At 44.3% G+C, this 113,089-nt stretch carries 124 protein-coding genes, 3 tRNA genes, 5 pseudogenes and 1 other annotated feature (1 of these 133 running past the window's edge); of the genes and pseudogenes, 16 read left to right on the top strand and 116 right to left on the bottom strand.

All coding sequences use genetic code 11. The annotated features are described in order from the left end of the window. From G5A70_RS04320 to G5A70_RS04225, 21 genes and pseudogenes are all read right to left on the bottom strand, one after another. Positions 1–300, bottom strand: partial view of a response regulator transcription factor gene (locus tag G5A70_RS04320; protein ID WP_173748372.1) — the 5' portion only. It extends 387 nt beyond the left edge of the window; only the first 300 of its 687 coding nucleotides appear in the window; its start codon is at positions 298–300; the stop codon falls past the left edge of the window. Beyond that, positions 293–481, bottom strand: coding sequence for a helix-turn-helix domain-containing protein (locus G5A70_RS04315; protein WP_173748370.1), 189 nt, complete (start codon positions 479–481; stop codon positions 293–295). Before G5A70_RS04315 ends, G5A70_RS04320 begins: the two co-directional genes overlap by 8 nt. A 285-nt stretch (positions 482–766) precedes the next feature. Continuing rightward, a pseudogene (locus tag G5A70_RS04310) lies at positions 767–1,616 on the bottom strand (hypothetical protein); the annotation flags it as partial. A 57-nt stretch (positions 1,617–1,673) separates the two neighbouring features. Then, positions 1,674–2,102: a hypothetical protein gene (locus tag G5A70_RS04305; protein WP_173748368.1), complete on the bottom strand. Its 429-nt coding sequence runs from the start codon at positions 2,100–2,102 to the stop codon at positions 1,674–1,676. After that, positions 2,095–3,135, bottom strand: a pseudogene (locus tag G5A70_RS16095) (PDDEXK nuclease domain-containing protein). Before G5A70_RS16095 ends, G5A70_RS04305 begins: the two are co-directional and overlap by 8 nt. Positions 3,136–3,246: 111 nt before the next feature. Continuing rightward, positions 3,247–3,636, bottom strand: a pseudogene (locus tag G5A70_RS04295) (ParA family protein); the annotation flags it as partial. A 666-nt stretch (positions 3,637–4,302) separates the two neighbouring features. Continuing rightward, a complete protein-coding gene (locus G5A70_RS04290; RefSeq protein WP_226853492.1) occupies positions 4,303–4,509 on the bottom strand; it encodes a DUF7675 family protein in 207 nt (68 codons plus the stop codon). 23 nt (positions 4,510–4,532) lie between these two features. Further along, on the bottom strand, positions 4,533–4,706 hold the full coding sequence (locus tag G5A70_RS04285; protein ID WP_173748363.1) for a hypothetical protein: 174 nt from the start codon (positions 4,704–4,706) through the stop codon (positions 4,533–4,535). An 87-nt stretch (positions 4,707–4,793) separates the two neighbouring features. Continuing rightward, a complete protein-coding gene (locus G5A70_RS04280) occupies positions 4,794–5,879 on the bottom strand; it encodes a phage tail tape measure protein (RefSeq protein ID WP_173748361.1) in 1,086 nt (361 codons plus the stop codon). A 40-nt stretch (positions 5,880–5,919) separates the two neighbouring features. Continuing rightward, on the bottom strand, positions 5,920–6,264 hold the full coding sequence (locus tag G5A70_RS04275; RefSeq protein ID WP_173748359.1) for a hypothetical protein: 345 nt from the start codon (positions 6,262–6,264) through the stop codon (positions 5,920–5,922). A 17-nt stretch (positions 6,265–6,281) separates the two neighbouring features. Then, the gene (locus tag G5A70_RS04270) at positions 6,282–6,866 is read right to left on the bottom strand and encodes a hypothetical protein (protein WP_173748357.1); all 585 of its coding nucleotides are present in this window, start codon (positions 6,864–6,866) and stop codon (positions 6,282–6,284) included. A 15-nt stretch (positions 6,867–6,881) separates the two neighbouring features. Further along, a complete protein-coding gene (locus G5A70_RS15865) occupies positions 6,882–7,007 on the bottom strand; it encodes a hypothetical protein (protein WP_279606837.1) in 126 nt (41 codons plus the stop codon). Between the two features lie 25 nt (positions 7,008–7,032). After that, positions 7,033–7,974, bottom strand: a complete 942-nt coding sequence (locus tag G5A70_RS04265) for a sigma-70 family RNA polymerase sigma factor (protein ID WP_173748355.1) — start codon at positions 7,972–7,974, stop codon at positions 7,033–7,035. Between the two features lie 172 nt (positions 7,975–8,146). Then, entirely contained in the window at positions 8,147–8,788 is a 642-nt protein-coding gene (locus tag G5A70_RS04260) for a hypothetical protein (protein WP_173748353.1), read from the bottom strand. Positions 8,789–8,842: 54 nt separating this feature from the next. After that, positions 8,843–9,085, bottom strand: a pseudogene (locus G5A70_RS16205) (ORF6N domain-containing protein); the annotation flags it as partial. A gap of 87 nt (positions 9,086–9,172) precedes the next feature. Next, positions 9,173–9,421 carry a Mor transcription activator family protein gene (locus tag G5A70_RS04250; RefSeq protein WP_173748351.1) on the bottom strand — a complete coding sequence of 83 codons (249 nt, stop codon included), beginning with the start codon at positions 9,419–9,421 and terminating at the stop codon, positions 9,173–9,175. Between the two features lie 20 nt (positions 9,422–9,441). Further along, positions 9,442–9,660, bottom strand: coding sequence for a YdbC family protein (locus G5A70_RS04245; protein ID WP_173748349.1), 219 nt, complete (start codon positions 9,658–9,660; stop codon positions 9,442–9,444). Between the two features lie 38 nt (positions 9,661–9,698). Further along, a complete protein-coding gene (locus G5A70_RS04240) occupies positions 9,699–10,334 on the bottom strand; it encodes a hypothetical protein (RefSeq protein ID WP_173748347.1) in 636 nt (211 codons plus the stop codon). 57 nt (positions 10,335–10,391) lie between these two features. Continuing rightward, positions 10,392–10,799 carry a hypothetical protein gene (locus G5A70_RS04235; RefSeq protein WP_173748345.1) on the bottom strand — a complete coding sequence of 136 codons (408 nt, stop codon included), beginning with the start codon at positions 10,797–10,799 and terminating at the stop codon, positions 10,392–10,394. A 229-nt stretch (positions 10,800–11,028) separates the two neighbouring features. Continuing rightward, complete coding sequence (locus tag G5A70_RS04230; protein ID WP_173748343.1) at positions 11,029–12,966, bottom strand: phage/plasmid primase, P4 family; 1,938 nt, start codon at positions 12,964–12,966, stop codon at positions 11,029–11,031. Then, entirely contained in the window at positions 12,966–13,175 is a 210-nt protein-coding gene (locus G5A70_RS04225; protein ID WP_173748341.1) for a helix-turn-helix domain-containing protein, read from the bottom strand. Before G5A70_RS04225 ends, G5A70_RS04230 begins: the two co-directional genes overlap by 1 nt. A 277-nt stretch (positions 13,176–13,452) precedes the next feature. On the opposite strand from G5A70_RS04225, the gene G5A70_RS04220 reads away from it, so the two are divergent. The 4 genes from G5A70_RS04220 (at position 13,453) to G5A70_RS04205 (ending at position 16,248) form a co-directional block, all read left to right on the top strand. Continuing rightward, positions 13,453–13,830 (top strand): helix-turn-helix domain-containing protein, encoded by a 378-nt coding sequence (locus tag G5A70_RS04220; protein WP_173748339.1) that lies wholly within the window; start codon positions 13,453–13,455, stop codon positions 13,828–13,830. Between the two features lie 87 nt (positions 13,831–13,917). Further along, the gene (locus G5A70_RS04215; RefSeq protein WP_173748337.1) at positions 13,918–14,484 is read left to right on the top strand and encodes a hypothetical protein; all 567 of its coding nucleotides are present in this window, start codon (positions 13,918–13,920) and stop codon (positions 14,482–14,484) included. Positions 14,485–14,612: 128 nt separating this feature from the next. Further along, entirely contained in the window at positions 14,613–15,668 is a 1,056-nt protein-coding gene (locus G5A70_RS04210) for a tyrosine-type recombinase/integrase (protein ID WP_173748335.1), read from the top strand. 13 nt (positions 15,669–15,681) lie between these two features. Next, positions 15,682–16,248 (top strand): hypothetical protein, encoded by a 567-nt coding sequence (locus G5A70_RS04205; protein ID WP_173748333.1) that lies wholly within the window; start codon positions 15,682–15,684, stop codon positions 16,246–16,248. A 218-nt stretch (positions 16,249–16,466) separates the two neighbouring features. Here the strand turns inward: G5A70_RS04205 and rpsI are convergent, their stop codons facing one another. From rpsI to G5A70_RS04190, 3 genes are all read right to left on the bottom strand, one after another. After that, positions 16,467–16,859 (bottom strand): 30S ribosomal protein S9, encoded by a 393-nt coding sequence (rpsI, locus tag G5A70_RS04200; protein WP_173748331.1) that lies wholly within the window; start codon positions 16,857–16,859, stop codon positions 16,467–16,469. Positions 16,860–16,875: 16 nt separating this feature from the next. Next, on the bottom strand, positions 16,876–17,304 hold the full coding sequence (gene rplM, locus G5A70_RS04195; protein WP_173748329.1) for a 50S ribosomal protein L13: 429 nt from the start codon (positions 17,302–17,304) through the stop codon (positions 16,876–16,878). A 133-nt stretch (positions 17,305–17,437) separates the two neighbouring features. Then, the gene (locus tag G5A70_RS04190; RefSeq protein ID WP_173748327.1) at positions 17,438–18,412 is read right to left on the bottom strand and encodes a GTP pyrophosphokinase; all 975 of its coding nucleotides are present in this window, start codon (positions 18,410–18,412) and stop codon (positions 17,438–17,440) included. Positions 18,413–18,652: 240 nt separating this feature from the next. Between G5A70_RS04190 and trxA the strand changes: the two genes are divergently transcribed. Together trxA and trxB are read left to right on the top strand one after the other, a co-directional pair. After that, positions 18,653–18,967 (top strand): thioredoxin, encoded by a 315-nt coding sequence (trxA, locus tag G5A70_RS04185; protein ID WP_173748325.1) that lies wholly within the window; start codon positions 18,653–18,655, stop codon positions 18,965–18,967. 15 nt (positions 18,968–18,982) lie between these two features. Then, positions 18,983–19,915 (top strand): thioredoxin-disulfide reductase, encoded by a 933-nt coding sequence (gene trxB, locus G5A70_RS04180; protein ID WP_226853496.1) that lies wholly within the window; start codon positions 18,983–18,985, stop codon positions 19,913–19,915. A 46-nt stretch (positions 19,916–19,961) separates the two neighbouring features. Here the strand turns inward: trxB and glyA are convergent, their stop codons facing one another. Together glyA and G5A70_RS04170 are read right to left on the bottom strand one after the other, a co-directional pair. Continuing rightward, entirely contained in the window at positions 19,962–21,200 is a 1,239-nt protein-coding gene (gene glyA / locus G5A70_RS04175) for a serine hydroxymethyltransferase (RefSeq protein WP_173748323.1), read from the bottom strand. Positions 21,201–21,285: 85 nt separating this feature from the next. Continuing rightward, positions 21,286–21,358 (bottom strand) — tRNA-Phe (locus G5A70_RS04170). 245 nt (positions 21,359–21,603) lie between these two features. Here G5A70_RS04170 and G5A70_RS04165 point away from each other — a divergent pair. The 4 genes from G5A70_RS04165 to G5A70_RS04150 all read left to right on the top strand — a co-directional run bounded on the left by G5A70_RS04165 (position 21,604) and on the right by G5A70_RS04150 (position 24,017). Beyond that, positions 21,604–22,944, top strand: a complete 1,341-nt coding sequence (locus G5A70_RS04165; RefSeq protein WP_173748321.1) for a MurT ligase domain-containing protein — start codon at positions 21,604–21,606, stop codon at positions 22,942–22,944. After that, positions 22,941–23,663: a type 1 glutamine amidotransferase gene (locus tag G5A70_RS04160; protein ID WP_173748319.1), complete on the top strand. Its 723-nt coding sequence runs from the start codon at positions 22,941–22,943 to the stop codon at positions 23,661–23,663. The genes G5A70_RS04165 and G5A70_RS04160 overlap by 4 nt, the downstream gene beginning before the upstream one ends. Positions 23,664–23,870: 207 nt before the next feature. Next, positions 23,871–23,941 (top strand) — tRNA-Gly (locus G5A70_RS04155). A 3-nt stretch (positions 23,942–23,944) separates the two neighbouring features. Next, positions 23,945–24,017, top strand: a tRNA-Gly gene (locus tag G5A70_RS04150). Between the two features lie 72 nt (positions 24,018–24,089). On the opposite strand, the gene G5A70_RS04145 is transcribed toward G5A70_RS04150, so the two are convergent. The 7 genes from G5A70_RS04145 to G5A70_RS04115 all read right to left on the bottom strand — a co-directional run bounded on the left by G5A70_RS04145 (position 24,090) and on the right by G5A70_RS04115 (position 31,270). After that, positions 24,090–25,523: a HAMP domain-containing sensor histidine kinase gene (locus G5A70_RS04145; protein ID WP_173748317.1), complete on the bottom strand. Its 1,434-nt coding sequence runs from the start codon at positions 25,521–25,523 to the stop codon at positions 24,090–24,092. Continuing rightward, positions 25,514–26,200 carry a response regulator transcription factor gene (locus G5A70_RS04140; protein WP_173748315.1) on the bottom strand — a complete coding sequence of 229 codons (687 nt, stop codon included), beginning with the start codon at positions 26,198–26,200 and terminating at the stop codon, positions 25,514–25,516. The genes G5A70_RS04145 and G5A70_RS04140 overlap by 10 nt, the downstream gene beginning before the upstream one ends. Further along, positions 26,197–26,958 carry a lantibiotic immunity ABC transporter MutG family permease subunit gene (locus G5A70_RS04135; protein ID WP_173748313.1) on the bottom strand — a complete coding sequence of 254 codons (762 nt, stop codon included), beginning with the start codon at positions 26,956–26,958 and terminating at the stop codon, positions 26,197–26,199. The genes G5A70_RS04140 and G5A70_RS04135 overlap by 4 nt, the downstream gene beginning before the upstream one ends. After that, positions 26,955–27,734 carry a lantibiotic immunity ABC transporter MutE/EpiE family permease subunit gene (locus tag G5A70_RS04130; protein WP_173748311.1) on the bottom strand — a complete coding sequence of 260 codons (780 nt, stop codon included), beginning with the start codon at positions 27,732–27,734 and terminating at the stop codon, positions 26,955–26,957. The genes G5A70_RS04135 and G5A70_RS04130 overlap by 4 nt, the downstream gene beginning before the upstream one ends. Beyond that, positions 27,721–28,434 carry a lantibiotic protection ABC transporter ATP-binding protein gene (locus G5A70_RS04125; protein ID WP_173748309.1) on the bottom strand — a complete coding sequence of 238 codons (714 nt, stop codon included), beginning with the start codon at positions 28,432–28,434 and terminating at the stop codon, positions 27,721–27,723. Before G5A70_RS04125 ends, G5A70_RS04130 begins: the two co-directional genes overlap by 14 nt. 107 nt (positions 28,435–28,541) lie before the next feature. Beyond that, complete coding sequence (locus tag G5A70_RS04120; RefSeq protein ID WP_173748307.1) at positions 28,542–29,792, bottom strand: cytochrome c biogenesis protein CcdA; 1,251 nt, start codon at positions 29,790–29,792, stop codon at positions 28,542–28,544. A gap of 98 nt (positions 29,793–29,890) precedes the next feature. After that, positions 29,891–31,270, bottom strand: coding sequence for a C40 family peptidase (locus G5A70_RS04115; protein ID WP_173748305.1), 1,380 nt, complete (start codon positions 31,268–31,270; stop codon positions 29,891–29,893). 380 nt (positions 31,271–31,650) lie between these two features. Between G5A70_RS04115 and G5A70_RS04110 the strand changes: the two genes are divergently transcribed. Then, positions 31,651–32,055, top strand: coding sequence for a phosphate-starvation-inducible PsiE family protein (locus tag G5A70_RS04110; RefSeq protein WP_173748303.1), 405 nt, complete (start codon positions 31,651–31,653; stop codon positions 32,053–32,055). An 88-nt stretch (positions 32,056–32,143) separates the two neighbouring features. Here G5A70_RS04110 and infA read toward each other — a convergent pair whose 3' ends face one another. The 28 genes from infA to G5A70_RS03970 all read right to left on the bottom strand — a co-directional run bounded on the left by infA (position 32,144) and on the right by G5A70_RS03970 (position 48,362). Continuing rightward, positions 32,144–32,362: a translation initiation factor IF-1 gene (gene infA / locus G5A70_RS04105; RefSeq protein ID WP_003022750.1), complete on the bottom strand. Its 219-nt coding sequence runs from the start codon at positions 32,360–32,362 to the stop codon at positions 32,144–32,146. A gap of 3 nt (positions 32,363–32,365) precedes the next feature. Beyond that, a complete protein-coding gene (locus G5A70_RS04100) occupies positions 32,366–32,644 on the bottom strand; it encodes a KOW domain-containing RNA-binding protein (protein WP_173748301.1) in 279 nt (92 codons plus the stop codon). A 10-nt stretch (positions 32,645–32,654) separates the two neighbouring features. Continuing rightward, positions 32,655–33,410 (bottom strand): type I methionyl aminopeptidase, encoded by a 756-nt coding sequence (map, locus tag G5A70_RS04095; protein WP_173748299.1) that lies wholly within the window; start codon positions 33,408–33,410, stop codon positions 32,655–32,657. Between the two features lie 3 nt (positions 33,411–33,413). Beyond that, positions 33,414–34,058 (bottom strand): adenylate kinase, encoded by a 645-nt coding sequence (locus tag G5A70_RS04090; RefSeq protein ID WP_173748297.1) that lies wholly within the window; start codon positions 34,056–34,058, stop codon positions 33,414–33,416. A gap of 148 nt (positions 34,059–34,206) precedes the next feature. Further along, a complete protein-coding gene (secY, locus tag G5A70_RS04085) occupies positions 34,207–35,523 on the bottom strand; it encodes a preprotein translocase subunit SecY (protein WP_173748295.1) in 1,317 nt (438 codons plus the stop codon). Beyond that, entirely contained in the window at positions 35,523–35,963 is a 441-nt protein-coding gene (gene rplO / locus G5A70_RS04080; protein ID WP_173748293.1) for a 50S ribosomal protein L15, read from the bottom strand. The genes secY and rplO overlap by 1 nt, the downstream gene beginning before the upstream one ends. A gap of 25 nt (positions 35,964–35,988) precedes the next feature. Further along, positions 35,989–36,171 carry a 50S ribosomal protein L30 gene (rpmD, locus tag G5A70_RS04075; protein ID WP_087271709.1) on the bottom strand — a complete coding sequence of 61 codons (183 nt, stop codon included), beginning with the start codon at positions 36,169–36,171 and terminating at the stop codon, positions 35,989–35,991. 13 nt (positions 36,172–36,184) lie between these two features. Next, the gene (gene rpsE, locus G5A70_RS04070; RefSeq protein ID WP_173748291.1) at positions 36,185–36,694 is read right to left on the bottom strand and encodes a 30S ribosomal protein S5; all 510 of its coding nucleotides are present in this window, start codon (positions 36,692–36,694) and stop codon (positions 36,185–36,187) included. A 19-nt stretch (positions 36,695–36,713) separates the two neighbouring features. Further along, complete coding sequence (gene rplR / locus G5A70_RS04065) at positions 36,714–37,082, bottom strand: 50S ribosomal protein L18 (protein WP_173748289.1); 369 nt, start codon at positions 37,080–37,082, stop codon at positions 36,714–36,716. 17 nt (positions 37,083–37,099) lie between these two features. Continuing rightward, positions 37,100–37,639, bottom strand: coding sequence for a 50S ribosomal protein L6 (gene rplF, locus G5A70_RS04060; RefSeq protein WP_173748287.1), 540 nt, complete (start codon positions 37,637–37,639; stop codon positions 37,100–37,102). A 252-nt stretch (positions 37,640–37,891) separates the two neighbouring features. After that, the gene (rpsH, locus tag G5A70_RS04055) at positions 37,892–38,293 is read right to left on the bottom strand and encodes a 30S ribosomal protein S8 (protein WP_111918177.1); all 402 of its coding nucleotides are present in this window, start codon (positions 38,291–38,293) and stop codon (positions 37,892–37,894) included. A 294-nt stretch (positions 38,294–38,587) separates the two neighbouring features. After that, positions 38,588–38,773, bottom strand: coding sequence for a type Z 30S ribosomal protein S14 (locus G5A70_RS04050; protein ID WP_003022786.1), 186 nt, complete (start codon positions 38,771–38,773; stop codon positions 38,588–38,590). A 22-nt stretch (positions 38,774–38,795) separates the two neighbouring features. Beyond that, a complete protein-coding gene (gene rplE / locus G5A70_RS04045; RefSeq protein WP_111918175.1) occupies positions 38,796–39,335 on the bottom strand; it encodes a 50S ribosomal protein L5 in 540 nt (179 codons plus the stop codon). Between the two features lie 20 nt (positions 39,336–39,355). Beyond that, positions 39,356–39,661: a 50S ribosomal protein L24 gene (gene rplX, locus G5A70_RS04040; RefSeq protein ID WP_111918173.1), complete on the bottom strand. Its 306-nt coding sequence runs from the start codon at positions 39,659–39,661 to the stop codon at positions 39,356–39,358. A gap of 12 nt (positions 39,662–39,673) precedes the next feature. Continuing rightward, positions 39,674–40,042, bottom strand: coding sequence for a 50S ribosomal protein L14 (gene rplN / locus G5A70_RS04035; RefSeq protein ID WP_022303899.1), 369 nt, complete (start codon positions 40,040–40,042; stop codon positions 39,674–39,676). A 21-nt stretch (positions 40,043–40,063) separates the two neighbouring features. Then, a complete protein-coding gene (gene rpsQ, locus G5A70_RS04030; protein WP_291683089.1) occupies positions 40,064–40,318 on the bottom strand; it encodes a 30S ribosomal protein S17 in 255 nt (84 codons plus the stop codon). A gap of 38 nt (positions 40,319–40,356) precedes the next feature. Beyond that, positions 40,357–40,560 (bottom strand): 50S ribosomal protein L29, encoded by a 204-nt coding sequence (rpmC, locus tag G5A70_RS04025; RefSeq protein ID WP_003022797.1) that lies wholly within the window; start codon positions 40,558–40,560, stop codon positions 40,357–40,359. After that, complete coding sequence (gene rplP / locus G5A70_RS04020) at positions 40,550–40,987, bottom strand: 50S ribosomal protein L16 (protein ID WP_003022799.1); 438 nt, start codon at positions 40,985–40,987, stop codon at positions 40,550–40,552. Before rplP ends, rpmC begins: the two co-directional genes overlap by 11 nt. 2 nt (positions 40,988–40,989) lie before the next feature. After that, positions 40,990–41,646, bottom strand: coding sequence for a 30S ribosomal protein S3 (gene rpsC / locus G5A70_RS04015; protein WP_173748285.1), 657 nt, complete (start codon positions 41,644–41,646; stop codon positions 40,990–40,992). A gap of 11 nt (positions 41,647–41,657) precedes the next feature. Next, on the bottom strand, positions 41,658–42,044 hold the full coding sequence (gene rplV, locus G5A70_RS04010; protein ID WP_003022804.1) for a 50S ribosomal protein L22: 387 nt from the start codon (positions 42,042–42,044) through the stop codon (positions 41,658–41,660). Positions 42,045–42,066: 22 nt separating this feature from the next. Beyond that, positions 42,067–42,348, bottom strand: coding sequence for a 30S ribosomal protein S19 (gene rpsS / locus G5A70_RS04005; protein WP_003022807.1), 282 nt, complete (start codon positions 42,346–42,348; stop codon positions 42,067–42,069). A gap of 14 nt (positions 42,349–42,362) precedes the next feature. Then, positions 42,363–43,208, bottom strand: a complete 846-nt coding sequence (gene rplB / locus G5A70_RS04000) for a 50S ribosomal protein L2 (RefSeq protein WP_173748283.1) — start codon at positions 43,206–43,208, stop codon at positions 42,363–42,365. 128 nt (positions 43,209–43,336) lie between these two features. Then, positions 43,337–43,636 (bottom strand): 50S ribosomal protein L23, encoded by a 300-nt coding sequence (gene rplW / locus G5A70_RS03995; protein ID WP_111918166.1) that lies wholly within the window; start codon positions 43,634–43,636, stop codon positions 43,337–43,339. Continuing rightward, a complete protein-coding gene (rplD, locus tag G5A70_RS03990) occupies positions 43,636–44,256 on the bottom strand; it encodes a 50S ribosomal protein L4 (RefSeq protein ID WP_173748281.1) in 621 nt (206 codons plus the stop codon). The genes rplW and rplD overlap by 1 nt, the downstream gene beginning before the upstream one ends. Before the next feature lie 29 nt (positions 44,257–44,285). Continuing rightward, a complete protein-coding gene (rplC, locus tag G5A70_RS03985) occupies positions 44,286–44,915 on the bottom strand; it encodes a 50S ribosomal protein L3 (RefSeq protein ID WP_173748279.1) in 630 nt (209 codons plus the stop codon). Between the two features lie 141 nt (positions 44,916–45,056). After that, the gene (gene rpsJ / locus G5A70_RS03980) at positions 45,057–45,374 is read right to left on the bottom strand and encodes a 30S ribosomal protein S10 (protein WP_003022820.1); all 318 of its coding nucleotides are present in this window, start codon (positions 45,372–45,374) and stop codon (positions 45,057–45,059) included. A 403-nt stretch (positions 45,375–45,777) separates the two neighbouring features. Next, positions 45,778–46,890 carry a hypothetical protein gene (locus G5A70_RS03975; RefSeq protein WP_173748277.1) on the bottom strand — a complete coding sequence of 371 codons (1,113 nt, stop codon included), beginning with the start codon at positions 46,888–46,890 and terminating at the stop codon, positions 45,778–45,780. Positions 46,891–46,982: 92 nt separating this feature from the next. Beyond that, on the bottom strand, positions 46,983–48,362 hold the full coding sequence (locus tag G5A70_RS03970; protein ID WP_173748275.1) for an aminopeptidase: 1,380 nt from the start codon (positions 48,360–48,362) through the stop codon (positions 46,983–46,985). Between the two features lie 155 nt (positions 48,363–48,517). Here G5A70_RS03970 and G5A70_RS03965 point away from each other — a divergent pair, with 155 nt between their 5' ends. After that, the gene (locus G5A70_RS03965) at positions 48,518–49,315 is read left to right on the top strand and encodes a GNAT family N-acetyltransferase (RefSeq protein WP_173748273.1); all 798 of its coding nucleotides are present in this window, start codon (positions 48,518–48,520) and stop codon (positions 49,313–49,315) included. An 87-nt stretch (positions 49,316–49,402) separates the two neighbouring features. Here G5A70_RS03965 and G5A70_RS03960 read toward each other — a convergent pair whose 3' ends face one another. The 41 genes and pseudogenes from G5A70_RS03960 to G5A70_RS03760 all read right to left on the bottom strand — a co-directional run bounded on the left by G5A70_RS03960 (position 49,403) and on the right by G5A70_RS03760 (position 85,792). Beyond that, positions 49,403–49,663 (bottom strand): HPr family phosphocarrier protein, encoded by a 261-nt coding sequence (locus G5A70_RS03960; protein WP_173748271.1) that lies wholly within the window; start codon positions 49,661–49,663, stop codon positions 49,403–49,405. Continuing rightward, positions 49,660–50,619, bottom strand: a complete 960-nt coding sequence (whiA, locus tag G5A70_RS03955; protein WP_173748268.1) for a DNA-binding protein WhiA — start codon at positions 50,617–50,619, stop codon at positions 49,660–49,662. Before whiA ends, G5A70_RS03960 begins: the two co-directional genes overlap by 4 nt. Continuing rightward, positions 50,598–51,488 carry an RNase adapter RapZ gene (rapZ, locus tag G5A70_RS03950; protein ID WP_173748266.1) on the bottom strand — a complete coding sequence of 297 codons (891 nt, stop codon included), beginning with the start codon at positions 51,486–51,488 and terminating at the stop codon, positions 50,598–50,600. Before rapZ ends, whiA begins: the two co-directional genes overlap by 22 nt. Positions 51,489–51,496: 8 nt before the next feature. Beyond that, positions 51,497–52,408, bottom strand: coding sequence for a UDP-N-acetylmuramate dehydrogenase (gene murB / locus G5A70_RS03945; RefSeq protein WP_173748264.1), 912 nt, complete (start codon positions 52,406–52,408; stop codon positions 51,497–51,499). 17 nt (positions 52,409–52,425) lie between these two features. Continuing rightward, entirely contained in the window at positions 52,426–53,151 is a 726-nt protein-coding gene (locus G5A70_RS03940) for a tRNA threonylcarbamoyladenosine dehydratase (protein ID WP_173748262.1), read from the bottom strand. 236 nt (positions 53,152–53,387) lie between these two features. After that, on the bottom strand, positions 53,388–54,620 hold the full coding sequence (locus tag G5A70_RS03935) for a GNAT family N-acetyltransferase (RefSeq protein ID WP_173748260.1): 1,233 nt from the start codon (positions 54,618–54,620) through the stop codon (positions 53,388–53,390). A gap of 15 nt (positions 54,621–54,635) precedes the next feature. Then, on the bottom strand, positions 54,636–55,070 hold the full coding sequence (locus G5A70_RS03930; protein ID WP_173748259.1) for a cupin domain-containing protein: 435 nt from the start codon (positions 55,068–55,070) through the stop codon (positions 54,636–54,638). Positions 55,071–55,114: 44 nt separating this feature from the next. Then, positions 55,115–56,341, bottom strand: a complete 1,227-nt coding sequence (locus G5A70_RS03925) for an ethanolamine utilization protein EutH (RefSeq protein WP_173748257.1) — start codon at positions 56,339–56,341, stop codon at positions 55,115–55,117. Between the two features lie 57 nt (positions 56,342–56,398). Beyond that, positions 56,399–56,938 carry a BMC domain-containing protein gene (locus G5A70_RS03920; protein ID WP_173748255.1) on the bottom strand — a complete coding sequence of 180 codons (540 nt, stop codon included), beginning with the start codon at positions 56,936–56,938 and terminating at the stop codon, positions 56,399–56,401. Positions 56,939–56,941: 3 nt separating this feature from the next. Next, the gene (locus G5A70_RS03915) at positions 56,942–58,291 is read right to left on the bottom strand and encodes a 4Fe-4S dicluster domain-containing protein (RefSeq protein ID WP_173748253.1); all 1,350 of its coding nucleotides are present in this window, start codon (positions 58,289–58,291) and stop codon (positions 56,942–56,944) included. Between the two features lie 18 nt (positions 58,292–58,309). Continuing rightward, positions 58,310–58,591, bottom strand: a complete 282-nt coding sequence (locus G5A70_RS03910) for a EutN/CcmL family microcompartment protein (RefSeq protein ID WP_173748251.1) — start codon at positions 58,589–58,591, stop codon at positions 58,310–58,312. Beyond that, positions 58,588–59,343, bottom strand: a complete 756-nt coding sequence (locus tag G5A70_RS03905) for a hypothetical protein (RefSeq protein WP_173748249.1) — start codon at positions 59,341–59,343, stop codon at positions 58,588–58,590. Before G5A70_RS03905 ends, G5A70_RS03910 begins: the two co-directional genes overlap by 4 nt. A gap of 35 nt (positions 59,344–59,378) precedes the next feature. Further along, positions 59,379–60,194: an ethanolamine utilization protein EutJ gene (gene eutJ, locus G5A70_RS03900; protein ID WP_173748247.1), complete on the bottom strand. Its 816-nt coding sequence runs from the start codon at positions 60,192–60,194 to the stop codon at positions 59,379–59,381. A gap of 15 nt (positions 60,195–60,209) precedes the next feature. After that, a complete protein-coding gene (gene pduL / locus G5A70_RS03895; protein ID WP_173748245.1) occupies positions 60,210–60,827 on the bottom strand; it encodes a phosphate propanoyltransferase in 618 nt (205 codons plus the stop codon). Positions 60,828–60,829: 2 nt separating this feature from the next. Beyond that, entirely contained in the window at positions 60,830–61,645 is an 816-nt protein-coding gene (locus G5A70_RS03890) for an ATP-binding protein (protein WP_173748243.1), read from the bottom strand. A 61-nt stretch (positions 61,646–61,706) separates the two neighbouring features. Next, on the bottom strand, positions 61,707–61,991 hold the full coding sequence (eutM, locus tag G5A70_RS03885; RefSeq protein WP_173748241.1) for an ethanolamine utilization microcompartment protein EutM: 285 nt from the start codon (positions 61,989–61,991) through the stop codon (positions 61,707–61,709). 30 nt (positions 61,992–62,021) lie between these two features. Beyond that, positions 62,022–62,306 carry an ethanolamine utilization microcompartment protein EutM gene (gene eutM / locus G5A70_RS03880; RefSeq protein ID WP_173748239.1) on the bottom strand — a complete coding sequence of 95 codons (285 nt, stop codon included), beginning with the start codon at positions 62,304–62,306 and terminating at the stop codon, positions 62,022–62,024. 30 nt (positions 62,307–62,336) lie between these two features. Continuing rightward, entirely contained in the window at positions 62,337–63,812 is a 1,476-nt protein-coding gene (locus tag G5A70_RS03875) for an acetaldehyde dehydrogenase (acetylating) (RefSeq protein ID WP_173748237.1), read from the bottom strand. 327 nt (positions 63,813–64,139) lie between these two features. Beyond that, a pseudogene (locus G5A70_RS16090) lies at positions 64,140–64,397 on the bottom strand (BMC domain-containing protein); the annotation flags it as partial. A 53-nt stretch (positions 64,398–64,450) separates the two neighbouring features. Continuing rightward, complete coding sequence (gene eutL / locus G5A70_RS03865) at positions 64,451–65,101, bottom strand: ethanolamine utilization microcompartment protein EutL (protein ID WP_173748233.1); 651 nt, start codon at positions 65,099–65,101, stop codon at positions 64,451–64,453. 50 nt (positions 65,102–65,151) lie between these two features. Continuing rightward, a complete protein-coding gene (gene eutC / locus G5A70_RS03860) occupies positions 65,152–66,048 on the bottom strand; it encodes an ethanolamine ammonia-lyase subunit EutC (RefSeq protein WP_330489604.1) in 897 nt (298 codons plus the stop codon). 13 nt (positions 66,049–66,061) lie between these two features. After that, positions 66,062–67,429: an ethanolamine ammonia-lyase subunit EutB gene (locus G5A70_RS03855; RefSeq protein ID WP_173748230.1), complete on the bottom strand. Its 1,368-nt coding sequence runs from the start codon at positions 67,427–67,429 to the stop codon at positions 66,062–66,064. Between the two features lie 60 nt (positions 67,430–67,489). Next, entirely contained in the window at positions 67,490–68,917 is a 1,428-nt protein-coding gene (eutA, locus tag G5A70_RS03850) for an ethanolamine ammonia-lyase reactivating factor EutA (protein WP_173748228.1), read from the bottom strand. A 22-nt stretch (positions 68,918–68,939) separates the two neighbouring features. After that, positions 68,940–70,352 (bottom strand): sensor histidine kinase, encoded by a 1,413-nt coding sequence (locus G5A70_RS03845; protein WP_173748226.1) that lies wholly within the window; start codon positions 70,350–70,352, stop codon positions 68,940–68,942. Position 70,353: 1 nt separating this feature from the next. Then, positions 70,354–70,923, bottom strand: a complete 570-nt coding sequence (locus G5A70_RS03840; RefSeq protein ID WP_173748224.1) for an ANTAR domain-containing response regulator — start codon at positions 70,921–70,923, stop codon at positions 70,354–70,356. Positions 70,924–70,947: 24 nt separating this feature from the next. Further along, on the bottom strand, positions 70,948–71,403 hold the full coding sequence (locus G5A70_RS03835; protein WP_173748222.1) for a EutP/PduV family microcompartment system protein: 456 nt from the start codon (positions 71,401–71,403) through the stop codon (positions 70,948–70,950). 25 nt (positions 71,404–71,428) lie between these two features. Further along, the gene (gene eutS / locus G5A70_RS03830) at positions 71,429–71,776 is read right to left on the bottom strand and encodes an ethanolamine utilization microcompartment protein EutS (protein WP_173748220.1); all 348 of its coding nucleotides are present in this window, start codon (positions 71,774–71,776) and stop codon (positions 71,429–71,431) included. 16 nt (positions 71,777–71,792) lie between these two features. Further along, positions 71,793–72,929 carry a 1-propanol dehydrogenase PduQ gene (locus G5A70_RS03825; RefSeq protein ID WP_226853499.1) on the bottom strand — a complete coding sequence of 379 codons (1,137 nt, stop codon included), beginning with the start codon at positions 72,927–72,929 and terminating at the stop codon, positions 71,793–71,795. Positions 72,930–73,252: 323 nt separating this feature from the next. Beyond that, a complete protein-coding gene (locus tag G5A70_RS03820) occupies positions 73,253–73,609 on the bottom strand; it encodes a SpoVA/SpoVAEb family sporulation membrane protein (RefSeq protein WP_173748218.1) in 357 nt (118 codons plus the stop codon). A 12-nt stretch (positions 73,610–73,621) separates the two neighbouring features. Then, positions 73,622–74,635, bottom strand: a complete 1,014-nt coding sequence (locus G5A70_RS03815; protein ID WP_173748216.1) for a stage V sporulation protein AD — start codon at positions 74,633–74,635, stop codon at positions 73,622–73,624. Then, positions 74,635–75,111: a SpoVA/SpoVAEb family sporulation membrane protein gene (locus G5A70_RS03810; RefSeq protein ID WP_173748214.1), complete on the bottom strand. Its 477-nt coding sequence runs from the start codon at positions 75,109–75,111 to the stop codon at positions 74,635–74,637. Before G5A70_RS03810 ends, G5A70_RS03815 begins: the two co-directional genes overlap by 1 nt. A 120-nt stretch (positions 75,112–75,231) precedes the next feature. Then, complete coding sequence (locus G5A70_RS03805) at positions 75,232–75,648, bottom strand: stage V sporulation protein AB (protein WP_173748212.1); 417 nt, start codon at positions 75,646–75,648, stop codon at positions 75,232–75,234. Then, entirely contained in the window at positions 75,648–76,262 is a 615-nt protein-coding gene (locus G5A70_RS03800) for a stage V sporulation protein AA (protein ID WP_173748210.1), read from the bottom strand. The genes G5A70_RS03805 and G5A70_RS03800 overlap by 1 nt, the downstream gene beginning before the upstream one ends. A 70-nt stretch (positions 76,263–76,332) precedes the next feature. After that, positions 76,333–77,046, bottom strand: a complete 714-nt coding sequence (locus G5A70_RS03795; protein WP_173748208.1) for a SigF/SigG family RNA polymerase sporulation sigma factor — start codon at positions 77,044–77,046, stop codon at positions 76,333–76,335. 8 nt (positions 77,047–77,054) lie between these two features. Further along, positions 77,055–77,498: an anti-sigma F factor gene (spoIIAB, locus tag G5A70_RS03790; protein WP_173748206.1), complete on the bottom strand. Its 444-nt coding sequence runs from the start codon at positions 77,496–77,498 to the stop codon at positions 77,055–77,057. Positions 77,499–77,510: 12 nt separating this feature from the next. Beyond that, entirely contained in the window at positions 77,511–77,846 is a 336-nt protein-coding gene (locus G5A70_RS03785; protein ID WP_173748204.1) for an STAS domain-containing protein, read from the bottom strand. A gap of 124 nt (positions 77,847–77,970) precedes the next feature. Then, entirely contained in the window at positions 77,971–79,443 is a 1,473-nt protein-coding gene (locus G5A70_RS03780; protein WP_173748197.1) for a tetratricopeptide repeat protein, read from the bottom strand. Positions 79,444–79,452: 9 nt separating this feature from the next. Then, complete coding sequence (locus G5A70_RS03775; protein ID WP_173748188.1) at positions 79,453–79,602, bottom strand: hypothetical protein; 150 nt, start codon at positions 79,600–79,602, stop codon at positions 79,453–79,455. Further along, positions 79,589–80,896 carry a bifunctional folylpolyglutamate synthase/dihydrofolate synthase gene (locus tag G5A70_RS03770; protein WP_173748186.1) on the bottom strand — a complete coding sequence of 436 codons (1,308 nt, stop codon included), beginning with the start codon at positions 80,894–80,896 and terminating at the stop codon, positions 79,589–79,591. The genes G5A70_RS03775 and G5A70_RS03770 overlap by 14 nt, the downstream gene beginning before the upstream one ends. Before the next feature lie 148 nt (positions 80,897–81,044). Next, a complete protein-coding gene (locus G5A70_RS03765) occupies positions 81,045–83,126 on the bottom strand; it encodes an LTA synthase family protein (RefSeq protein WP_173748184.1) in 2,082 nt (693 codons plus the stop codon). 17 nt (positions 83,127–83,143) lie between these two features. Next, positions 83,144–85,792 (bottom strand): valine--tRNA ligase, encoded by a 2,649-nt coding sequence (locus tag G5A70_RS03760; protein ID WP_173748182.1) that lies wholly within the window; start codon positions 85,790–85,792, stop codon positions 83,144–83,146. A gap of 88 nt (positions 85,793–85,880) precedes the next feature. Continuing rightward, positions 85,881–86,119, bottom strand: a binding site (T-box leader). Between the two features lie 179 nt (positions 86,120–86,298). Between G5A70_RS03760 and G5A70_RS03755 the strand changes: the two genes are divergently transcribed. After that, positions 86,299–87,357 (top strand): endonuclease/exonuclease/phosphatase family protein, encoded by a 1,059-nt coding sequence (locus G5A70_RS03755; protein ID WP_173748174.1) that lies wholly within the window; start codon positions 86,299–86,301, stop codon positions 87,355–87,357. A gap of 33 nt (positions 87,358–87,390) precedes the next feature. On the opposite strand, the gene G5A70_RS03750 is transcribed toward G5A70_RS03755, so the two are convergent. From G5A70_RS03750 to G5A70_RS03730, 5 genes are all read right to left on the bottom strand, one after another. Next, positions 87,391–88,659 (bottom strand): M18 family aminopeptidase, encoded by a 1,269-nt coding sequence (locus G5A70_RS03750; protein WP_173748172.1) that lies wholly within the window; start codon positions 88,657–88,659, stop codon positions 87,391–87,393. 55 nt (positions 88,660–88,714) lie between these two features. Then, entirely contained in the window at positions 88,715–90,121 is a 1,407-nt protein-coding gene (locus G5A70_RS03745; protein WP_173748170.1) for an APC family permease, read from the bottom strand. 145 nt (positions 90,122–90,266) lie between these two features. Continuing rightward, positions 90,267–92,555 (bottom strand): xanthine dehydrogenase family protein molybdopterin-binding subunit, encoded by a 2,289-nt coding sequence (locus G5A70_RS03740; RefSeq protein WP_173748168.1) that lies wholly within the window; start codon positions 92,553–92,555, stop codon positions 90,267–90,269. Then, the gene (locus G5A70_RS03735; protein ID WP_173748166.1) at positions 92,552–93,022 is read right to left on the bottom strand and encodes a (2Fe-2S)-binding protein; all 471 of its coding nucleotides are present in this window, start codon (positions 93,020–93,022) and stop codon (positions 92,552–92,554) included. Before G5A70_RS03735 ends, G5A70_RS03740 begins: the two co-directional genes overlap by 4 nt. Next, positions 93,012–93,833, bottom strand: coding sequence for an FAD binding domain-containing protein (locus tag G5A70_RS03730; RefSeq protein WP_173748165.1), 822 nt, complete (start codon positions 93,831–93,833; stop codon positions 93,012–93,014). Before G5A70_RS03730 ends, G5A70_RS03735 begins: the two co-directional genes overlap by 11 nt. A gap of 158 nt (positions 93,834–93,991) precedes the next feature. Between G5A70_RS03730 and G5A70_RS03725 the strand changes: the two genes are divergently transcribed. Together G5A70_RS03725 and G5A70_RS03720 are read left to right on the top strand one after the other, a co-directional pair. Beyond that, complete coding sequence (locus tag G5A70_RS03725) at positions 93,992–95,362, top strand: MATE family efflux transporter (protein WP_173748163.1); 1,371 nt, start codon at positions 93,992–93,994, stop codon at positions 95,360–95,362. Between the two features lie 98 nt (positions 95,363–95,460). Then, positions 95,461–96,111, top strand: coding sequence for an SH3 domain-containing protein (locus tag G5A70_RS03720; RefSeq protein ID WP_173748161.1), 651 nt, complete (start codon positions 95,461–95,463; stop codon positions 96,109–96,111). A gap of 117 nt (positions 96,112–96,228) precedes the next feature. On the opposite strand, the gene asnA is transcribed toward G5A70_RS03720, so the two are convergent. The 8 genes from asnA to G5A70_RS03680 form a co-directional block, all read right to left on the bottom strand. After that, positions 96,229–97,236: an aspartate--ammonia ligase gene (asnA, locus tag G5A70_RS03715; protein ID WP_173748159.1), complete on the bottom strand. Its 1,008-nt coding sequence runs from the start codon at positions 97,234–97,236 to the stop codon at positions 96,229–96,231. A 100-nt stretch (positions 97,237–97,336) separates the two neighbouring features. After that, positions 97,337–100,231 (bottom strand): glycosyl hydrolase 115 family protein, encoded by a 2,895-nt coding sequence (locus tag G5A70_RS03710; RefSeq protein ID WP_173748157.1) that lies wholly within the window; start codon positions 100,229–100,231, stop codon positions 97,337–97,339. Between the two features lie 99 nt (positions 100,232–100,330). Then, a complete protein-coding gene (locus G5A70_RS03705) occupies positions 100,331–102,019 on the bottom strand; it encodes an extracellular solute-binding protein (protein ID WP_173748155.1) in 1,689 nt (562 codons plus the stop codon). A gap of 49 nt (positions 102,020–102,068) precedes the next feature. Then, complete coding sequence (locus tag G5A70_RS03700) at positions 102,069–102,944, bottom strand: carbohydrate ABC transporter permease (RefSeq protein WP_180211090.1); 876 nt, start codon at positions 102,942–102,944, stop codon at positions 102,069–102,071. 14 nt (positions 102,945–102,958) lie between these two features. Next, positions 102,959–103,909, bottom strand: a complete 951-nt coding sequence (locus tag G5A70_RS03695; protein WP_173748153.1) for an ABC transporter permease — start codon at positions 103,907–103,909, stop codon at positions 102,959–102,961. A 28-nt stretch (positions 103,910–103,937) separates the two neighbouring features. Beyond that, the gene (locus G5A70_RS03690) at positions 103,938–105,920 is read right to left on the bottom strand and encodes an alpha-glucuronidase family glycosyl hydrolase (RefSeq protein ID WP_173748151.1); all 1,983 of its coding nucleotides are present in this window, start codon (positions 105,918–105,920) and stop codon (positions 103,938–103,940) included. A 192-nt stretch (positions 105,921–106,112) separates the two neighbouring features. Further along, positions 106,113–109,544, bottom strand: a complete 3,432-nt coding sequence (locus G5A70_RS03685) for a glycoside hydrolase family 2 TIM barrel-domain containing protein (RefSeq protein WP_173748149.1) — start codon at positions 109,542–109,544, stop codon at positions 106,113–106,115. Between the two features lie 4 nt (positions 109,545–109,548). Beyond that, positions 109,549–111,408 carry a sialate O-acetylesterase gene (locus tag G5A70_RS03680; RefSeq protein WP_173748147.1) on the bottom strand — a complete coding sequence of 620 codons (1,860 nt, stop codon included), beginning with the start codon at positions 111,406–111,408 and terminating at the stop codon, positions 109,549–109,551. Between the two features lie 241 nt (positions 111,409–111,649). Between G5A70_RS03680 and G5A70_RS03675 the strand changes: the two genes are divergently transcribed. Beyond that, complete coding sequence (locus G5A70_RS03675; RefSeq protein WP_173748145.1) at positions 111,650–111,982, top strand: antibiotic biosynthesis monooxygenase family protein; 333 nt, start codon at positions 111,650–111,652, stop codon at positions 111,980–111,982. A 14-nt stretch (positions 111,983–111,996) separates the two neighbouring features. On the opposite strand, the gene G5A70_RS03670 is transcribed toward G5A70_RS03675, so the two are convergent. Further along, positions 111,997–112,911, bottom strand: a complete 915-nt coding sequence (locus tag G5A70_RS03670; protein ID WP_173748143.1) for an AraC family transcriptional regulator — start codon at positions 112,909–112,911, stop codon at positions 111,997–111,999. Positions 112,912–113,089: the final 178 nt, after the last annotated feature.

Below are 113,089 nucleotides of genomic sequence, written 5' to 3'. Positions count from 1 at the left end.
TGTAATATAATCATCTCCGCCAATGTCCAATCCCATGATAATGTTCATTTCTTCATCTGCCGCTGTCAAAAAAATGATGGGAACTTTGGAAACTTGCCGCACTTTTTTGCAAAATTCAAATCCGGTGCCATCTGGCAGGGATACATCAAGCACCAGCAAATCGTATTTTCCATCCGTCCACAAACTATCTGCTTCTTTGAGAGTTCTGGCAACAACTAATTCAAATCCCTGTTTTTTGAACGCAAAAGAAAGCCCGTTAATCAGGCTCAGATCATCTTCAAGAAGTAATATGTTACTCATGCTTTTGCTCCTTTCCTTGTTTTGTCCGACCATCAATCGGCTTCTCCGCAGTTTTAGGAATCAGCCAGACGCCAGCCATCTTCACAGCGCCGGGGATACGCCCACCAGAGCAATAATAATTTACCCTACGAGATGTCACGCCCCATTTTTCGGCGGCCTCTTTCAATGTCATATAATCCATTTCGCACCTCCACAGGATGTATTATAGTTCCCTTTCTCGAACAATACAAGTGTGTAGAAATATCATCCTCAAAAAATCAGCATAATCAATCCTATCAACCGGCATAATAAGGTTATTCCTTTGTGCAAATCGGCACGATAGAATATACTTAAGGTGAGTGAAATTTGACTGTTTCCTCACTGGCTCCTTTCATTTTCGGGTAAAAAGGGGTAGCGCCTACAAGCCCCTTTGAACACAGAATTTCATTCTGTGGCTGCGCGTTCTGCGAACGCTTTTGAACAGGACCAGCTGACCGTGGTCTTTTTCAACATCCTGTTCTACCTCCATTTTCCGTACCCGAGCCACATTGGCCTTTGCCGTTAAAAGCTCCCGCATTTCCTCGCGGGAACGCCGGTACTCGGCATAGATTTTTTTCTTTTCTTCCAGCAATTTCGCATACTCCGTCTGCAACTCTTTGACCTTGGGCAGTTTCTTGACGCCCATCTTATCAAAGGCATTCTTGGCAGCCTGGTGGAGCAGAATTTTTTCCTCATGTTCCTCCCGGAATTTCTTAGAGTAGCCTGCCTTGCGGTATGCCACATAAACCTCACAGGTCTTGGTATAATTTACGATATGGGTACGCAAAACGGCAATCTCTGCCATGCTTTTTTCAGCAGCTTTGATCTGCGCTGAAACCTCATTGTGATGTACCGTAGCAGCCGCAGCCTTTTCTTCCAAAACCGCGTACTCCAGCAAGTTATGCTCCGACAGGTAATTCATGGTCTGCGCCATTTGCTTCAGATTGAAAACTTTGGCCCAACGAGCATAACCAGCACTTTTTCCTGCCTGCAATTTTGCCTGAATATCCACCAGCAAGTTGACCTTCGGCGGCTCTGTATGTGCGACCATTTTCTTTCGTGAGGTATGCTGCTTTTTCCCAGCCAGCACCGCGCACTCGTCCGGTAGCGGCAATATACTGCCGCTTTGCCAGAAGAAACTCTGCATCAGCAGTTCGGCTGTCACACGCATAACCGGTGATAAGCCTGCCGTTATCTGTTTTTTGTGGGTTGGCCACATAGTCGATGATGTCACTGATTGCCCGACTTTCTGTGCGGCCTTTGCCGACATGAAGCGGCATGATTCTTGTGGTTGCCATAAGTCATACCTCCTTTCCCCAAAAGAAAAGAACAGCTGTGTGAGAGCTGTCCTTTGATCAATCTGAAATTTCAATATTCTGTTGTGCTTTTAGAGCTACAATCCGTTTGGTATCCACAAAATGAGTGGCGTACCATTTTTCAATTTCAGGATTTCCGATTTTGCTGAATCGCAGCGGAATCACCGGCTTGTGACCCTGACCATTTTTCTTTTTTACGCCCCACTGTTTGTAATAGCAGAATGATGGCTTTAAGCCGGTTTTCTGTGCATACACCCGCATCTGGTGCATAATAAACGAGAGCTTGCGCAGATTGACGGTACAGACCCGTTCCAGGTAATCTACCCGCCCGAACCGCCAGTCCTCATATTTTTGTTTTGGCAGAACGCCAATTTCCATCAACACATCCACTGGAGCTGCATAGCCGCGCTGCTGGCATTGGTGATAAACAGATGAATGTACTTTCCCAATCAGTTCTTTATCATTCATGGTCGTTGTCTTTCTTTTCGTTCCAGCTTTTCAAAACAGCTTCCACCTGAGCAATCAACTGCTCCTTATTGGGCATATAGAGAACATAACGGGATGCAAAGATGTTGTTTGACAAGCCACCCAAAGCATATTCTGCCGCAATACTGTCTTTTTCCGTACAGAGGATAATGCCGATAGGAGGGTTATCATCTGGATCATTGACTTCCGCAGCATAGTAGTTTAAGTACATATTAAGTTGACCTGCGGCTTCTGGTGTGAGCTTTTTTGTTTTCAGTTCGATTAGCACATAAGCACGAAGAATTTTGTTATAAAATACCATGTCTACATAGTAGTGGGTATTGTTCAAAGTCACACGCTGCTGAGTTCCAACAAACATAAAACCGCGCCCAAGCTCCAAAAGAAATTTTTCAATTTGTGCGACAAGCGCTTTTTCCAAATCGCTTTCTAACATGGGCTTATTTTCAGGCACACCCAAAAATTCAAACACATAGGGGTCACGGATAATGTCAGATGGCTGTCTGATTTCAATTCCATTCTGTGCCAGCGAAAGAACCTTTTCCTTGTTGGCATCTCCATCAGATAAAAGCAGTCGTTCATACAACGAACTGCCAATCTGTCGTTTTAATTCCCGGACTGACCAGCCGGAATTGACAGCCTCTTTTTCATAAAAGCTACGCTTGTTATCATCGGAAATGCTTAAAAGCTCACAGTAATGGGACCAAGATAATTTGCCAGACACCGTCTGGCATTTTTCATAAGCAAGATAAAATGCCCGCATATTTTGCAGATTGGATCGTGAAAAACCTTTTCCAAATTCCTGTGTCAGCTCTTTAGAAAGTTCCTTTAAGGTTTACTTTCCATAATCTGCACGAACCTGGTTTTGCTGTTCATATTCCACAATAATCCGTCCAATATTCCAGTAGGTTGTCAGTAGCTGCGTATTAACCTGTTGGGCAACATTTTTTCTGGAATTTTCCAGCAACTCTCGAATTTCCAGAATCATGGAACTGCTTGGCGTTAATTGATTTTTCATACACGTCCTCCTTATCTAAAAACTGTCCACACTCAGTGGCAGAATATATTTTCATAGTTATTAGTATATCCCATTTTCAAGAGAAAGTAAAATAGCACCAGTGATAGATTTCATGAGGATATGGGAGTATTGCCCCTTCAGCGTGTCCAGATATTGCCGCAAGATAGTCTCACGGCTCATGGCATTTACCAGAGATACTTCCATACCGGATAACTGGATGTCCGCAGGCATCAGGTCTACACCCTCCGGGTGGTGCAGGATACCCTCACCGGGACGAAGCGGCTCATCCATCAGGATACGCCCCATAGCGTCCGACAGCGTAAAGGGCAGCTTGTCCGGTTGGGGATTGCCCAGGCTGATGGTTAGGCTCCCTTGTGGGTCTCCGTCGATCAGCAGGACTTTCTTTCCGGCCTGTGCCAAACCGATTCCAAGATTGGCACAGGTGGTGGTTTTGCCAACGCCGCCCTTCTGATTGGAGATGGCGATGATTTGCGTGTTCATTGACTTCACCTCATTTCTGATTGTTGCTGTTGCTTCTGAAAATAGAAAAAGCCGCCACTCCAAAATGAAAAATGAAGTGACGGCTCTTTCTATCGCCGGAATGCTAATTCCTGAAACGAAAAAAGCACCCAGTCATTATACTGAGTGCTGTATCAAATTCATATTCAATTATTCAAATTAGGTCAAACTATGCCAAACTGCCACAGCCAAAAACGAGGGGAAATAGGGCTGAAAAGCGCCCCCCAAAACACCCCCAAAATCGGCTCTCGGTTAACCACTTTGGGAACCACTCGCCCCTCTTTTTGCCCTCTTTTTGGCCGGTTAACCACTTGCGGACCACTAAAAATTGGGTGAAAATGGCTCTCGTTTAGCCAAATTTAGTCAAACTATATCAGCCCTTTTAGATATAGTAAAACCCCGGAAGGCCTTGATTTTCCGGGGTTTTTGAACCATTTTGATACGGTTTGAACAGCAGATTATCTCTTGCATAGTTCCGACATCCGAAAAATCAAGGTTTTCAAAGGCTTTGTTGGTTACTTGTTGGCTATGGATATATCTTGACATCAACAAAACCAATTATTTTTCTTACATTTTAATACAAAAATCATGTCTTTTTGTCTACTTTTCCACTAATTTTATATTATTTTCCTGCAAAAATCCATATTTTTAGTTTCTATCTTTGAAGAATTCCTTCCAATATGGATTCTCTTCATCAAATATTTGTTTTTGTTCTTCTGTCAGTTCATGTGGATAATCTCTGAACATGTTGAATTCTTTCTTCTTATCAAAAGAAAACACAAATTCACCAATGCACTTTTCAGATGTATCTTTCCACCATACCTTGTCATTAGGATTGTTCTTATACCACATCATTATTATCAACATCCTTCCATAGGCTAATAATCAATATCGTCTTCAAGCGTTGGTGGTTCAGCAGGTGTCCCTGACTGAATGCACTGTTCAATATCATCAATGATTTCATCATCTGACATTTCCATTGATGCAACCAAAGGATAACTTTTATCAAATGCATTCATATATGATTGTAATGCTTTTTCTAACTTTGTCATATTATCACTTTCCTGACCTTTTATATAATAACCCCAAGAAATTATCAATAACCTTCTAATAATGCCTGTGTGGGTCTTGCATCAGTTTCATGAAGTGCCTGAATGCTTTCTTTGCTTCATCAGGTGCATCTTCAGAAATCCCTGTGATATCACCTTCAGTATTAAATTGAAGATACTTCCAAAACAATGACAAGAATTCACCTGACAGCATAACACACACCTTCCTTCATCCTTATCATACCACCAAGACAGAAAAAAGAACAGACAATCATTTCTGACTGCCTGTCCTGCTTCAGCAGATGACCAAAGTTCATTGTATGCAATTCCATTTTCGTCAGCATATTGCTTTGTGACCTGAAGGACATCAGCAAGTGACATTCCTGACTGCATACATTCTTGGAATGACATTCCTGTCTTTTCCTTGATTACACCACCAAGTTTAGTTCCTGAATCACCAAGTTCATTCATCATACTATTCATGTATGTGGTGGCTTCTGCTGTCGCAATACCCTGTTTAGTAAGTGCAACATAGCCTGATGTCAGGTTGTCAATGTTGACCCCCATTGCAGATGCTGTTGGGATAACTTTACCCATTGCAGACGCTAATTCATCAACTGTGGTTTTACCAAGGTTCTGTGTTCTAACTAATTTATTTGATATTTCTTCAGCAGTTCCTGCTTGTTCTCCATAGGCATTTATTGCTGTTGTAAGAACATCCACTGCTGTTGCTGTGGATGTGAAACCTGCTTTTGCAAGATTTCCTGCTGTTTCCACAAAGGAAACTGCATTGTTGACATCAACACCTGCTGATAATGCCTGATAGCCTGCTTCAGCTAATTCAGTTGATGCAAGTCCTGTTTTATTTGAAAGGTTGATGAACTGTTTTGACAAGTCACTGACTGAAACTTTTTGAGTATCAAACAGTGTTGACATTTTAGCCATTCCATTAGTAAAATCTGATGCAGATTTTACAGATGCACCAAGTGCTGTTGCCATACCTGCACTGACAGGTGCTATTGCTTTACCAACACTTGTGATTTTTTGACCTGCTTTATGAAATGCAGAACCGACTTTTTCAGCCATGCTTTCTGCTTTCTTTGATGTCTTGTCAATGTCTTCATTTGCTTTGTCATTCTTTATGAAGATTGAACCGACAAGTTTAAATATATTCAAGATTCATCAACCCCCTTTCATTCATTATTTATTCAAATTTTTAATACAATTCAGATGCTCTACCAATAATCAGGTCTGATTCTTTGTGAATTGTTCTGAATGTATAATGACCACCAACAGACTGCATTGCTTCTTCGTAATTACTAAAATATCCAACAAGTCTAAATGTCACATACTCATTCTGTGTGTTTGGAACTCTCACTTCAAACCATGTATGTCTTGAATACACTTCAATACCCATTGCATCACTATTGAAATTTACCTTTGTGACTTCATAGTCATTTGATTCCTTGAATGCTTTAGCAACAGTTGCATCATTTGTGAATGCAACGTGTTCAAACGAATCATCATATGATGTTTTTGTCTTATCTACGATTTTCCACATATTCTCACCCCCTTTCATTATTCCTGACCTGCATATCTTGTCAGGAATTCATCAACAGTTTTATTCATCAGTTCAACTGGCGAACCATTCATCATTGTGGCTGTATGAATTGAAATCTTTGCAAGGTCATCACCTTTGTAATTGTCAAAGAAATCATTTACTTTAGATTCAAGATTATTCAAATCATCCATCATCCATTCAATAGTTTTAAACTGTTCACCCTTTGCATCAGCAAGCAATTTTTCATCCATGTAATTTCCTACAAATTTATCAGAAAACATCTGAATTTCTGTTTCTGTCATCATTCCATTCTTAATCATTGGAAGAAGTCCAAGAAGTTCTTCAGATGGTGCAGTCACTACAATGTTTTTGATTGACGTTCTTGTTTCTTCAAAATCCTTTTCAACCTGTTTCACAAACACACTTTTCATTTCTCTAACTGTATTTTCAAAGGTTTCCTTGGCTGTTTTCATTGCATCCTTATAGACTGAACTACCTTTGATATAATTCCCTTCAATGTGTTTTACTGCCTGATTATAAACACTTTTTGCCTGTTTCACTGCTTCACTATATTCCTTAATTGCTCTGTTTGTATTTTTCATTTTGTATCATCCTTCCTAATATTCTATAAATCTATCAACTTCACCTGTGTTACCATTGACAAGCGGTGACAATCTTCCTGTTTTGATTGCACTTTTATGAATACTTAATTTATCATTGTATTGATTTTTCATCTTTTCCAACAACTGAATCACCTGTTTCCCTGATTCAGTCTGTTGATACTTGTATCTGTCTTTCTGTTCCTGTGTTATCATTTTCAATCTTCCTTTCTTCATATAGTTTTCTGAAGGTCTTTTCCAACATGTCCATCATCTTGTGTTCCTTTTCTTCATATTCAATACGTCTGATTACTATATCTTCAACTGAATTCTTTCCTGAATATGCCATCATGGAATCATAACCCCAAAATTCTGCAAGTTCTTGAATTTCTGTTATGTTCTTCAATATAGATTCTGCTTTTCTCTTAATCACTGAAATATTTTGACGTGAGCATCCCATTTCCATAGCCATATCTATTAATGATTCTTGATTAATATAATATCTGATGACTATATCCTTTTGTTTGTCATCTAAAATAGAATCAACTATATTCCATAGTCTCATCTTACAATCATTTTCAATTGCATCCGTTTCAATATCCACACCATCATCAGGAATCAATTCACCAATGGTCATATTATCATCTGAATCTGTTTTCATTGTCACATCAATACTAATTGTTGACATTTGATGCATTGTTTTTATTAATTCCTTATATTGATGTGTTGTGAGTCCTAATTCTTTTTTAACCATTTCCCCATTCACAGAACCATTGTGTTCTGCAACAAGTTTCTTATACTTTGAAATTCTTGAAATCATGTAAGTAGGAACTATGTTATCTCTTGAATGATTAATGAAGTTTATACAACGATTTTTTATTTGATATGGTGCATATGTAAGAAATAAAAATCCTTTGGAAGAATCAAATTTTTCAACAGCATCATGCAGTCCAATATATGCTTCTTGCATCAGGTCATCTATATCTGCATATGCAGTATAAGGTTTTACAATCCTTCTGATGAAAACTTCATTCTGCTCATAAAGAATTCCCATGTTTTCCTGAACATTGATACCATTTTGAATCTGTTCAACAAGTTCTTCATTGGTCATAAACAAATCCATTGACATCCTATTTTTGTATTTTTTACCATCAGAACATCCCACCTTTCTAAAAAATAAGGGACACTCATGAAGATTATCCCTATTACAATTTTTCACAACAGATGAAACAGAAAGCTGTTATCAAAACAGAGAAAGGAAATTCACCTACTGTATAAAATTGTTACATGAAGAATTTTGCAAATGAATTGAAGGCATCATTCACAGTTTGAATAGGTTTCCCATCAAGCATGGTGGCAAATTCATAAGGGACAAAACCATTGTATTTCTTGATGAGATTGACAGAAACATTTTCAATGGATTCAAGACTTTCAATGATGTCATCAGCACTGATGAAATCAATACCAAGTCTTTTTGCCTGCACTGTATCCATTGATTTGAACAGTGTTTTGGTAACAAGATAACATTTCCTATATTTATTCAAGTATGCTTTCACATCTTCATCTGTCAGATGACCTTCCATCCTTTCAATACTTTGAATATCATCCATTGCACCATCAGGAAGGTTTGAAGCAATAATTCTTGATATTTCCGTCTTCACCTGCTTTACAATGTCCTGAATACTTCTGACAGAATCATTTCTGATATATTCAATTCTTGCATTGAAATCATCAAATATTTCCATCTGATTCTGTTCAGGAACAGGACTGTTCTTCAGTTCTGTTATTCTCTGTTTCATATTCAATTTAGCAAAATCATAATCTTCCACAAATCTATTCAGAACTTTAACCACATCTGACAGGATTCCTGTCTTTTGTGTTGCCTGTTCAAAATACTTATCTTTATCAGTCATTTTACCCTTCATTTGTTATATCTGTTCTATTATAATTATATCACTATACAAAATGGATTCATACTTTCATTCATGGTCACTTGTGAGAAAATCATCTGTGAAGGACTTCACTAACATCAGGTAACCTGTTTCTGTGATAAGAGTTAAAGGTTCGTTGGATTTTGGTGAAATTTCGGCAATTTTGTGTGTACGAATTTCATCCGCACAAACTTTGAAGAAGTCAACACCGCTGATAAACCGCTGTCGATTCTGATTAAAGTTTCGTCTTGCAGTCCCATCAGGTCTTTTATGTACGGTATCAATATCCTTGAATGTTACTACCTCTTACCTACAAACCAAGGTTCATTATCAATAGTTACTGTTCTTAATTGACCAAATAAAAAAAGAAGGAAGTCATCAAGACATCCTTCCAATAATTTTATATATCTGTGATTCTGAAAGTTCATATTGTTTCATCAAGGCTGTGACTTTCTCACCTTTTTCAAAATCATCCTGAATCTTCTTGTTTCTTCCTTCCCTGTCTAATGATTCCACGTTCTTTGGAAACTTTATCTTTTCCCCTGCAAAAGTTTCTGTAATAACCTGAAACAGTTCTTCACCAAGAAGATTTCTCATAACTTCCAATGACTTCCTGTTCTTTGACATCTACACTGTCCTTTCCTGCATTACATTCCAAGAAGAATCTGACCTAGGTTTTCAGCTTCTTCATGTGTCAGGGTGATTCCTTTATACATCTTTCCTGTTTCTTTGTTCCATGTTCTAACATCCACCTTTGCAGGTGCATCATTATAACTTATCAGATTGACTTCCAATGCAATCTGTCCATCATTTGATTTGCTAACTGTTGCAATGTGTTTCTTGATTTCATATTTGAATTCTTTCATCTTATTATTTCCTTCCTATTTTATATTCTGTGTGTTGGTTATATCCCTTTCATTGCATCTTTTGTCAATTGACTGACCCTATTATGTGATGCAGGAATGGTGAATCCTTTCCCTGAATCAGATTCCCAATCATACCAAATCATGGTCATATCCTTCAATGATACTTTCTGAAGTATTGGATGCTTTTCACTGATTACTTTCCTAATTGCTTGATTGCTGAATGTCTTCTTCATCATAATGGTTTGGAATCTCATGTTTTCCAATGCCTGCAAGACCTTCAACTTCATTCGGAATGAATCCTTTCCTTTCTTCATCAGTCTTTCATCCTGAATGTAGTCCATATAATTGAATGGAAATCTGACAATTTCAATATTATTCTTTTTCGCATACCTTTCCATTCTGTATTGAATTTCAGAACTTCCACCCTTTGTTCCATTCTGTATCTTCTTGTATGGATTGAAGTGACCACAATCCCTGCACTTGAATCCATGGTTGATATAATATAGGATAGTTCTTTTCTTTCCACAGCAGGGACAGACAAAATATCTTCTGTCCCCATATCCAACTTTTACCACTTCAAGCATCACAGTGTGTCTTCTTCCTTCCACCTTGAAATTGCATGACATTGAATCTGAAGGAATCATCTTCAAAACCGATTCATCTATACAATACATTTCTTTCCCTTCCTTATATAGTCAAAAACCCTAAATATCATGAATCTGCATGGTAAATCAAAATACATGAACAGGAACTTCAAATTCATTCCAAATGCATCTTTCTTCATTCACAAAGAATGTTCCATCATATTTTGCTTTTTCCCTGCACATATTCACCATTGTTTCAATCTCTGTTGTTATGCCTATCCATTCACCTGATGGAATGATTCCAAAATGACAAAATGCAACATTTAAAATCACTTCTTCTTGATTTCTATACTTTTTATACATGGTTCTTTCATCATGAATAACTAATTCATATACAGACCCTTCCACATCTTCAAATCTTACTTGCACTCTTTCACATTCAAATGCAGGATTTTCACCTGTGACTTTCCAAGCAACTGATTTCAAATCTTTCATCTGCATAATTGTTTTAATATCTTCATAAAAATTCATAACTTTTCCCTTTCTATTCTTCATGTCCTTTTTCGTGTCCTGTCCTATGTCCTTTTTCATGTCCTTCTGAAACCCTTGATTTTACAAGGTTTTTCATATATCAGGACACGATATGACACATGACAAGAAATTTCCTTACTTTTTATATTTTATATAATATAAAAAGTAGTATAAATATTTCATGTATATATATATACTTATTTATTGTTGTAATATAAATACTTTTTGTGTCATGTCGTGTCATGTGTCATAATTACATGGCAATAGGATATAACATAGTAGGTCTTTGACCATTCACCATTGTCTTCATTCTGTCACTGTATAAATTGAATCTTTTCTTTAAATCATTCAAAAATGTTTTTTTCTTTACAACTTCAAATCCATTATTTTGACAAAATATTTCAAATTGCAAATACAATTCTGCAACTGAATTTCTACATAGATAAGAAATCAAATCATCTTCAGATTCTTCCAATGATTCCAACCATCCAAGAATAGGATTATTGTCTTTTTCAAACTGTTCCACTTCATTCTTCACCTTAGATGCTTCAGTGAATTGTTTGTTATACAATGCTCTTTTCAATCCCTTCAATGCAATGGAAATTAAATATTCCATTGATGATGAAGTTTTTAAATCGTCTTCAATATCAGGATTATAGTCATCATCATCCTTGCTGAACTTTGCATTGAATGGTATGATTAAAATTCTTCTTTTGATTGCTTCAAATCCTTGCACTTTTATTCTTGGAATATTGTTTGCACTGAATAACAGTTTTGTGTATGGCTTGAATGTAAATGCATCCTGACCTTTGTTTTCTGCTTTGATATCGTTTGCACTGACAATTTTTTTAAATACTGAAAGTGTTTTCCCCTTCAGGAATTCATCACTGATATCATCACCAATGTTTGCAAGTTTTCCTGCCAACATGACAGTGCTGAACTTATCATCTAATTCAGCAAGGTCAAGTGCTGAATAGTTCTGTCTTCCAAGCATACATTTCAATGCTTCCAAGTAAGTTGATTTACCATTGCTTCCTGAACCTGTTAAAATAAAGGATTTTTGCAATTTATTCTTCCTATACAGACAATATCCTGCACATTCTTCAAGCAATGCCCTGATTTCTTTATCATTGCAACTGATTTTGTCCAATGTCTTATCACACAGTTCACTGTATGCTTCAGGATTGTAGTCCCAAGGAATTTTATTGGTGACAATGTATTCAGGACTGAAGGGAAGAAGTTCATCTGTCTTAATATTTAAAATTCCATTTCTGAATGCAATTAAATTTTCCTGCATCAGAACATCTTCACTGTCAGGAATTCTGACTTCTATATATTTCAAAACTTCTGTCCTTTGGTTAGCTTTAATATTTCTTATTTCATCAGTCATCAAATTTTCAATATACTTTCCACCTGTCATATAAATTCCATCTCTATAACAATGAAGTTGACCATTGATTCTTTTTATATAATGTTTTTTCATCATATAATCACCAAACTTGTCATGCATGAAAGTCTTTCCATTATAAAACACAGGTTTTTCAAATGCTTCATCACGCAAGATGACATCTAATTCATCCTGACTAAGTGCATCCGACAGAATAAATTCATTTGCATTTTTCAATACCCTTCTGATGGTATCTTCTTCCATCCCTGCACCCTGAAGCACCAAGATATATCTGAACAAGCTGTCATTCCTTCCATCACCTTCTGACAAGTCCATCAGGTCAATCTGTGTATTCACAGGAAGAAGTTCATCAGGGACTTCATCCACCTGTGAAGGTTCAAAGGATGGTGGAAATCTGTCCACACCATCCACCTTCAAAGGAATGTATGTTGAACCTGAATGAATGTCAGCAATCAATCCAACTGCAAGTTTCTTGTCCTTTCCACCCTTTTCAATTCTGTGATGGGTGTCTTTCCAATAACTGTGAATATGTCCATTGTTTGGGTTTTCAAGAATCAGACAATTCCAATTGTTCTGTTCTGCCATATCCCAAAACTTCTGTGACAGTTCATCACTGTCAAAACTAATGTCCACATAATCTTTGTTCAGGATTGCACCAAAGGAATGATTTCCTTCAATCTGTTCCCATGAAAGAAGTTTTGCATCCTTGACCTTCATGGTTGGATTCTTTCCATCACCTGTTGCATATCCTTTGAATACTTCTTTATTACCTTTCCAACCCATTAGTCTTCACCATCCTTGATAATCAAATCCTTTACACTAACATTAAGTGCTGAAGCAATTCTTCCTATTGTTCTAAGTCTTGGTACTGCTTTCCCTGTTCTGATATTTCTGAAGCAATTTTCTGTGATTCCTGAAGCAGATGCAACATCCTTCAACATCAATCCCTTATTCGCAATCAAAACATCAAGTTTTTCTGTGTCAATTCTCATAATTGTTCACCCTTTCCTTTTTAATTAAATAATTTAGCTTAAATAGTTGACACACGAACTTCAACGTGCTATTCTAATAATGAAAATACGTTTTAATTCGTGTTTTTTATAGTTTAACACGTTTTACTTCGTTTTTCAATAGATATTGCACTGTGAATTTATTTCGCACTTCGTTAGCAATATACTTCTAAAACATGACTGCATCAAAGATTCTTGCTGAAGAAATACTTCACAGTTATCACTGCATATGTTAGAATGGGAACATGGTGGTGATAACATGACAGTAGGTGACAATATCAAAACCATCAGAAAGAAAAAAGGAATAAAACAGAAAGACCTTGCATCATACATTGAAATGACTGTCAGAGGACTTCAGGACATTGAATATGGAAAAACACAACCTAGAGTTGGAACTGTTTTGAAAATAGCTAAATGTCTTAATGTATCACCAACAATCATCAATCCTGATTTAAACTGGGATGATTACATTGATACAGAGTCACTGTCAAACGAAGTTCAAGTGTGGGACAGTCTTCCTGACTATAATGAAGATGACATTGACATTTTCAGAAGTTTCCTTTCCCTGAATCCTGATGGAAAACAAAAAGCATCAGAATATATTGATTTGCTGATGCTGAAGTACAAAGATAAATAGACACCCATTCAAAGCAGATAGAACCTGCATGAATGGGTGTCTATTTTATTTTTTAACAACAACAGCCAACAAGCAGGAAACAAAATCATGGTTTTTCCTTGGAAATCCAAGGGTCAGGAACTAACTGATTCAGAACTGTGGTTACTCAAAACAAGAAAGGATGAAATTATTATGAAGACAGGATTCAAAGCATTATGGAACTACAAAGGACTTATTGTTGATATGGGTGTAAAACCTGATAAGGAAATGAAACCAACATTCTTTATCATGACTGATGATATGGAACAGATTCAGGTGACAATTACTGATTCAATAAACCTTGCAATGGTTAGGGATTGGCTTGACCATCTTGAAACAGGTGTTGATTGCCATAACTTCAATGGTTATGCAGACTTCATTCAGATTGTAAAAAATGTTTTCAATGTATATGCAGACAGACAGGGATTCTTCCTAAACTACGACAACACCTATTTGAACAACAGAAAGAAAGAATTGGGTGTCACTGATAAAACTATTGCTAGATGTGCAGGTCTTGGAAAATCCACCGTCAACGACCTGAGAAGGGGATTGACCAAGAAACCAAGATTTCGTACTATATGCAGAATTCATTCTGCTTTAGATGAAATTGCAGGTGTCAATGGAAAATGGAACTAATATGAAATAAGACCACAATGGACTGCCATCCATCATGGTCTTGAATAAGGAATGTGATATATTCCCCTTTAACAAGATTATTATATCACATACCTTTTATTTTACACAAGAAAGGAAAGGTAATGATTATGCGTCAACCAAATGGATACGGTTCAGTTTATAAATTATCAGGAAAGAGAAGAAAACCTTGGTGTGTCAGAATCACTGAAGGTTGGGACATTGACTTGCAATCAGGAAAAGTCATTCAGAAAAGAAAGGTTGTTGGTACATATGCAACACAAAAAGAAGCAATGCTTGCACTTGCAGATTATAATAGAAACCCTTATGACCTAAATCTTGATAGAATGACTTTTGCAGAATTATATGATAAATGGTCTGATGTTCATTTTCCAAAGGTCAGTGATTCTAACGTAAAAGGTTATAAAGCATCATACAGACTTTGTGGAAAAATTGAACACATGAAGGTCACAGACATCAAACTTGACCATCTTCAAATGATTGTTGATGAATCAGGCAAAAACACCCCAACACTGAAGAAATTAAAAATACTATGGGGATTGATGTATGACTATGCTGTTATGCATGAAATAGTCACACAGGACAAAAGGGACATGGTCAGATATGTTGATATTACACAGGCAGGAAATCCAAATTCATTCAACAGGAAACCATTCACAAAGGCACAAGTCAAAACAGTTTGGAAGTGGAAAGATTCTTCACCATATATCAAAGTCATCCTTATAATGATATACACAGGTGTCAGAATAGGGGAACTGCTTGACCTGAAGAAAGAAAATGTAAACCTTGAAGAAAAATGGTTCAAAGTAGTTCAGGCAAAAACTGAAGCAGGAATCAGAACTGTTCCTATTGCTGACAAGGTTCTTCCATTCTTTCAAGAATGGATGGATATGAATGATTGTGAATACTTAATTTCTACACCTGAAGGAAAACACTTCACATATAGAAATTATTATGATTCATATTGGTCACCAATGATGGAACAGATGGGAATGAAGCATACACCACATGAAACAAGACACACCTGCATCAGTCTTCTTTCTTCTGAAAAGGTTGATGAAAGAATCATCAAGAAGATTGTTGGTCATAAAGGACAAGGTGTCACAGAAACTGTATATACGCATTTTGAAATTGAAGAATTACTTGATGCAATCAACAAAATTTGATAAGGTGGTATAAATGGAAAAGACAAAGAAGAACAGAATCACAAAATATGATAGGCTAGAATTAGCACTTCCACTTGGAACAAAGGACAGATTGAAAAAAGTCAGTTCCATCATTGGAATCAGTGTGAATGAATATGTTGCAAGACTTATCAGGGCAGACATTGAAAAAGAACATAAATCAGATGATATGGTGTCAATGTTGAAAAGATGGGAAGTCAAAGAAAAATATCATCCTATGATTCAAAATGCATCCTATCTTCCAACAACAGGATATTACATCAAACTGAAGAAAGGATTCATCAATGATTCTGATGGTTCTGATGAAATCCTATGTAGGACAACAAAGGAATTAAGGCATATCATGCAATTAACACATCCCATCAGGACAGCTGAAGAAATGTGTGGGTTTGATTCAAAAACATATGAACAACTTCTGAAGTGGCAAGTGTGCAGGTGCTACTTCAAGGATATTGCAGGGATAGATGACCACAAAATCATCTTCAAGAATGGTCAGGTATGGGAATTCAAATCAGTCAATGAATTAAGACATATGTGGAAAGATATGAAGGAAGGTCAGTGATGACCTTCTTTTTTCTGTGTTACGGAACACTTGCAGAAAACCCTTTCTTTATTCAATCCGAATTGTTGGTTGCCTGTTTCCTGCTTGTTGGCTACGCATAGAAATTTGTACTTTTTCACAAGAATTATACATTTATTAAAACATAAAGAAACCCCCGAAAAACCTTGATTTTTCGGGGTTTGTAAGTCTTCTCTTTGTATGTTCTCTTGATATAATAATTATCTCTTGCTGAACTGAGGCGCGCGACGAGCTGCCTTGAGACCGTATTTCTTTCTTTCTTTCATACGTGGGTCACGAGTTAAGAATCCAGCTGCTTTTAAAGCAGGTCTGTATTCGCTGTCAGCTTCCAGTAATGCTCTGGAGATACCATGACGAATTGCACCAGCCTGTCCTGTGAATCCACCACCATGAACGTTTACTAAAACATCGAATTTGTCAGCTGTTTCTGTCAGTGTTAATGGCTGACGAACAACAACTTTTAATGTTTCTAATCCAAAATATTCATCAATATCTCTTTTGTTGATTGTGATTTTACCTGTACCTGGTACTAAGTATACACGAGCTACAGATGATTTTCTTCTTCCTGTTCCATAGAATTTTGTACTAGCCACTGTGATTTACCTCCTATTAAAATGTTAATACTTCTGGTTTCTGAGCTGCATTTTTGTGCTCTGGTCCAGCGTATACATGTAATTTTTTAATCATGGATCTTCCTAATGGTCCTTTTGGAAGCATACCTTTAACAGCAAGCTCAATAACTTTTTCAGGTTTTTTATCCATCATCTCTTTTAATGTTGTTTCTTTCATACCGCCAACATATTCAGAGTGGTTGTAGTAAATCTTCTGATCCATCTTCTTGCCTGTAACTTTTACTTTCTCAGCGTTTACTACGATTACATAATCACCTGTGTCAACGTGAGGTGTGAAAACAGGTTTGTTTTTTCCTCTTAAAACTTTAGCAATTTCAGATGCAAGACGTCCTAATGTCTGTCCATCAGCATCAACAACATACCATTTTCTTTCAATCTTATCCGGATTAGCCATATAAGTGTTCATGGTTTTACCTCCTATTATCAACAATATAGAATATTTTCATCATCATAAATCAATTAAACAGGACGCCTTTGAACATACCATACCGGGGCTTTTGGCTAGGCATTTCCAATCCACGTCACATTGGTTTATTATATTATAAGTAGAACTCTGTGTCAACAGATTTCTTCATATTAATAGAAATTTTTTGCTTTTCCTGCCATTGTCCTGTTCTTTCCCGTATGAGCATGGGAGTGCGGTCTTCGAGGTCTTTTTGTCCCAGGCACAATTCATTGCACACAAGCACCAGATTGTCCACCGTCAGGGGAATCCCCTCGGACAGACTGCTGGCAAAGAAACGCATGGGAATTTCCCTTGGAGAACGGTAGATTCGCTTCACCAGTTCCGTATCCTTCTGAAGAAATTCCAGCAGTGGCACCGAAATCCTTGGATTCTCAAAACGCAGGCGGTACTTATTCCGTATCATGGCTTCTATCTGCCTGTTTTTATAATTCTGATAAGCCAAACGCTCCAGAAGATTCACCATACTCCGGTCACATACCTCCAGCGTAGCATAAATTCCATTCAGTTCTCTGGAAAATTCATAGTGCTGCGCCCACTCTTCCTTGTGCTTATACCGCACGTCATGGTCTACCTCATGCCAACCCTCGGAAAAGGTGGTGCGAATCTGCACTTCAAAGGTCTTGTCAATGCGGTAATTGGTAAAAAGCTCCTCCGGGAATCGCTTTACAAATTCTTCCGGCATATGGCACACATAGTTCATACGCAGGGGATTAAATTCATTTACCTTTGGAATGTCTTCGTGGGAGTCCTTTTCGATGACAGAATAGGTGCTTTTCAACAGTTCCTTACAGATGGGAATATCGTCCATATAATACAGCACAATCCGAATTCCCGCGATATCCTGCAGCTTCTTATCCCGTTCCAGATACTCCTGCTTCTTCCACTCCAGCTTGTGCCAGACAGAACCCGCCTCCTTTACTCTGGCAAAAATCCGAAAATAAATTCCGCTTTTTTCTAATTTTTTCTGTATGGCATGTCCCAGCTCTTTTCCCAGGTTTTGGATTCCTTCCCGGTCCAAAAGTCCGGACAACTCTTCTATTTCTTTCATAAACTCTCCTCTTTTGCTGAAAACCTGTCGGCAATTACAGAGTTTCTCTGACTTAAACATTAGATTCTCTTCATTATATCAATTTCCACGGTCTTCGTAAATGTTTTTTCACTAAAATCGATGATTTTCTTTTACATAAAAGTGTGACTTTGTCACAGACTAACATCAATATTTATTTTATACTGCAAACATAGAAAACAAACACAAATTTAAAAATAAATCATAAAGGAGATTAAGATTATGGCAATTTTACACATAAACGAACAGGAATTTGAAAAAGAAGTACTAAAATCCGAAAAACCGGTGCTCTTAGATTTTTTTGCAACCTGGTGCGGCCCTTGCAAAATGCTGGGACAGGTACTGGAACAGCTTCAGGAAGAGCAGACAGACTATAAAATTGTGAAAGTAGACATCGACGAAAATCCGGAGCTTACCAGAACCTGGAATGTCACAACCGTACCGTCACTGTTTTTCTTAAAGGACGGAGAAGTGAAGGATTCCGCTATCGGTTTTCTCCCGAAACCCGTTCTGGAGCAGAAATTAAAGGCTTTATAAAAAAGAGAAAGGCGAATGACTATGACAAAAGAATACGATTTCATCATCATCGGGGCGGGACCGGCAGGCATGACCGCCGCCGTCTACGCTTCCCGGGCAGGACTGAAAACCGCTCTTTTAGAGAGCGGTGCGCCGGGAGGCAAGCTGCTGAAAACCAATGAAATCAGCAACTGGCCCGGCATCCTGCAGGAACCCGGCTCTCAGCTTGCCATGGATATGTTCACACATTCCACCAGCTTCGGAGCTGTATACGAATACGGAAAAGTGGTTTCCATCACGGACGGTGAAAAAAAACAAGTAGTCTGCGAAGACGGAACTATTTTCGCAGCCCCGGCAGTCCTTGTGGCTACGGGAACGAAAGAACGCCTCATGAACATTCCCGGCGAACAGGAACATATCGGACGCGGTGTTTCCTACTGTGCTGTCTGTGACGGCGCTTTCTTCCGTGACCGGGAAGTAGCTGTCATCGGCGGCGGAAACTCAGCCCTTGAAGAAGCGGTTTATCTGACACAGTTTGCTTCTAAAGTCTATCTTATCATGCGCAGAGACGTCTTTCGAGCAGACAAAATCGCCGTAGATGCCGCAAAAGAAAATGCAAAAATTGAAATTATCCAAAAGGCTGTTCCTAAAGAGGTTCTTTCAGAAAACGGAAAAGTCAGCGGTCTGAAAATTGCAGATATCTCTTCCCAGGAAGAAAAAATATTGCCTGTTTCCGGTATTTTTCCTTATATTGGTGCAGACCCGGTAACTGATTTCTTAAAACCTCTGGGAGTGCTGGATGAACAGGGCTATATGCTGGTCGATGAATCTATGGAAACTTCCGTTCCCCTGCTTTACGGGGCCGGCGATGTATGCCAAAAAGTGCTGCGGCAGGTGGTAACCGCTGCCAATGACGGAGCCGTTGCGGCGCAGGACGCTTTTCACAAAATCAAACTGACCAACCACTGAGCATGCTTTGCAAAGACCGTTTTCAAAACTTCACACACAATTGGTTTTATGCATTCAATGGATATTTATCGGTCAGTTCTTTTACGATTTTCTTTGCTTCCTCTTTACGGCTTCTGTCTTTTACCATAATGGCAATAGCTTCTGCAATCTTATCCATATCCTCTTCGTTCATACCTCTTGAGGTTACGGCTGCGGTGCCCAGACGGACACCGCTGGTTACGAAAGGAGACTCCGGGTCATTGGGAATGGCATTTTTGTTGCAGGTAATATTCGCCTCATCTAAAAGATGTTCCATCTCTTTTCCTGTAACGCCTGTTCCTCTTAAATCCACCAGCATGAGATGATTTTCTGTCTTGCCGGACACAATCTGAATACCTCTCTTTAAAAGTCCCTCACACAGCGCCTTTGCATTCTTCACAATTCCCTGCTGATATTCTTTGTACTCTGGCTGCAGAGCTTCTTTAAAACAAACGGCTTTCGCGGCAATGACATGCATCAGGGGGCCTCCCTGAATACCAGGAAACACTGCTTTATTGAAATTAAACTGCTTTGCCACCTCATTGCTGCTCATAATCATACCGCCTCTTGGTCCCCGCAGCGTTTTGTGCGTAGTCGTAGTGGTCACATGGGCATAGGGAATGGGACTCGGATGCAGACCTGCTGCCACCAGACCGGCAATATGAGCAATATCTACCATAAGATAAGCGCCAACCTCGTCTGCGATTTCCCGGAATTTCTTGAAGTCAATGATTCTGCAGTAAGCGCTTGCCCCTGCAACAATCATCTTCGGCTTTGCTTCCATGGCAATTTTTCGTACCTCTTCATAATCAATGACACCCTCTTCGTTAACTCCATAAGGAACAATGTTAAAATATGCACCGGAAAAATTGGCCGGACTTCCATGGGAAAGATGACCGCCGTGAGCCAGATTCATCCCCATCACCGTGTCACCTGGTTTCAGCATAGCAAAGAAAACTGCCATATTGGCCTGTGCACCGGAATGGGGCTGCACATTGACATACTCGCACCCAAACAGTTCTTTTGCTCTTTCCATGGCAAGCTGCTCTATCTCATCTACACACTCACAGCCTCCATAATACCGCTTTCCCGGATAGCCTTCTGCATATTTGTTGGTGAGAGGGCTTCCCATAGCAGCCATCACGGCTTTACTCACCCAGTTTTCTGAGGCAATCAGCTCAATATGCGAATTCTGACGCTCTACCTCTTTGCAGATACAATCTGCAATTTCAGGGTCTGTGTTTCTGATTTCTTCCAATGAATACATCGTTTCCATCCTTCCTTTCTGCTTTATCATTCTTTATACCAAAGATATTTGTCTTCTACACAAAGACATTTTGGTTATAAAAAAATGCCCAGAGCCGGAATCGAACCAGCGACACGAGGATTTTCAGTCCTCTGCTCTACCAACTGAGCTATCTGGGCTTTTCGTATATTGCTGTCTTACAGCAACAAAGCAATCTTATCATATGCGCCGGGAAATTTCAACCATTTTTTCTCATTTTTCCGTTCTTTTTTGCGGAGTTTTTTCAAGGGATCGTTTTTTCCCCTATCTGCTGGCATTGATTTTAGTTGTACTCTCTCTCCAGTTTATGTATAATGAATCATGAAAAACCACAATACTATTCTCACAATTTATGTTGTGAAAAAGCAAAAGGAATGAATTGACTATGAATATACGAAGACTTTTCGCGGTGTGGAGCGCCCACATCATCAAAACCGCCTGCCGGCTCACAGGAAAGCAGGGAGTGACGCTGGCCGGAAAAGCGGCTCTTGCCATTTATCCGCCTATTCTCAAAGAACTGGCCAAAGAAGTAAAGCAGGAAATCTTTGTAGTCTGCGGCACCAATGGAAAGACAACCACTAACAACCTTCTGTCCTCTGTTTTGGAAGCCAATGGCAAAAAAGTGGTCTGCAACCGCACAGGTTCCAATATGTTAAACGGGGTAGTTTCTGCCTTTGTGCTAAATGCAGGATTTACGGGACATTTAAAAGCGGATTATGCCTGTATTGAAATTGACGAAGCCTCTACAGTACGCGTATTCCCTCATTTTCAGCCGGACTACATGGTGCTCACCAACCTGTTTCGGGATCAGCTGGACCGGTACGGGGAAATTGACATTACCATGAATCTGTTGTCAAAAGCCATGAAAATGGCCCCAAAAATGAAGCTTTTATTTAATGCAGACGATTCTCTCTCCTCCTACCTGGCTCTGGAAAACGAAAACGCCCGGGTATCCTATGGCATCAGCCGCCCGGTGCTTGCAGAAGAAAACAGCCGGGAAATACGGGAGGGACAGTTCTGCAAATGCTGCGGAGCGAAAATGCAGTACAACTTTTATCACTACAGCCAGCTGGGCGATTACTACTGTTCCAAATGCGGCTTTAAACGCCCCATACCGGATTACGATGGAGAAAACATTTCTCTTTCCAATGGCATTGCCTTTGATGTAAAGGATTTTCATATTAAAACCAATTACCGGGGCTTTTATAATGTATACAATATTCTGGCAGTATATGCTGCTGCTTCTGTGGCAGGCATTCCTCTGGACAATTTTAATAAAATTCTGGGGGACTACACCCCACAGTTCGGCAGAAACGAATTGTTCCAGATTAGAGGAACCAAGGTCATGCTGAATCTGGCAAAAAATCCGGCAGGTTTTAACCAGAACATTTCCGCAGTGATGACAGACCAAACACCAAAAGACATTATCATTCTCATTAACGACAACAGTCAGGACGGCACAGACGTTTCCTGGCTCTGGGATGTGGACTTTGACCGATTAAAAGATACCCATGCGGCTTCTATCACGGTCTGCGGTATCCGTTTCCGGGACATGCAGCTTCGTTTGAAATATGTGGACATTCCCTGCGAGGCAGAATCGGACATTGAAAAAGCCATTTCCGCCAAAATCGAAAACGGTGTGAAAAATTTATACGTTCTGGTAAACTATACGGGACTTTACACCACACACAATATTTTGAAGAAAATGGAGGGCAGAAAATCATGAAACTTACTATCGGGCATCTATATCCTGACCTTCTGAATCTGTACGGAGACCGTGGAAACATTCAGTGCATGATGAAACGCTGTGAGTGGAGAGGCATTGAAGCGGAAACCATAGAATTCGCCCTGGAGGATTCTGTAAATTTCTCTTCCCTGGACATTGTGCTGCTGGGCGGTGGTTCTGACCGGGAGCAGATGATTGTGTGCAGTAAACTGCGAAGTATTCAGGAAAATTTTAAATCCTATGTCGAAGACGGCGGCAGTGTTCTGGCTGTCTGTGGCGGCTATCAGCTTCTTGGGCATTATTACAAAACCGAGGAAGGTACCATTGAAGGACTTGCCCTTGTGGATTTGTACACAGAACAGGGCAGCCCAAGACTCATTGACAACATTGTTCTGGAAAATCCGGATTTCGCCCTTCCCATTGTGGGCTTTGAAAATCATGGAGGACGGACATACATCGGAGACAACAAACCTCTTGGAAACGTGCTCTACGGACACGGAAATAACGGAGAAGACGGCTGTGAAGGCGTTCTCTACAAAAACGTCGTGGGAACTTATCTCCATGGCCCCCTTCTGCCAAAAAATCCCCATCTGTGCGATTACCTGCTTTCCAATGCACTGAAACGGAAATACGGAACTGCAGAACTGTCTCCTCTGGATGACAGCCAGGAGGAAGCGGCTAACCGCTATATCTATGAACGGTTTGTAAAGCAACCGTAATTTATGCTGAGTCCTGTAAAATAAAAAATCATATACGGAAAACAGGCGGCATTCTTCCTCCGAGAGGCCGTCTGTTTTTTAAATTATATGTATTATATACACTTTTTGAAAAATTCAAAAATTTTTTTCAAAAAAGTGTTGACATTTGTTTCTTCCTGGTGTATGATAAACAAGTCTTAAGCGAGCAAGACAAAAACAAAATAACCTGCGGGTGTAGTTCAGTGGTAGAACACCAGCCTTCCAAGCTGGATATGTGGGTTCGATTCCCATCACCCGCTTATGCGCGAGTGGCTCAGTTGGTGGAGCGCGACCTTGCCAAGGTCGAGGCCGCGGGTTCGAGTCCCGTCTCGCGCTTTTTTTATTTCTTAAAAACCGGTCATTGGAACAAATTTCCTATGACCGGTTTTTTCATTTATGAAAAAGCAGCTACTTCCACCTGTGCCAGACTTTCACCCAGGCACCTCCGCTCTCTCTGTTCCCAATTTCCACCGAACCGCCCAGCACCTGAGAAAGCCGCCAAACAATATACAACCCCAAACCGGAATGTGCCCCTTCGCTGGAACGTGCTTCATCTCCGCGATAAAATTTTTCCATGGCTTTTTCCATATCCTTCAAGGTAAATCCTTTTCCCGTATCTTCAATAAAATAAAAAATACATTCCTCATCTGCCTCTGCCCTTATTTCAATCCGTCCTCCCAAAGGCGTATACGCGATGCTGTTGGACACCACATTGTCCAGAATCCTTTCCAGTTTCTTTTTATCTGTTTCTATCCGCGCTGGCAAAGTCTCTGAAAAAACAAGCTGTATGGAAATTTGTTTCTCCCTTGCCTGTATTTCATAGTCTTTTTGTTTTTTCCAGAGGAACTCCCGCAAGTCCACCTGATTTTGGTCTATGTGAATGTCGGGAGAGGTAATCTCCGAAGTATACTGCATTTGTTTCACCAAAGAAATACTCTTTTCTATGTTTTCTTCAATGACTGAAAGGTATGCGCTCTGCTCCTGATCTATCTCCGTATCATCTTCCATAGCTTCTGTATAAGCCTTAATAATAGAGAGGGGCGATTTCAAATCATGGGCCAGCGCTTCTACCGTCTCTGTCCGCTCCTGCTCCATCTTCCATTGACGGGACAGAGATTTTTTTAATTCCTCCTGCATGGAAGAGAAGGCTCTGCATAATTGCCCCAATTCATTGTCTGCTGCATAGGAAATCTCGAAATTCAGATTTTTCCGCTCTATCTGCCGGGCTCCTTCTTCCAGCATACGCAATGGCTTCGTCAGATTCCCTGCAAATCTTCTGGAAAAGAGTGCGGTAAACAAAATCATATAGAAAAAAGGACAGCTCAAAACGCAAAACAGCGCTATACTTATCCAGGCTTTCCCACTGTTTACTACAGACAGACGCAAGCCATAAACAAGCGCTACCGCACCATCGATTTTTCCGGCGCTGTCAATCACAGGCACAATATACACATAATGATTTCCCACTTTTGCCGTTGTATTTATTTTCTCATACATCTCTTCTTCCGAAAAAAAAATCGTTTCTTCATAAGTGCCATACAAAAACTTGCCCTGACGGTCTACTGCCTGATAAAAAAAGTCTTCTCCCTGCACCAGTTTATTCAGTTCCTCTTGCTGCACCGCCGACATTCCGCTCTTTTGCTGTCTTTGCAGATACTCCTCAATCTCAGGTATCTGCTGTTCATAATAATTTTCCGGATAAATACTGCCTGTTCCCTCTGCAAACAAAAACACAAAAACGGCCAGCACATACGTCAAAACCGAAGTCAAAATCGTAGAGACAAGAATTTTCACAAGATTCATACGAAATTGAGCAACAATCGACATTTTTTTCAGTTCCATTTATATCCAATCCCCCATACTGTGGAAATATACTGTATTCCGGATTCCGCTTCAGCAAATTTTCCCCGGATTTTTTTAATCCGTTCTACCACCGTTGTATTATCTCCGGTTCCATCATATCCCCATACGCATTCGTATATCTGTTCTTTGGTGAATACCTGCCCTGCATGAAGGGCCAGAAATTCCACAATGTCATACTCGGTTCTGGTAAGAGGAATTTCTTTTTCTCCAATCCGAACACTCCTCCCCTGCATATCCAGCGTGAGATTTCCGAAGTACAGTCTGGTGCGCTTTCTTTCTACCTGTATACACTGCATACGTTGTTCCCTGCGTAGATTTGCCTCGATTTTTGCCATCAATTCCCGTATACCAAAGGGTTTCGTAATATAATCATCTCCCCCAAGGGCAAAACCTTTGAGTTTATCTGACTCCGACTGCCTTGCACTCAGAAACAGAATGGGACAATACACCCGTTCCCGGATACTGCGGCATACTTCAAATCCATTCATTTTGGGCATCATGATATCCAAAAGAATCAAATCCGGAAAATGTGCCGCCAATTTCATACCTTCTTCACCATCCTTAGCCGTCAAAACCTCATGACCGTTTTTCTTCAATTTTTTATCCAGAAGAGAAACTAAATCTTTCTCATCATCAATTATCAAAATTCTACTCAACGGTTTCCACCTCGTCCTTCCCATTTTTCAAACCAGAGCATGCTCCCTGCCAGAATAAGCACACTAAGCACGAGACTCAATGCAAAGGCCAGTACAAAGGGTTTTTCTGCTTCTGTGCGCATATTCTCCGGAAACATAGAAAAGGCCATAGGAAACATCGCCATTTTCACCGGATAAGTCCACGGAACCGCATACCAGATATGGTCTCCCAAAGATGTGCTCCCCAGAAGAACTGCCAGCAGTAAGCCGCAAATCCCAACTCCCACAGAAGCTCCCATGCCAAATGCGAAACTTATCCACAAATGAACTGCTAAAACGGGGAGCACTCCACATACGGCCAAACAAGCAGCCGTCAAAAACAGCCCCACTCCCCTTTCCTTCTGCAAAAGAAAACACAGCCCTGTACTGATTATCAGTGTAGTCAAAAAGGTACTGCCTGTCAAGAAAACCAATGCTGCTGAAAATTTTCCCAGATATAAACTGCTTCTCTTTCTACTGCACTGCAGCAATCCATAAAAATTTCCTGCCTCTTCCTCCTCATGAACCAGAATACCTGTCAAAATTCCCACACCTAATGGGAGAAGCACCGCCGACCATATAAGAAAAAATCCCTGGTAAAAAAAGGCCAGCGAAAAACTGTTTTTCCTGTAGGCCGCATATCCCAGAACTGCCAAAGAGCAAAACAAAGGTATCAGAAGTACCAGCCTGTGAAGGATGGTGTGTCTGGTTTTCATCCATTCAGCTACAAAGATTCTCATGCCACCTCCCTCCTCTCAAACCAAATTCCCGTAAGAAGTGTAAGTACCAAAAATATTCCCAAAGAAAGGACGGTTCCTGCCCAAATAACAGAAGCATTTCGCAGGGGACTATCCGGCGAAAGCAGCACGCCATTGGGATGTACCCCAATAATCGGGCACATAAGTCTCACAGGCCAGCTCCACGGACAAAATACCCAGTATTTTTCAGGTGCCAAAAACACCCCCGCAAACATTCCCGCAAATCCCATACCAAGGCTTACGGACATTCCACCTGCTGCCGCTGCCCAAAGCTGTATGGGAATCAGCGCGAGAGAAGTCAGCCAGCAAAGAAGAGCGCCCGCCACAATACGTGCAAAAGGCATAATTCCCTGCGCTGTGAAAAATCCTGTCACCACCGTCACCAATATGAGCACCAGGGAAGAAAACAGAGAATAAACCGCCATTCCGCCGATTTTCGCGATCCACTGCCGTCTTGGTGGGTTTGCGTGAATCTGCAGCACGCGCCAGTTTCCGGCCCGCTTTTCCTGCCAGGCCACTAATGTTCCAAAAAGTCCCATACCAAGGGGCATAAACAGAAAAGACCACCAGTTGAAAACCAGTGCCAAAAACACAGCCCAGCTTGTTCCTGTATATGCCATTTTCTGGGCCTGTGAACTATTTTCCATAATCATGCCAATGACAAAGGCATAAACAGCAAAGAACAAAGGAATCCACACAATTAGTTTTCCGGTAAATGTTCTGCGATATTTTAAAAGTTCTGCTTTAAGCTCTTTCATGGTTCTTTCCCCCTTTTAAAATGACTTCGTTAAAAAACTGTTCCAGATTCTCCTGCGTATCCGGCACACCTTGAAACAATAAGCGTCCCTGGCTGATAATACCAATTTCATCCACGACTTGAGATACCTCAGATAAAATATGGCTGGACAGAATCACCGTGATTCCCTGCCGTCCGAAAGAAGCTATCATTTCCCGCAGTTCCTGTATGCCAAAAGGGTCAAGTCCATTGGTGGGCTCATCCAAAATCAACAATCTGGGATGATTTAACAAAGCAATTGCTATCCCCATACGCTGCTTCATCCCCATAGAAAACTGGGCAGTTCTCTTTTTCCCTGTATCTTTTAAATCCACAATCTCAAGCGCTTCCTCTATCCGTTCCTTTGGCAGCCCCATTAAAGTCGCATGTATCCCAAGATTCTCTCTTGCCGTCAGATTTCCATAAAGTGCTGGTGCTTCTATCAGAGCCCCAATCTCAGAAAGCATTTCTCTTTTCCATATCTTTCCGTCAAAAATCACCGCTCCACTGTCTGGCCTCAGAATCCCAGTAAGCATTTTGAGTGTTGTAGACTTTCCGGCCCCATTCGGCCCCAAAAGTCCATAAACACCATTTCTTGGAATCTTCAAAGAAATATCGCTGACAGCCTGCTGTCCTTTATAACTTTTTGTTAAATGTCTGGTCTCCAAAATCCAATCCTTCATAATATAAAATCCTTTCTGTAAATAGCTTTATTTCCTATTTACAGAAAGGATTCTAACACAGAAAAATAACCAAACCATAACAATGGAATTTTTTCTGCAAAACTTCTCTATTCTCTTTTCCCTTCCACCGTCTGCCGGATAATGCTTCGCATCATATCCTCGCTTAACTGTCCGCTGGCATATCCGAACACGTTTCCCTCCTTGTCAATCATAAACGTCGTAGGAAAAGAACTGATTCCATAAGCCATAAACATTTCTCCCGTGGTATCCATAACTACCGGGTAAGTATATCCCATTTCCTCCAAAAAGGCTGTTATGCCCTCCTGGGACTGCTCCTGCCCCCAGTTTGGCGCCGCGATTCCCAGAATCACCAGGCTGTCATCTCCTTTTTCCTGATATTCCTCATAAATTTTCTGAATATCAGGCATTTCCGCTTTACAGGGGGGACACCAGGTTGCCCAGAAATTCAAAAACACGGTTTTCCCTTTATATTCTGAAAGGGTGTGGGTATTGCCATACTGGTCTTTCAGCGTAAAATCTACAGCCGGTGTAACAGTTTCTTCTGTACCTGCAGATGTATTCTCTTCTTCTGTCTTACTCTCCTCTTTTTCCTGAACCGTATCTGCCGGCACTCCGGACAAATATCCGGTAACGGAATTCATCTTTCCGGTAAACATCAAAACTCCCATGAGAACCATCAAAACACCGCCCGCTTTCACAGTATAGCGCACGGCCTTCCCGTGACTTTTAAAAAATTCCAGGACTGTGGAGGTGAAAAGTCCCACAGCCAGAAACGGAAGTACAAATCCTACTGTGTACACACCAATAAGCAGAAATCCCATGCCACGGGTACTGGCAGAAGCTGCCATAAGCAAAACACTGGTAAGCGCCGGTCCCACACAGGGCGTCCAGGCAAAGCTGAAGGTAAATCCCATAAGCAGCGCCGTTATGGGGGACATGGCCAATACGTTCAGCTTCAGAGGCAGCCTTCGCTCATTTCCCAGAATCTTGCTGCTCCCAAATACCCCTAACTGATACAGCCCCAGAAACACTACCAGAATCCCGCCGATTCTGGCAAACAAAGCCTGGTTGCTCTTAAAAAATTCTCCCATAGCAGAAAATCCCAGCCCCAGAAGAAAAAAGGCAAAACTGACGCCGATTACAAAACAAAAGGTATGCAGCATCACCTTGCTCTTTTTATAATGCATTTTCCCGTCTTCGCCCATGGTGCCTGTTCCACCTGACAAATAGCCGATATACAGGGGAATCAGGGGAAGAATACAGGGAGAGAAAAAGCTGATAAGTCCTTGCAGAAACACCGTGAAAACCGGCACACTGACATCTAAAGAAAATCCCATATTTTACCTCTTTCTTTCAAAAAAAGAGCAATTCCCGTGTTGAATTCAACAAAAGAACTGCTCTCTATTTTTATGTATTCTTTTCTTCTATCTTCTAATTACTGCACAATACGTCTAACTGCGATATAAGAACGATATAACGCGTTCGCTGTATATTTAATACCACCCTTTGGATACGGAGCGCTGTTGGAAGCATGTACGATTCCGCCATCTCCTGTAAGGATTGCCACATGTCCAGGATATACAATAATATCACCTGCACGAGATTCAGAATAATCAATTCCTACACCAGAATTTGCCTGTGCATCACTTGTACGCGGAAGGCTGTATCCGAAGTGCGCAAATATCTGCTGTGTAAATCCGGAACAGTCAATACCGTTTGTCAGACTGTTTCCGCCGTATACATACGGATTACCGATAAACTGTTTTGCATAAGCTACAACCGCTGCGCCTGTGCTGCTGTCATAGGACGGTGCAGAAGAAGAGTTATCTTCCTGTGTGCTTCCGCTGTTACTGCTTCCTGCATCTGTATCCGGTGTTGTATCTGTATTGGTATTTCCACTGTTTGTGTTTTCACTGCTATCGTTGCTGCTGTCATCTGTAGAAGATGTATTGTTATTGTTATTATTATTGTTGCTTGTACCACCATTGTTGTTTGTTGTAGTACCGCCTGTAACAGCATTTCCTGTATTTGTGTTGCTCTGCTGTGTTTTCTTCTTAGCCGCTTCCTGTGCTGCTTTTGCTGCTGCCGCTTCCTGTTCCTGAATTTTCTTCAGTTCTGCGTTCTGCTGTTCAATCAAGTTTTTGTATTCCTGAGCCTGTGCTCTTGCAGACGCAATCTGTGCTTCATAATCTTCTGCGTTTGCTTTTAAGTTGTCCACTTTCGTCTGAAGAGAAGCTTTCATGCCTTCCTGCTCATTTTTAGCAGTTTCCAATTCTGCTTTCTCGCCTTCCAGCTTTTCTTCCAGGTCAGTCACTTCCTGAACAATATCTTTCATTTTCTGTAATTCATCTCTGTCGTAAGCATACATCTTCTCTGTATTTTCTGCTTTCGCCAGCATAGACGCAATACTGTCAGACTCTAATAAAATCTGTGCCCATGTATCATTGCCGCCGTTTTCATACATGTACTGAATTCTCAGCTTCATAGCTTCGTACTGTTCGTCACGGTCAGCTTCTGCCTTCTTAAGGTCTTCTTTTGTTTTTTCAATGTCAGCTTCTTTTTCTTTAATATCCTCATCAAGAATTTCAATCTGTGAAATAACACTTACCAATTCCTGCTGAGTGGAATCAATCTGTCCCATTAATGCATTCTTTTTGCTTTCCAAACTACTTGCCTTTGACTCAGCCTCTGACAATTTACTCTGTGTTGCAGACTTCTCGGCCTGTAAATCATCTTTTCTTGCAGCTGATACAGGCATCACCTGTGCCGCTGTCATAGCAAAAATCAGTGACAGACATAATAATCTTTTTTTCATACTTTTATGTACCTCTCCAAAATTAATTTTTACACTCCGTCAAAATTCTGTAACATTTTCGAAACATTTTTCAAACTTCCTGTATATAATATCATAGAAACGGGTGTTTTGCAAGTAAAAACTTGGATTTTTTTAAGTTTTTGTTACAGATAATCCGCTATTTTACCATCTTTTTCCATTTCTTAAACTCTGATTTTTTTCTGCTTTTCCTGTGTTTTTACGGTTTTCACGGAAGAATCTACGGAACTTCTGCCGGAAATTTTCCCAACTTTTCATATTTTTCTTCGTTTTCTCTCTTTCTTATGGTATGATAAATCTATCAATTATTACAAATTCATTTCAACTCAAAACTATCAGAAAGGAGAGCTTTTGCCTCGGATATGAAACGAAAACTGAATGAAATCATCTATACGGTTTCCCGCTATACGGAAATTCTGTTGTCTGCAGTCATACTGCTTGTAATTGTGATACTTATCATTCCCATGGTACATAATTTTATCACAATTCCTCTTCTGGAAATCACTGCTGAGCAGTTTACCGCATTTCTTGGCGATGCGCTTACACTTCTTATCGGTGTGGAGTTCGTAAAAATGCTGGCCAAACACACGGCAGAAAACCTGCTGGAAGTTCTGATGTTTGCTATCGCCAGGCAGATGGTTGTGGAACATCTGAATATGACGGAAACCCTTATAGGCGTTGTGGCCATTGCCGTTATTTTTTCCATACGCAAATTCTTATTGCTGAAAACCAGTGACAGTGCAGAAAAGATGTACGACAAACTATAAGTCCATGAAACAGCAAAAGGCGGCGCTTCTGCCTGCAGCACAGAAATTGTGTCTGCAGCCAAAAGCGCCGCCCCCTCTTTTTTCGTTTTTATTTATCTCTCCAGATAATTCTTCCTTTGCTCAAATCGTATGGGGACATCTCAATGGTCACCTTATCTCCCGGAAGAATACGGATAAAATTCATTCTCAGCTTTCCGCTGATGTGTGCTAAAATCACATGTTTGTTTTCCAGCTCTACTTTGAACATAGCGTTAGGTAATTTTTCTAACACAGTTCCTTCTACTTCAATAACGTCTGCCTTTGACATAAATTAAACCTCCTGCTGATTCTTTTCATAATCTTTAATGGCTTTTCTGATATCTTCATCCCGCAGTTCTTCGCCTTTTTCCATTTTTTCCTGAAGAAGGGCGGGTATTCTGTAAATAATCTGAATGTGCTTTCTTCTCTTTTTTTTCTGCTTATCCAGGGTCCGGCACCGGCCGTCTGCCAGATACACAAACTCTTCCTCTGCCTGCATAACTACAAACAGTTTTCCGGTATCGTGCCCTGCCTTGGAACGGGCCAGCATGCCTTTTACAAATGCTCTCATAGAACCTCCCTTATTTACTCAGGGTGAGAATTTCAGGTTCACCTTCGGTAATGAGAATGGTGTTCTCGTAATGTGCGGATAAAGAACCGTCCTCGGTTACTACGGTCCAGTCATCATCCAGCCACTCTACATCGGCTCTGCCCTGATTAATCATAGGCTCAATCGCCAGAGTCATTCCCGGAACCAGACGGATTCCTCTGCGTCTCTGGGGAAAATTAGGAATCTGAGGATCTTCATGAAGATGAGTTCCGATTCCGTGTCCTACCAGGTCGCGAACTACACCATAGCCGAATTTTTCTGCATAACCGCCGATAGCAGAAGAGATATCATTCAAATGATTTCCGGCTTTCGCATATTTCATGCCCTCGAAAAAGCTCTGCTTCGTCACATCCATCAGCTTCTGCGCTTCCGGTGAAATCTGTCCCACTGCATGGGTACGGGCTGCATCAGAATGGTATCCTTTGTAAATCAGACCTGCATCCAGACTTACAATATCTCCTTCCTGCAGAATCCGGTTCTTTTTCGGGATTCCATGTACAACCTCATCATTGACAGATACACAGATGGAAGCAGGGTATCCATTATAATTTAAAAAGTTAGGGGTACAGCCCAGACTTCGGATTAATTTTTCTCCAAGCCGGTCAATATCCAGAGTACTGATTCCCGGCTTAATAAAAGCGCCCAGTTCATCGTGCACTTTTTCCAGAAGTCTTCCGGCTTCTCTCATTAATTCTATCTCTCTGGCAGTTTTTATTGTTACTGACATCTTTTACTCTCCTAACACGCTGACAATCGCCTGAAAAACATCTTCCATATCAACGGTGCCGTCTACTTCTTTCAGCACGCCGGCCTTTGCATAATATTCAATCAAAGGCTGTGTCTGGTCATGGTATACTCCCAGACGTTTCAGTACTGTCTCTGGCTGGTCATCTTCTCTAAGCACCAGCTTTTCGCCGCAGACATCACAGATATCTTCTGTTTTCGGCGCATTGTATTTGATATGATAAGTTGCGCCGCAGCCTACGCAGGCTCTGCGTCCTGACATACGGTTTACAATATTTTCATCAGGAACTTCTACGTTAATGGCAAAATCCACTTTTTCTCCCATTTTTGCCAGTGCTGCATCCAGACTCTCTGCCTGCGGAATGGTTCTTGGAAAACCATCCAGAATGTATCCATTTTTGCAGTCTTCCTGCTGTACACGGTCAATGACCAAATCCACAGTCAGTTCATCCGGAACCAAAAGCCCCTTATCCATGTAAGTTTTTGCTTTTTTCCCTAATTCTGTATTGTTCTTAATGTTGGCTCTGAAAATATCTCCTGTAGAGATATGAGGAATTTCATACTTTTTGGCAATTTTCTTTGCCTGTGTACCTTTTCCTGCTCCCGGAGCGCCTAACATAATAATTTTCATACCCTTACCCCTTTCAAAAAGATACTTCGCTTTCGAATATGGCAAAAACCGCCGCAGCAACGAAGAACCACAGTCTTGTGACTCCTCTCTTGCCCTGTAAAGCAGTCAAACTGCTTTCTCTGCGACGGTTTCTTCCTAAACTTATCTTTTATTCACTTAAAAAACCTTTATAGTTACGAACCAACATGCGGGATTCAATCTGTTTCAATGTTTCCAGAACAACGCCTACCACGATGATAAGTGAAGTTCCTCCGAAGGAAACATTCGCGCCGAACACACCGTTAAAGAAGAACGGGATGACTGCAACGATTACAAGACCTGCAGCACCGATGAAGATTAAATAACTCAAGATTTTTTCCAGATATTCCTGTGTTGGTTTTCCGGGACGGATACCCGGGATAAATCCACCGCGCTTTTTCATATCATCTGCCACTTCCATAGGGTTGAAAGTGATAGATGTATAAAAATATGCAAAGAAGATAACTAATACAATGTATACGACCAAACCAATAGAATATATGGGTTCACTCGGATTAAACCAGTTGCTGGAAGTAAGTCCTTTCAGAATCTGGCTTCCGACGCCTGTTCCCCCCGTTTTTCCCATGAAGCTTGCAATCAGAACCGGGAAAGACATCAAAGAAGAGGCAAAGATAATCGGAATAACACCTGCTGTGTTTACCTTTAAAGGAATGGAACTGGACTGACCGCCCATTACTTTTCTGCCGACCATCTTTTTAGAATACTGTACAGGGATTCTTCTGATACCGCCGTTTAAGATTAATACTAAAACGACAACAACCAGGATAACAGCTGCAATAATTACGGCTGCCAAAGCACCCTTTGCATAGGTCTTTCCTTTGACAAACTGGTCAAAAAGAGTCACCATATCGCTTGGGATTCTGGAGACGATATTAATCATCAAAACAATAGAGATACCGTTTCCCACACCCTTGTCAGTAATCTGCTCACCAATCCACATTAATAATGCCGAGCCTGCTGTCAGACAGGTTACTACAACGACTGCTTTGCCGAAATTCATATCTGGAATCAGACCTTTATTACCAAATCCGATTGTCATGGCAACAGACTGGAATAAAGAAAGACCGATAGTCAGATAACGGGTGATTGCAGTCATTTTCTTCCTGCCCTCTTCTCCATCACGCTGCATTTCTTCCAGCTTTGGAATTGCAATGGTCAAAAGCTGAATGATGATAGAAGAAGTAATATATGGGGTGATATTTAATGCAAAAATTGACATTTCGGTAAAGGAACCGCCGGTGAAGGCGTCAAAAAAATTGAACGCATCACTGGACTGGCTCGCAAACCATTCTTTAAAATAATCACTATTTACTCCCGGAATCGGCAACTGTGAACCAATACGAATCACAATCAACATCAGGAATACATAGAAAATTCGACGTCTTATATCCTTTATCTTAAAGGCATTCTTAAGAGTCTTGAGCATTAGATCACCTCAACTGTTCCACCTGCGGCTTCGATTTTGGCTTTTGCGCTTTCGCTTACAGCGTTTACTTTTACATTTAATTTCTTAGTAAGTTCTCCGTTACCAAGAAGTTTTACACCGTCTCCTAACTTGGAGATAGCACCGGAAGCTAATAAAGCTGCTGGTGTCACTTCAGTACCGTCTTCAAATCTGTTTAAGATATCAACGTTTACTGCGATGATTTCCTTAGAGTTTCTGCACTTGAAGCCTCTCTTAGGAAGTCTTCTATATAAAGGCATCTGACCACCTTCAAAACCTGGTCTCTTTGCACCGGAACGTGCTTTCTGACCTTTGTGGCCTTTACCTGCTGTCTTACCATTACCTGAACCGTGTCCACGGCCTCTTCTGAAGTTATCGCTCTGTTTAGAACCTTCAGCTGGTCTTAAATTTGATAATTCCATGATGGCACCTCCTTCTTTATATTAATTAGATTTCTTCAACTTTAACTAAGTGTCTTACCTGCTGAATCATACCGCGAACTGCAGCATTGTCCGGCATTTCCACTGTTTTGTTCAGTTTTCTTAAACCTAATGCTTCCACTGTTTTTTTATGTTTCGGAACAGCACCGATTGTAGATTTCACCAGAGTGATTTTTAATTTATCTGCCATTTTTTAATCCTCCTTATGCAAAAATCTCATCTACAGATTTTCCGCGAAGTTTTGCAACTTCTTCCGGAGTCTTTAACTGGCTTAAACCTGCGATTGTAGCCAGAACTACGTTCTGTTTGTTACGGGAACCCATACATTTTGTACGAATGTTCTTAATACCTGCAAGTTCAATAACCGCACGAGCTGGACCTCCGGCAATAACACCTGTACCTTCTGGAGCTTTCTTTAAGAGCATTTCTGCACTTCCGAATTTTCCAACATAGTCATGTGTAATACTTCCGTTTTCGTCTCTTGCTACACTAACTAATTTTTTCATAGCATCTTCTTTTCCTTTGCGGATAGCTTCCGGAATTTCAGTTGCTTTACCTAAACCAGCGCCAACGTGTCCGTTGCCGTCACCAACAACAACTAAAGCTGTGAAACGGAAGTTACGACCACCTTTAACAACCTTTGTTACACGCTTGATTGACACTACTTTTTCTTCTAATTCAAACTGACTAGCATCAATGATAGAACGTTTCATGTGTTCATTTCCTCCCTTATTAGAATTCTAACCCAGCTTCTCTTGCTGCGTCTGCTAATGCTTTAACTTTTCCGTGGTAAATGAAGCCGCCTCTGTCGAATACAACTTCTTTAATACCAGCTTCTACTGCTCTTTTGCCAATTACTGTACCTAAGTATGCTGCAGCATCAACGTTATTGGTTTTTTCTAACTCAGCTTTTACTTCTTTCTGTGTTGTAGAAGCAGAAACAAGAGTTTTTCCAACTGTATCGTCAATAATTTGAGCATACATATGATTATTGCTGCGGAATACTGCTAAACGAGGTGTAGCAGTTGTACCGCTGAGATGATTACGTAATCTTCTATGTTTTTTTGCGCGAACTTTCGCTCTTGATACTTTACTAACCATTTTTACACTCTCCTTACTTATTTCTTACCAGTTTTACCAACTTTACGTCTGATAACTTCATCAGCATATTTAATACCTTTACCTTTGTATGGTTCAGGTCTTCTCTTATCTCTGATTTCAGCAGCGTACTGGCCAACTTTTTCTTTATCAATACCGGATACAACGATTTTGTTTCCGTCTACTTTGGATTCCAGACCTTCTGGGTCTTCCATCTCAACCGGGTGAGAATATCCTAAGCTCAATACCAGTTTCTTACCCTGTTTTGCTGCTTTATAACCTACACCGTTTACTTCCAGAGTTTTTTCGTATCCCTGGCTAACACCTGTTACCATATTCTGGATAAGTGTTCTTGTTAAACCGTGTAAAGATTTCATTTTCTTTAAGTCGTTTGGTCTAGTAACAACAACATGACCATCTTCTAACTTAATTGACATTTCAACAGGCAACGCTTTTTCAAGTGTTCCTTTAGGACCTTTTACAGTCACTACGTTGTTCTCAGCAATTTTAACTTCTACTCCTGCCGGAACAGCTACAGGCAGTCTTCCAATTCGTGACATACCAATTTCCTCCTTACTTAGATTTTCGGAAGGGCCGATTATGGTTCCCTTCTGTTTTCAGTATTACTATTTATCTATGATAAAGGACAAAGTCCTGTTATCCTCTCGCTTGGACATAATAAAAACTCGCTTGGACACATTCTGATGTTTGTCAGATTTTTGGAAGTATGTTCACTCAACTAAACTCAACTCTCGCCTTTGGCTCGGTTTCGTTAAGGTTCATGAATGACCTCGCACTAAGTTGCTTTCGGCCTACCAAACAAATGCCAGAACTTCTCCACCTACATGAAGTTTTCTAGCTTCTTTATCTGTGATAACTCCCTGGTTTGTAGAAAGGATTGCAATACCTAATCCACCTAATACTCTTGGAATTTCCTGGCTTCCAGCGTAAATACGAAGACCTGGTTTGGAAATTCTCTTCAGACCTGTAATGATTTTTTCATTTTTGTCTGCACCGTATTTTAATGTGATGCGGATGGTTTTGAATACTCCGTCTTCTAAAACGTCGTATTTTGCAATGTAACCTTCTTTTAACAGAATGTCAGCAATAGCAAGTTTCATTTTAGATGCTGGTACATCTACTGTATCGTGTTTTGCAGTGTTTGCGTTACGGATTCTTGTAAGCATATCTGCGATTGGATCGCTCATTGTCATGATAGTTTCCTCCTATAATTTAGACTTTTCATGTTAATTATTTTTTTATTTAAAATCCCCGACAGGTATAAGGGAGATTCTCTCCCCAACACCTAAAGAAGGGGTATGTTCCCTCAACTCTGGCGGAAACATCTCTCAACTAAGCTCAAACTACGTTTTCGCTAAGGTTCGAGATGAGCGTTCACACTAAATTCGGCTTTGCCTCACTAAGTGTTCACAGCCAGGTTCGGGAACGGCCTCGCACTAAGGTTCAAGCCGCGCCTTGCGGCTTGCTTTCACCAAGTTGCTTTCGGCCTACCAGCTTGCTTTTTTAACTCCCGGAATCTGGCCTTTGTATGCTAATTCACGGAAGCAAACACGGCAGATACCGTATTTTCTCAAGTAAGCATGTGGACGTCCACAGATACGGCAACGGCTGTATTCTCTTGTAGAGAATTTCTGTTTGCGCTGCTGTTTAACTTTCATTGCTGTCTTAGCCATGAATTTTCCCTCCTAATTTATCTTACTTTGCAAATGGCATGTTGAATAATGTCAATAATTCACGAGCTTCTTCGTCTGTTTTAGCAGTAGTTACGAAAATAATATCCATACCTCTTACTTTATCGACTTTATCATATTCCACTTCAGGGAAAATTAACTGCTCTTTGATTCCCAGAGCGTAGTTTCCTCTGCCGTCAAAAGCATTTGGGTTAACGCCGCGGAAGTCACGTACTCGAGGCAGTGCTAAGTTGATGAGACGGTCAGCAAATTCATACATTTTCTCGCCTCTTAATGTTACTTTACAGCCGATTGGCATACCTTCACGAATTTTGAAGTTCGCAACGGAATTTTTCGCTTTTGTTGTAACAGCTTTCTGACCTGTGATTAATTCCATATCAGCTACTGCTGCGTCTAACAGTTTAGCATTATCTTTGGCTTCGCCTACACCCATGTTTACAACGATTTTATCGAGTTTCGGCACTTCCATGATATTCTTATAACCAAACTTTTTAATCATAGCATCTACGATTTCATTTTTGTAAGTTTCTTTCAGTCTGCTCACTATATTGGCCTCCTCTCTTATTAATCGATTACTTTTCCTGTAGTTTTAGCGAAACGCACTTTTTTACCATCTTCAACTTTAAAGCCTACTCTGGTAGCTTTTCCTTCATGCATAACCATTACGTTAGATGCATCAATCCAAGCTTCTTTGTTCACAATACCGCCCTGCTGATTAGCCATGGAAGGTTTTGTGTGCTTTGTTATCATGTTTACGCCTTCAACCAGAACAGCGCCTTTTTTCGGATTAACAGAGATTACTTTTCCTTCTTTGTCTTTATCTTTACCAGCGATAACTTTAACAGTATCACCTTTTTTAATCTTAAACATCAGGCTTACCTCCTATAATACTTCCGGAGCTAAGGAAACAATTTTCATAAACTGTTTGTCACGAAGCTCTCTGGCTACTGGTCCAAAAATACGAGTTCCTTTCGGTGTCTTGTCATCTTTGATAATAACAGCAGCGTTTTCATCGAATTTGATGTAAGAACCATCTTTACGACGAACACCTTTTACAGTACGAACAACAACGGCCTTCACAACGTCACCTTTTTTCACAACACCGCCTGGTGTTGCATCTTTAACGGTAGCAACGATTACATCACCGATGTTAGCATATCTTCTAGTAGAACCACCCATAACACGGATGCAGAGGATTTCTTTTGCACCTGTATTGTCAGCGACTCTAAGTCTACTTTCCTGTTGAATCATGCTTAGATTCCTCCTTACAAATTATTTTGCTCTTTCTACTACTTCAACAAGTCTCCATCTTTTATCTTTGGATAATGGTCTTGTTTCCATAACTTTTACAGTATCACCGATATTGCATGTGTTTTCTTCATCATGCGCTTTTAATTTATATGTTCTCTTTACGATTTTTCCGTAAAGAGGATGTTTAACGTGGTCTTCGATAGCTACAACAATGGTCTTATCCATTTTGTCACTTACAACTTTACCAACACGTGTTTTTCTAAGATTTCTTTCCACGATTATGCTGCTCCTTTCTATTTCTAGGAATAAATTCCTTATGCGTTTGCTTTCTGAGCAATCAGAGTCTGGATTCTAGCGATGTTCTTACGAACTTCTTTAATTCTGCTTGTGTTGTCCAGCTGATTTGTTGCATTCTGAAATCTCAAGTTAAAGAGTTCCTTTTTAGCAGCTACTAATTCTTCCTGTAATTCTGCAGCTGATTTTGTTTTTAAATCTTCTACATAATTTTTAATTTTCACTGTTATCACCGCCTTCTAAGTCTGCACGAGAAACGATTTTACATTTACATGGTAACTTGTGCATCGCAAGACGTAACGCTTCACGAGCTGTTTCTTCCGGAACGCCTGCGATTTCAAACATTACTCTGCCTGGCTTTACAACTGCTACCCAGTATTCTAAGGCACCTTTACCGGAACCCATACGTGTTTCTGCTGGTTTTGCTGTTACTGGTTTATCTGGGAAAATTTTAATCCATACTTTACCACCACGTTTGATGTAACGAGTCATGGCAACACGGGCTGCTTCAATCTGGTTGGAACGAATCCAGCATGGTTCTGTTGCAACTAAACCGAATTCACCGTAATTGATTTTATTTCCTCTTAATGCTTTTCCTTTCATGGAACCGCGAAACTGTTTACGACGTTTAACTCTTTTTGGCATTAACATAATTATTTATCGCTCCCTTCCTTAGTTCCTTTTGTTGGAAGTACTTCGCCATTGTAGACCCATGCTTTTACGCCAACTTTGCCGTAAGTGGTATCTGCTTCAGCGAAACCATAGTCGATATCTGCTCTTAATGTCTGAAGCGGAATAGTTCCTTCGCTGTAGAACTCTGTACGAGCCATATCAGCACCGCCAAGACGTCCGGATACGGAAGTTTTAATACCTTTTGCTCCGGCTTTCATTGTTCTGGACATTGTAGATTTCATAGCACGACGGAAAGAAATACGGTTTTCCAGCTGTAATGCAATGTTTTCAGCTACTAACTGCGCATCTTTGTCCGGTCTTTTTACTTCTTTGATATCAACAACTACTTTTTTATCTGTGAATTTCTGTAATTCAACTTTTACTTTTTCGATTTCTGCACCGCCTTTACCGATAACAACACCCGGTTTTGCAGTGTAGATAATGATTTTTACTCTGTCAGATGCTCTTTCGATTTCAATCTTGGAAACACCTGCGCTGTATAATTTCTTTTTCAGGTATGTTCTGATGTTGTAGTCTTCTACTAAGTTATCAGCGAAATCGCCTTCAGCATACCATTTGGAATCCCAGTCTTTGATAACTCCGACTCTGAGTCCGTGTGGGTTAACTTTCTGTCCCATGATACTCCTCCTTATCTCTCATCTAACACAACAGTAATATGGCAGTTTCTCTTTTCGATTCTGTAAGCTCTACCCTGAGCTCTCGGTTTAATTCTCTTCATTGTCGGTGCTTTGTTAGCGTAGCACTCTGCAATGTAAAGATTTTCCGGATTCATACCGTTGTTGTTTTCAGCGTTTGCGATTGCTGATTCCAGTAATTTTTTGATTACGCTGGAAGCGTATCTTGGGTTGTATGTTAAGATACCCAGTGCTGTCTGAACATCTTTACCACGAATTACATCCAGTACATAGCAAGCTTTCTGTACGGACATTCTTGCGTAGGATAATTTTGCAGACGGTCTTGTATCTTTATTAGCATTTCTTGCTCTTTTAATCTGACTTCTATGTCCTTTTGCCATGATAAAAGCCTCCTTTCAAATATTAGCGAACACCTGATTTTTTCTCGTCTTTTCCATGTCCTCTGTATGTTCTGGTTGCAACGAACTCACCGAGTTTGTGACCAACCATATCTTCTGTTACATACACCGGCACATGTTTTCTTCCGTCATGAACAGCGATTGTATGTCCAACGAAGGAAGGGAAAATTGTGGAACGACGTGACCATGTTTTGATAACTGTCTTATCGCCAGCAGCATTCATAGCGTCTACTTTTTTCAGTAAGCTTTCATCTGCGAACGGTCCTTTTTTTAATGAACGAGCCATTGTCTTACCTCCTACTATTTAGCTAATGTTTTACCATCTCTTCTTCTTACGATTAACTTGTTAGACTGTTTCTTTTTCTTTCTTGTCTTCAAGCCAAGAGCCGGTTTGCCCCATGGTGTACATGGACCTGGGCGTCCGATACCAGTCTTACCTTCACCACCACCGTGTGGATGGTCATTCGGGTTCATAACGGAACCGCGAACTGTAGGTCTGATACCCATGTGACGTTTACGTCCTGCTTTACCAATGTTGATAAGGCTGTGCTCGCCATTTCCTACAACGCCGATAGAAGCGCGGCAGTTTAATGGAACCATTCTCATTTCACCTGATGGCAGACGAAGTGTTGCATATTTGCCTTCTTTTGCCATTAACTGTGCTCCGTTACCAGCGGAACGAACCAACTGTCCGCCTTTTCCCGGATACAGCTCGATATTGTGAATCATAGTACCAACCGGAATTTCAGATAATGGTAAGCAGTTACCAACTCTTACTTCGGCATTAGCACCATTCATAATCTTCATACCAACTTTTAAACCTTCTGGAGCTAAGATATATGCTTTCTCACCGTCAGCGTATGAGATAAGAGCAATGTTAGCTGTTCTGTTCGGGTCGTATTCGATGGTTTTAACTGTTGCAGGGATATCATCTTTTCTTCTCTTGAAGTCGATGAGTCTGTATTTTCTTCTGTTTCCGCCTCCGCGGTGTCTAACTGTAATTTTACCCTGATTATTACGTCCAGCATTTTTCTTTAAGGACACTACCAGAGATTTCTCTGGTGTAGAAGTTGTGATTTCAGAGAAATCAGAACCTGTCATGTGTCTTCTGGAAGGTGTATATGGGCTGTATGTTTTAATTCCCATTACTGTCTCTCCTTTCATAACTGCACCATCGGGCTTTCAACATGCCCTGGTGTTTCTTTGCCGCAGCCAAATATCGGATTATTTTTTCTCGACTGCTTGTCTATATTTTCGTAACCGAAAGACTTAAATTAAAGTCCTTCAAAGATTTCAATATCTTTGCTGTCTTCTGTCAATGTAACGATAGCTTTTTTTGTCTTAGCAGTTTTTCCAAAAGTCATACCGCGTCTTTTGTTCTTTCCGTCTAAGTTCATTGTGTTGACAGATTTTACTTTTGTTCCTTCGAACATTTTCTCAACAGCTTCTTTAATCATTGTTTTGTTTGCATCTGTGTGAACTAAGAAAGTATATTTTTTCTCGCCCATAGCAGCCATACTTTTTTCAGTCACAACTGGTTTCAGGATTACATCATAATACTTTACGTTTGCCATTATGCGTATACCTCCTCGATTGCTGCTGCAGAAGCTTTTGTTAAGATTACTGTGTTGTATTTCAGCACGTCATATACGTTGATTGTGTTTGGCAGTGCTGTGATAACATCAGGAATGTTTCTTGCAGATAATACTACGTTTGCATCGTTGTCAGCTAAAACAACCATTGCTTTAGAAACATTTAAGTTATTTAAAACATTCTGCATTGCTTTTGTTTTTACTTCATCTAATTTCAGTTCATCAAGAACGATAAGCTTGTTTTCCTGAACTCTGCTTGTCAGAGCGGATTTAAGAGCTAATCTTCTTTCTTTCTTATTCATCTTAACGGAATAGTCTCTTGGTGTAGGAGCGAATACAACTCCGCCGCCTGTCCACTGTGGAGATCTTGTTGAACCCTGTCTTGCATGACCAGTTCCTTTCTGTCTCCAAGGTTTTCTTCCGCCTCCGGAAACTTCAGAACGTGTTTTTGCTTTCTGTGTTCCCTGACGATTATTTGCAAGCTGGCGAACAACTGCTAAATGCACTAAGTGGTCGTTGACTTCAACACCGAACACTGCATCGTTTAATTCCATTGTTCCAACTTCTTTGCCTTCCATATTATAAACAGATACGTTTGCCATTTTATGTGGTCCTCCTTTCCAACGAAAACTTATTTACCGCATTTTACAGTTTCTTTGATTGTAACTAAGGATTTCTTAGGTCCCGGAACTGCGCCTTTTACTAACAGCAAGTTGTTTTCAGCGTCAACTCTTACAACTTCCAGATTCTGAACAGTTACTTTTACATGTCCCATGTGTCCTGGCATTCTTTTTCCTTTGAATACTTTGGACGGGTCAGAACAAGCACCGTTGGAACCTGCATGACGGTGATATTTAGAACCGTGAGCCATAGGTCCTCTGGACTGTCCGTGTCTCTTGATAGCGCCCTGGAATCCTTTACCTTTGCTGATTGCAGTTGCGTCGATTTTGTCGCCTGCCGCAAAGATGTCCGCTTTGATTTCCTGTCCTAATGTGTATTCGCCTTCTAATTTTAATTCTCTGACGAATCTCTTGCAGGAAACACCAGCTTTATCAAAGTGTCCTTTCATTGGTTTGTTTACAAGATTTTCTCTCTTGTCAGCAAAACCAACCTGTACTGCTTCGTAACCGTCATTGTCCATGGTCTTAACCTGTGTTACCACACAAGGACCAGCCTGCAATACAGTTACTGGAGTTAATACTCCGTCTTCGTTGAAGATTTGAGTCATTCCGACTTTAGTAGCTAAGATTGCTTTCTTCATTCTTTTTACCTCCTGTGAATCTACAGCGGATTACACTGTGATGTGCAATCATCCTAGACAAACAGTCAACATAAGTGGATGCTTAAAGCATTGCTTCTATATCAACCTTGTAAGGATAATCTCTCTTAACCTTAAACAGAATTATTTCTGTTTCATTTTGATATCAATGTAAACACCAGCCGGCATTTCCAGTCTTGCCAGAGCGTCAACTGTTTTCTGTGTCGGTGCAATGATATCAATCAGTCTTTTATGAGTTCTCTGCTCGAACTGTTCTCTGGAATCTTTGTATTTGTGAACTGCACGCAGGATTGTTACTACTTCTTTCTTTGTAGGAAGCGGTACCGGTCCGCTAACAGTTGCTCCATTCTTCTTAACAGTTTCGATAATTTTGCCTGCTGACGCATCTACTAACTGATGGTCATAAGCTTTTAAAGTGATTCTCATTACTTGACTTGCCATAAAAAAAGTCTCCTCCTTTTCGCACTTTTAATTAGTACGACAAGCGGCGACTGTACACATTCCCGTGTGTGTCATCTTGATTTCTACACACACTCCCACCTTAGTGGTAAGTCTTTAGATGTAATACAGTGACTTGTCGTCAGTTTCCTAACTTGACATTCGCTCCACGGAAAACCTGTCTTTGACAGCAACCTCGCGCTTCATAGCTATCATGTCACAGCACTTGTTAGTATAATGGAAGTTTTTCCAAAATGCAAGCTTTTTTTCAAGAGTTTTTATATTTTTTTGTATTTTTTCCCATACATAACAAAGAGCTGTCCGAACCATAAAAAACTGCCCCAGTAACGCACATCAGGAATTTGTTGTATTCCTGACGGCTGTTCCATAGGACAGTTTTCTCTTCTTATACAATATCTGAGTAATCCAGCAATGTAACTTTATTTTCTTCGTCGGTCTTGACTTCCGGAGTTTCTCCTGCTGCCTGTGCTTTGGCGAGAAGTTCCTGTACGCTTGGACTTTTCGGTACCGCATTTACATCAACCGGAATCTCCTCTTCGGCCTCTTCAGATTCTGTTTCTTCTATATTATTATAGTTCTCAGAATCAGAAATTTCTGTCTCCGGTTCAACAGGAATTTCCGGCTGCTCTGTTTCCGTGCTGCTCTGCACAGTTTTTTCCATCGGCTCTGCTGCCGCTTCCTGTGCTGCCTTTTCCAGTTCTTCTGCATTCGGCATAACTATGGTAGCATCTGGTGTCTGCTCCGGTTCACTGACCGCTGCAACACCCATAGCAATGGAAGACATCGCATCCTTCATGGCATCATCAAAGCCCTGAAGTTCCGGACTTTCTTTCTCTGCGGAAGCCGGCGGAAGTTCTTCGTCCTCCTCCTCATCCAGAAGTCCTTTCTTCGCCAGTTTGCGGCGGCGCTTTTCTTCCTTTCTCAGACGGCGGCGTTCCCCGAAGCTGAGTTTTTCTTCGTCTTCATCCTCATCTTCTTCCTCGTCCGTATCGCCGTCCTCATCTTCGTCTTCCTCCTCATCATCCCTGTCTTTTCGCCACAGTTCTGAGAGAATAAAGAGAATCACCAGGAAAACAATTCCCACGCCTACTACTATCAAACCTTCTTTGCTTTGAAGGGCGATAGCTGCATATCCGATAAAGGGAACCACTACCACAACTTTAGGAACAGATTTGTTCAAGTTGATATTTTCAGTGTCACTGCTTTTGCTGTAGACATCTTTTACCTGATAAACGCCTGCACTGGCATCCATATCCTGAATCTCATAAATGTAGGTGCTGGAACCTTCGTTATAGATAATCTTATCCTTCTTTTCCAGTTTCTTTACATTGACGCTCTTTCCGTAGGCCACAGAACCTACCGGAAGGTTTGTATCTGTTCCGGTATTGTCGTTCATAACCGTATCCACCCCGGCAAAAGGAGGTACCAGAAGAGCGGCTGCAATGATTATGGAAAAGAGAACCACCAGATTCACTATAATTTTCAGTATTTTTGACATTTGTGTACTCCTCACTTTACAACTTTGCCTTCATGTTTTCATAATATAATTTATATTAACATTTTTCGGCACAGATGTATAGTGCCAATTTATTATTTCGTTTCCGCTGCAAGGAAAGCGCAGTATCCTCTGTAAGCTTCATAGATATCCACTTTGCTTGCAATTTCCCATGGAGCATGCATATTCAGCACTGCGACACCGCAGTCAATGACTTCCATATTATAGTTGGCCAGTATGTAGGCAATGGTTCCACCGCCGCCCTGGTCTACTTTTCCAAGTTCTGCTGTCTGGAAGGAAACCTGGTTGTCATCCATAATTTTGCGCAGTTTCGCAATGTATTCCGGGTTGGCGTCATTAGAGCCACCTTTTCCTCTGGAGCCGGTGTATTTGTTGAAGGTAATACCGTGTCCCAGGTATGCGCTGTTTTTCTTTTCCATCACTTCCGGATAATTAGGGTCAAAAGCTGCACTTACATCGGAAGACAGCATCATGGAATTTTTCAGCGCTCTTCTTAAAAGCAGTTCGCTGTATTGTCCTGCTGCATGCATCACTTCCGCTGTGGTATTTTCAAAGAAGCGGGACTGCATACCAGTAGCTCCCACACTTCCAATCTCTTCCTTATCTACCAGCAGGCACACAGAGGTATATTTTACTTTGTCCTGTGCAAGAGTCGCCATAAAGGAAGGATAAGAGCAAACACGGTCATCATGTCCGTAAGCCATAATCATGCTTCTGTCCAGACCGTAATCTCTGGCCGGACCTGCCGGTACTACTTCAAATTCTGCGGAAAGGAAATCTTCCTCTTCCATATCATATTTTTCTTTCAAAATGGAGAGAATCTGCGCCCTGACCGGTTCTTCTTCCTTACCATCCAAAGGCATGCTTCCCACCAGCACGTTCAGGTTTTCTCCCTCAATGACCTCTGCAGCTGTTTTCTGGAGCTGCTTTGCAGACAGATGAATCAGCAGGTCGGAAATACCAACTACCGGGTCATCCCCGTCTTCACCGATAACCACATTCACTACTTCGCCGTTTTTCTTTGCCACAGCCCCGTGAAGCGCCATAGGAAGGGTCACCCACTGATATTTCTTCACACCGCCGTAATAATGAGTGTCCAGAAGTGCCTGTTCCTGGTCTTCGTATAAAGGATTCTGTTTCAAATCCAGTCTTGGGGAGTCAATATGCGCGCCCAGGATTCTCATACCTTTTTCCATGGGTTCTTCACCGATAATGTACATAGCCAGGCATTTTCCCATATTGTTGGCATATACTTTATCTCCCGGCTTCAGGCTCTCGCCATTTTCAATCACTTCATTCAGATTGCGGTATCCGGCTGCTTCTGCCTGCTGTACCATTTCAGTCACACATTCCCGCTCTGTCTTGCAGGTGCTCATAAAGGATTTATATTTTTCGCAAAAATCAAAAACTTCTGTTTTGTCACTGTATTTTTTCCAAGCGTTTTCTGTTTTCATTTTATCTTGCCTCCTGTATTTTCTGTTCTTTCTCGATTCTACTACAACTTTCTCCTGATTGCAAGACAGGTCTTGATTCTTCCCCCGGCTTCCATTATAATAATGTTACTGTTTAATGCTTTAAACAAATAGCAATGCAAAAGGTGGAAACCGCTATGGATACAAAGCAGAAAATCAAAATCATGGAAGACCTTTCGCTAAATGCCTGGCCTTCTTATCAAATGCAGATATATGACGGCTGGATTCTCCGGTTTTCTTATTTTTATACGCACAGAACAAACTGTATTGAGCAGCTTGGCCATTCTTCTATTCCCTTACAGGACAAGCTGGATTACTGTGAGGACATTTATGAAAAATGGGGAACTCCGGCCATTTACAAGATTAACCCTCTTCTGGACAGTTCTTTTGACCAGAGGCTGATGGAACGCGGGTATTTCATGGCTCATGTAACAGAGGTAATGACACGGAGCCTGTATGCATATAAGGCGTCCGGAAAGCAGAATCCAAATATCACCCTTCATACGGAAATTTCAGACCAGTGGCTGAAAGGGCTATTTGCCATGAAAGGAATGACAAACGAGACCCATTTAAAAATCGTCCCTTCCATGTATGCAGCCATTCCAAAGGACACTCTGGCCGTATGCGCATGGCATAGCGGCAGAATCATCGGAACGGGACTAGGTATTCTGGACCGGGATTATGTAGGGCTTTATGCCATTCACGTACACCAGGACTTCCGCGGAAAAGGAATTGGGCGGGCTATCTGCGAAACACTGCTGGAAGCCTCCAGACAGCGCGGTGCGGCTTTTGCTTATCTGCAGGTGGTGCAAGGGAATCGTCCTGCAAAAAAGCTATATGAAGCCCTGGGATTTGAGGATTTTTATACTTACTGGTTCCGCCAGCAGTATTCCGTGGCACGGGGCGAAAATATCCCCTGTGAGGGACAGAAGTAGATACTTTTCCGCAAAAAGAGCCAGCCGGATTTCGCAGATGGAATTCCGGCTGGCCGCTCACATTCTCTTTATATTTTCCTCTTCCTATTATTTCGCTTTATTACTCAGGTATTCCTCTATGCTCTTCATAGCTTCTTCTTCGTCAGCACCGTCTACGGATACTGTTACATTTTCCCCGTTATCCAATCCAAGACTCATCATTCCCATGATGCTCTTGGCATTCACCTTTCTTGCTTCGCTTTCCAGGTAAATGTTGCTTGTGTACTGGCTCGCTACCTGTACAAGCATTGCGATAGGTCTTGCCTCCAGACCGTTTGAGATTCCGATAGTAATGGACTTTCTAATCATACTTGTTCCTCCTTGACTCCTCTGAGCTCCTCTGCTATGCTGCATATTTTCCGCAGTCTGTGATTAATACCGGATTTTCCTACAGGGATTGACAGTAAAGTTCCAAGTTCCTTCAATGATGCCTGTGGATATTCCAATCTCAATAAAGCTGTCTCTTCCAGATTTTCCGGCAGTCTGTGGAGACCTACGGTATCCCGGATATAAATAATATCCTCCATCTGCTTCACAGCGGCATTTACCGTTTTGTTAATATTCGCTGTTTCGCAGTTCACCTTTCTGTTTACAGTGTTGCGCATCCCTTTCAGAATCCTGACATTCTCCAGGTTCATAAGAGACACTCCTGCTCCCATAAGTCCCAAAAGTTCTACGATTTGTGCGCCTTCCTTTACATAAACAACATGATACTTTTTGCGTTTTACTATCTTGGCATCAATTTCAAAAGACTGGATGATTTCCTGCAGCTGCAGGGCCTTCGCCGGAGTCGTACACACGATTTCAAAATGATAAAACTTCTCTGGGTCGCTGATAGAGCCGGCACACAGAAATGCACCTCTTAAAAATGCACGTCTGCAGCAATTCTTCTGAATAACCATTTGGCTGACCAGGGTATCACTGTGTATAGGTCTTCTGTCCGCTGTCAAAAGCTTCACAGCCTGTAAAATCTTCACAGTTTCCTCCGGGTCCTCTACGTCAATTGTAAATCGGTTGTTTTTTTTGACTATTCTTTTATCAATAGAAACTTCGCCATTTATTTTAAACGTTTTTTCCAGTAATGTAAAGCACTTTCTTATAATACTTTCATTTTCCGCAGATAACCTGAGAATAATTTTTTTGGTTGACAGACGGACAATCTCGCCGTGAAAGGCAATAATGGCAGCCAGCTCCGCAATCCTGCAATGTCTGGTAGGGTCTTCCTGGCGAAGCAGCTCCTCTTTTACGTTTCCGGAGAAAGACATTTTTTTCCATCCTTTTCTATATCTCTATGTTCTACTCTGATTCCGTATTCCTCGTTTTCGCCCAGACGGCGGTACAGCTCATTCGCCAGGGTTACCGAACGGTGTTTGCCGCCTGTACAGCCCACGGCAATGACCAGCTGAGTCTTGCCTTCTGTAATATAGTTCGGAATCAGAAAACGAATCATGTCCTCCAGTTTGTCTGAAAAGGTATGCGCCAACTCAAAATTCATCACATAATCCCGAACCGGGGCATCATTCCCGCTTAAAGGACGGAGATTCTCCAGATAATAGGGGTTCGGCAGGAAACGCACATCAAAGACCAAATCCGCATCCTGGGGAATTCCATACTTAAATCCAAAGGAAAGTACCGTTACCATAAGGTTTTTAAATTCCCTGTTCTCCACAAAGATTTTTTCCAGTTCTGCCTTCAGTTCTCTGGTCAGCAGTTTACTGGTGTCCAGAATATAATCCGCACATTCTTTTAAGGTTCTCAGTTTTTCCCGTTCCCTGCGAATACCGTCATCTACTCTTCCATTTCCGGCCAGAGGGTGACTGCGCCTTGTCTCTTTATATCTTCTTACCAGCACATCCTCATCTGCGTCCAGAAAGAGAATTTCCATTCCCAATCCCGGAGTCTGAATATTTTCCAGCACGGATACCAGTTCATCCAGAGATTTTCCGCTTCGGATGTCCACTCCTATGGCTACTTTTTCGATTTCCCCCGGACCGCTGTCATGAATCAGCTGTACAAACTTGTCAATCAGCGGCACAGGCAGATTGTCTACACAGAAATACTCCATATCCTCCAGCATTTTCAGTGCCGTACTTTTGCCGGCTCCCGACATGCCCGTCACAATTACAAACCGCATAGCTCCTCCTAAAATTCTCCCAGAAACCGCACTTCCGGTTCCAGTTCTACTCCAAACTGCTCTTTTACCCGTCTCTGTACTTCATGAATCAAATCCAATACGTCCTGGGCCGTGGCATCTCCTTTATTCACCACAAAGCCGCAGTGCTTTTCAGACACCTGAGCGCCGCCCACTGAAAATCCCCGAAGTCCTGCGTCCATAATCAGCTTGCCTGCAAAATATCCCTCCGGTCTTTTAAACGTACTGCCTGCACTTGGCATATCCAGAGGCTGCTTTGTCACTCTGCGTTCCTTATAGTCCTCCATCTGCTCACGAATGGCCTGCCGCTGGCCCCGGCGCAGCTTCAGCACAGCAGAGACTACAATATAGCCTTTTTCCTTTACAATGCTGGTTCTGTATCCCATCTTCATTTCTTCCACCGACAGGGTAAGAAGTTCTCCCTCCTGGTTCAGCACAGTGACAGACTCCACAATATCTTTCATCTCACCGCCGTAAGCACCGGCGTTCATCATTACCGCCCCGCCTATGGTTCCCGGAATACCGGATACGGCTTCCATGCCTGCCAGACCTGCATCCAACGCTTCTTTTGCCGTCTTTGACAAAAGAGCCCCTGCTTTTACCAGAATCCGCTCGTCCTTTACCTCCATATCACTGAAGTTTTTTCCAAGCTGAATCACAACTCCCCTGTACCCTCTGTCGCTGACCAGAAGATTGCTTCCGTTTCCCTGTACGAAGAAAGGAAGATTCTCTTCTTTACAAATTTCTATGACTTTCTGCAGCTCTGCTGTGCTGTGGGGGCAGAGATAATAGTCTGCCGGTCCTCCAATGCGGAAGGTCGTATGATTTTTCATAGGTTCCTCCCATTTCACATTGTCGCTTCCCAGACAGCTGCAGAATCGATTTTCTATTTTATTTTCCATCTGAATACCTCTTTTATTTATTTCTGAAATACCAAGTCTCTAATAACCTCTCCGGCAATCATCAGCCCCGCCGCACCTGGCACAAAGGAGACGCTGCCCGGTACCGGTCTTTTGCTGCCGCTTCTGACTTCCAGCGGCGGCTCTTTCCGTTTTTTCTTTGCCACCACTTCTGTGGAAAACAGCACTTTCACCTTCTTGATTCTTCGCTTTTTTAACTCCGCGCGCATAACTTTCGCCAACGGGCACACGCTGGTTTTCGAGATGTCCGCTATCTGAAAACAGGACGGATTCAGCTTGTTTCCGGTTCCCATACAGGAAATCACGGGAATTCCCGCTTCCTTCGCCTTCTCAATCAGAAGCAGCTTGGCCGATACGGTATCCACGGCATCTATCACATAATCAAAGGCTGAAAAATCAAACAAATCTGCTGTTTCCTCGCCAAAAAAGGTGTCGTAAGTATGGACAACCGCGTCCCGGTTAATATCCAGAATTCTCTCCTTTGCTACCAGCACTTTCTTTTTGCCCATTGTGGAACGCAGCGCCACCAACTGTCTGTTTAAATTGGTCAGGCTGACTTCATCATGATCTACCAAAGTCAGAGAGCCTACCCCGGCTCTTGCCAGAGCTTCCACCACATAAGAGCCCACTCCGCCGATACCAAAAACTGCAATGCGGGAATTAGCCAGTTTCTGAAGCCCTTCCCTTCCTAATAGTTCTTCTGAACGTGAGAATGCATGGAGCATTTTCCGTTTCCTCCTGTAATTATAATATCGTATTTTGACTGTAATCTTTTCTATTATACTATTGTTCCTGATAAAAGTATAGATGAGTTTTCTTAAAATTCTGACATATTTTGTTCCCTCCCATAACATCCTTTCAAGTGTTCTTACCTCTCATCATATCTTGATTTAAAAGGTATTTCAAGCACAAAAGAAGAAGTGTATCCGGAACTTTTCCCCAGGACACACTTCTTGGAATTTTAAAAATAGGTATAGTTTTTCGGCTTCTCCTTCCATCCAATGGCTCTTTGAATATCTTCCTCATATTTCCTGTCGCTGCACTCCATTCTTCCTGTCCACAAAAAAGCCGAAAGGGGGATGGCGCCCATAACAAGGGAGGATAAATCCGCAATATTGGTTTTCAGCACCACATCAGCTTCCCGGTCACGGGTCAGAAGCACCTTGTCCTCCTGTATATGGAGAAGAATACTTCCGTTATTCTGTTCCATGAAGTCATCTTCCACCTGCAGTTTTAGCGTGAATTCTCTTTCTACAGGCTGCTGACTGTGATTCTGTTGGGCAAAATAGCCCTTCAAATCCAAAATTCGGAACATATACCCCATGTTCCTTCTTCCGATTTCCTGAATAGCTCCGTCAAAGGCCCGATTCTCCCCGCTATCTGGATTAGTAAACAGCATATGAAAAGATTCTTCATAAGTATAAATCCGCACCCGTTCTATCTGGTCTGTCTGGGAGGCAAAGAACGTCAGAAACTGCTTCATAGTCTCTATGTCCTCGCAGATAAGCTCCCGCACAACCAAGTCATGATACATATCTGTATAGTGTTCTACCTCTGCAAATTCAAAGGTGAGATATCCTGTGATTCTGCCCTCTCTTCTGCACACCACCACATAGGGCATATCAAAAATCCGATGCCTATCCATAAAGGGATGCAGGGTCGCCCCGTGGGTTTTCCCGGCATATTTCCTGTAAAACTCCAGAATTTCCTCTTCCTCCTCAGGCTTTGCGTAGGACAAGCCGGATTTGTCACCGTAGGAACGGATATACTGGGGACGGGGAGAATACATCATGGTTTCATTGCAGTAACCAAATCCCATTTTGTAATAAAAGGCAGGGTTAAAAGGGTGCAGCGCACCCACGGTTCTGCCCGTCTTTGCGAAAAATCCCAGCCCTACGCGGACGAGATTTTTGGCGATGTGCTCTTTCTTGTGGAGAAAGCCGGTGGACAGATAAGCCGTTCCGCCCATCTGCATCCGCTTTCCCCGTACATTCACTTCAAAATCCATGAGAAGAGAAGAACCCATCAGATTTCCACTGTCATCAAAGCAGCCCAGATAACGCCCTTCCTCCGGGCTTTTCAATTCTCCCGCCATATTGTGAAGCAGAGCCTCCGGCGTTTTAGAGGGAAATCCCGTCACCACATTTCTCGCAAGCTGCGCTTCTTCTTCAGGCCGTACAAAGCGAATATCCATGCTTCTCTCTCCTTTTTACTGCCAGTCTGCCGGATATACGAAATACGCATATCGGGTCTTGGAAGGAGTCTGGAAGTGGATATGGGAATTTTTCGGAATATAAATAATATCTCCCGGATTTCCCGTTACCACGCGTCCGTCAATCTCAATTTCCAATACCCCGTCAATGACCAGGTCATACTCATCATACGTCAGCGTCCATTCAAAGCTGGTGTGGTCCAGTTCCATAATGCCGCATCCCATTCTGGGTGCTTCTTCCAGGGTCACCACATCTTTCAGCGCCACGCCTTCCTGTTGAAAAGGCTCACATTTTACAGTGTTTGTCTGAATTTTCAGGATTCCGCTGGGGTCTTTTTCCTTTACAAAATCTTCTTTGGGAGTTTCGGCTTTGGCAGATTCCGCCAGTACCCGCTTTACTACTTCACGAATCAGTTCTTCACTTACGTTCATTTCTGTCACCTCTCCTTTCGGAATGCTCTTTTTGTCTTATCTTCCTATTTGTCTGTCTGTGTGCTCTGTACCTTGGACAGCAGCTTCGGCGAAAGAAGATTAGCAAGAATCAGCGCTGTAATACCAGCCACCAGTTTTCCTACGATAACCGGAAAAATCATTTCGGAATTGACACCTGCGGTAAATCCAAGGTGATCGCCGAATACAAAGGCTGCACTGACTGCAAATGCAACGTTTAACAGTTTTCCTTTTGGGTTCATCTTATCCATAATATTAAACATGGCAATGTTGTTGGCCAGTGTTGCTACCAGACCTGCAGAACCGTTTTCGTCCATACCGAATTTCTTGCCCAGGGCATTTAAAGCCTTGCCGAACGTACGGGTAATCCAGAGTACCATAGGGAAGGCACCGATTAACACAATAGCAATCTGCCCACATGTCAAAAGTCCGGATTCCAGAGGGATGACACCGTCTGCGTTTGGCTCTACCATGATATTGAACAACGGAAATTTAATTTTTGTCTGGTACTCAAAAACAGCGATGGCTGTCAAAGCTGTAATAACGATGGTAACGCCTGTACCGAATTTGTTAAATCCGCTGATCATTTTTGCCGGTGCAAACCACAGCCCCAGAACAATGAGACCTGCGATGATAATAACCGGAATCAGGTTTACTAAAATAGTCAGAATGTTAATCTTGTACTGGGTCATGTTCATAACCAGACCGCCGACGATACAGCCGATAGGAATGGTAATCATACCGGCGAGAATACCTGCGCCCAGATATGGTCTGTCTTCTTTTTTAATAATGGAAAGGGCTACCGGAATGGTAAATACCAGAGTAGGTCCCATCATGGTTCCCAAAATCAAACCGGAGAAGTTCCCCAGCGTTTCTGTTTCTGCTAGTTCCATAGCCAGAGGGTATCCACCCATATCACAGGCCAGAAGTGTGGTTGCAAACATGGATGCATCTGCGCCCAGCAACTCGTAAATCGGTACGATGATCGGCTTTAATAGAATTGCCAGTACCGGCGCTGCTGCAACAACGCCCGCCATAGCCATAGCCAGCGGTCCCATAGCGTTAAATCCTTCTTCAAACTGTTCGCCGTATCCGTGTTTATTTCCTCTTATCTTATCCACGGCGCCCACAATCATGAAAATCATCATGACTAAAATGATAACTGAGTTTACAGATAAACCGGAAAACCAATCTTTTATACTTTGTGTAAAAACCTCAACATTGGTAATATTGTCAATTAATTCCTGAAACATACTTACCTCCTCCTGCTGCCCGTCTGACGCTGCAGCCTTTTTCTCTTTTCAATGTGGTTACAGCAAAGACTGGAAAACCTGTGGAGAAGGCCGCGGAATAACGGTACTTTCCACATACAAATCTTTATCCTGTTTTGCTGCTGCCACGGCAGCCCGTACTGCACCTACATCTCCGGTCAGAGTTACAAAACCCTTTCCTCCAATGGCATAGCCGATACGCACTTCTATTAACGTGATGTTCGCCGCCTTGGCCGCTTCATCAGCCGCCAGAATGGCAGAAGCCACGGAATAAAATTCCAACACGCCCACAGCCCCCGGACTTTCCACGGCTACGGTTCCGGTAAGCGCCGGAATCAGCTGTTCGTGTACATTGGAAATCCGCAGGGAATCCACCACATAAGCGCCGCCTTTTGCCAGTCCTTCCTCCATTGCGGCCTTCACATCTCCTGTGTCACCGCCTACAATGATAATATATTTTCCCGGACAAACTGTGGAAGAGCGTATCAAATCTACCTGCGCGGCTTTTACCATAAAGTCGCTGGTTTCAATTCCCCTTGCAATGCTGGACAGTTCCACCATACCGATTGCTTTGCCCATGCTTTATACCTCCTCTCCACAGATTCTGATGTATGTATCTGTCACTTCTTTTACAACCCCTGCCAGTCCTGTATGAATATTTACCGAAAGACCTTCCGCCGCCTGGGCCACCAGATCGTTTTTTTCCACATACTCACCCTCGTGTACCACAGCCTGAGCGGGTTTGCCGATATGCTGAGACAGTAAAATCCGGCACTCTTTCACTTCCAGTTCTTTTTCTGCAGGAAGTTCATGTGTGACATACGGGGTCAGTTCCAGTCTGGCGATGAGCCGCTCTGTGGGAATCTTGCGATTCTGTATGGCTTCTCTGGCCTCCGGATGCATGTTTTTCTGCGGATTGATGCCTTTTTCTCTCAGCAGTCCTTTTGCGTATTCATTCATTTTCCTCGGGGAAAGTCCCATGGGGCAGGCAAACATTTCACAGACGCCGCAGCTGCAGCAGTTCACTGCACTGCCAAACGCTTTTTCATACTCTGCCGCATCGGTGAGCATGCTCTCTTTCCACAGATTTCTCATGACTACGTTCGGTCTTACTTCATGCCCCAGCATAAAACGGGGACACATATCCGTACACATTTTGCACTGGATACACGCTGCCGCAGCCTGGCGAATCATACGCTCTCTTGGCAGTTCGCTTCTCTTTACCAGATAGTGGTCTTTGGGCAGTACCAGAAGATTTCCTGTGGTCTTTGTCACCGCAGCTCTGCGGATTTCTTCCTCTTCTCTCAGCATTTTCCCCATCATGGGACCGCCCACAAGGACTGCGTACTCCCGTTCTGCAAGTTCTGCGTCACCGAGTATCTGTGTAATGGGGGTTCCCAGGGGCACATGATACATACCTGTGTGCTTCACTGCGCCGGTAACGGAAAGGTACTTTTCCGAAACAGGTTTTCCCTCCAGTGCGTCTGCAATGGAAAGCACGGTTCCCACATTATCTACCACACAGCCCACATCCAGAGGCAGCCCTCTTTCGGGAACACTTCTTCCTGTGACTTCCTGTACAATGACCTGCTCATCTCCTGCGGGATAAAAAGTTCTCATACCGCAAATCTCCACTCTGGCGTTCTGACGTTCAATTTCCGCCTGCAGAGCAGCGATTTCTCTCTTATATTTTGCCTTGGTGGCAATGACACAGTGCTCTGCTTCCAGATGTTCTGCAATCCGCACTGCCGTCCTGATAATTCTTTCGGGAAATGTCCTGCAGAGATACTTGTCTGTTTCAATCAATGGCTCACATTCTGCCGCATTGATGATAAAATACTCTGCTTTCGCATTCAGCTTCACATAGGTGGGGAAACCGGCGCCGCCGGCCCCCACGATTCCCGCTTCTTTGATGGTTTCTACGAAACTCATTGCCTCACCGCTTTCCGCTTAAATCCTGTCTTCCTCTATTTCCTGGTCGTCTACAATGCCCACCACAGTGGCGTCCACGGGAATATCCCTTCCCCCTGCCGCATTCCGGGCAGAACTTCCGCCTACATAAATCACTTTTTCTCCCACTCCGGCGCCGATAATGTCCGCCGCTACAATGGGATACTCGATGGGTTTATCGTCCAGCAGATTTACCGGCTGAATGACCAGAAGCTTCAGCCCTGCCAGTTTTTCCTCTTTTCTGGTTGCCCAGATGGTTCCGATAACTTTTCCTGTTTTCATAGGCGCTGTTCTCTCTTTCCTGAGGAGATGTCTCTGCGTTCTATGAGAATTTTATGTTTTGCTGCATATTCCTTAGCCAAATCGGACAAAATGGATTTCTCTCTGATTATCACCCGTTTTATCCGCTGATTTCCCAGAGAAATCATATCCTTTTCTGTAATGATTTTCTTGTCCAGTACAGCTTCCGGCAGTTCTTCTGCACAATCCCCGTCCGTGTCTGCAGCTGCCTCTGCATGGCTGCAGGCCGGCTCTTCCGGACACCCCTCCGGGGCTTCTGTGTCCGCGCCGTGCAGAATCAAATCCGGTATCTGCTCATGAGCAGCAATCATCAGGCCGCTGTCCTTTAACATCTGCAGATTGGCTTCCAGCCGTCCGTAAAAAGCCTTGGGCGCGGTATCCCGGTATTCGTAAAGCTCAATGCCTTCTTCTGCGGCATAGATTTTCTTTCCCTCTAAAAGCGCCTGTCCCAGAAGTCTGGTGAAACCATTGTCAAAAATGCCGTGGGAAATTTTTCCCAGCGCTTCGTTTGACAGGGTATAGAGCACCACGGCCTCACAGTCCTTCACACTGCACTGATAATCGGCAAGCAGAGCGCATTCCATGCGGTAATATCTGCCAAGTTCTGTGTTCTCCAGCGTTTCATGGCAAATAGTTCCGTGTTCTTCGGTGAGTACCAGAATGGAAGGCAGTTGTATGGCCTGCAGTTTTTCCTGCACTCTTTTACAGATTTCGTTTAACAACTCTGTGTCCACGCGATTCTCCTCCTTTCTGCTTTTTTCTGCCTGTCTTATGCAGGCTGACAGTTCATGGCAATTCCGGCCGGAGTTACCAGGAACGGATTTTCCGGCTTAACTGTTTTGATTCCTGTCTCTTTTTCAATGATTTTTTCAATCCCCGTCAGACAGCAGGTGCCGCCGCACAGGTAAATGGTATCAATATCTTTCCCTTTTACATAGCGGTTGATGATGGTGGCAATTTTTTCTACCACGGCTTTCAGCACGGGAAGAATTTCCTTGTGTCTGCTGTAATCCTGTTTGATTTCCTCTGCCTCGGCAAAGGGAACGTGATAATTGCCCGCAAGCACCAGAGAAAGGTGAGTGCCGCCTGTAGGCTCATCTTCTACCTGTACCACTTCTCCGCCTTTTAAAATGGCAAGCCCGGTGGTCCCGCCGCCGATGTCCACAATAACGCCGTCCTGAATCTCATACACGGCGTTGGCAGAACTGGGTTCGTCCAACACGGCTGAGACTTCAAAGCCCGCCCCTTCTGCCACATAGCTGTGGGTTTTTGCGCTGCTCTCCGTGCCGGCCGGCATGGCAATGGCACAGTTTATCAGCTCTCTGCCCAGTCTTTCCTCCAGCTTTGCCTTTAAGCGGCGGACAATGTCCAGGGCGCCGGAATAATCCACAACCACCCCGTCCCGCAGCACGCTGGCTGCCTGCTTCTCACATGCCACCGGATTGTTTTCTTCATCTAATACCACAAGAACAATGTAGGCAGTCCCCAGGTCTAATCCCACTTTCAGTTTTCCTTTGGCAGGAAAGGTCTTCGTCTCTGATTCCGCCACACGTCTCATAAATTCTTCCACATGCCTGATATCCATCTGCAACTGCTCTCCTCACTGTTTCCGTATAATCTTACCCAGGGTAAATCCCCGGACTGACGCTGCATTTGCCTCGTCGAAATCAATGTGCATTCTGAAGTTAAATGCATCGCTGACGCGGACAATGACATCATCAAAGGTTACCGGACGCTCGCTTAATATTTTTACGCTGACATGCTCTTTATCGGAAATCTGCAGCATTTTTGCCACCTCTGTGGGAACATGAATGTGGTTGTGCGCCACAATGGTTCCCTCGGAAATAGCAATACTGCCGGCAGGTCCTTTGATAATCATAGGGGCAGAGCCCTTCACATCTCCGGATTCCCGAAGCGGCGCCTGTACCCCAAGGGCTACGCAGTCGCTGACAGAAAGTTCCACCTGAGTGGCTTTCCGCACAGGGCCAAGCACTGCCACGCGTTCCTTTTTCCCTTTCGGGCCTGTCAGTGTCACCCGCTCTTCGCTTAAAAACTGTCCCTTCTGGGAAAGGGGGCGCTTCTCATGCAGCACCTGCCCTTTTCCAAAAAGTTTTTCCACATCTTCTTCTGTGAGATGTACATGGCGGGCGGAAACCTCTACCTCTACCAGTCCGGCCTTTGTCATGGTGTCCAGCACTTTGTTTATCAACTGTTCCATGCTTACTCCTTATAGCCCTCTGCCAGATACTTGCACATGATGATGTGCATGGCACTGGACATTCGGTTCAATTCTTGAATAATATCTTCTCTATTGTAGCTTCTTCCCTCATGAAAAGCGGTTGCTGCTGCCACTTCTGCTTCACGGACGGCTGCCCTTAGCTGATTCAGAAGTGCATAAGCCTTGCCCAGTGTATAATCCGGAAGCACCATCTGCTTTACATTGTAAAACTTCATAGGGTTATGAGAATGTTCCCTCAGTTCCGCATGGCTCAGTCCAATGATGCATTCCCTGCGGAAAGGTTCGTCCATGACATCACACCGCATCATTTCTCTCAGGCTCACCAGAATGTCCTGCAAATCATCAAGCAGTTTCTGGGATTCTCCCATTTCCTGAAGAATGGTCTGATTCAGGACAAAAAGTGTTTCCAGACTGTCCAGTTTGCCGCGGAAGAAAATCCGCTTATGGTCTTTTGGTACCAGTGTGTTGCCATACAGATGGGTCATATGCTCGGGTTTCTCATAATAATAAGCGCCGGTTTCATAATCCACAAATTTCGGCTTTGCCTCCTTTTCCACCTGTACCTCCGGCATAGGCAGAACTTTTGTGGCCTGCATCTCTGGTTTTTCTTCCCGCTCTTCTGTCTGCTGACTTTTCTTTGCGGTTTTGATCCCTTTCCCGTCCTCAATGCGGATTTTACACTGCTGTAAGTATTCTCTTGCAGCCGGAGAGAGGATTTTTCCCTCCGGCACAGTATAAGTTTCCGGGGTAGATGCCCGAAGTTCACTGCGTAATATAGCCTCTGTTATCACTTTCATATCAGGTAATCCACCTCCTCTCGCTGCTGTTTACAAAGCCAGCAGCCTGTGCTGGCCGCTTTTATTTTGCAAGAGAGGGCAGAATGGATTCCACTTCTTCGTGGGGCCTTGGGATTACATGAATGGAAATCAGTTCGCCTACGCGTTCCGCTGCAGCCGCACCTGCGTCTGTTGCCGCTTTTACCGCGCCTACGTCACCTCTTACCATAACGGTTACAAGGCCTCCGCCTACATGTTCTTTTCCAATCAAAGTCACATTTGCTGCCTTTACCATGGCGTCTGCTGCTTCTATGGACGCTACCAGTCCTTTTGTTTCAATCATTCCAAGTGCCTGTTGTGCTGCCATATTCGTATCCTCCTTTTGTTCTGTTTCTGATTATCTGTTTACAGATGGCAGAATTGCCTCTACTTCTTCATGTGGTCTTGGGATTACATGGATGGAAACCAGCTCACCTACGCGCTCCGCTGCGGCTGCTCCTGCGTCTGTAGCTGCTTTTACTGCGCCTACGTCACCTCTTACCATAACGGTTACAAGACCTCCTCCTACGTGCTCTTTTCCAATCAGAGTCACGTTTGCTGCCTTTACCATGGCATCGGCTGCTTCTATGGACGCTACCAATCCCTTTGTTTCAATCATTCCAAGTGCCTGTTGTGCTGCCATATTCATATCCTCCTTTTGCTTTTCTCATGTTTAAGAATTCTGAAGACGCCTGATAATTTCGCTTACCACTGCGTCAATATCAATATCATCGTATTTCTGCGGTTTGCAGATACCTTCGGAACAGTCCGGAAGCTTGTTTCGGATGTCTTCCAGTTCGGAAAGCCCCTCTGCCACATAGCGCAGGTTCATCAAATGCTTCGGTCCCACATTTTCAGAAGTTGCACTTCCTCCTACAGCGCCGCAGCCAAGGGTCAGAGACGGCTGCAGCCCTGTGGTTCCTCCGATACCGCCAAGCGCGCTGGGGGTATTGACAATAATTCTGGAAGCGGGAATTCTCTGTGCGAAATAAGTTACCATGCTCTCATCTTTCGTGTGCATGGAGAAGGTATGTCCTGCGCCTTCGTAGTGAAGGATTTCCGTACAGAGTTCACAGATTTCCACATAGGACGGCGCTGTGTAAAAAGCCAGAATCGGCGCCAGTTTTTCGTTGGAATACGGGTGTCCTCTTCCGATGCCGGTTTCCTCTGCCACCAGCACTCTGGTATCTTTTGGTATTTCAATTCCTGCCAAATCTGCAATGACCTGTGCAGATTTTCCCACTATCATGGGATTCATGGTTCCGTTGGCTCTTAAAATAAAGCTTCCCAGCTTTTTCATCTGGTCCGGCATCAGGAAATAAGCGCCCTGTCGTTCCATCTCGGCCTGTACTTCCCTGCGCATCCCTTCCTCGCATACCACGGACTGCTCGGAAGCACAGATAGTGCCGTTATCAAACGTTTTGGAATCCAGAATCCGTTTCACAGCCAGTTTCACATCTGCTGTCTTCTCAATATAGGCCGGGCCGTTTCCCGGTCCCACGCCGATAGCGGGAGTTCCCGATGAATATGCGGCTCTTACCATAGCCGAACCGCCCGTAGCCAGTATCATAGAGACGTCCGGGTGGCGCATAAGATTGTCTGTCGCCTGTATGGTCGGAATGGTAATACAGGATACCAGATTTTCATTTCCACCTGCCTCTGCAATGGCCTGACGGATAACCTTTACGGTTTCCAGAATACTGTTTCTTGCGTTGGGGTGGGGAGAAAATACAATGGCATTTCCCGCTTTAATGGCAATCTCTGATTTATACAATGCGGTGGAGGTAGGGTTTGTAGAAGGAATCAGTCCTGCAATCACCCCTACCGGAACTGCGATGGTACGAATTTTATGTTCTTCGTCCCGGCTCAGTTCCCCTATGGTTTTCATATCTTTGATGTGCTGGTATACGCCGTCGCTGGCGAATACGTTTTTGATTACTTTGTCAGCCTCTACGCCGAATCCGGTTTCTTCATGTGCCAGTTTTGCAAGACGCTGTGCATTTCTTACGCCTGCCTGTGCCACAGATTTCACGATTCTGTCCACCTCTGCCTGGCTTTTTGCTGCCAGTTCCTGCTGTGCAGACTTGGCTTTTTCTACCAGTTCGCGTACTTCCTGTACTGACAAAAGGTCTTTGTCATATAACTGCATAATCTACCTCTTTTCTCCGGTAATTTTCAGGATAGCCTCAATCAGTTCCTGCTTCTTGGCAAAGCGGATTTCCTGCGGGGTCAGACCGGTGAGTTTCAGTTTCCGTGCCAGAGTTCTCAGTTTGGCTACGGTCATCTTCCCCATTTCCTCTCTGGTATAAACCAGCTCTGCCTCAACCGGATTTTCTGTCCTGCTCTCTTCGGACTTCTGTACGGGCTGCTCTTTCTGTTCTTCGGCGGGTGTGTTCTCCGGCTCTTCTGCTGATACTTCTGCCGGGGATTCTTCCGGTACCATATCAGCTTTCTTCCGGTGTTCAGGGTGTGCAGTGAGCATGCTCTTTACGTCCTTATCAGGCCGCGGAATCACATGCACGCTTACCACTTCTCCCACTCTTTCGGCTGCAGCCGCTGCGGCATCTGCCGCAGCTTTCACTGCACCTACGTCTCCTTCGATAAGCACAGTCACCAGACCGCCTCTTACCCGAACCACATCTACCAAAAATACATTGGCAGCCTTTAATGCACTGTCCAAAGCCTCTACTGCCGTAAGGTAGCCGTATGTCTCAATCATTCCCAGTGCATTCATGCTTTACCTCCGCCAGGGATGCCGCCTGTTCTTTTCTGCGGCTTTCTCCCTGTTTATTCTTTAGGATTCTCAGCCACAAATTCTACCGCCGCTGCAAAAGCGTCACAGGCAGCCTTGCACGCAGACTGGCTTCCTGTAAGCAGTGCGCCGCCGAAGTTCGTTTCTGATGGCGGTGCGTACAGTACGCACATTTTTACATCTGCTGCTTTTAAAGCGGCATCTACGCCGTACATCGCTTCCAGAGGCGGGGCGATAAGATAAGCCAGGGCCTCTCCTTCCTGAATGCCTGCGCCTTCGGAAAGGTAAGAACCGGTTCTGGAAATGCACTGTGCATAGTAAATAATGGAATCATCTTCGTTTGCGGAAATGAAATATGCCTGATTTTCAATCATGTCCACGCAGGCTTCCAGTCCGCTCCTGACTTCTGCAGGGTTGGGACCTGCCAGAATTCCGATGATCTCTCCTGCCAGTTTGGTATTTGCATTTGCAGCGCCTGCATAGAAACTCTTTGCATAAACCACTTTTACATCTGCTTTTTTCGTTGCTTCATCAAGAGCTGTATAGGTAACATCATCACTGTCCGCCGTAATCAGGGCCAGAGATTTCATTCCCGGCTCCAGATTCAGTTCTTTCGCCATATCCGGGCTCACATTGGGGATAATTTTGGATGCAAGGACTGTAGCTCTTACTGGGTCTCGTTTCATGGATTTTCCTCCTCTTACTCTCTGAATTTATTTTCACTTGCCATAAAGTCTTACAGTTTCAAATCCGTTCCGCTGGCTTTGTTATCCAGAATCTTTTTAATGATATCTGCAATATGGGCGCCAGCCTCAGCCGGTATGGTACCTGCTTTGTGAATGTTGGAAACAACGGTTCTTCTGGCCTCCGGCATTCCCACAGTCGCTTTGTATGCAATGTATGCAGACATGGATTCTGCGGTAATCAGACCGGGACGTTCTCCGATTAATACACAGGTCACGTCAGCGCCTGTAATTTCAGAAACCTGGTCCATAGCGCCTACACGGCCGTATTTTACAAAGAAAGGAACTCCTGTGTCGATTCCGTAACTCTTCAAGCCCTGTTCAATGGCAGGAAGCACATCGCCTACATTGGCTGCAACGGCTGCAGAGCTCAATCCGTCCGATACGAAAATCTGTACCGTTGGGTGCATTTTGCATTTTTCTTTCACGGTTTTTACTGCTTCATCGCTCAGTTTTCTTCCCAAATCCGGACGAGTCAGATATACATCTTTGTTCTCACACTGTGTCTTTACGGAAAACAGTCCCATGCTGTCAATAAAACCCTGGTCCACATCAGAGAATACGGCGTCCTGTGCTGCGGAATGTGCGGCCCGGAACTGCAGTACCGGGTCTGTTTTATATCTTGCCCCCGCCTTGCCGATTCCCAGACGGCAGGGCGCATACTGTTTCAAATCGTAATAAGCTTCTTTATTTACCGGGTTCTCTACCAGATACTGTTTGCGGATATCCACTTCTGTCACATCAGGAATGCAGCCCTCTTCGATTTTCGGCTCTTTACAGCAGGACGCACAGCCTGTAACCGCGGTTTCTTTTTCTTCTTTATTGGAATCCAGATTCATTTCCTGCAGAACCTGTGCAATGATTGTTCTTAAATCGTTTTCGTTTACCAAGATATGCTACCTCCTATTTCAAAAATACTGATGCATCTCCTGCCAGCGGTGTCAGTTTGCCGTCTTTGGAGAATCCCATCTTTTCCAGCCACATATCGAATTCGCGGATTGGGCGAAGTCCGAATACTTCTCTTAAACTGGCCGCTTCGTGATAACCGGTACACTGGTACATCAGCATACAGTCATCGCCTTCCGGAACCCCCATAATGTAGTTGCAGCCTGCCGCCACCAGAAGCGTTGCCAGGTTTTCAATATCGTTCTGGTCCGTCTTCATATGGTTGGTATAGCATGCGTCGCAGCCCATAGGAATACCGGTCAGTTTACCCATAAAATGGTCTTCCAGACCTGCGCGGGTAACCTGTTTGGAGTCGTAGAGATATTCCGGTCCGATGAAGCCAACCACCGTATTCACCAGGAACGGATTGTATTTCTTTGCAAATCCATAGCATCTTGCTTCCATGGTTACCTGGTCCCAGCCGTTATGAGCTTCGGAAGAAAGTTCCGAACCCTGTCCTGTCTCGAAATACATAACGTTGGGGCCTGTGCTGGTGGCTTCTCTCATCATCAGATCATGGGCCTCGTCCAGCATAGCTGCGGTCAGACCAAAGGCTTCATTTCCCTTCTGAGAACCTGCGATAGACTGGAACATCAAATCAATGGGCGCATGCATTTTACGAATAGCCTCCATCTGGGTGGTCACATGGGCCAGTACGCAAATCTGGGTAGGAACTTCCCATTTATTTTTAAATTCATCAAAACTCTTTAAAATTCTCGCTACACTTTCCACAGAATCGTCTACGGGATTCAGACCGATAACCGCATCCCCGCAGCCAAGGCTTAAACCTTCCATGACAGAGGCCATAATACCTTTCGGGTCATCTGTGGTATGGTTTGGCTGCAGACGGGAAGAGAAGGTTCCCGGAAGTCCGATGGTGGTGTTGCAGTGTGCGGAAATCCGGATTTTCTTTGCCGCATAAATCAAATCCAGGTTGCTCATCAGTTTGCAGACAGCTGCTACCATTTCACTGGTAAGACCTCTGGAAGCACGCTTAATCATATCGCCTGTGGTTTCTGTATCCAGAAGCCATTCTCTGAACTCTGCCACGGTTTTATTTTTATGTTCTCTGTAAATCGCCTCGTTTACACCGTCCTGAATGATTCTGGTCACTTCATCCTCTTCATAAGGCACGGCAGGATTGTTCCGCAAATCCTCCAGGGTAATGTGGGAAAGCACTACCTTTGCTGCTACACGCTCTTCTGCTGATTCTGCTGCAATACCTGCCAGCTTGTCACCGGATTTCTCTTCATTGGCTTTTGCCATAACTTCCCGAAGAGATTTAAATTCATATACCTTTCCAAATAATTTAGTTTTAAGAATCAACTCATTTCACCTCTACTTTTCTATGGTTCCCTGCTGCTTTGGCTTCTGCCCTTTCCAGCTTCAGGAATTAAAAATCAGCGTCTTTGTCACCACCGGCACCACATGTCCGTCTGCGACAGGCTCGCCGATGTCAATATAGTCACCGCTTTGTGCATGGATTCCGTCAATACAAATCACATCTTTTTTTCTCTCCATCAGGACGTTGAGTGCGTTCCCCAGAACCTTGGCAATGTCGTTTTCAATGACCAGAATCAGAGGATACGGTCCTTTTATCACCCGCTCGGCCCCTTCCATCACCAGGGCTGCCAGTTCCTGAATCTGCCGGAAACTGGTATGATACTTTCCCGAAAAAGCAATGGCCAGCTGTTCCGGTTCTCCTTCTGATTCATACAAAGCCAATCCCTTCTTCACTGCTTCTGCAAAGAGCACCGGATTTTCTTCGTCCTCCTCGGAAATCTTCAGCACCGGAATGTTTTTTATCGGCAGTTTTTCTCTGGCATAACGGATGGTACTGCCGCTGACGTCCGTGGTATGGGTTCCCGCCCCTACTACCGTGGCCCGTATGGTTTCCGCAGCAGGATAAATTTTGATTTTCTCAAAGGCACTGCAGTTTTTCACTGCCCTTGCCAGGAGGATTCCCACGTCTCCATAACGGAACACCTCCTCTTCTTCATGAAGCATACAATCTGCCACACCGCCGGAAAAGGTTACGGCCTGAATCACCGGCTGGCGGGGCAGAGGCTTTCCGTTATTGGTGTATAGCCCTGCATGAAATCCGTCGGGTTCTTCTATGTACAGAGCCATGGCAAGCTGCTGGGCCATGTATTCGCAAACCCGGTACAGCGTTTTTTCACAGGCACGGTCGCCCACCTGAATCTGAATACCATGGCTTTCTGCCAGCTTCTGAATACTGGGGAAAATATAAGAAATCTTTCCGTTTTCCACCTTGATAAGCCGTCCGCCAATATCCAGACAAGCCGTGCCCTTTGGTATGCCTTTATAAAAAAACGCAATGTTGCTGGTACCGCCGCCAATGTCAATGTTGGCTACAACCTCCCGCTTCTCTTCAGAAAGCCGGTCGCTCCCCGCGCCTTTGGCAGAAAGTACGGATTCCAAATCCGGGCCTGCTGTTGCCACTACAAAATCTCCCGCCATATCGCTGAGGGTTTCCAGTACACGGTTGGCATTCTGCTTTCTGGCCGTTTCTCCTGTGATAATCACAGCACCGGTCTGCAAATCCTCCGGCTTTCTGCCTGCCTTTTCATACTCTTTCCGGATAATCTCCTTTACCTTTGCCGCATCAATCTCCGTCTGGGATTTCAGCGGAGTAAAATAAATACCGCTTCGGTAAAAGACCTCTTTGTTTACAATGCTGATTCTGGGTACTGTATAATTGCTTGCCAGGTTTTCTATGGTCAGCCTGCTGAATATCAACTGGGTGGTAGAAGTCCCAATGTCAATTCCCACACTTAGTATTGTTTCCTGCAAAGACTATCCCTCCCTTTTGCATTCACTTGGAAATACTGATAAAGTCTGCTGTCTCGTTGATAAAATCAAAGCTTACCTCGGTTCCCTTTTCGTCAGAGCGGATTTTCAGGCTTCCGTGCAGCTTGTCCTGCACCATGGTACGGACAATGTTCAGTCCCAGACTGCCTGTCCGCACGTTTTCGGGCTCGAAACCGACGCCGTCATCTGTTACGGTAAGTCTGGAGTACACTTTTCCCTTTTCTATACGAACAGATACATTCCCTTGTTTCCTGTCGCGAAAAGCATATTTCATGCAATTCTGAAGCAGTTCGTTGACAGACAGCGCCACGGAAGTCGCTATCTCAGAATCCACTGTCATGTCTTCTCCCGTAATTTCCAGATTCAGTTTTAAATCTGACTTCAAAAAAGGCTGTACCGCATTGCGCCTGACATTTTCCAGGACTTCCATAAGACTGACACAGGCTTCTCCACTCTGGGAAAGAAGCTGATGTGTGGCTGAAATGGATAAAATCCGACTGATACTTTCGTTTAACACCCGCCGGGTTTCCTCATGCTCTTCTCTTCTGGCCTGAAGCCTTAAAAGGGAAGCTATGGTCTGAAGATTGTTCTTTACCCGGTGGTGCAGTTCCTTCACTGCAACGGATTTCAGCACCAGATTCTTCTCCTGCTCACGATTCCAGGTAATATCCCGGATAATCACCGCAAACGGAATCTCCTTTTTCATCAGGGGAATCTGCCTTACCCGCAGATAATAGTTTCCGCAGTGAACCTCCTTCAGTCGTTCCATGCTGTCTTTGGTGCCGCTCCACTCTGTCAGGCAGATATTTTTGTACTTCTGCCCCAGGATGTCGCTGACATAACCCAGATTCTGAAAAAGTTCCCTTGCGTACAGGTTGCGAAAAGACACCCGTCCCTTGTAGTCCACCAGCAGAAGCGCTTCATCTATGCTCTCTGTGAGCCATTCATTCTCGTTAATCATATGGTTCAGCGGTGTCTCAATGGCTTCATAACTCTTTCCTTCCTCCTGGTTCTCCTCATCCTCTGCAATGCGTTTTTCTCTGATGAGTACCCCGATAACCCGGGAATTGTACTTGATGGGTTCCACGGACTGAATGGTGTAGTTATTTTCCTGTGTCCTTGCTTTCATGTACTTTGTGGCAACTCCCAGACGAAAAGTCCGGGCCACAGCCGGTTCGTTTTCCTCTTTTGCAAGCATGCCCACCACGCTGCTGCGGTAAGCAGAGGGAACTTCCTCCGGCTTTGCTTCTGCCACCACAATGGCGTCCTTATCCTTGCAGGGGCAGTCCACAAAAATATCTGCTGCCTCCAGATTAGCCAGAGGCTGAAGGGTTTGGGCCATCATTTCAATTACCTGAATCTCCTCCTCTGAAAGGTCTGTGTATTCCCTGCAAAGCTGCTGTATCAACTTCTGCATCCTATTTTCCTCTGCGTATCAAAATAATCTCTGCAACTTTTTTCATGGAAATATTCTTTTCCCGGCTGATGTTGCGTATGTAGTCATAAGCCTGCTGTTCAGAAAGTCCATTTTTACTCATAATGACTCCTTTTGCCTGCTCCACCAGGGTTCGGCTTTCCAGCCGCCTGGTTACGCTCTGACACTCCTTTTCCAGCCGCTTCATGGTTCTGTTCCTCTCTACCGCAATCTCAAGCCCCGGCAAAAAAGTTCTCTCATCTACCGGCTTTACAAAATAAGCGCTGACATTGGCCTCCTTTGCTTCCTGGACAAATTCCCGGTCACAGTAGGCCGTGAGAAGCACTACGGCTTCTGCCAGTTTCTCCTCTGCAATAATCTTAGAGGCGGTCAGCCCGTCTAAAAGAGGCATCTTCACGTCCATGATAACCAAATCCGGCTGTTCCTTTCTGCACATTTCCACCACATCAAAGCCGTCTGCTGCCTCGCCTGCCACTGTATATCCTTCCTTTTCCAGAATTTCCTTTAAATCCATTCTGATAATCGGCTCATCGTCTGCAATGATTACTCGCATGTCTCCTGTCCTTCCTTGTACCCTTTATTCCCCGCTGTCCGGGGATAAAAACTCCAGTAATTCTTCAAATCCGGTTCCTGCATAGCTGCTGGTAACAAAAATCTTTCCTGCTCCTGCATTTCTCAAATATTTCTTTGCATCTTCTATCTGCTTTTCCCCTGCCAGGTCACTTTTTGTCACAACTCCGATACAGGGTTTCGCAAAGGTGCTGGAATATCCGGGAGGAAACATGGTGCCTTCCTCATCCGCCTGCTGAACCAGAATAATCAAATCCGCATCTGTGGCCGTAACGGTAAGAGCGCCTCTTAAATAAGTTCGTTCCAGATATTCGCCGGGTGTATCAATCATAGTTCCATTGACCACCTGAATGGTCTGGGTTTTATGGTATTTCAAATCCTCATTGTTTATGTACTGGCACAGGGTTGTCTTCCCGGCCATGGACCGTCCGATGAGAATCACCCTTTTTTGTTTCCTATCCATCTTTCTCTCCTGCCTTTTCCTGCTGTCAGGACCTTGTAATCGGTGCAGGCGCAAATCCCATGGCATCACAGAGCACACTCATGACATCGTGCAGTGCGGCTTCCACTCCTGCTACGTCTCCGGTAATAATCAGGGATCCGTTAAAACGGTCTACAAAACCGATTTTTACGTCTGCGGCCTTGCTTGCCACATCTGCTGCGATGATGGCGGCTTCACTGGGGGTAATGGTAAAAATCCCAATGGCGCCTTCTGCATCAATCAGTCCCATTTTCCCATACAGCGCTTCTACAGGGTGGGGAATCACATGGGCCAGCGTCACCTGCTTGCCCGGAACAAATTCCTGTATAATTCTCTCTTTTTTTTCTTCATACATGACTGTCTGCCTCCCCTTAAATCAGCCGTCCCGTATAGGCTCTTAAAAATACGCCCCGAATATCTTCCTTTGAGCATGCTCTTGGATTCGTCTTTGTGCAGGCGTCCTGATAAGCGGCTTCCACCATCTCATCCAGCACTGCGTCAAAGTCCTCCCTGGAAACCCCCGCTGCTTCAATACTGTCAGGAATATGCAGTTGTTTCATATACTGCTTTGTGGTACGAACAACGCTGAAAGCACTCTGGCGGATACTCGGTCCGTCCAGCCTCAGCACTCTGGCAATTCTGGCATAACGCGCCGCCACTGGCGTCAGCTGCTCGTGGCAGCCTGCGTTAAATGCCATCACATAGGGAAGTAAAATACCGTTTGCCCGTCCATGGGGAATATGGAAATGCGCGCCCAGGGTATGGGCCATTCCATGATTCAGTCCCAGTCCCGCGTTGCTGAATGCAAGTCCCGCCAGGCAGGATGCGTGGTGCATCTCCTGTCTTGCCTGCAAATCGTCAGGATTTTTGTAGACCTTCATCAAATTGCTTCTGACCAGCTTCATCGCTTTCTCAGCCGCAGCGTCGGTAAAATCATTGGCCCCTGTGGATACAAAGGCTTCCACGGCGTGTGTCAGTACGTCAATTCCTGTGTCTGCCGTAACGGCCGGCGGAACAGAACGTACCAGTTCAGCGTCCAGAATCGCTGCGTCAGGAAGCAGTTCATCGGATACCAGCGGATATTTCGCTGACTGCTCCGGGTCGCTGATAACCGAGAACCGGCTGACCTCAGAACCGGTGCCGCTTGTGGTAGGAATGGCAACGAAGATTCTCTTCTTGTCCAGACCGCCCTGTACGGACAGCCAGTTCATGGCTTTCGCCGCGTCAATGGGCGAACCGCCTCCCAGTGCAAATAAAACCTGTGGCTGAAATTCCAGCATTTTTCCAATGCCTTTGGTAACCGTAGCAATGTCCGGGTCAGGCTTTACTTCAGAAAATATCTGATATGCAATCTTCCTTGCTTCCAGCGGTTCTGTCAGATAACTGACTTTCCCGCTTTCATGCATAAACCTGTCCGTTACAATAAACGCCCGGCTGACACCCTGCAGAATTTCGTCCAGCCCGTCTTTCCCCATGAAAATCCGGGTCTTTAAAACAAACTCTCCCAATGTAATCCTCCTTTCTGAAACGAAAAAAGTGCCTGGTTTTCCCTTCGCATCCAATCAATACGAAAAACCAAGACACTCCAACGCTCTTAGATTAATCCATTCGCACCTGCTGCGTCGCAGATACTCCTAAATTGCTGTTATTGTAGCACACGAAAGTGTTTCTGTCAACTTTGTTTAGTTTTTTCCTCTTTTTTTTGTTTTAATATACATTTCCACCATATCTTTTTATCCATTTCAGAAAACTAGTTAGCTAACTTACTTTTTTCTCCGTATTTTCATTTTCTTTTCATACAGTTTTACTTTTTACGCTTCCCGTCTTTACCTTAATTCTTCATCTTCGGACGGAAGAGAATGCTTGCGACGTATCCGAAAATCAAAGCTGCAGAAATTCCCACTGCACTGGCGGTAAATCCTCCCATGAAAAGTCCCAGAAAACCGTGTTCCAGCACAGCCTTCTTCACCCCTTTAAATAAAGTATTGCCAAAACCCAGCAAAGGAACACTGGCTCCGGCTCCTGCAAAAGAAATCAGCTTGTCGTACAATCCCACACTCCCAAGCACTGCTCCGGCACATACCAGAAGCACCATAATTCTTCCCGGCAGCAGCTTTGTCTTTTCCAGAAGAATCTGTACCAGAGCGCAAATCAGCCCGCCTACCCAGAATGCATTTACATAATCCATCTTCTCTTCTCCTCAACAATGTTCTATCACAACAGCCTGGGCAATGCCCGGCACGCTTTTTCCCTCGTTGTAGCTGACCTTGGAGAGCAACGCTCCCGTAGGAACAAAAAGCACCCGCTTCCATTCCCCCTTTTCCACCTTGGGCAGAATATAGCCGGCCAGAGTAACGGCTGCACAGCCGCAACCGCTGCCCCCGGCATGGGTATCCTGGGTATCCGCGTCGAAAATTTCTATGCCGCAGTCCATATGCTGTTTCTCAATATCAAATCCTTTTTCTTTCAGCAAGTCAAACAGAATTCTCTGCCCCACCTGTCCCAAATCCCCGGTGATAATCCGGTCGTAATCTTCTGGAAGCCGGTTAAAATCCATGAGATTCTGATAAATGGAATCACAGACTGCAGGCGCCATACAGGCTCCCATATTCATGGAATCCTTCAGACCAAAGTCCACAATTTTTCCTGTGGTGATTCCCGTAATCCTTGCCTTTCCGCCCTTTGTTCCCAAAATGCAGGCCCCACTTCCCGTCACCGTCCAGGTAGCAGAAAGAGGTCTTTGGCTTCCGTATCCCAGGGGAAAACGGAATTCCTTCTCTGCACTGGCAAAATGACTGGACGTGACTGCTGCCACATATTCTCCATATCCTCCTGCCACAGCCATGGACGCCAGAGAAAGTCCCTCTCCCATAGTTGAGCATGCTCCATACAGACCGTATACCGGAGTATGAAATCCCATAATACCGAAAGAGGAGGCAATGGTCTGCGCCAGTAAATCTCCAGCAAAAATCATCCGCAGCTGCCACTTCTCAATCCCCGCCTTTTCAATCGCCATGGAAACCGCTTCTTTTTGAAGAAAGCTTTCTGCCTCCTCCCAGGATTTGCGGCCAAAAAGTCCGTCCGCTTCTCCTATCCGGTCAAAACACTTCCCCAGAGGACCGTCCCCCTCTTTTTTTCCTACAATAGAGGCTGCGCTTAAAATATGCACGGCCCGTTCAAACTGTACGCTTTGTTTCCCTATCATCTGTTCCATTACACAATCCCCCACATATGCAGAAAGTAATAAATCAGTCCCAGAAAGAATGAGGTTAAAATCCCATAGAGAATCACCGGGCCGGCTATGGTAAAAATTTTACAGCCGATGCCAAAAACCTGTCCTTCCTTCTGGTATTCAATAGCCGGAGCTGCTACGGAATTTGCAAATCCGGTAATAGGCACTAAAGTTCCGGCTCCACCCCATTTTGCCAGCTTGGGATATATGCCGAATCCGGTAAGCAGGACACTGGCCAGTACCAAAAGCAGCGAAGTCCATGCACCGCTTATTTCCTGGTTCATCCCCATGTTTTTGCAGATATTTAAAATCACCTGTCCTGCCACACAAATCAGTCCACCCATGATAAAGGCTCCTGCCATATTCAGAAGCAGGCTGTGGGTAGGTGTTTTTTTCTTTACGTATGCTTCGTATTCCTTGGCTTTTCTCTTTTGCTCTTCACTTTGTGGTGTTGGCATGAGAGGATACCTCCTTTTTGTATTTTGAGAGAGGAACTGTGTCCTTAGAAAACGAACGCTTTCCCACTCTGAGTTAGTGTGTGCGGGTTTTCGATTTTTATTCCAGTTTGTTTTCCCTGGTTATTTCCAGAGAAAAAACTGCAGAAGACTTCCCAAAATCTTTCCCAGGGCTATGGACAGGATAATGAGCGCCGTTCCTTTTTTCAGACCCAGGCGGCGGGACATAATGGCAAAGACATTGACCACTTCGCCCAGCGCAATAATCCAGCTTCCCAAAAAAATGCCAAAGCACAGCGCCATAATTCCCAGAAAAATCTTACCAAAAGGCAGCGAAAACTCATAGACGGATACCAGATTTCCCAAAAAACTGCCCAGCATAAGGCAGGTTTCGTACAAAAGGATGTGATTGGCTGTATGGGTGATTCCTGCAAAACGGGGGATGATACCCAGCTCAATAATAAAAGCGGCGAGCGCGGTAGCTACCACAGCGCCGCCGCAGAAAGCCGCTGCTGCCGCCACAGCTTCACCGGGCCACATCACAGTTTTCCTCCTCTGTTTTTTACCGCTATGAGGGTACGGTTTACATCATCTTCGTATACCCGCATCTGCACCTCCATGGGGGTTGGGTCCTGGGTCAGCTTTCTGTGTCCGAAGTGGTTGAAAAAGAACACTACCCCAATACCGATACCCACGGAATAGCAGAATTCCAAAATGGTATGACCCGTGGAAATTTCCCCGGTAAACTGACGGTAAAGCTGAAAAAACAAACCAGACATATTTACATCTGTATTAAAGGTCATAATGGAAAAAGCGCCTCCAAAGAAGGTCAATACACATACCAGAACTGTTTTCAGCCAGCTTATCCACTTTCTGGGTTGATTTTCCCCCTCATAAGTTACAATAAAATCCGCTTCTCCAATATGAGTCACGTCTACGTTTGGTTCCGCTTTTGCCACTGCGCAGACCAGGTCTGCCGCGGAAATCACATACCGCCCCGGCTTTTCATCGGGAATGGAAAACACTTTGCGGATTTTGTTGCGGTTTAACACTTTAGAATCCCCGCAGGCCAGCTTGGCCACATCCTGCAGATACACCTCCGGCTGATAGACTTCTACATTTTTCTCTGTCTGTATATATAAAATTTCACTCATCTGACAGCCTCCTTGCTTTTGCTTTGGAGATTAGTATGGCTGATTTTCCGTAAAATATGCCTTTTTGTGCCTAGAGATTTGCCCGCAGTCTGTTTAAAATTTTTTTCTCCATGCGGGAAACCTGTACCTGAGACATTCCCATCTGCTGCGCAATGCTGCTCTGGGTTCTGTCCTGAAAGAAGCGCAGGTAAATCAATTCTCGCTCTTTGCGGTCCAAAGTTCCGAGAGCCTGTTCTAAAAACATACGGTTCACCACCATTTCCTGCTGGTTTTCCTCCAAAGGCAGCTTGTCCTCCAGCGAAATTTCATTTCCTTCGCTTTGGTAAATGGTTTTCTGCAGAGATTCCACCTGTCCCTGAGAGTCCATGGCCAGTACCAGCTCCTCTCTGGTGATTCCAAGTTCCCGGGCAATTTCTTCCATCCGGGGCTCTTTCCCCTCCTTGAGGAAAAGTTCTTCCCGGACCGTGTAGGCTTTAGCCGCAGTTTCCTTTAAAGACCGGCTGACTTTTACCATGCCGTCATCTCTTAAAAACCGCTTGATTTCTCCGGTTATCATAGGCACGGCATATGTGGAAAACCGCACATCATAGGAAGTATCAAATTTGTCAATGGCCTTTAAAAGACCGATACATCCAATCTGTATCAAATCCTCCATCTCCACGCCCCGGTTCTGAAACCTTCTGGCAATGCTGTGAACCAGTCCCATATTGTTTTCTGTCAGTATCTCTCTTGCTCTCTTATCTCCCTGGTGCGCGCGCCCGATAAGGGCAAGAATCTCATCCATATAACCTCCTACTCAAAAACCGAATTCTGCCTTCCGATGATTTTTTTCATGGTTACGGATGTGCCCCTGCCCGGACAGGATTCCACCGATACTCGGTCCATAAAGGCCTCCATAAAGGCAAACCCCATACCGGAGCGGTCCTGTTCCGGCTTCGTGGTAAAAAGAGGTTCCATGGCCCTTTTCACATCCTCGATGCCTTTTCCCGTATCCCGGATAATGACTGTCAGTTCTTTATTCTGACAGAAGCACTCAATGCGGATAAGCTCTGTTTCTTTCTCGTATGCATGGACAATACAATTGGTAATGGCCTCAGACACTGCGGTTTTAATATCCGCCACCTCCTCCAAAGTAGGATTCAGTTGAGTGGCAAAGGCCGCCACAGCTATTCTGGCCAGCCCTTCATTGCAGGAACGGCTCTCCACTTCCAGCACCATTTTGTTTTTATGTTCCATTCTTCTCCCCTCCTATCGCATCTTGCGGTTCCATACCGCTTCCTGGCTGATTTCAATGTGTTTATAAATCCCGGAAAGCTGCATAATGCGCCAGATTCTATCGTTGACATGAATGGCGCTTACTGTGCCTCCGCAGCAGCTTAAAAGCCGCTTTCTTCCCATAATCATACCGATTCCCGAACTGTCCATAAAGGTTGTGGCAGAGAAATCAAAGACCAGCTGGCGGACAATCCCCTTTTCCAGCTCCTGATCCAATGTCTCTGTTATCTGCTCTGCAAAATGATGATCCAGTTCTCTGGGCACATAGACAATCAGCCGATTTCCCCGTTTTACCATGTTTTCTTCCATTCTTTCTTCCCCTTTCTGCAATCACTTTCCCTGCTGTGCCAATAGGTCTGTCTTTGTAGTTAAGAAGAAAAGGACGCATACTCTTTCGTATGCGCCCTTTTCTTCAAGGTTTCTCTGTTGTTTTCTATTCTTCGCCGTCCTGAGTTACAGGTTCTCCTGTGCTCTGCCCGGACTGGGCGTCATCATCCCCGGAGTTTCCTGCCGTCTGACCGCCGTTGGCCTGCATATAGTCTGCAGCGTCCTGGGCGGTATCGGTTCCCGGATACTCGTCTATGATTTTCTGATACCATTTGTTGGCATTTTCCGTATCGCCTTTCTTGTCATAAGCCTGAGCCAGGTTAAACATGGTATCGCTATCCTGTTCTCCGATGTTCAAAGCCTTTTCCAGATTGGAAATTGCTGTATCATAATCCCCGGATTCCATAGCAGAAGCCGCTTCATTTTCATAATTAGACTTCACGGTACTGCCGATTTCGCTCATCATACTGTCATACATACTTTTCGCCTCTACGGAAAGCGACTCTGCATTGACACCCTCTATGGCATTGGCTGCTGTGCTGTAGCTGCCCTCCCGGTAAGCCTGCCATGCTTTTATAAGGTTTTCGTAGCCGGAAGCCTTTGTATTTGCCTGCTCAATCTGGCTTTGCGCTGTGCTGACAGAATCTGTAGAAGCGTCCATCTCTTCCTGCATGCGGTCTAACTCCGCAGACAAAGTTGCCATTTTATCGCTGTATTCCACCACCTTTTTGTTGGCTTCCTGATTGATTTTCTGGGTTTTGGCCGGCACCACCAGAAACCACAGGGCTGCGGCTCCTACCAGGAGTCCCAGAACCAGATTTACCAGAGTATTGGTAATCGACTTTTCCCGGTACTCCGGAGGCTGGATAATGGTATCATTTCCCGAACGGTAAACCACACTTCCATCCTGCTTTTCCACTTCCTTTTCCTTCATCTTAAATCTGGAATCCAGATTGGTTGCACGGCCGGTCTGTTCCTCGATTTCTCTTAAAAACCGCAGGGTGGTGGTATTGGTTTTATCAATGCGGGCTGCAGCTTTTAATCGCTTTCTTGCCTTTTCGTACTCCCCTTCCTTCATGTAAATCAACGCCAAAAGGTGGTACCCCTTAATCAGCTTGGGGTTGTTGGAAAGCACTTTTTTCAGCTGTATCTTCGCCATATCGGGATTGTCATCTCTGCAGTATTCCAGACACTGATTATACTTTTTAATACTGGTGTTAATCATATCCAGACGGTTGGCGTTCTTCTGCAGTTTATCAATATACCCGGAAGCAGGATTTCCCTCAGGCATCATATTTTTGCTGATAACCCACTGGCTTAAAGCTGCCACTACTTCCCCTGTTTCAAAATAAACCAGTCCCAGCAGATTTCTGGCCTGAATATTCAGCTTATTCATTTTCAGACTTCGCTTCAGACAGGTAATGGCTCCTGACAAATCCCGAATCTGGGCTTTTTCCAACCCCTGATTATAATACAGACCGGACAGGGCATAGACCTTTTTCAAGGCCTTCACATTGCACCCGCACTTTGGGCAATAGTCCGAAGCCGTCAGTTGTGCATGACATACAATACAATTCATAATCTTCTCCTATTTATCCGAAGTGCTTTCGTTCTCTTTCAGCATTTCTTTCAGAACATCTATGACGTCTGTCAAATCCTGTTGGTAAATGGCCCCTTCTGCGTCGTCCACATCAAGACAGGGCTGGAATTTCTTCAGTTCTTCCTCATAATTTATCATGTATATTCCTCCTTACATAATCCTTAATCTCCCCCGCCAGATACAGTGAACCTACCACAAACAACAGGCCGTCTCCCTTCTTTTCATAAGCCAGTTCGAAGGCTTTCCCCGGATTTGGCTCTACAAACACCTGACTGCAGCCGTTTAAGCGGAACAGTTCTGCCAGTTCCTTTGCAGACTGCTTTCTGCTGCCCCAGATTTCCGTAGTTACCACATTGGCAAACTGCAGGCCTTTGCAGACTCTCTTTATCATATCGGGAAATTCCTTGTCCGCCACAGTAGAAAATAACAGAGTAATCGGATACTCCTTCTGGAAATAAGACACGGTTTCCACAAATCTGGCGATACCGTCTTCGTTATGTGCGCCGTCTACAATGACGCCCGGAAGAATGGTCTCCATGCGCCCCTGCCATTTTGCGCCGCCAATGCCTTTTATCAGAGTTTCTTTTTCCAGACCATGCTCCTCTCTCAGCACGCCCATGGTTTCCAGTGCCAGTGCCGCATTCATCATCTGGTATCTGGCAATAAATGGAACGAAAAGCTCTGTTTCGCCATAAACCCCGGAAGCAGACAAAAAGCGAATTCCCTCCGGTGTGTAATTCAGCAGCTTCTGCCGGCTTTCCTTCACCTCATACCAGGGACAGCCCAGTTCTTCCGCTCTGGCTTTTATCACCTCTGCCGCCTCTTTCCGGTTGCCGTCAAAAATGACAGGTACTCCTTTTTTCATAATACCCGCTTTCTCTCCTGCAATTTTCTCAATGGTGTCGCCCAGATATTCCACATGGTCCAGACTGATGGATGTAATCACGCAGGCCATGGGAGAAAGCACGGAATTGGTGGCATCCAGCCTTCCGCCCAGTCCGGTTTCCAGAACAATGTAATCCACATCCTCCTGTTTAAACACAATCATTCCCATCAGAAACAGAAATTCAAAATAGGTGGGGTGATAATCCCCCTCCTCTACCAGACGGTCAGCCAGATTCTTTACTTCCGTAAATGCCTCTGTAAATCTCTGGTCTGAAATCATGACTTCATTAATCTGAAACCGTTCATTGATTTTCACCAGATGAGGGGAGGTAAAAAGGCCGCAGCGAAATCCTCCCTGTTCCAGCATGGAGGACAGAAAAGCACAGACGCTTCCCTTTCCGTTGGTTCCCGCTACATGAATAATTTTTCTATCTTTATCAGGACTGCCCAGAAGGTCCAGACATTTCCTGGTGTGCTCTAATTTATTTTTCGTTGTAAATTTCGGTATATTCTCAATATAAGCCACTGCTTCTTCGTATGTAAACAAGATAGTTCCTCCTGTCTTTTGCCTCTAATGCAAAGTACCACTTCACTGTAATGGAGCGCCATACCCTTCGGTACGGTCACTTACCATTATAATGAAGTGGTGACAATATGCAAGCAAATTATGTCGGTTTGCTAAAAAGTTTTTCGCTTTATTCTTCCTTTTCCGTCTGGCTCTCTTCTGTCACTTCCGTCTCCGGCTCTTCGGTGCGGATGGGTTCCAGGACAGCCTGGTTACTGCCCTCTGCGGGCTCATGATAAATATATTTCTCTGTTCTCGTGAGAACTCTGTGGGTGGAACTGTTGCTTCGGATGGCAATATCCACCGTATCGTTTTCCTTCAGTTCTGTATCCAGAAGCAGCAGCGTATTCTCATCTACAAAGTTGGCTGCCACCAGTTCGCCGTTGACCTCCAAAAAGGCCGACTGGGTCAGGTTTTTACCCTTGATATAATACTGTCCGTCGGAAATTTTCTCTATGCTGTCAAGCTGTGCATCTTCCACACCCAGATGCATTTTCACCCGTTCAAAAGGATTTTTGCCTCCGTAGACATACTTCTCTCCATACAGAATGTCATACTGCAGCATTTCCAAATCCACCTGATAATTCTTAGTATTTCTTCTGGCTTGATGGAAGCGGAATACATTGCCCTCGTGAATGCCTACCCGGTCCATGACCTCTGCGGCCATCTGATAAGCGGCCAGGTTTTTATCTTGCTTCTCCAGCCCCATGTTATCCCAGATAACATACTCGGTCTGGAAAAGGTATTTATTCTTCACATCCGTAACGGTCAGTCCCATGGTGGGCAGATGGTCGCCGTACATAACCAGCACCACATCTTCGTCCAGCTTGGACAGTTCATCGGTCAGTTCTTTTATAAACTGGTCCATTTCATAAATCTGGTTGCAGTAATACTCCCATTTATAATTTTCTGCCTGACTGCTGGCGCCGCTGACCGTAATCTTGGGATTTTCCAACACAGGTTCTTCCGGATAATCCCCATGTCCCTGCACAGAAATGGTATACACGTAATCCGGCCCTTCTGTAGACTCCATGGCCTGCAGGATATACTTGGTCAGGTTATGGTCTCTCACCCAGTCATTGGGATTCGTATCGTCCTGTTCTGACATATACTCCTCAGACGTAAAACTGTCAAAGCCAAGATTGGCAAATACATTTTTTCTTCCGTAGAAGTTCGCCTCATTATTATGAATGGCATGGGTTCCATATCCCAGACTTTTCAGCACGTACGCTGCGCTCTCACAGGTGGTTTCCTTCAAAATACTCTTGTAGGGATATTCTCCTGGTCCGAAATAGCGCATACTCATGCCGGTAATGGATTCAAACTCCGTATTTGCCGTACCGGCTCCTACGGAAGGAACCTTAAAATACCCCGAAGAATATTCCTGCATAAGTTTGCGGAAATTAGGAATAGGATCTTCGGAAATATTCAGATACTCCACCAGTTCCGGGTCAAAAAAGGATTCCAACTGCAAAAACAGAATATTGGGTCTTTTCTCTCCCGTTTCCGGCAGACTTTCCTCGCTTTTCACAATGTTTTCCACAGCTTCTTCTGAATAATCTCTTGGAAGCCCAATCCCTGTATTGAAAACTGTAGTAGCCAGACAGTACGGATATCCATAATCTTCATAAGCAAAGGCGATATTTCCGAAATAATTCGATAACACCCTTTTTTCCAGCGCCAGCTTCGTAGTACCTGCAAAAGCAGCAATTCCCACGGCAATCAGAGGAATATTCAGCTTATAACGCATTTTCCCCTGATATCTGGGTCCTTTGAAAAACAGGATAATGAGCCCGATAACTGCCAGCACTGCCACAATGACCACTACCACGAAAAAGAAAGGGGACAGATATCTGTCCGCAATCTGAAACGCATCGGTAATCAAATGCAAATCCGGTCCCGTAAACGGAGTTACACGGTTGCTCAACAGTACACCGTTAATAATACCCAGTCCCATCCAGAAGATAAAAAGAATGGTTCTCCAGAACACTCTTCTTCTGAACAGATACACAATCAGCGTTGTTGTAAAAATTAAAAAGGCATTATAAAGGAACACCAGAGGGCGTTCCTTCATAAAATCCACGGCTTCCCAGAGGGAATGTCTGGAAATTGCCTCGATAAAGAAGTATCCGATGCAGACGGCCAGCATCTGCAGCGGAACGGAAAACATATTAAGATACTCAATACTTAATATCTTTCTGGTTTCTTTCATAGCGTTCTTCTCCTTAATCAGGGCTGAAGCTGTGCAAGTCTTAACTTCACCTGTTCCATCATATTGGTATAACGCTCTAATTTCTCGCGTTCTTCGGCTACCTTGCTTTCCGGTGCCTTACTGATGAAACGTTCATTCTTCAGCATACCATTTACGCGCGCAAGCTCTTTTTCCAGTTTTTCCTCTTCTTTTTTCAGTCTTTCGATTTCCTTCTCAATATCCACCAGTTCGGCAAAAGGCATGTAAATCACAGCTTCTGAGGTCACTGCGGACACCGCGTCGTCTGCAATGCCTGTCTTGTCTGCCTGTACCAGCACTTCGCTGGCATAACCAAGAGAGGCAAAGAAAACTTTTCCGTTTTCAAATACTTCTCTTACCCCTTCGTTTTCAGACACTACATAAACTTTTGCTTTCTTGCTTGGCGGTACATTCATGCCTGTGCGGACATTACGGATACTTCTTACCGCCTCTTTCATCATTTCCACAGCTTCTTCGTCTGCTGTGAAATTCCATGCTTCTGTAAATTCCGGCCAGGAAGAAATCATAATGGATTCTTCTTCCGGACACAAAGTGCAGAAAATTTCCTCTGTGATAAACGGCATGTATGGGTGCAGCAGTTTTAATGCATTGGCCAGAACCGTCTTCAAAGTCCACAGAGCCGCGGCTTTTGTGGTGTCTTCTTCGCTGTAAAGACGGGGTTTCACCATTTCAATATACCAGTCACAGAATTCCTCCCAGATGAAGTCGTAAACCTTCTGTACGGCAATACCCAGTTCGTATTTGTCCAGATTCTCTGTCACATCTTTGGCCAGTGTATTGACTTTGGAGAGAATCCACTTGTCTGCGCCGGTCAGTACAGATAAATCAATGTCTGCCGGAACCTCTGCTTTTTCCAGGTTCATCATAATAAATCTGGAGGCATTCCATACCTTATTGGCAAAGTTTCTGCTGGCTTCGACCCTCTCCCAGTAGAAACGCATGTCATTTCCAGGCGCATTTCCTGTCATCAGAGTCAGACGCAGGGCGTCGGCGCCGTATTTGTCGATGACTTCCAGCGGGTCAATGCCGTTTCCAAGGGATTTGCTCATCTTGCGTCCCTGGGAATCTCTTACCAGACCATGAATCAGCACATGATGGAACGGTGTCTTTCCTGTCTGTTCCAGACCGGAGAATACCATACGGATAACCCAGAAGAAAATAATATCATATCCGGTTACCAGTACGTCTGTCGGATAGAAGTAATCCAGTTCCTCTGTGTTTTCCGGCCAGCCAAGGGTAGAGAAGGGCCACAGTGCAGAGGAGAACCAGGTATCCAGGGTATCCTCGTCCTGATGCAGGTGGGTGCAGCCGCATTTTGGGCATTTTTCCGGCATTTCTCCTGCCACAACAGTCTCCCCGCATTCCTCGCAGTAGTAGGCCGGGATTCTGTGTCCCCACCAGAGCTGACGGGAAATACACCAGTCTCTGATATTTTCCAGCCAGTGCATATAAATCTTGTCAAAACGCTCCGGCACAAATTTCAGATTACCGTCCTGTAAAGTCTGAATAGCCGCTTCGCCCATTTCCTTCATGCGGACAAACCACTGCGGTTTAATCATAGGTTCTACCGTAGTCTTACAGCGGTCATGGGTTCCTACGCTATGGGAATGAGGAACTACTTTCACCAGAAGTCCCAGCTCCTTTAAGTCCTCTACCATGGCCTTTCTGGCTTCGTAGCGGTCCATACCTGCGTATTTGCCGCCCAGTTCATTGATGGTAGCGTCATCGTTCATGATATTGATTTCCGGAAGGTTGTGTCTCTTTCCTACCTCAAAGTCATTGGGGTCATGGGCCGGAGTAATCTTCACACAGCCGGTTCCGAATTCTTTGTCTACATATTCGTCTGCCACAACCGGAATTTCTCTCTCTGTCAGCGGCAGCTTCAGCATTTTGCCTACCAGGTCTTTGTAACGCTCGTCTTCCGGATTTACCGCGACTGCAGTATCTCCTAAAAGGGTTTCCGGACGTGTGGTTGCGATTTCTACGAATTTTCCTTCTTCGCCCACTACCGGATAATTGATGTGCCAGAAAAATCCGTCCTGGTCCTCATGCTCTACCTCTGCGTCAGAAATAGAGGTCTGACATACCGGACACCAGTTGATGATTCTGGAGCCTTTGTAAATATAGCCTTTTTCGTACAGTTTGATGAAAACTTCCTGCACCGCTTTGGAACAGCCCTCGTCCATGGTAAAACGCTCTCTGTCCCAGTCTGCGGAAGCACCCAGTTTCTTCAGCTGGTTGATAATTTTTCCGCCGTACTCTTCTTTCCATTCCCAGGCATGTTTTAAAAATTCTTCTCTTCCGATTTCGTTCTTGTCAATGCCCTGCTCTTTCAGCTTCTCGATTACCTTTACCTCAGTGGCAATAGCTGCATGGTCGGTTCCCGGCTGCCAGAGGGCTTCGTATCCCTGCATTCTCTTAAAACGGATGAGAATATCCTGCATGGTTTCATCCAGGGCATGTCCCATGTGCAGCTGTCCCGTAACGTTTGGCGGGGGCATAACAATGGTAAATGGTTTTTTGTCTCTGTTTACCTGGGCATGGAAGTATTTGTTGTCCAGCCATTTCTGGTAAATACGGTCTTCCAGCCCTTTCGGGTCATAAGTTTTTGCAAGTTCTTTGCTCATAGTTCCTCCTCTTTGCGGTTATTGGAGACTGCTTTGGAATTTTCTGCAAACAAAAAGCCCCTCCATAACCATCTTTCAAAAAATAGTTACAAAGGGCGACTGTCATCGCGGTACCACCTTTATTTATCACTCTGAAGTCCCTTAACGCAGACGACGCGTGGAAACCTACCAAACCCTTTTCTCTACTTTTTTCTGTATCAAGCCGATTCTTCAGTTCCCCGGTTCAAAAGCTACCTTCCGTCTCTTCCCTCCCAGACAATCTTTCAGCCGGTGAATTGTCCTCTCTGCCGGTTTCCAAGACGTACTCCTCTTTCTCATCACCTTTTTCTGAAAAATATCATAAGCACAAAGCCCGTCTTTGTCAAGACGGGAAATTCTAAAATCTTTCTAATCTTCCTGCTTTCTTCTTACTTTCCATGTTCAATTTCTGTGCATTGTGTTACAATGAGCGGAGAAAAATAAAATCTATATAAAGTGCTTTTACTTTATATTCAGGAGGTAACCATATGAGCAAAACAAAAAAAATCCTGAAAGCCGTGGGGATTCTGCTTTTATTTGCAGTAATTCTGCTGATTATCGGCATTGTCTGGCTGACCATTCGGGAATACCGTCCAAAAGCCGTGGAAACGCTGACTCCCCCTTCCGGCGTCCGTACGATTTCCAATGAAGATACCTTCCGCGTGATGACCTTTAACACAGGGTACGCAGGACTGGATAAAACCGAAGATTTCTTCATGGACGGCGGTCATGAAGTACAGCCGGACAGTCAGGAACAGGTAGAGGACAACTTAAAGGGCATTGGGGAAATTCTCTCTGCCAATCCTGCAGATGCCTATTTTCTGCAGGAAGTAGACACCGATTCCAAACGCTCTTATCATCTGAATGAAGAAACGTATTACGAAAATATCCTGGACATGGACGGTGTGCTGGCTTACAACTTTAAATGCGATTTTGTTCCCTATCCCCTGCCACCTATCGGAAAGGTAAACAGCGGAATTTTAACGCTTACGGATTTACATACTTCTTCCGCTTCCAGAATCTCTCTGCCGGAATCCTTCTCCTGGCCGGTGAAAACCTGCAATCTGAAACGGTGTATGCTGGAGACCCGTATTCCTTTAAAGGGTACCGAGGCTGAACTGGTTCTGATTAATTTCCACCTGGAAGCCTATGACAGTGGGGAGGGCAAAGCAGCCCAGAGCAAAATGCTGGCAGAAAAACTGGCTCAGGAATACGCTGCGGGAAATTATGTCATTGCAGGAGGCGACTTTAACCAGACGTTTGAAGGCATGGATACCTATCCCATACACAACAGCGAAAGCTGGGTTCCCGGCACTATCGGTCAGGACGACCTGCCGGAACATTTTTCTTTTGCCACCGATGACAGCTATCCTACCTGCCGCCTGTTAAACGCCCCCTATACCGGCTCTTACGAAACTTCTCAGGTGTATGTTCTGGACGGCTTTATTGTGTCTGATAATTTAAACGTTTCTGATGTTTCTGTTGTCAATACGGATTTCGCCTACACAGACCATCAGCCTGTTATGCTGGAAGTGGAGTTCCAATAGGAACTCCACTTCTTTTCGTCTCTCTTTAATTTTTTATGCAAATAATTTCTCTGCCACCTGAATCAGATATTCCGTGTCTTTCACCCCTACTGTTTCATAAGGAGAGTGCATAGCAAGCTGCGGCAAGCCAATATCTACTGCATTCAATGCCACTTTCGTGTTAGAAATATTTCCCAGTGTGGAACCGCCCAAAATATCAGAACGGTTGGTAAAGGTCTGACAGGGAACTTCCGCCTGCTGGCACAAATCCTTAAACATGGCTGCTGAAACGCCGTCTGTGCAGTATTTCTGGTTTGCGCTGTACTTGATAACAATACCTTCGTTTAAGTACGGGCGGTTTACCGGGTCCGCCTTTTCTGTATAATTTGGATGAACTGCATGGGCATTGTCCGCAGATACCATAAAGCTGCCTGCCAGATATCTGAGGTAATCCTCATAATCCCCTCCCAGAGCCCGGTTAACGCGCACCAGCACATCATACAGGAAGGTAGACGCTGCCCCCTGCTTCGTACCGCTTCCTACTTCCTCATTGTCCAGTACACAGTGTACCCCCATATATTCCTGCTTCTCTCCTGCCAGGAATCCCTTTAAGGAAGAAAAGGCACACTGCAAATCATCCAGTCGTCCTATGGAAACATATTCCTCATTTGCTCCCCAGATACTTCCCTTTTCTCTGTTATACAGGAACAAATCATGTCCCAGAATATCCTCTGCTTTTACACCCGCTGCTTCGGCTACCGTCTTCATAAACGTATCCTTTGCCGCAATATCACCGAAAAGAGGCAGTAAATCCTTCTGTGCATTGTACTTGTATCCATCATTCACTTCCCGGTTCATGTGAATCGCCAGGTTTGGAATCATAAGTAAATCTCTGTCTACGTCTACCAGTTTTGTCACCAGTTTTCCGTTTTCTTTCACAATAATACGTCCTGCCACAGACAACGGTCTGTCAAACCATGGGGCGCAAATCATACCGCCATACCGCTCCACATTCAGCTTTACATACTTGTTGTCCACAGTCATTTCCGGATTTTCTTTCATTTTAAAGCTGGGAGAATCGCTGTGACTTGCCATAATGCGGAAGCCTTTCATCTCTCCTTCGGGTACAGCCAGGGCAATGAGCGAAGAGTCATTTCTGGTAACAAAATATTTTCCACCCTTTTGTACTGTCCATTTATCCGTTTCCTTTAATTCCACATAGCCTGCCTTTTCCAGTTCTTCCTTCATGACCGCTACTGCATGAAAGCAGGTCGGGCTTTTCTCAATAAACTGAATCAATTCTTTTGCTGTTTCTTTATACATCTTTCTACCTCCTGAAACACAGCAGGGGACTGCTGCCGCAATCCCCCTGTAATTTTTATTTATTTGTACGTTTTGCAATAACCGGCATAATAAAGCCCAGTCCGATAAGTACGAACGGTGTTACAATATTCAGTACCAGCTGGAAGGTATCTTCGGAATAGATACCCAGAATACATGCGATTGCTGTAAAGGCAAAGCACCATACACCAAAGACAATACCGACTGTCTTATTCTTTACAAAGCGGTATTCTGCATGGAATTTGTCTCCCGCTTTCTTCAGAGCAATGTATGCGGCAAATACCCACAGATAACGCAGAGGCATACATACAGAGTTTACTTTTACCAGCCATTTTACCAGTACGTCTACGCTTTCAATACCAAAAGCCGGAACGACAATGAGAATGGATACAATCACGGTAACCATTTTGTGTCCGTTTGTATAAGTACCGTATTTATTCTGTTTGAACAGAGCCTTTGGAATATATCTTTCATCTGCGCTGTCCAGAAGCATACGAAGAGGCGCATCAATAGACAGAATCAAAACTGCAAACTGTCCGATTAAGTTTGTAATGGCATATACCACTACAAAGAAATCGCCTACATGATAATATTCGCCCAGAGTCTGGAATGCATAATAAGCACCGTTTGTCATCAGGTCTTCCGGAATGTTGTTGGAATCGAACATCATGCCCAGGGCAATGGTTCCCAGAACAGCACACACAGTAACCATAATGGCCAGGGTAATCATACCTTTTGAGAAATCCTTAGAAGGATTTTTCATCTTGTTTACATAAGGTGAAATCTTCTCACATCCGCCTACGGCAAATACCAGAATAGACAGGTTTAAGAAGAACTTGCTGTCAAAGGTCGGCATAAAGGTTTTGATGGACCAGTCAATATTTCTGACATCTGCCCCTGTAATAGCCGGTGCTGCAATCATCATCACGATAAACAGCAGAGACATAACAAACATGGTAGAACCTGCTAAAGAAGTAAGTTTCTTCAGTACTCCGATACCTCTTGATGCTACCCATACTGCAAACAGGAACAATACCAGACAGATAACAGCCAGAACTCTGACGTTCATCTGGCTGACTCTGGCATCTCTGAAAATAGCCCAGCTTGCCGCAATAACAGAACCATTCGGCTTCTGTGAAATATAAGGCATATGCACAATCCAGTAAGTCCATCCTGCCAGATAAGCCATTCTCGGTCCGATTGTTTCCAGAATCCATGAGCTGACACCGCCGCCGGCATCTTTAAATGCGCTTCCCATTTCGCCTACCATTAACGCATATGGTACAAAATACACCGCAAAAATAAGTGCCCATGAAACGATTGCTTTTAAGCCGCCGTATTCAGAAAACCCATTTATGACATTTCCGAATCCCCACACAGTGGAAAAGGCCATAAAAGCAAGACTGTACCACATAATCTTCTTTTCACTTTCGTGGTTACTCATCACTTTTTCTCCTTAACTATGATTTTTTTGACGCTTTGTGATTATACTCAAAAAAGCGTCTAATTATAGTCAAATTTTAACTGCCATTCGGCATTTTTCACTTTCTGCTTCTTTCTCACTCCGTATTTTTCGGCATTTTCACGCTTTAACACTTTGCATTTTCAGCTAACGCCATGGCAATTTTTTCCGGTTTTATGGGCATTTCCTGTACGCGGACACCTACGGCATGATACACAGCGTTGGCAATGGCCGGACAAGGGGTGTTGATAACGATTTCTCCGATAGACTTTGCGCCAAAGGGGTGGGATTTCTCATAACTCGGGGCAAAATCCACCCGGATTTTCCGAATATCCGTACGACTGGGAATCTTATACTGCATAAAGGAATTGTTCCGCAGCTGTCCCTTTTCATTATATTGGATATCCTCGTACAAGGCCATACCGATTCCCTGAGCCAGACCACCCTCGGTCTGCACTCTTGCCAGATTTGGATTAATCGGGGTTCCGCAATCCACCACTGCCACATAGTCCAGTAGTTCCACACTTCCGGTTTCCTTATCCACTTCCACTTCTGCCATACCTACCATAAAAGGCGGCGGGGAAATTTTAGAAGAATGGTTCACTGTCACATGGAGAGATTCATTGTTTCCGCAGGTTCCCCTTACGGCAATGTCCTGCAGAGAGACTTCTCTTCCCCCATCCAGTGCATAAACTCTCTTTCCGTCAAAATCCACATCTTTTGCTGCCAATTCCAGCATTTCCGCTCCCAGCCCCTTAATTTTTTCTCTCAACTGTCCGCAGGCATCTGACACAGCCATTCCCGTTACATAAGTGGTTGCAGAAGCATAGGAACCTGAATCATAGGGAGAAATATCCGTATCCACACCAAACACTACAATATTTTCCAGTTCCGTTTCCAACACATCTGCTGCCATCTGGGCCAAAATCGTATCACAGCCGGTTCCCATATCCGTAGCGCCAAGACTCAGCGTATAGGAGCCGTCCTCCCCCAGCTTGATGGTTGCGCCGCCTACATCCACGCCTGCAATGGCAGAACCCTGCATGGCCAGAGCAACCCCTACACCGCGGACTTTTCCATTGCCCATATCCCGGCGGGGATATTTTTCGTCCCATCCCATCATGGCTTTTGCCTTTTCCATACATTGATCCAGCGTACAGCTGGTTACCCATGGACTTCCGTCGTATCCGATAAATTTTCCGCCTTCTTTTGACATATTGATTTCCCGGAAACGCACGGGATCCATATTCATCTGCTCTGCCAGTTCATCCACGGCCGATTCCACAGCAAAGATTCCCTGGGTCGCCCCGTAACCCCGGTAAGCGCCTGCAGACATATGGTTCGTATACACCACGTCATAAGCAAAACGGTATGCTTCTGTATTTCCGTACATGCCAAGAGGCTTGTGCCCGGACAGCCCTACCGTTGTAGGACCGTGCTCTCCATACGCACCGGTATTGGATAACGTATAAATATCAATAGCTTTTAAAATCCCCTGCTCATCAGCGCCCAGACGCACAGACACTTCCATTTCATGACGAGGGGAAGAACAAATCTGGGACTCATATCTGGAAAAAATCATTTTTGCCGGACGTTTTGTTTTCAAGGTTACAAGAGCCGGATACACTTCTGCTACCGAAGTCTGCTTGGCTCCGAAGCCTCCGCCGATTCTGGGCTTAATAACTCTTACATTAGAAGCGCCGATACCCAGGGCACGTCCCAAAATTCTCCGGATATGAAAAGGTACCTGGGTGGAAGCCACCACATTCAGTCTGCCGAAATAATCCAGATACGTATAGGCGCGGAAAGTCTCCATCATGGCCTGCTGATTGGCTTTTGTATGATAGGTTTTCTCCACCACATATTTACATTCTTTTAGCACAGCATCCACATCTCCCAGCGTTTCCACCTTAGATGCACAGAGATTCCTCTTATTGTCCGCCCCCACAGGCACCTTGGATTCCCAGTTTTCTTCCGGGTGCAGCAGCACCGGATTATCTTTCGCCTTATGAAAATCCAGTACGGGCTCCAGAAGTTCATAGCGCACTTTGATGATTTTCATGGCCTTGTCTACTGCTTTTTCTGTTTCACCTGCCACAATGGCCACCGCATCTCCCACAAACCGGATATGACGGTCCAGAATTAGACGGTCATAAGGGCTCAGTTCGGGATAAGTCTGTCCGGCAAAGGTAAATCTCTCCTGAGGCACGTCTTCATAAGTAAGAATACAGGCAATGCCCGGCACTTTTTTTGCCGCATCCGTGCGGATTTCTTCAATCATGGCATGGGCATGGGGACTTCTTAAAACCTTTACAATCAGACAGTCCTTTGGAGCCAGATCATCGGTATACACCGGTTGTCCCGTTACCAGAGCCTCTGCGTCTTTCTTTTTCACAGGCTGATTTACATAACTCATTTCTGCGCGCCTCCTTCCTTTTTATACTGCAAAAACTTCAAAATACTTCTGGTCTGTCCCATAAAGCCGGAGCAGCGGCACAGATTTCCTGCCAGATATTCGTGAATCTCTTCCTCAGAAGGGTCTTCCAGTTCTTTCAGCATGGCAAACACATTCATAATAAAACCGGGATTGCAAAAGCCGCACTGTTCTGCGCCCTCCCCTGCAAGAAAATCCCCAAATTCTTTCGCTTCTTCCTGCATGCCTTCCAGCGTTACCACATGCTTTCCTTCTGCTCTTGCTGCCAGCATACTGCAGGAAAGAACCGGCCTTTCTTCCATTAATACCGTACACAGCCCACAGTTTGCCGTCTCACAGCCGCGCTTTACGCTATAGCAGCCTAAACTCCGCAGCACATCTAAAAGCAGCGCATCCGGCTCTGCCTGTATCTGTGTTTTTTCGCCATTCAGCCAGAATTTAATTTCCATTGTCCATACCTCCTGCTGCCAACAGCGCCCGTTTCACCAAAACGCCCACCAGATGGCTTCTGTATTCCTTAGAAGCGCGCATATTGCCTCCTGTTTTCACCCTTTCCTTTGCATACTGTGCAAAAGAAACTGCAGCCTGCTCCTGCGCTTTTAAATCTTTGCTGCAAAAATCTTTTAAAATCCCCTGTTCATCCTGAACCAGTCCGGCTCTTTGGGGACAGGCCCCCACAACTGCCCGTGCTTCCCCGTCTGCAAAAAGTCCCACACAGCAAGTCAGCACCGGGAAATCCGTACTGCTGTTTCGCTGGCTGAGATAAACCGTTTTTATCGGTCTTTTCTTCACAATCACCCGCACCAGAATATCTCTGTCCGGCTTTTTCTTTGCGAAATCTTCCAAAGGCACAATTCCGCCTTTATACAGTTCCACGTAAGAATCCATAGCCAGGAACATGGTCAGCACATCAGAAAATCCATATCTGCCAAAAATGCTGCCCCCCACAGTGGCACAGTTGCGAAACTGCACTCCCACAATATGGCGCAGACTCTCTTTCACGGCTCCCTGTGTGTACCCATCCAGCCCTTTATGGGTTTCCAGGGTTCTCAAAGATGTCATGGCTCCGATACGGAACTCCTCTTCTGTTTCTTCTATCATATCCAGGTCCAGTCCGGACAGGTCAATGGCTGTACTGATATTGCGGTTTCCCATTTTCAGCCAGACCATACCGCCAAGTACGCAGGCGGTTTTCTTCTGATTTAACAGATATGCCTCTTCCAGGTCTTTTACCTTTACATACTCTTTAATCTTTAACATTGGTTTTCCTCTCTGATTTTACATTTAACTCCAGTATAATACAGAGATTTTAGAAGTGGCAAGTATTTTCTCTTTCCTTTTTGCGAAAGTCGTATTAAAATGAATACAGTCTATGTCTGTTTTTTGCAGATACAGAGGAAAAGAAGGAGATTTTGAACATGTCACATACTACTGATTTGGGAAAAGACAGAATTCCCATTCTGGTTCTGAAACTGGCCATTCCCTCCATGATTGCCCAGTTTGTTACGGTTTTGTACAGCATTATTGACCGTATGTTTATCGGAAATATTCCGAAAATCGGGGACGCTGCGCTGGCCGGCGTAGGGGTCTGCGGCCCTATTGTCACTTTACTGACTTCTTTTGGCACGCTCATTGGCCTGGGCGGTTCTATCCTCATGGCCATGCGCATGGGTGCCGGAAGGAAAAAACAGGCGGAGTCCATACTGGCTCACAGCTTCGCCCTGCTGGTGGTTTTTTCTGCGGTGCTGACCGTACTGTTTCTGGTCAGTAAACGGTATTTGCTAAACTGGTTCGGGGCAAGCCCTGCAACCTTTCCCTATGCTGACTCCTACCTGACGATTTATACGGCAGGAACCTTTTTTGCCCTGCTGGCCATCGGGCTGAATTATTTTATTACCTGCCAGGGCTTTCCGGCCATAGGCATGATAACCGTTCTTATCGGAGCCGTTACCAATATCATTCTGGATCCGGTTTTTATCTTCGTTCTGGATATGAAAGTTGCCGGAGCAGCCATTGCCACCGTTATCGCGCAGTTTGCCTCCTGCGCCTTTGCTTTTTGTTTCCTCACAGGGAAGAAAATTCCCATAAAGATTACGCGGCTTCGGAAGAAGACATTTTCTCCCCTGATTGTGAAAAAAATTATTGGTCTGGGAATTTCCCCGTTTCTGATTCTGGCTACGGACAGCGTGATTATCATTGTACTGAATACCGTTCTTCAGAAATACGGCGGCCCTAAAGAGGGCGATATTCTCATTACCTGCGCCACCATTGTCCAAAGCTACATGATGCTGATTACCGGTCCCATGCTGGGAATTTCCAGCGGCACCCAGGCCATTTTAAGCTACAATTACGGAGCCAGAAACATAAAACGTGTAAAGAAAGCGGAAAAATATGTCTTAATTCTCTGCCTGTGCTTTACCACGCTGATGTTCCTGCTTTCCAGAATCGTGCCGGAATACTTTATACGGATTTTCACCAAAGATGCCCTGCAGCTGCAGCTTTGCACTTGGGGAATCGGTGTTTTCACCCTGATGATTATCCCCCTCAGCTTCCAGTACGTCTTTGTGGATGGGTTTACCGCTCTTGGAAGAAGCAAAACAGCCCTGGTACTTTCCCTCTGGCGAAAGGGAGATTACATGCTTTTTACCATTGTACTTCCCATCTTCTTTGGAGCCAAAAGCGCCTTTTATGCCCAGCCTCTTGCAGACGGTATCGGCGCTGTCATGTCCACCATTGCGTTTCTGTTGATTTTTCGGAAACATCTGGAAAAACGGGAAGCACAGCCTTGAGTGTTTCTCTTTTCCTTGCGTCATAATTTTGTTATTTGACTGATATATTATTTTGCTGTATATTATTTTCAAATTCTACCAAACAGGAGGTCTTGTTTATGGCAAAACAGTTCTCAAAAAAATATGCCCTGCTGCTTTTCACCATGGGATTTCTCTTTTTGTCCGCCTGCGGCAAGGATAAAGAGGCCCAGGAGGAAGCGGAGCTGGATGCAGTATCCGCTTCTGTAAGCGGTACATTAACCAGCTTCACGGGCTCTGAACTTTCTCTGAAAACAGATAAGGGAGAAAAACTGACTTTTGACAACTGCTCTGACGCCAGCCTGGAACTGGAAAACGGCATTATTCCCGGCAACAGCGTTACCATTGTCTATGTGGGCGCAGTAACCGACGGGGATGCCAGCAAGGCAAAGGTACGGAAAATTATCTCTACAGATGACAATTCCGGTGTCCTGAACCTGGCTGAAAAGGCAGAGGAAAACCTGACCGGTATCAGCGGCTCTGCTATTACCAGCGAAGACGAAGGACAGGACGAACCGGCAAGCGGCGTATCCGTAGAACAGACCAGCGGCACCGGCACCATTGTCAGCAGTGTAAACGTCCGGGCCGATGCGCAGAGCGGTTCTGAAATTCTGGGACAGTTAGACGGAGGAGCTTCTGTAAGAGTTACGGGTATCTGCGAGAATGGCTGGTATCGGATTATTTATGAAAATCAGACAGGATATGTATGGCAGGATTACATTTCCTATTGATGTTGTATGAACATTTCTAAAACTATAAAAAGGACATGATACGAAATGCATATTCTAATTCTTTATGCATTTCATATCATGTCCTTTGTCCTTTCGTACCTTCTTTATGTTCTTCTTTTAAAGAATTTCGATTCCCGCCTTTTCACAGGCTTTCAATGTCTCTTCATCCCAAAGAGAGGCCTGCACCTCTCCCACATGGGCTTTTTTCAGAAGCAGCATACAAATCCGGGACTGTCCGATACCGCCGCCAATGGTCAGAGGCAGTTTTCCCTCCAGCAGCATTTTGTGGAAAGGAAGATTTCTTCTGTCATCACAGCCTGCTTTGGTAAGCTGCTCATCCAGGGCTTTTTCGTCCACACGAATTCCCATGGAAGAAATCTCCAGCGCACACTGCAGAGGTTCGTGCCAGAAGAGAATATCACAATTTAATTTCCAGTCGTCATAATCCGGCGCTCTTCCGTCATGTTTCTGCCCTGAGGCCAGCACATCTCCAATCTGCATAATGCACACGGTTTTATGCTCTTTTGTATAGGCGTTTTCCCTTTCCTTTGGTGTGAAATCAGGGTATAAATCTTCCAGTTCCTGTGTGGTAATAAAAGAAACTTCTCTGGAAAGCTCTGTGTCCAAATGCTCATACTGGTATTTAATTTCATCCAGGGCATTACAGATGGCACCCACAATACGATTCACTGTATTTTTCAAGTACTCCAGATTCCGGTCTTCTCTGGTAATGATTTTTTCCCAGTCCCACTGGTCTACATAAACAGAATGCAGATTATCCAGTTCTTCATCCCTGCGTACTGCGTTCATGTCGGTGAGAAGTCCCTTACCTACATGAAAATCGTAACGGTACAGCGCCATACGTTTCCATTTCGCCAGAGAATGTACCACCTGTGCATTTACTCCTGCGTCCGGAATATCAAAGGTAACCGGGCGTTCCACGCCATTTAAGTCATCGTTCAGACCAGAAGCCGGGTCTACAAACAGCGGCGCAGTCACCCTCTTTAATTTCAGTGCCATACACAGCTTTTTCTGCATAAGATTTTTAATGGCACCGATTGCTTCCTGCGTTTCGTATCTGGATAAACAGGACTGATAATTTTCCGGTATGATTACTTTTCCCATGTGCTTTCCTCCTGTAAGATTTTACGTTTTTATAGTATTAAAATACTATGCTTAGTTTAATACAAAAATCAGGAGATGTAAATATGGAATTTTTCCATAATTACTTTTCTGTCCCCAGATAGCTGTCCTCCATTTCCGCATCTCCTTCCAGCACCACAAGCCTTTCCAGCACAATCCCCGCTTCCCCCGCGTACACGGTAATACGGTTGAGGCCTTCTTGTAATGAAATTTCCATCTCTGCCACATGCTCCTGGTTCAGCACAGCGCGCTCCCAGGCAGCGCAGTCGTTATCTCCGCCTTTATACCTGCTGTCTGTAAGCACAAGTCTTTGTATCTCGCCGGCATTGCAGGAAACGCCCACTCGCAGCTCTCCTCCGTACACCAGCGGATTAGCCGGAGATGTAAAAAGGCGCAGCCTGCCTTTCCCTGCTCTCCTGCTCCAAAGCTCATAGGTCAGAGAAGGCGCGTGCAAATCTCCATCAAAGGCAGCTGTCACAGGAAATACCTTCATACCGCTTCCATATTTCCCAAAATCCGTCAGCAAACCATATTCAGCGGCTTCGCCCTTATAGTCCCCGGCCTTTTTCTCCGCATAATTTACCGCGTCTATGGCAAAAATCCCTTTCCTGCTTATGGCTGTATGCCCAGGCAGAGCAGGCAGTTCCTCTCTTTTCGCCCTTACACACACCGGAACCTTTTCTTCCCCTGCCACCACATAAAAAGTACAAGTCTTTTCCTCGCCAGACAGTTTTTCCCTGTCCACAGTCAGGAGAACACAGTCCTGTAAAGCTGTTTTTCCCTCTTTTTCAGAAAACAAAAGCCAGTCGCAGGTTTCTTTTATTTCCCAGCAGATTTCCCCCTGTCCTCCATTGGCAATCTCCAGTCCCACTTCTTTGCTGTTCTCCTCCAGAAAATCCTCAATAACCAGAGGAGTGGGAAAATACTGATTGGTAAAATGTGCTTCTTCATCCCAGCGGGATACCACCAGTCTGGGTGTCTGGGGCAGGCGCAGGACGTGGCGCACCGGATATCTCCAGTCCTCACTGTTCCAGTTGGTAAACCCGATGTGCAGCGCCATTTCCATACCTGCCCATTTTCCTTCTGCAAATGCGGCCATCTCCTGTGCCAGCGCTTCATCCCGCTCTATGCACTGCTCCATTTTCTCTCCCATCAGATTGGCAATGGCTTTTCCCTGACGCGCATAAAGATGGTTAAATCCTGCATATAAATGCATCTGCAGCAAATTCGCAGAAGCCGCCGCCGGATAGTAAACCATACTGTAATAAGCCGCTTCACAGCTTCTTCCTTTCAGCGCTTCTCTCAGCCTTTCATTGGTTTCCTCTAATTCCTCACACCGTCTCCGCATACGGCTGCCTTCCCGGTAATGTACCGGATGATAGACTTCACTGCTGCAGGATTCCGGACGGCGCAGATGATTCAGCCGGATATATTCCTCCACCACATTTTTTATGCTGTTTCGTTCTTCAGGAGAGGTTTCCGGGCCAAACTGCTGCTGAATCCATTTTTCCGTATAGGCCTTAGGGCTTTCCGGATGGGCGCTGCCCCAGGTATCAAAGTCATAGGCCATTTCCATAAAATAGTTCAGCGGGTATTCCTGAAACTTCAAATCTCCCACATTGACAATCCAGAGTTCCCGGACGCCATATGCATAGGCCTCTGTCATCTGCTCCCAGATTTTTGTAAGAGGCACTGACGCCACCCACTCATAGGAAACCGGACCGCCATGGTAATCCAGATGATAATACATGCCAAAGCCGCCCTTGCGGCTTCTCTCCTCCTCTTTTGGCAGAGCGCGCATATTGCCGAAATTATCTTCGCAGAGCAGCAAAGTAACACCCTCCAATTCTTCAAAGTGTTCCAGTCCTTCTGCCTGGTTGTCCCCGAAATAATAATCTTCCACTTCCTTATACACAGCAAAGAGCTGTGGAATCTCTTCTTCCTCCTGCAGAGATTCCCGAATCAGAGTTCTCTGGTCCGTCAGAATGTCCTTCAGCACCCGGATATTGTCCGCCACAGAAGCCTCTCCCATCATCTTGCTGTCTCTTTCTCCTCTCATGCCAATGGTGGGAAATACATGATGTCCCCTGCTGCGCAGAAGCCCGTCTTTCCAGTATTCCAAAAGCCCTTCCCGGTTACTTAGATAACTCCAGTCCCTGCCGTATTTCTCTCCTTTTACCATGTCCCATTCCTCACTGGAACGCATACACGGCTCATGGTGGGACATGCCGATATAAATTCCATAGGAATCTGCCAGTTCCATAGACTGCATTCCCGGCCCGTCCACCAGGAAAGAAGACGTCCACATGGCCGGCCACAGGTAATTTCCCTTCATGCGCAGAAGATATTCAAACACCTTGTCATACATCTCTGCTGTAAAGCCGCCGAAATGCGAAAACGTCCAATTCCCAAAACAGGGCCATTCATCGTTAATAAAAAATCCTCTGTATTTCACAGACGGCTCTTTGGAAATCCGAGGTTGTTCCGGCACTGACAGACACAACTGCTTTTCCTTATTCTGTAATTTCTCTTCGTCTTCTGTACTGCATAAAAATACTTTTTCATAAGAAGGGGCTTTCACATCTCCCCAGTAATGGCAGGGAGACACTCCCAAAATCTCTGACAGATGAAACAGCCCGTATATGGTTCCCAGGCGGTCACTTCCATATATGACCAGACAATTTTCTATGCCCAGAACCGGCCTGTCTGCGAGAAAAAAGCCATATACCTCTCGCTTTCCTCTGACCTTTGCCAGGGCAGGAAACTGCTTCTCCAGCCATAGGGAAACCTCCCCTTTGTCTGCAGAAAGCGCAAGAATCCCCTGCTCATAGAGCCCTCTCTCCCCTGTAACCAGCGGACAGCAGCCAGCCACCGTTTCCACATCTTTTGCCACCTTCTCTGCAATTCTTACAATTCCCTTCTCCTTTTCAGCCGGAATACAAAAAACCATTTCTTTTTCTCTGGAAAATTCTACCATGCTCCTACATCCTCCCGTATACAGAAAGAGGGCCGCGCATAACCCTCAAGTTCTCCTGATTCTTATGCGGCAGCCCCTTACTCTGCGTATTGCTCTTTCTTAATAACCTAATGTATCTTTTGTTCTTTCAAAGATTTCATTTGCCTGGTCTACATATTTGGTGCTTCCCTTGCTCTCACAATCTGCCACATAAGCATCCCAGTCTTTGTCTAAATCTCTCTTGCCGGAAATGAATTCCAGTGCTGCGGTATTGACATAGTCCATGAGAGACACCTTAATCAGGTTCATCTCTTCTTTCTCCAGCTCATCAGCCAGTACCGGAGGCATCAGTTTTGCATTTTCCTTATTGGCGTCAATCCTTTCGTTCCACTCTTTCTCACCTTCTGAGAATTTGGAGTACTGTAACTCCTTGGAACCGCCGTATGCGAACACACCGCCGCCGAAACCGTAGTCTACGTTTAACTGTTTTTCCGCACCTGGATTAATGCCGTTAAAGTAAATATCCGGATTCAGTGTAATGGTACCGTTTGCATCTTTGGTATAAGTTTCTCCTTCTACACCCCACAGACAGAGTGTCTGACCTTCGTCAGAGTACCACAGCCAGTCAATGAAACGCAGCATTTTAATGAATTCTTTTTCGCCCAGTTCTTCCAGCGCATTGGTAGTGATCATAATACCATTTTCCAGACGTCCTGCATAGCTGGATAATTTCATCTGTCCTTCCGGACCTCCCGGTGTTGTCATAAAGTATAAATCAGCACCGTCTACCTGCATCTTGTTCTGAGACTGAATATCTGCAACCTGCTGATAGTTTACTGTCAGCACATAGGATTCGCCTCTGTAGAATTTCGCCTGTGCCTGTGCACTGTCCTGTGTAAAGGTCTCCGGGTCTAAAATTCCTTCTTCATACATTTTGTTAAACAGTGTCAGATATTCTTTGTACTCGTCTGTGGTATCTGCAAAGTAAAATTCATTCTTGTCAAAGTCAAATTTCATACCGTCCTTTAATCCCCAGTCACCGCCGTCCTGGGAATTACCGCCGGTTACACCATACACGCTTGCTGCCAGGTTCATGGTACAGCCAAACTGATACTGGTCAGACCATACATAATCGCTGCCTGTATACTCTTTTACTTTCTTTAATGCCTGATAAAAATCTTCCCAGGTCCAGGTAGGCTCTGTAGACATGTCCACACCTGCTGCCTCGAAAACATCCTTACGGATAAGGAAAGAATAGCCGCCTGCTGTGGTCTCCCACATACCCGGAAGTCTGTAATATTTTCCGTCAGAGGCCAGAATCTGTTTCAGGTCATCTTCCAGACCCCATTCTTCCACACATTTCTGGTAGTTCGGCATATACTGTACCCAGTCACTGATAGCCACAACCTGTCCACTGTCTTCGTATGCCTTGGAATCATAGATTTTTGGTACAATATACGGTGCGTTTCCACTATTTACAGACGCGGATACCTTATCGTTGTAGTCTGTTCTTGCAACCGTAGTCAAGTCAAAGGTTACGTTTGTCTTCTCTTCAATTGCGCTCCAGAGCAGCCAGTCGTCCTGCATTGGATAGTTCTCATGGTCAGAAAACATCATAGAATATGTCACCGGTTCGTCAGAATGGAAGGTTTCTCCCTCTCCGTAGGTGTAGTCCAAATCCTTGTCGGCTTCTTCTGCGGACATTGTAGGGCCATCTTCTCCCTTAGAGCTGCTGTTTCCGCCGCAGCCTGCAAGTGTAGTGCCTGCCATAAGCAGACTCAGTGTCAATGCAATCACTCTTTTTTTCATTTACTCTTTCCTCCTCTTATTTTTTCAACGGACTGTCCTGCCCGTTTTATTAACCTTTTACTGCACCGATTGTCATACCCTGTACAAAATATTTCTGTACAAATGGGTAGACACAGATAATCGGAATGGATGTCAGCACCATGGTTGCTGATTTTAAAGTCGCCTGTACACTGCTGGCCTCTGCAGAACTTCCGATTTCCGTATTGTTTGCCCCTTCTACCAGCTGTCTTACCCAAAGAGCAATGGGCCATTTATCTCTGGAATCCAGGTACATCATAGGTGCAAACCATTCGTTCCACATACCTACCATATAGAACAGAGCCATAGTTGCCAGAATCGGTTTGGACAACGGAAGAATAATCTTTACAAAAATACCATACACGCCCATACCATCAATGGAAGCCGCTTCCTCCAATTCTTCCGGCAGCCCTGCGAAGAAGGACTTCATAACCAGAAGGTTAAAAGTGCTGATAGCACCCGGAAGAATAATAGCAAGCATACTGTCCTGCAGCCCCAGCCACTGTGTTACCAAAATATAGTTCGGAATAATGCCGCCTGTAAAATACATAGTGAATACCACAAACGGTGTAAAAAACTTATTCAGCCGCAGTCTTGGTTTGGACAGCGGATAAGCCAGCAGCGCGGTACCGATAACCGAAATAAGCGTTCCTACCACAGTATAAAGAATGGTATTTCCGTAATATTTAAAGAAAGAATCATCTTTTAAAAGGTACTTGTAAGTATCCAGTGTAAAATCTACCGGAAAGAAGGTAACCTGGCCTGCGCTTACTGCCGCATCGCTGCTGAAGGACTGTGCAACCAGATATACAAATGGATATAAGGTAATAAACAGTATAAGAATCATAAGAACTGTATTAAATACCTGAAAAACTCTGTAAGATTTTGATGGTTTTATACTATTCATGTTTACACTCCTTTCTACCACAGGGATGTTTCTGTAAGTTTCTTGGACAGGAAGTTGGCTATACTAACCAGTATCAGCCCCAGAAGACCTTCAAACAAACCTACTGCAGACGCATAACTGAAGCTTCCCTGGCTGATACCCATTCGGTATACCAAAGTACCGATGATGTCGGCTCTGCTCTGTGTCATTGGATTGTACAAAAGCAAGATTTTCTGCATATTTCCTGAGGTTACAATGCCTCCGATATCCATAATCAAAAGCGTCATAATGGTTGGCAGGATTCCCGGTATGGTAACGTGAAGAGCCTGCTTGAATTTGTTGGCCCCGTCCATGGAGGCTGCCTCATAAAGTTCGGTATTAATACCGGTCATGGCTGTCAGGTAAAGAATGGTGCCCCAGCCAAGCGCCTGCCATACACCGGAAAGGATATAAATGGCATCGAACCATCCAGGTTCTGACATAAATGCGATTTTGTCTCCGCCTAAAGAAGCAATGAGCTGGTTAATGGGACCGTTAGAAGCCAGAAGTTCTTTCACCATACCGCACAGCACAACAAGAGAAATAAAGTGAGGCAGGTAGGAAACCGTCTGTACCGTCTTTTTCCACCATTTCTTTCTGATTTCATTTAAAAGCAGGGCAAAAATCAGGGTTGCCGGGAAACGTACCAGAAGGTATCCGATACTTAACCGCAGGGTGTTCCAGAAAGCCTGCCAGAAATCCGGGTCTGTGAGAAACTGTTCAAAATAACGGAATCCCACCCAGTAATCACCTAAGATATTGGAACCGCCCCGGTAACGGCGAAAGGCAATGATGTTTCCGATTACAGGTATGTACTTAAAAATTACATAGTAAAGAATGGGAATTACCAGAAAGGAATACAGTTTCCATTCTTTTCTTACATGTCTCAACAGGGAATGTTCCTTGTATTTGACTTTAGGCTGCTTTTTTTCTTTTGTTTTTGTCATATCAGCACCACGTCTCCTTCCTCTTCTCTTAATAAATCGTTCTGTGCTTCTCATCCGGAATCATGCTCTTGCGGTAAAAATAGGAATTAATCTGGTCCCGCCATTCCTTTGCATGCTCTTTCTGATGTGCCAGACGTTTCTGCACTCGCTCAAAAACTTTTGTTTCTATTTTTCCTTCCAGGGAATCCCAGAGGTCTGCCATATAGGCCGCCTCTTCGGCGCCTTCAAAATGTGTGTCGTAAATATGCTGAATCATGGTCTTCCCTGTCTTCAGCTGATAGGTGTACGGAACATAGTGGAAAAACAGCAGAAGTTCTTCCGGACAGGTCTGCACATTTTCATACATGGAAGCATTTGGCTCCCGATACTGCTGTGCGTAACCGGTTCCTTTTTTACCCCGGCAAACTCCCATCCCCAGGTGGTCGGCCCGGTGGTAAGTGCCCCATCGGTCATATTCGTAGCCGTCTACATTGGGACCATAGTGGTAATTGGGGTTTACCATCCAGCCGATTCCCAAAGGAGAGGTATACTTTTCATAAGTCTTCCAGGACATCATCAGCATTTGCAAGATCTTTTCCTGTACTTCCCTGTCATGACCAAAGGTACAGACAATCCATTCTTTCGCTATCTCTTCTGCGGAAAGGGAGGTGTTGAAACACAGTCTGCCGAATCCGAAGAAATTGGCTGCCGCCAAATCATGCCCTGTCCAGTTCTCGTCATTTCCGGTGTTGATCACTGCTGCGATTCCGCAATTGGTGTTTCCCATGGTTTTTCCTGTCACAATGTCTTCCACCGTATCCCTGTCTTCCTGACAGTAAGTACGGAACTTTAACACTTCCTGAAACATGGGAATGAGGTAACAGACATGTCTCTGCTGCCCTGTATACTCCTGTGCAATCTGTACTTCCAGCATTTCATTGGTCTTTTCCATACCTCCGAAAAGGGGAGATACCGGCTCTCTTACCTGGAAATCCATAGGTCCGTTTTTCACCTGCAGGATAACATTTTCCCTAAACTGTCCGTCCAAAGGTCTGAAGTTGTCATATCCTGATCTGGCACGGTCTGTTTTCCGGTCTCTCCAGTCCTGCTGACAGTTGTAAACAAAACACCGCCAAATAATCTTTCCATGATAGGGCGCCACGGCATCAGCCAGCATATTGGCTCCGTCTGCATGGGTTCTTCCGTAGGTGAAAGGCCCCGGTCTTCCCTCGGAGTCAGCCTTTACCAAAAAGCCGCCCAGGTTGGGAAGTCTGGTATAGAGCTCCTGCATTTTATCGTTCCACCACTGCTGCACCGCTTCCTTACAGGGATCTGCGCTGTCTAGATTTCCCAATTCCATAGGCGCTGCAAAGTTCAGACTCAAAAACAGCTGAATTCCGTAAGTCTCAAAGATTTCGCTCATCCGCTGCAGTTCCTTCTGGTAAACCTCATCAATCAGCCAGGTTGCCCGGTCTTTCACGTTCACATTGTTAATCACCACTCCGTTGATTCCCACAGAAGCTGCCAGTCTGGCATAGTCTCTGGTTCTTTCATTTACCAGAATTTTATTGTCTTCAAAGAAAAACGAGTTTCCCGAATACCCTCTTTCAATGGAACCGTCCATGTTGTCCCAGTGATTCAACATTCGGAGGGGAGCGGAAGGCTTCTCTGTTTTTTCTTCCGCCGAAAACTCTTCTTTTGTCTGCAGCATACGGATACAGGCGAAGCTGCCGTAAAGCAGTCCCTTTTCCCCTTGGGAAGTCACAGTCAGTCTGCCGTCCCGGCACTGTATTTTATACCCCTCTTCTCCCAGAGCATTATCCTGCTCCTTTTTCAGAAGAATTCCTGCTTCCTCTTCCTGTCCGGTGATTCCCATATCCATACCGCAGATTTCTTTCACTGCTCTTTGCAGTTCTGTCACAGCGGCTTCTATGGTCTTTCCCCATGTATCTGCATAAATCTTGCTGCCATTCCAGGGTATTTTCAACGTATGGTTTTCTTTATAAGACAGCCATGCACTTTCATATCCCATCTCTTTTCCTCCTGCTGCTTTTGTTCAACTTTCACGGATTTATTTCATTTTTCCTGTTATGTTGTACACTTTTTTGCTTTTCTAAGATATATTATAGGTGATATTTTTCTCTGGCACTCACCTATTATTGCCAAAATTTATGCAGATATTGCGTGATGTTTTGAGGTACTGCGCAAATATTGTGCAGATTATTTACTTTTCGCCCTGTTTTTTAAAGCAAAACCAGCGGAAATCAAAGCTGCTGCCCGGAAGAAAGACAAAACTGACGGTTTTTGTCCCATATACCGGTTTTAAGACAAACTCCTGTGTTTCCTGTCCTCCTGCAAATTCCAGCATCTGCCGTTCTTCCTTTCCATCACTGATAAACCGCACAATGATGGTATTTTTCTCCAGAGGTGTGGAGCCGCACAGAATCAGTTTTCCTGCCCCTTGGTCTCCGAATTCCAGATTTTCAAATTCTATGGTTACATTATTTCCGATTTTGCAGATAGCCTCCTCCTGTCTTTCAAAACTATCCCCGTAAATCCGGTCGCACTCTGTCACCGGCACCTGCTGCCATGCCCGGTTGTACTTCTTAAACCGGAATCCTTTTATATGAAGCTTCTCTTTTACCACAAAGCAGATTCCCGTAACGCCTTTCAACCGTTTGTTCAGCTTATAGACTGCCTCCTGGTACACATTCCACATCTTTGGCTTCTGATAAATCACATCCGCAATCAGCTCTCCGCCTTCTTCCGGAATCCCCTCATAAATCTGAATTTCATAAGGGTCATCCGTAAGAGCAAAAATAGGAAGGATAATTTCGTCTGAACCGTAAGGGCCAAAATCAATATCCCGAAAGCCTACCTGGCTCTCCCCGTCTCTGGCTGTGGCAACCCCGTGCTCATTGCCGTTTCCGATATCGCCTTTGCTGTAGTTGTAAAGTCCGGCGCTGACAAACTCATAGGGATTGGTAAAAGCCGTTCCCAGTCCGCTTATCATAAACTCCAGCTGAGAAATAATTCGTATCTTATCGGTTCCGCATTTGGACATACAGCGCAGACGGAAGGAGCCGTCACTCTTGGCCCGCACCTTCACTTTCCGTCCATCCGGCTCAATTTCTGCGATTTTCAGCGGAATACCTCCGTCATCCACCACACTCCAGAACACTTCCCGGTCTGTGGCATTTTCCGGGCAGAGATAAGCCTGTACCTCCGTTTCCAGATTTTCTGCATACAAATGCAGACCATTGCTGCTCACCATGCGGATATTGCGCACAGGAATTTCTTCTATAGGAACCGGTTTTTCTTTTGTCAAATCTTCCCCTGCCAGATAAGCCAGAGGACTGATACCTTCTCTGACCTCTGCCTGTACCACAGGTATGGATACCACCGCAGGTTTCAGTCCCGGCGCAGTAACCGTCAGCTTCAATACTCCCGGCTCACATCCTGCCTTGCACACAGCCAGCAGTTTTCCGGAAAACAGACGTCGGCTGTAATCTTTATATCCATCGGTATCCGTGCTGTCGCCATTGTCCGTACCAGCCAGTGCGCCTGCACCTTCCACAGAAATATGCACCCGGTTGTTGGCATTTTCCACAGGATAACCGTTTTTATCTTTTACGGAGATCTCTGCAAACAGCAAATCCTCTCCATTTGCCTTCAGCTCCTCACGGTCGCATTTCACACAGAGCTCTGTGCCTTCTCCAAAAGAATACCGCACTTCCTTTGCAATGATTTTTCCGGTCTCATCACAGGCAATAGCACAGATTTCTCCTTCCTTATAAGGAAGCTGCCAGTGGCCTGTAAGGTCTGTGCCGTGTTCATGGTCAATAGAAAAGGTTCCCTGGGTCTTTCCGTTGAAGAAAACCTCCACAACCGGGGCATTGGAGCATACCCGCAGGTCAATAAACTGCCCTTCGTTGAAATCCCAGTACGGGAAAATATGTACCATGGGGTTTTCCCGGTAATCCGTCCAGCCCGCCTGATAAATATAATAGGCATCTTTTGGAAATCCTGCAGTATCTATCTGACCAAAGTAAGAATTTCTGGTGTGATACGGCGTAGGCTCTCCGATATAATCAAACCCGGTCCACACAAATTGCCCGCAGGAAAATTCGTGGTCTCTTTCTGCCAGCAGGCAGGCTTCCGTAGACTCTGCTCCCCAGCTTGTGGTGGAGTTTCCCAAAGAAGAACACTGCTCATCTTCATCGGCCAGCACAGACTGCTGGTAAGGGAAATGGTAAATTCCACGGCTCTGTACAATGGACCCCGTCTCGCTGCCGTAAAGAATCCAGTCCGGATGTTCTGCATGGTGTTTGTCGTAATATTTTTCTCCATAATTATAGCCTGCAATTTTTACAATATCTGCACACTTCTGCGCATTTTCCCAGGGCATATAATTAGAACCAATGGTAATGGCTGCATTCTTTTTCGGGTCATATTTCTCTACTTCGTCCATCAGTATTCTGGTCCACTCCTGGCCCTTTTCACTGATATGGGTATCATAAATCTCATTTCCGATACTCCAGAGAATCAGACTTGGGTGATTCCGGTCTCTCTTCACCCAGGATTTTATGTCCCGTTCATACCACTGCGGGAAAAAACGGGCGTAATCATAAGGTGTCTTGGAAGATTCCCACATATCAAAGGATTCCGATACGATTAAAATTCCCATCTCATCTGCCATTTCCATAAGGTCAGGAGCGGGCATATTGTGGGAAGTCCGCACTGCATTGACCCCCATGTCCTTTAAAATTTCAAACTTTCTTCTCATGGCCTGGCTGTGGTAAGCTGCTCCCAGACAGCCCAAATCGTGATGTTCACAAACACCCTGCAGTTTCACCTTTCTGCCGTTTAAAAGAAATCCTTTGTCCGGGTTAAACCCAAGGGTACGAAAGCCTACCGTCTGTATCTGGCTGTCCAGGATTTCTTCGTCTCTTTTCAGCCTTACCCGCAGTTCATAGCAGTGGGGATGTGCAATGTCCCAGACAGCCGGGTCTTGTACCGTACACTGAAAGAGAACTTTGCTCTCTTTGTCTGCTTCTGTACTTTTTTCATTTCCCGTGAGCATGCTCCACGCTTCTGTGCCCTTTCGCCGCAGCGCATAGTCCAGCGTAAGATTTCTGCCCACAATTTCCGTCTCGATTTCCACATTCCAGCAGTTGTTTTCCAGAAGTTTTCCACTGAAATAGATACCGTCAGACACAAGATGTTCCCTGCCTCTGGTTTTCAGCCATACATCACGGTAAATCCCTGCCCCGGAGTACCAGCGGCTGTTGGGCGCCTGGAAGTTTGCGGATACCAGAAGTTCATTTTCTCCATTCTGCAGAAATTCTGTAATTTCCACCTCAAACGTGGAATATCCGTATTTCCACTGACAAACTTCTTTTTTGTTTACATAAAGGGTACTGTCCATGTAAATACCGTCAAAGCGCAGAACTACCTGCTCCCCTTCTTTCTTTTCCCAGGAAAACTGCTTTCTGTACCAGCCAGTTCCGTCCTCATACAAGTCCTGTGCCTGATAAATCAGCCAGTCATGGGGAATTCCCACAGGCTGAAAATCCTCTTTGCGTGTTTCCATTTCCTCTAAAGAAGTATGCAGCGGCTGCTTGCTGAACTCCCAGTTATCGTTAAATAATCTCATATGCCTAACGCTCCCTTCTTTCTGTTTCTCTGCAAAACGGCCCTGCCGGCAGTCCCGCCCGGTTGTACAGAAGTTCTTTTCCCGGCGCGGATTTCCATGCATACCGCACTGCTTTTACCGTTTCTGTATCTTGACATTTCAGTATCACCCGGTTTTCGCAAACCAGTCCCGGTACGCTCTGTATGTTTCCTTTTTCATCCATGATTTCAAAAACCTGTTCCAGCGTCTTTCCCTGAGGCTCCAACGCATTCCCGTCTCTGGTATCAAACTGTAGTATCCAATCTCTTTCCTGCTGTTTTATCTCCTCCAGTACAGGGCCTTCCCATACCACATTTTCTTTATAAATCAAGCTCTGCGCCGCCAGAAAGGCTCTTCGGGCCACCCCTTCTTTATTCAATGGGTGCAGGTCATAATCTTCTCCCAAATCCAGATTCACGGTCACCGCCGTGTCACAAAGTTCTCCTGCCCGGCTCTGTGCCTGCCGGATTTTCGGCCAGGCCTCTCCCGGCGCAATATCCACATCACAGTTTGGAAGCTGGATAATGATAAAGGGCAGCTTTTCCTGTTTCCAGTGCGCTCTCCAGTCCCTTATCATGTTTTTTAAAAGTGCTTCATAAGAATCCGGCGCCACGTCATTGGATTCTCCCTGATACCAGACCGCACCTTTTACCGTATAGGGCAGACAGGGGGCCGTCATTCCCTGAAACATGACCGAAGGTATACGGCTGAAGAAAATCAGTTCCTGTCCCGGCTGGGACACCGCCCGAATCTGGCAGTCCCAGGTTCCTTCCAGAGGAATGCGCACTCCCGTCTTTGTCACAAGTTCATAGGCCTTTTCCGGCGTTACCCTGCCATTTCCTTCCCGCACCACAAGGCGGATTGCAATTTCATTTTTTCCCTTTTTCAAAAGTCCTTCGGGAATCTGGTAGCGGCGGGGCGGATAGCGGTAGCCTGTCTCACCTACCATTACTCCGTTGATATAAGTCTTATCGCTTTCTGTCAAAGTCCCCAGACGCAAAAGCCCGGCCTCACCTGCGCCTTCCGCTATCTCAAACTCTCTTTTCAGCCATACCAGACCGGAAAAATGATCCAGTCCCTGGTCTGCGAAAATCCCCGGAACCTGCAGTTTCTGCCAGGGCGCCTCTGCCGTCTTTGTTTCCTGCTCTGCAAGAGCCTCGTGCCACTGCTTCTCCCGCTCGTCCTGTCCTTTCTGATACTGTTCCCGAAAGCCTTTGTCCCGGTAATACGCGGTCTTTGCCAAAAGCTCCGGGTAATCCTGCAGCCCCTCTCTGCTTGTCCAGGCCTCTGCCGGAGTTCCTCCCAGACTGGTATTGATGATTCCTACCGGTATCTTATATTTTTCTTTCACAAATTTTCCGAAAAAGTAGGAAAAGGCAGAAACATCCTGTAATTCTTCTCCCATGCAGGTATGCCAGGCCCCTTCCCGGTGGTCCTCAAGCGGCGCAGTAAACTCTGCGTCTTCCACAGCCTTATAAACGAAAATCCCCGGACATCCTCCTTTTGCAAATTCCTCCGGATAGCGCTCCTGTACCCGGTTCATAGGCAGTTCCATATTGGACTGTCCTGCGCAGACAAACACATCTCCTACATACACCGGTGTCACTTCCTGCATTTCTGTGCCTGCCTGCAGCTTTAATGTAAACGGACCGCCCGGCAGCAGATTTTCCAGGTATGCTTCAAAGCGTCCCTGCGCGTCTGCCAAAGCGCTTCCATTCTTTCCCTGTAACTGAATCTGCACCTCCTGTCCCGGGTCACACCAGCCCCAGACTCTGGTTTTCTCTCCCCGCTGCAGGACACAGCCCTTCTGCAGCAATTTCGGAAGCCTGATTCCATATGTACTCATATATTCCACACTCCTTTAACCTCTTCTTTGTCTTACCTTTTCCCTTTCCGGCATAGTTTTTCCATTTTCTCTATCATATCCTGTTTCTGTCTGATACACCGCTGAAATCTTGCCTCTTTCTGTGCATTTCTTGCTTTTTTCTGCTGAAATATATTTAGTTTTTGTGCAAAACGGCAAAGTAGACGATTATCCTGCCTTATGGTAAAATAAATAACAGACAGAAACAAACGGAGGTAAAAAAATGGCTATTACAGTGAATATTTATTACAGCGGAAAAAATGGAAATGCGAAAAAATTTGCAGAAGAAATGATTGCAAACGGAGTGGTGGATGCTATTTGTGCAGAAGAAGGAAATCTTCGATATGAATATTTTTTTCCCATGAAGGATAAGGAAACCGTGCTTTTAATTGACAGTTGGAAAGACCAGCATGCATTAGATGTTCATCATGGCTCCCCTATGATGACAAAAATTGCAGAACTTCGGGAAAAATACGACTTACATATGAAAGTAGAACGTTATATATCTGAGGAATCCGGTATTCCGGAGGCAGATAAGGCTTTTATAAAAGAGTAATCTTTCGGGAAAGATTACTCTTTAGAAACAAACAGCTTATTTCTGTATTCGCTGGGCGAACATCCTTTCATGGTCTTAAATGTCCGGTTAAAGGCGCTGATAGAGGAAAAGCCTGACTGCATGGCAATGTCCGTCACACTGAGCACAGTGGTATAGAGCAGCTCCTCCGCTTTAGTAATCCGTCTCTCGTTCAGATATTCATAGAACGTCATATCCATACACTGTTTGAAAATTCTGGTGAAATGGAATTTGGAAAACCCACTGACAGACGCCACCTCTTCCAGCGTAATATTTTCCTGATAGTGCTGGTTGATGTAATTACAGGCTCCCATAACAGTCTCCATATACTCCTTATGCTTCGTCGCCTGACCGTCCGACACAATCTCATTTTTCTCATACAGCCCTTCCATAACCACTCTGCCCAAAGTCACAAACATTTCAATCAGCTGGGCATAGATAAGGGATTCCCGAAACGTCTTCTTCTCATCATATTCCGTCACAATCCTGTCCATTCTGCTCCGCACAAATTCATACAGTTTTTCGTCCTTTGCATCATAAGGAATATACACAATGGGAGGCAGCAAAGCCAGCAGGGTCTCCATTTCCTTTACTGAATACAGCAAGGAAGCACTGAACTGCAGGATAATTCTTTTGCCTGTTTCCGGTGCTTTCAGACTGTGGAGTACTCCGGTATTAATAATAATTACATCATTTTCTCTAAGTTCATAATTTTCCTTGCCTGCGCAGACCGTATACCCATTTTCCACAGGCATAATCATCTCAATCCCGGTATGCCAGTGTTCAGGATAATCCTCATATTCATCATTATGAAACAGCCGGATTCCCAGAGAATCTCCGTAGTTAATGGTTTCATACATGCCGTCTAATATTTCTATCATCGTTTCTTCCACCACCTTTTTTGCTGCCATGATTGTAACATACTTTCTTATGTTATACCAACATATTATTTTAAATAGACTTTTAGTTCCTGTACCTTTGTGCCTGGATAATGAAATCTCACAGATTTACCTATATAAAAAGCAGGATATCTGTTTCCAGATTTCCTGCTCCATACTTTTATACACAAACGGTCCGCCTGTATAACAT

Origin of the sequence: Blautia hansenii, assembly GCF_013304445.1 — a bacterium.
GTDB lineage: Bacteria > Bacillota > Clostridia > Lachnospirales > Lachnospiraceae > Blautia.
This window is presented reverse-complemented; position numbering and strand designations above follow the sequence as displayed.

Bases quoted from the DNA above. Each gene is read 5' to 3' on its own strand.
- trxB (WP_226853496.1), top strand. From the start codon at position 18,983: ATGACTATGACAAAAGAATACGATTTCATCATCATCGGGGCGGGACCG.
- G5A70_RS04215 (WP_173748337.1), top strand. From the start codon at position 13,918: ATGGTTTTTCCTTGGAAATCCAAGGGTCAGGAACTAACTGATTCAGAA.
- G5A70_RS03845 (WP_173748226.1), bottom strand. From the start codon at position 70,352: ATGCAGAAGTTGATACAGCAGCTTTGCAGGGAATACACAGACCTTTCA.
- G5A70_RS04260 (WP_173748353.1), bottom strand. From the start codon at position 8,788: ATGAAGGGTAAAATGACTGATAAAGATAAGTATTTTGAACAGGCAACA.
- G5A70_RS04285 (WP_173748363.1), bottom strand. From the start codon at position 4,706: ATGACAAAGTTAGAAAAAGCATTACAATCATATATGAATGCATTTGAT.
- G5A70_RS03930 (WP_173748259.1), bottom strand. From the start codon at position 55,070: ATGAACGTAAGTGAAGAACTGATTCGTGAAGTAGTAAAGCGGGTACTG.
- G5A70_RS04290 (WP_226853492.1), bottom strand. From the start codon at position 4,509: ATGATGTGGTATAAGAACAATCCTAATGACAAGGTATGGTGGAAAGAT.
- G5A70_RS04270 (WP_173748357.1), bottom strand. From the start codon at position 6,866: ATGAAAAATACAAACAGAGCAATTAAGGAATATAGTGAAGCAGTGAAA.
- G5A70_RS04160 (WP_173748319.1), top strand. From the start codon at position 22,941: ATGAAACTTACTATCGGGCATCTATATCCTGACCTTCTGAATCTGTAC.
- G5A70_RS04145 (WP_173748317.1), bottom strand. From the start codon at position 25,523: ATGGAACTGAAAAAAATGTCGATTGTTGCTCAATTTCGTATGAATCTT.
- eutS (WP_173748220.1), bottom strand. From the start codon at position 71,776: ATGTATGAAGAAAAAAAAGAGAGAATTATACAGGAATTTGTTCCGGGC.
- pduL (WP_173748245.1), bottom strand. From the start codon at position 60,827: ATGGAACAGTTGATAAACAAAGTGCTGGACACCATGACAAAGGCCGGA.
- G5A70_RS03695 (WP_173748153.1), bottom strand. From the start codon at position 103,909: ATGACAAAAACAAAAGAAAAAAAGCAGCCTAAAGTCAAATACAAGGAA.
- G5A70_RS04275 (WP_173748359.1), bottom strand. From the start codon at position 6,264: ATGTGGAAAATCGTAGATAAGACAAAAACATCATATGATGATTCGTTT.
- G5A70_RS04210 (WP_173748335.1), top strand. From the start codon at position 14,613: ATGCGTCAACCAAATGGATACGGTTCAGTTTATAAATTATCAGGAAAG.
- rplP (WP_003022799.1), bottom strand. From the start codon at position 40,987: ATGTTAATGCCAAAAAGAGTTAAACGTCGTAAACAGTTTCGCGGTTCC.
- eutM (WP_173748239.1), bottom strand. From the start codon at position 62,306: ATGGCAGCACAACAGGCACTTGGAATGATTGAAACAAAGGGATTGGTA.
- G5A70_RS04230 (WP_173748343.1), bottom strand. From the start codon at position 12,966: ATGGGTTGGAAAGGTAATAAAGAAGTATTCAAAGGATATGCAACAGGT.
- G5A70_RS03910 (WP_173748251.1), bottom strand. From the start codon at position 58,591: ATGAAAACAGGAAAAGTTATCGGAACCATCTGGGCAACCAGAAAAGAG.
- map (WP_173748299.1), bottom strand. From the start codon at position 33,410: ATGTCAGTAACAATAAAAACTGCCAGAGAGATAGAATTAATGAGAGAA.
- glyA (WP_173748323.1), bottom strand. From the start codon at position 21,200: ATGTATTCATTGGAAGAAATCAGAAACACAGACCCTGAAATTGCAGAT.
- G5A70_RS03755 (WP_173748174.1), top strand. From the start codon at position 86,299: ATGAGCAAAACAAAAAAAATCCTGAAAGCCGTGGGGATTCTGCTTTTA.
- G5A70_RS03680 (WP_173748147.1), bottom strand. From the start codon at position 111,408: ATGAGTACATATGGAATCAGGCTTCCGAAATTGCTGCAGAAGGGCTGT.
- rplD (WP_173748281.1), bottom strand. From the start codon at position 44,256: ATGGCAAACGTATCTGTTTATAATATGGAAGGCAAAGAAGTTGGAACA.
- G5A70_RS04190 (WP_173748327.1), bottom strand. From the start codon at position 18,412: ATGAAAGAAATAGAAGAGTTGTCCGGACTTTTGGACCGGGAAGGAATC.
- G5A70_RS04250 (WP_173748351.1), bottom strand. From the start codon at position 9,421: ATGTCAAAGAACAGGAAGTCATTGGAAGTTATGAGAAATCTTCTTGGT.
- G5A70_RS04090 (WP_173748297.1), bottom strand. From the start codon at position 34,058: ATGAAAATTATTATGTTAGGCGCTCCGGGAGCAGGAAAAGGTACACAG.
- eutL (WP_173748233.1), bottom strand. From the start codon at position 65,101: ATGAAACGAGACCCAGTAAGAGCTACAGTCCTTGCATCCAAAATTATC.
- G5A70_RS03940 (WP_173748262.1), bottom strand. From the start codon at position 53,151: ATGCTCCATGCATTCTCACGTTCAGAAGAACTATTAGGAAGGGAAGGG.
- G5A70_RS04305 (WP_173748368.1), bottom strand. From the start codon at position 2,102: ATGAATGATAAAGAACTGATTGGGAAAGTACATTCATCTGTTTATCAC.
- G5A70_RS04225 (WP_173748341.1), bottom strand. From the start codon at position 13,175: ATGAGAATTGACACAGAAAAACTTGATGTTTTGATTGCGAATAAGGGA.
- rplO (WP_173748293.1), bottom strand. From the start codon at position 35,963: ATGGAATTATCAAATTTAAGACCAGCTGAAGGTTCTAAACAGAGCGAT.
- G5A70_RS03775 (WP_173748188.1), bottom strand. From the start codon at position 79,602: ATGATAAATTATGAGGAAGAACTGAAGAAATTCCAGCCCTGTCTTGAT.
- G5A70_RS03835 (WP_173748222.1), bottom strand. From the start codon at position 71,403: ATGGATAGGAAACAAAAAAGGGTGATTCTCATCGGACGGTCCATGGCC.
- G5A70_RS04130 (WP_173748311.1), bottom strand. From the start codon at position 27,734: ATGAAAGAGCTTAAAGCAGAACTTTTAAAATATCGCAGAACATTTACC.
- G5A70_RS04235 (WP_173748345.1), bottom strand. From the start codon at position 10,799: ATGAAGAATAGAAAGGGAAAAGTTATGAATTTTTATGAAGATATTAAA.
- G5A70_RS03960 (WP_173748271.1), bottom strand. From the start codon at position 49,663: ATGATTAGAAAGTCCATTACTATCGGAATCTCAAACGGTCTGGAGGCA.
- rplX (WP_111918173.1), bottom strand. From the start codon at position 39,661: ATGTTTAAGATTAAAAAAGGTGATACTGTTAAAGTTATCGCTGGTAAA.
- rplW (WP_111918166.1), bottom strand. From the start codon at position 43,636: ATGGCAAACGTAAAGTATTATGATGTAATCCTGAAACCAGTTGTGACT.
- G5A70_RS03815 (WP_173748216.1), bottom strand. From the start codon at position 74,635: ATGGAACAGATGATAGGGAAACAAAGCGTACAGTTTGAACGGGCCGTG.
- trxA (WP_173748325.1), top strand. From the start codon at position 18,653: ATGGCAATTTTACACATAAACGAACAGGAATTTGAAAAAGAAGTACTA.
- G5A70_RS03820 (WP_173748218.1), bottom strand. From the start codon at position 73,609: ATGGATTATGTAAATGCATTCTGGGTAGGCGGGCTGATTTGCGCTCTG.
- G5A70_RS04205 (WP_173748333.1), top strand. From the start codon at position 15,682: ATGGAAAAGACAAAGAAGAACAGAATCACAAAATATGATAGGCTAGAA.
- G5A70_RS04315 (WP_173748370.1), bottom strand. From the start codon at position 481: ATGGATTATATGACATTGAAAGAGGCCGCCGAAAAATGGGGCGTGACA.
- G5A70_RS03920 (WP_173748255.1), bottom strand. From the start codon at position 56,938: ATGGGCAAAGCAATCGGTATGGTGGAACTGTCCAGCATTGCAAGGGGA.
- rpsE (WP_173748291.1), bottom strand. From the start codon at position 36,694: ATGAAACGTTCTATCATTGATGCTAGTCAGTTTGAATTAGAAGAAAAA.
- G5A70_RS03975 (WP_173748277.1), bottom strand. From the start codon at position 46,890: ATGTCAAAAATACTGAAAATTATAGTGAATCTGGTGGTTCTCTTTTCC.
- G5A70_RS04265 (WP_173748355.1), bottom strand. From the start codon at position 7,974: ATGACCAATGAAGAACTTGTTGAACAGATTCAAAATGGTATCAATGTT.
- G5A70_RS03890 (WP_173748243.1), bottom strand. From the start codon at position 61,645: ATGAAAGTGATAACAGAGGCTATATTACGCAGTGAACTTCGGGCATCT.
- rplN (WP_022303899.1), bottom strand. From the start codon at position 40,042: ATGATTCAACAGGAAAGTAGACTTAGAGTCGCTGACAATACAGGTGCA.
- G5A70_RS03780 (WP_173748197.1), bottom strand. From the start codon at position 79,443: ATGAATTGTATTGTATGTCATGCACAACTGACGGCTTCGGACTATTGC.
- rpsC (WP_173748285.1), bottom strand. From the start codon at position 41,646: ATGGGACAGAAAGTTAACCCACACGGACTCAGAGTCGGAGTTATCAAA.
- G5A70_RS04220 (WP_173748339.1), top strand. From the start codon at position 13,453: ATGACAGTAGGTGACAATATCAAAACCATCAGAAAGAAAAAAGGAATA.
- G5A70_RS03795 (WP_173748208.1), bottom strand. From the start codon at position 77,046: ATGGATGAGATTCTTGCCCTTATCGGGCGCGCGCACCAGGGAGATAAG.
- G5A70_RS04125 (WP_173748309.1), bottom strand. From the start codon at position 28,434: ATGAAGGATTGGATTTTGGAGACCAGACATTTAACAAAAAGTTATAAA.
- G5A70_RS03935 (WP_173748260.1), bottom strand. From the start codon at position 54,620: ATGGATATTCGCTTTGTACGGCCTGAAGAAGAAGCGCAGCTTGCGAGA.
- G5A70_RS03875 (WP_173748237.1), bottom strand. From the start codon at position 63,812: ATGCAGTTATATGACAAAGACCTTTTGTCAGTACAGGAAGTACGCGAA.
- G5A70_RS03965 (WP_173748273.1), top strand. From the start codon at position 48,518: ATGGATACAAAGCAGAAAATCAAAATCATGGAAGACCTTTCGCTAAAT.
- spoIIAB (WP_173748206.1), bottom strand. From the start codon at position 77,498: ATGGAACATAAAAACAAAATGGTGCTGGAAGTGGAGAGCCGTTCCTGC.
- rpsH (WP_111918177.1), bottom strand. From the start codon at position 38,293: ATGACAATGAGCGATCCAATCGCAGATATGCTTACAAGAATCCGTAAC.
- G5A70_RS03705 (WP_173748155.1), bottom strand. From the start codon at position 102,019: ATGAAAAAAAGAGTGATTGCATTGACACTGAGTCTGCTTATGGCAGGC.
- murB (WP_173748264.1), bottom strand. From the start codon at position 52,408: ATGGAAAATAAAATAGAAAATCGATTCTGCAGCTGTCTGGGAAGCGAC.
- secY (WP_173748295.1), bottom strand. From the start codon at position 35,523: ATGCTCAAGACTCTTAAGAATGCCTTTAAGATAAAGGATATAAGACGT.
- eutM (WP_173748241.1), bottom strand. From the start codon at position 61,991: ATGGCAGCACAACAGGCACTTGGAATGATTGAAACAAAAGGACTGGTA.
- G5A70_RS03730 (WP_173748165.1), bottom strand. From the start codon at position 93,833: ATGTTAAAGATTAAAGAGTATGTAAAGGTAAAAGACCTGGAAGAGGCA.
- rpsS (WP_003022807.1), bottom strand. From the start codon at position 42,348: ATGGCTCGTTCATTAAAAAAAGGACCGTTCGCAGATGAAAGCTTACTG.
- G5A70_RS03810 (WP_173748214.1), bottom strand. From the start codon at position 75,111: ATGCCAACACCACAAAGTGAAGAGCAAAAGAGAAAAGCCAAGGAATAC.
- G5A70_RS04240 (WP_173748347.1), bottom strand. From the start codon at position 10,334: ATGTATTGTATAGATGAATCGGTTTTGAAGATGATTCCTTCAGATTCA.
- rplR (WP_173748289.1), bottom strand. From the start codon at position 37,082: ATGGTTAGTAAAGTATCAAGAGCGAAAGTTCGCGCAAAAAAACATAGA.
- G5A70_RS03720 (WP_173748161.1), top strand. From the start codon at position 95,461: ATGGCAAAACAGTTCTCAAAAAAATATGCCCTGCTGCTTTTCACCATG.
- G5A70_RS03840 (WP_173748224.1), bottom strand. From the start codon at position 70,923: ATGCGAGTAATCATTGCAGACGATGAGCCGATTATCAGAATGGATTTA.
- G5A70_RS03750 (WP_173748172.1), bottom strand. From the start codon at position 88,659: ATGTATAAAGAAACAGCAAAAGAATTGATTCAGTTTATTGAGAAAAGC.
- G5A70_RS03735 (WP_173748166.1), bottom strand. From the start codon at position 93,022: ATGGAAATTAAATTCTGGCTGAATGGCGAAAAAACACAGATACAGGCA.
- rplF (WP_173748287.1), bottom strand. From the start codon at position 37,639: ATGTCACGAATTGGAAGACTGCCTGTAGCTGTTCCGGCAGGAGTAGAA.
- rapZ (WP_173748266.1), bottom strand. From the start codon at position 51,488: ATGCGGTTTGTAATTGTGACGGGCATGTCGGGAGCCGGCAAAAGTACG.
- eutJ (WP_173748247.1), bottom strand. From the start codon at position 60,194: ATGGATATCAGGCATGTGGAAGAATTTATGAGACGTGTGGCGGAATCA.
- G5A70_RS03970 (WP_173748275.1), bottom strand. From the start codon at position 48,362: ATGAAAACAGAAAACGCTTGGAAAAAATACAGTGACAAAACAGAAGTT.
- G5A70_RS03685 (WP_173748149.1), bottom strand. From the start codon at position 109,544: ATGAGATTATTTAACGATAACTGGGAGTTCAGCAAGCAGCCGCTGCAT.
- rplB (WP_173748283.1), bottom strand. From the start codon at position 43,208: ATGGGAATTAAAACATACAGCCCATATACACCTTCCAGAAGACACATG.
- G5A70_RS03670 (WP_173748143.1), bottom strand. From the start codon at position 112,911: ATGGCAGCAAAAAAGGTGGTGGAAGAAACGATGATAGAAATATTAGAC.
- rplM (WP_173748329.1), bottom strand. From the start codon at position 17,304: ATGAACACTTATATGGCTAATCCGGATAAGATTGAAAGAAAATGGTAT.
- G5A70_RS03700 (WP_180211090.1), bottom strand. From the start codon at position 102,944: ATGAATAGTATAAAACCATCAAAATCTTACAGAGTTTTTCAGGTATTT.
- rpsJ (WP_003022820.1), bottom strand. From the start codon at position 45,374: ATGGCAAGTCAAGTAATGAGAATCACTTTAAAAGCTTATGACCATCAG.
- asnA (WP_173748159.1), bottom strand. From the start codon at position 97,236: ATGGGAAAAGTAATCATACCGGAAAATTATCAGTCCTGTTTATCCAGA.
- G5A70_RS03925 (WP_173748257.1), bottom strand. From the start codon at position 56,341: ATGTTTCAGGAATTAATTGACAATATTACCAATGTTGAGGTTTTTACA.
- G5A70_RS04100 (WP_173748301.1), bottom strand. From the start codon at position 32,644: ATGAGAGCATTTGTAAAAGGCATGCTGGCCCGTTCCAAGGCAGGGCAC.
- G5A70_RS04120 (WP_173748307.1), bottom strand. From the start codon at position 29,792: ATGGGATTTTCTTTAGATGTCAGTGTGCCGGTTTTCACGGTGTTTCTG.
- G5A70_RS03765 (WP_173748184.1), bottom strand. From the start codon at position 83,126: ATGAAAGAAACCAGAAAGATATTAAGTATTGAGTATCTTAATATGTTT.
- rplV (WP_003022804.1), bottom strand. From the start codon at position 42,044: ATGGCAAAAGGACATAGAAGTCAGATTAAAAGAGCAAGAAATGCTAAT.
- G5A70_RS03915 (WP_173748253.1), bottom strand. From the start codon at position 58,291: ATGAGTTTCGTAGAAACCATCAAAGAAGCGGGAATCGTGGGGGCCGGC.
- G5A70_RS04165 (WP_173748321.1), top strand. From the start codon at position 21,604: ATGAATATACGAAGACTTTTCGCGGTGTGGAGCGCCCACATCATCAAA.
- infA (WP_003022750.1), bottom strand. From the start codon at position 32,362: ATGTCAAAGGCAGACGTTATTGAAGTAGAAGGAACTGTGTTAGAAAAA.
- G5A70_RS03800 (WP_173748210.1), bottom strand. From the start codon at position 76,262: ATGAGTGAAATTTTATATATACAGACAGAGAAAAATGTAGAAGTCTAT.
- G5A70_RS04115 (WP_173748305.1), bottom strand. From the start codon at position 31,270: ATGAAAAAAAGATTATTATGTCTGTCACTGATTTTTGCTATGACAGCG.
- G5A70_RS04245 (WP_173748349.1), bottom strand. From the start codon at position 9,660: ATGAAAGAATTCAAATATGAAATCAAGAAACACATTGCAACAGTTAGC.
- G5A70_RS03785 (WP_173748204.1), bottom strand. From the start codon at position 77,846: ATGGAAGAAAACATGGTAAAACGGGGAAATCGGCTGATTGTCTATGTG.
- rplC (WP_173748279.1), bottom strand. From the start codon at position 44,915: ATGAAGAAAGCAATCTTAGCTACTAAAGTCGGAATGACTCAAATCTTC.
- G5A70_RS03710 (WP_173748157.1), bottom strand. From the start codon at position 100,231: ATGGTAGAATTTTCCAGAGAAAAAGAAATGGTTTTTTGTATTCCGGCT.
- G5A70_RS03690 (WP_173748151.1), bottom strand. From the start codon at position 105,920: ATGGGATATGAAAGTGCATGGCTGTCTTATAAAGAAAACCATACGTTG.
- whiA (WP_173748268.1), bottom strand. From the start codon at position 50,619: ATGTCTTTCTCCGGAAACGTAAAAGAGGAGCTGCTTCGCCAGGAAGAC.
- G5A70_RS03675 (WP_173748145.1), top strand. From the start codon at position 111,650: ATGGCTATTACAGTGAATATTTATTACAGCGGAAAAAATGGAAATGCG.
- G5A70_RS04110 (WP_173748303.1), top strand. From the start codon at position 31,651: ATGAAACGAAAACTGAATGAAATCATCTATACGGTTTCCCGCTATACG.
- G5A70_RS04135 (WP_173748313.1), bottom strand. From the start codon at position 26,958: ATGAGAATCTTTGTAGCTGAATGGATGAAAACCAGACACACCATCCTT.
- G5A70_RS04050 (WP_003022786.1), bottom strand. From the start codon at position 38,773: ATGGCTAAGACAGCAATGAAAGTTAAACAGCAGCGCAAACAGAAATTC.
- G5A70_RS03745 (WP_173748170.1), bottom strand. From the start codon at position 90,121: ATGAGTAACCACGAAAGTGAAAAGAAGATTATGTGGTACAGTCTTGCT.
- rpmD (WP_087271709.1), bottom strand. From the start codon at position 36,171: ATGGCAGATAAATTAAAAATCACTCTGGTGAAATCTACAATCGGTGCT.
- G5A70_RS03805 (WP_173748212.1), bottom strand. From the start codon at position 75,648: ATGTGGCCCGGTGAAGCTGTGGCGGCAGCAGCGGCTTTCTGCGGCGGC.
- G5A70_RS03740 (WP_173748168.1), bottom strand. From the start codon at position 92,555: ATGAGTTATGTAAATCAGCCTGTGAAAAAGAAAGACGCAGAGGCTCTG.
- G5A70_RS03725 (WP_173748163.1), top strand. From the start codon at position 93,992: ATGTCACATACTACTGATTTGGGAAAAGACAGAATTCCCATTCTGGTT.
- G5A70_RS03760 (WP_173748182.1), bottom strand. From the start codon at position 85,792: ATGAGCAAAGAACTTGCAAAAACTTATGACCCGAAAGGGCTGGAAGAC.